General features: G+C 30.4%; 112 protein-coding genes, 1 pseudogene and 1 riboswitch (1 of these 114 running past the window's edge). Of the genes and pseudogenes, 32 read left to right on the forward strand and 81 right to left on the reverse strand.

Annotated features, from left to right (window positions below; genetic code table 11):
* The first annotated feature begins 106 nt into the window (after positions 1-106).
* Positions 107-1,324: an MFS transporter gene (locus P3X86_RS07355; protein ID WP_483292017.1), complete on the forward strand. Its 1,218-nt coding sequence runs from the start codon at positions 107-109 to the stop codon at positions 1,322-1,324.
* A gap of 570 nt (positions 1,325-1,894) precedes the next feature.
* A complete protein-coding gene (locus tag P3X86_RS07360; protein ID WP_483292018.1) occupies positions 1,895-5,479 on the forward strand; it encodes a chitobiase/beta-hexosaminidase C-terminal domain-containing protein in 3,585 nt (1,194 codons plus the stop codon).
* Between the two features lie 84 nt (positions 5,480-5,563).
* Here P3X86_RS07360 and P3X86_RS07365 read toward each other — a convergent pair whose 3' ends face one another.
* Both P3X86_RS07365 and P3X86_RS07370 read right to left on the reverse strand, forming a co-directional pair.
* Complete coding sequence (locus P3X86_RS07365; RefSeq protein WP_483292019.1) at positions 5,564-5,746, reverse strand: hypothetical protein; 183 nt, start codon at positions 5,744-5,746, stop codon at positions 5,564-5,566.
* A 467-nt stretch (positions 5,747-6,213) separates the two neighbouring features.
* On the reverse strand, positions 6,214-6,405 hold the full coding sequence (locus tag P3X86_RS07370; RefSeq protein ID WP_483292020.1) for a hypothetical protein: 192 nt from the start codon (positions 6,403-6,405) through the stop codon (positions 6,214-6,216).
* A 319-nt stretch (positions 6,406-6,724) separates the two neighbouring features.
* Here P3X86_RS07370 and P3X86_RS07375 point away from each other — a divergent pair, with 319 nt between their 5' ends.
* Complete coding sequence (locus P3X86_RS07375; protein WP_483292021.1) at positions 6,725-7,087, forward strand: helix-turn-helix domain-containing protein; 363 nt, start codon at positions 6,725-6,727, stop codon at positions 7,085-7,087.
* A gap of 117 nt (positions 7,088-7,204) precedes the next feature.
* Here P3X86_RS07375 and P3X86_RS07380 read toward each other — a convergent pair whose 3' ends face one another.
* The 8 genes from P3X86_RS07380 to P3X86_RS07415 all read right to left on the reverse strand — a co-directional run bounded on the left by P3X86_RS07380 (position 7,205) and on the right by P3X86_RS07415 (position 15,794).
* A complete protein-coding gene (locus P3X86_RS07380) occupies positions 7,205-8,065 on the reverse strand; it encodes a hypothetical protein (protein ID WP_483292022.1) in 861 nt (286 codons plus the stop codon).
* Positions 8,066-8,363: 298 nt separating this feature from the next.
* Entirely contained in the window at positions 8,364-9,116 is a 753-nt protein-coding gene (locus P3X86_RS07385; RefSeq protein ID WP_483292023.1) for an IclR family transcriptional regulator, read from the reverse strand.
* Between the two features lie 109 nt (positions 9,117-9,225).
* Positions 9,226-10,296 carry a butyrate kinase gene (buk, locus tag P3X86_RS07390; RefSeq protein ID WP_483292024.1) on the reverse strand — a complete coding sequence of 357 codons (1,071 nt, stop codon included), beginning with the start codon at positions 10,294-10,296 and terminating at the stop codon, positions 9,226-9,228.
* Positions 10,297-10,313: 17 nt separating this feature from the next.
* On the reverse strand, positions 10,314-10,883 hold the full coding sequence (locus P3X86_RS07395) for an indolepyruvate oxidoreductase subunit beta (protein WP_483292025.1): 570 nt from the start codon (positions 10,881-10,883) through the stop codon (positions 10,314-10,316).
* Position 10,884: 1 nt separating this feature from the next.
* Positions 10,885-12,669: an indolepyruvate ferredoxin oxidoreductase subunit alpha gene (iorA, locus tag P3X86_RS07400; RefSeq protein WP_483292026.1), complete on the reverse strand. Its 1,785-nt coding sequence runs from the start codon at positions 12,667-12,669 to the stop codon at positions 10,885-10,887.
* A 16-nt stretch (positions 12,670-12,685) separates the two neighbouring features.
* On the reverse strand, positions 12,686-13,573 hold the full coding sequence (locus tag P3X86_RS07405; protein ID WP_483292027.1) for a phosphate acyltransferase: 888 nt from the start codon (positions 13,571-13,573) through the stop codon (positions 12,686-12,688).
* 24 nt (positions 13,574-13,597) lie between these two features.
* A complete protein-coding gene (locus tag P3X86_RS07410; RefSeq protein ID WP_483292028.1) occupies positions 13,598-15,046 on the reverse strand; it encodes an SLC13 family permease in 1,449 nt (482 codons plus the stop codon).
* A gap of 100 nt (positions 15,047-15,146) precedes the next feature.
* Positions 15,147-15,794, reverse strand: a complete 648-nt coding sequence (locus P3X86_RS07415) for a YczE/YyaS/YitT family protein (RefSeq protein ID WP_483292029.1) — start codon at positions 15,792-15,794, stop codon at positions 15,147-15,149.
* A 362-nt stretch (positions 15,795-16,156) separates the two neighbouring features.
* Between P3X86_RS07415 and P3X86_RS07420 the strand changes: the two genes are divergently transcribed.
* Positions 16,157-16,423, forward strand: coding sequence for a helix-turn-helix domain-containing protein (locus P3X86_RS07420; protein ID WP_483292030.1), 267 nt, complete (start codon positions 16,157-16,159; stop codon positions 16,421-16,423).
* 130 nt (positions 16,424-16,553) lie between these two features.
* Here P3X86_RS07420 and P3X86_RS07425 read toward each other — a convergent pair whose 3' ends face one another.
* Both P3X86_RS07425 and P3X86_RS07430 read right to left on the reverse strand, forming a co-directional pair.
* On the reverse strand, positions 16,554-18,305 hold the full coding sequence (locus P3X86_RS07425; protein WP_483292031.1) for an ABC transporter ATP-binding protein: 1,752 nt from the start codon (positions 18,303-18,305) through the stop codon (positions 16,554-16,556).
* 4 nt (positions 18,306-18,309) lie between these two features.
* Positions 18,310-20,076: an ABC transporter ATP-binding protein gene (locus P3X86_RS07430; RefSeq protein WP_483292032.1), complete on the reverse strand. Its 1,767-nt coding sequence runs from the start codon at positions 20,074-20,076 to the stop codon at positions 18,310-18,312.
* Positions 20,077-20,994: 918 nt separating this feature from the next.
* On the opposite strand from P3X86_RS07430, the gene P3X86_RS07435 reads away from it, so the two are divergent.
* The gene (locus P3X86_RS07435; protein WP_483292033.1) at positions 20,995-21,222 is read left to right on the forward strand and encodes a helix-turn-helix transcriptional regulator; all 228 of its coding nucleotides are present in this window, start codon (positions 20,995-20,997) and stop codon (positions 21,220-21,222) included.
* Positions 21,222-21,848, forward strand: a complete 627-nt coding sequence (locus P3X86_RS07440; RefSeq protein WP_483292034.1) for a hypothetical protein — start codon at positions 21,222-21,224, stop codon at positions 21,846-21,848. Before P3X86_RS07435 ends, P3X86_RS07440 begins: the two co-directional genes overlap by 1 nt.
* Before the next feature lie 265 nt (positions 21,849-22,113).
* On the opposite strand, the gene adhE is transcribed toward P3X86_RS07440, so the two are convergent.
* The 3 genes from adhE to P3X86_RS07455 all read right to left on the reverse strand — a co-directional run bounded on the left by adhE (position 22,114) and on the right by P3X86_RS07455 (position 29,288).
* Positions 22,114-24,714: a bifunctional acetaldehyde-CoA/alcohol dehydrogenase gene (gene adhE / locus P3X86_RS07445; RefSeq protein ID WP_483292035.1), complete on the reverse strand. Its 2,601-nt coding sequence runs from the start codon at positions 24,712-24,714 to the stop codon at positions 22,114-22,116.
* 665 nt (positions 24,715-25,379) lie between these two features.
* The gene (locus tag P3X86_RS07450) at positions 25,380-27,986 is read right to left on the reverse strand and encodes a PEP/pyruvate-binding domain-containing protein (RefSeq protein ID WP_483292036.1); all 2,607 of its coding nucleotides are present in this window, start codon (positions 27,984-27,986) and stop codon (positions 25,380-25,382) included.
* Between the two features lie 603 nt (positions 27,987-28,589).
* The gene (locus P3X86_RS07455; RefSeq protein WP_483292037.1) at positions 28,590-29,288 is read right to left on the reverse strand and encodes a ferric reductase-like transmembrane domain-containing protein; all 699 of its coding nucleotides are present in this window, start codon (positions 29,286-29,288) and stop codon (positions 28,590-28,592) included.
* Positions 29,289-29,735: 447 nt separating this feature from the next.
* On the opposite strand from P3X86_RS07455, the gene P3X86_RS07460 reads away from it, so the two are divergent.
* From P3X86_RS07460 to P3X86_RS07475, 4 genes are all read left to right on the forward strand, one after another.
* Positions 29,736-30,218 carry a DUF6323 family protein gene (locus P3X86_RS07460; RefSeq protein ID WP_483292038.1) on the forward strand — a complete coding sequence of 161 codons (483 nt, stop codon included), beginning with the start codon at positions 29,736-29,738 and terminating at the stop codon, positions 30,216-30,218.
* Positions 30,208-31,560 carry a DUF6179 domain-containing protein gene (locus P3X86_RS07465; RefSeq protein WP_483292039.1) on the forward strand — a complete coding sequence of 451 codons (1,353 nt, stop codon included), beginning with the start codon at positions 30,208-30,210 and terminating at the stop codon, positions 31,558-31,560. The genes P3X86_RS07460 and P3X86_RS07465 overlap by 11 nt, the downstream gene beginning before the upstream one ends.
* A gap of 460 nt (positions 31,561-32,020) precedes the next feature.
* Positions 32,021-32,143 (forward strand): hypothetical protein, encoded by a 123-nt coding sequence (locus tag P3X86_RS07470; RefSeq protein WP_483292040.1) that lies wholly within the window; start codon positions 32,021-32,023, stop codon positions 32,141-32,143.
* A 164-nt stretch (positions 32,144-32,307) separates the two neighbouring features.
* Complete coding sequence (locus P3X86_RS07475) at positions 32,308-33,555, forward strand: radical SAM protein (RefSeq protein ID WP_483292041.1); 1,248 nt, start codon at positions 32,308-32,310, stop codon at positions 33,553-33,555.
* Positions 33,556-34,253: 698 nt separating this feature from the next.
* Here P3X86_RS07475 and glmS read toward each other — a convergent pair.
* The gene (gene glmS / locus P3X86_RS07480; RefSeq protein ID WP_483292042.1) at positions 34,254-36,083 is read right to left on the reverse strand and encodes a glutamine--fructose-6-phosphate transaminase (isomerizing); all 1,830 of its coding nucleotides are present in this window, start codon (positions 36,081-36,083) and stop codon (positions 34,254-34,256) included.
* Positions 36,084-36,748: 665 nt separating this feature from the next.
* Between glmS and P3X86_RS07485 the strand changes: the two genes are divergently transcribed.
* A complete protein-coding gene (locus P3X86_RS07485; protein ID WP_483292043.1) occupies positions 36,749-37,423 on the forward strand; it encodes a hypothetical protein in 675 nt (224 codons plus the stop codon).
* A gap of 247 nt (positions 37,424-37,670) precedes the next feature.
* Here P3X86_RS07485 and glmM read toward each other — a convergent pair whose 3' ends face one another.
* The gene (glmM, locus tag P3X86_RS07490) at positions 37,671-39,017 is read right to left on the reverse strand and encodes a phosphoglucosamine mutase (RefSeq protein WP_483292044.1); all 1,347 of its coding nucleotides are present in this window, start codon (positions 39,015-39,017) and stop codon (positions 37,671-37,673) included.
* A gap of 218 nt (positions 39,018-39,235) precedes the next feature.
* Here glmM and P3X86_RS07495 point away from each other — a divergent pair, with 218 nt between their 5' ends.
* Both P3X86_RS07495 and P3X86_RS07500 read left to right on the forward strand, forming a co-directional pair.
* On the forward strand, positions 39,236-40,294 hold the full coding sequence (locus tag P3X86_RS07495) for a hypothetical protein (RefSeq protein ID WP_483292045.1): 1,059 nt from the start codon (positions 39,236-39,238) through the stop codon (positions 40,292-40,294).
* 8 nt (positions 40,295-40,302) lie between these two features.
* Positions 40,303-41,757, forward strand: a complete 1,455-nt coding sequence (locus tag P3X86_RS07500; RefSeq protein WP_483292046.1) for an MBOAT family O-acyltransferase — start codon at positions 40,303-40,305, stop codon at positions 41,755-41,757.
* A 49-nt stretch (positions 41,758-41,806) separates the two neighbouring features.
* Here P3X86_RS07500 and P3X86_RS07505 read toward each other — a convergent pair whose 3' ends face one another.
* The 27 genes from P3X86_RS07505 to P3X86_RS07635 form a co-directional block, all read right to left on the reverse strand.
* Positions 41,807-42,349: a 2-oxoacid:acceptor oxidoreductase family protein gene (locus tag P3X86_RS07505; protein WP_483292047.1), complete on the reverse strand. Its 543-nt coding sequence runs from the start codon at positions 42,347-42,349 to the stop codon at positions 41,807-41,809.
* Between the two features lies 1 nt (position 42,350).
* Positions 42,351-43,097 carry a thiamine pyrophosphate-dependent enzyme gene (locus P3X86_RS07510; protein ID WP_483292048.1) on the reverse strand — a complete coding sequence of 249 codons (747 nt, stop codon included), beginning with the start codon at positions 43,095-43,097 and terminating at the stop codon, positions 42,351-42,353.
* Positions 43,097-44,158, reverse strand: a complete 1,062-nt coding sequence (locus P3X86_RS07515) for a 3-methyl-2-oxobutanoate dehydrogenase subunit VorB (protein ID WP_483292049.1) — start codon at positions 44,156-44,158, stop codon at positions 43,097-43,099. Before P3X86_RS07515 ends, P3X86_RS07510 begins: the two co-directional genes overlap by 1 nt.
* Before the next feature lie 15 nt (positions 44,159-44,173).
* Positions 44,174-44,398 (reverse strand): 4Fe-4S dicluster domain-containing protein, encoded by a 225-nt coding sequence (locus P3X86_RS07520; RefSeq protein ID WP_483292050.1) that lies wholly within the window; start codon positions 44,396-44,398, stop codon positions 44,174-44,176.
* 147 nt (positions 44,399-44,545) lie between these two features.
* Positions 44,546-45,220 carry an ATP-binding protein gene (locus P3X86_RS07525; protein ID WP_483292051.1) on the reverse strand — a complete coding sequence of 225 codons (675 nt, stop codon included), beginning with the start codon at positions 45,218-45,220 and terminating at the stop codon, positions 44,546-44,548.
* A gap of 14 nt (positions 45,221-45,234) precedes the next feature.
* Positions 45,235-46,308 carry a butyrate kinase gene (gene buk / locus P3X86_RS07530; RefSeq protein ID WP_483292052.1) on the reverse strand — a complete coding sequence of 358 codons (1,074 nt, stop codon included), beginning with the start codon at positions 46,306-46,308 and terminating at the stop codon, positions 45,235-45,237.
* A gap of 26 nt (positions 46,309-46,334) precedes the next feature.
* Positions 46,335-47,240, reverse strand: coding sequence for a phosphate butyryltransferase (locus P3X86_RS07535; protein WP_483292053.1), 906 nt, complete (start codon positions 47,238-47,240; stop codon positions 46,335-46,337).
* Positions 47,233-48,324, reverse strand: a complete 1,092-nt coding sequence (gene buk, locus P3X86_RS07540; protein ID WP_483292054.1) for a butyrate kinase — start codon at positions 48,322-48,324, stop codon at positions 47,233-47,235. Before buk (P3X86_RS07540) ends, P3X86_RS07535 begins: the two co-directional genes overlap by 8 nt.
* Positions 48,325-48,546: 222 nt before the next feature.
* Complete coding sequence (locus tag P3X86_RS07545) at positions 48,547-50,352, reverse strand: sigma-54 interaction domain-containing protein (protein WP_483292055.1); 1,806 nt, start codon at positions 50,350-50,352, stop codon at positions 48,547-48,549.
* A complete protein-coding gene (locus tag P3X86_RS07550; RefSeq protein WP_483292056.1) occupies positions 50,309-51,625 on the reverse strand; it encodes a CdaR family protein in 1,317 nt (438 codons plus the stop codon). Before P3X86_RS07550 ends, P3X86_RS07545 begins: the two co-directional genes overlap by 44 nt.
* Positions 51,603-52,442, reverse strand: coding sequence for a diadenylate cyclase CdaA (gene cdaA, locus P3X86_RS07555; RefSeq protein ID WP_483292057.1), 840 nt, complete (start codon positions 52,440-52,442; stop codon positions 51,603-51,605). The genes P3X86_RS07550 and cdaA overlap by 23 nt, the downstream gene beginning before the upstream one ends.
* Before the next feature lie 254 nt (positions 52,443-52,696).
* A complete protein-coding gene (locus P3X86_RS07560; RefSeq protein WP_483292058.1) occupies positions 52,697-53,947 on the reverse strand; it encodes a CapA family protein in 1,251 nt (416 codons plus the stop codon).
* Between the two features lie 368 nt (positions 53,948-54,315).
* A complete protein-coding gene (locus P3X86_RS07565; RefSeq protein WP_483292059.1) occupies positions 54,316-54,555 on the reverse strand; it encodes a hypothetical protein in 240 nt (79 codons plus the stop codon).
* 1,313 nt (positions 54,556-55,868) lie between these two features.
* The gene (locus tag P3X86_RS07570) at positions 55,869-57,416 is read right to left on the reverse strand and encodes a S8 family serine peptidase (protein ID WP_483292060.1); all 1,548 of its coding nucleotides are present in this window, start codon (positions 57,414-57,416) and stop codon (positions 55,869-55,871) included.
* Positions 57,413-57,706 (reverse strand): peptide maturation system acyl carrier-related protein, encoded by a 294-nt coding sequence (locus P3X86_RS07575; protein ID WP_483292061.1) that lies wholly within the window; start codon positions 57,704-57,706, stop codon positions 57,413-57,415. Before P3X86_RS07575 ends, P3X86_RS07570 begins: the two co-directional genes overlap by 4 nt.
* A gap of 39 nt (positions 57,707-57,745) precedes the next feature.
* On the reverse strand, positions 57,746-58,843 hold the full coding sequence (locus tag P3X86_RS07580; protein ID WP_483292062.1) for a TIGR04066 family peptide maturation system protein: 1,098 nt from the start codon (positions 58,841-58,843) through the stop codon (positions 57,746-57,748).
* 17 nt (positions 58,844-58,860) lie between these two features.
* Positions 58,861-60,297: a Cys-rich peptide radical SAM maturase CcpM gene (gene ccpM, locus P3X86_RS07585; protein ID WP_483292063.1), complete on the reverse strand. Its 1,437-nt coding sequence runs from the start codon at positions 60,295-60,297 to the stop codon at positions 58,861-58,863.
* 122 nt (positions 60,298-60,419) lie between these two features.
* Positions 60,420-60,542 carry a hypothetical protein gene (locus tag P3X86_RS07590; RefSeq protein WP_483292064.1) on the reverse strand — a complete coding sequence of 41 codons (123 nt, stop codon included), beginning with the start codon at positions 60,540-60,542 and terminating at the stop codon, positions 60,420-60,422.
* Between the two features lie 841 nt (positions 60,543-61,383).
* The gene (locus P3X86_RS07595) at positions 61,384-61,518 is read right to left on the reverse strand and encodes a hypothetical protein (RefSeq protein WP_483292065.1); all 135 of its coding nucleotides are present in this window, start codon (positions 61,516-61,518) and stop codon (positions 61,384-61,386) included.
* Between the two features lie 109 nt (positions 61,519-61,627).
* Positions 61,628-61,759, reverse strand: a complete 132-nt coding sequence (locus P3X86_RS07600) for a hypothetical protein (protein ID WP_483292066.1) — start codon at positions 61,757-61,759, stop codon at positions 61,628-61,630.
* Positions 61,760-61,835: 76 nt separating this feature from the next.
* Entirely contained in the window at positions 61,836-61,964 is a 129-nt protein-coding gene (locus P3X86_RS07605; protein ID WP_483292067.1) for a hypothetical protein, read from the reverse strand.
* Between the two features lie 238 nt (positions 61,965-62,202).
* Positions 62,203-63,912, reverse strand: a complete 1,710-nt coding sequence (gene ptsP, locus P3X86_RS07610) for a phosphoenolpyruvate--protein phosphotransferase (RefSeq protein ID WP_483292539.1) — start codon at positions 63,910-63,912, stop codon at positions 62,203-62,205.
* Positions 63,913-63,976: 64 nt separating this feature from the next.
* Positions 63,977-64,240, reverse strand: coding sequence for an HPr family phosphocarrier protein (locus P3X86_RS07615; RefSeq protein ID WP_483292068.1), 264 nt, complete (start codon positions 64,238-64,240; stop codon positions 63,977-63,979).
* 113 nt (positions 64,241-64,353) lie between these two features.
* Positions 64,354-64,668: a PTS fructose transporter subunit IIB gene (locus P3X86_RS07620; RefSeq protein WP_483292069.1), complete on the reverse strand. Its 315-nt coding sequence runs from the start codon at positions 64,666-64,668 to the stop codon at positions 64,354-64,356.
* Positions 64,669-64,672: 4 nt separating this feature from the next.
* Positions 64,673-66,685 (reverse strand): BglG family transcription antiterminator, encoded by a 2,013-nt coding sequence (locus tag P3X86_RS07625; RefSeq protein WP_483292070.1) that lies wholly within the window; start codon positions 66,683-66,685, stop codon positions 64,673-64,675.
* Positions 66,686-66,905: 220 nt separating this feature from the next.
* Positions 66,906-67,508: a DUF5317 family protein gene (locus P3X86_RS07630; RefSeq protein ID WP_483292071.1), complete on the reverse strand. Its 603-nt coding sequence runs from the start codon at positions 67,506-67,508 to the stop codon at positions 66,906-66,908.
* 164 nt (positions 67,509-67,672) lie between these two features.
* Positions 67,673-67,951, reverse strand: a complete 279-nt coding sequence (locus P3X86_RS07635; protein ID WP_483292072.1) for an ArsR/SmtB family transcription factor — start codon at positions 67,949-67,951, stop codon at positions 67,673-67,675.
* 175 nt (positions 67,952-68,126) lie between these two features.
* Here P3X86_RS07635 and P3X86_RS07640 point away from each other — a divergent pair, with 175 nt between their 5' ends.
* Together P3X86_RS07640 and P3X86_RS07645 are read left to right on the forward strand one after the other, a co-directional pair.
* Positions 68,127-68,279 carry a spore coat associated protein CotJA gene (locus P3X86_RS07640; RefSeq protein ID WP_483292073.1) on the forward strand — a complete coding sequence of 51 codons (153 nt, stop codon included), beginning with the start codon at positions 68,127-68,129 and terminating at the stop codon, positions 68,277-68,279.
* A 62-nt stretch (positions 68,280-68,341) separates the two neighbouring features.
* Positions 68,342-68,602: a spore coat protein CotJB gene (locus tag P3X86_RS07645; protein WP_483292074.1), complete on the forward strand. Its 261-nt coding sequence runs from the start codon at positions 68,342-68,344 to the stop codon at positions 68,600-68,602.
* A gap of 435 nt (positions 68,603-69,037) precedes the next feature.
* Here the strand turns inward: P3X86_RS07645 and P3X86_RS07650 are convergent, their stop codons facing one another.
* The gene (locus tag P3X86_RS07650) at positions 69,038-69,160 is read right to left on the reverse strand and encodes a hypothetical protein (RefSeq protein ID WP_483292075.1); all 123 of its coding nucleotides are present in this window, start codon (positions 69,158-69,160) and stop codon (positions 69,038-69,040) included.
* Between the two features lie 270 nt (positions 69,161-69,430).
* A riboswitch (ZMP/ZTP riboswitch) is annotated at positions 69,431-69,514 on the forward strand.
* 56 nt (positions 69,515-69,570) lie between these two features.
* On the opposite strand from P3X86_RS07650, the gene pflB reads away from it, so the two are divergent.
* The 4 genes from pflB to P3X86_RS07670 all read left to right on the forward strand — a co-directional run bounded on the left by pflB (position 69,571) and on the right by P3X86_RS07670 (position 74,173).
* Complete coding sequence (pflB, locus tag P3X86_RS07655) at positions 69,571-71,820, forward strand: formate C-acetyltransferase (protein ID WP_483292076.1); 2,250 nt, start codon at positions 69,571-69,573, stop codon at positions 71,818-71,820.
* A 5-nt stretch (positions 71,821-71,825) separates the two neighbouring features.
* A complete protein-coding gene (gene pflA / locus P3X86_RS07660) occupies positions 71,826-72,536 on the forward strand; it encodes a pyruvate formate-lyase-activating protein (protein ID WP_483292077.1) in 711 nt (236 codons plus the stop codon).
* Between the two features lie 199 nt (positions 72,537-72,735).
* Positions 72,736-73,833: a GerAB/ArcD/ProY family transporter gene (locus P3X86_RS07665; protein ID WP_483292078.1), complete on the forward strand. Its 1,098-nt coding sequence runs from the start codon at positions 72,736-72,738 to the stop codon at positions 73,831-73,833.
* A 193-nt stretch (positions 73,834-74,026) separates the two neighbouring features.
* On the forward strand, positions 74,027-74,173 hold the full coding sequence (locus P3X86_RS07670) for a manganese catalase family protein (RefSeq protein ID WP_483292079.1): 147 nt from the start codon (positions 74,027-74,029) through the stop codon (positions 74,171-74,173).
* A gap of 256 nt (positions 74,174-74,429) precedes the next feature.
* On the opposite strand, the gene P3X86_RS07675 is transcribed toward P3X86_RS07670, so the two are convergent.
* Complete coding sequence (locus P3X86_RS07675; protein WP_483292080.1) at positions 74,430-75,626, reverse strand: hypothetical protein; 1,197 nt, start codon at positions 75,624-75,626, stop codon at positions 74,430-74,432.
* A gap of 231 nt (positions 75,627-75,857) precedes the next feature.
* Here P3X86_RS07675 and P3X86_RS07680 point away from each other — a divergent pair, with 231 nt between their 5' ends.
* Positions 75,858-76,076, forward strand: coding sequence for a manganese catalase family protein (locus tag P3X86_RS07680; protein WP_483292081.1), 219 nt, complete (start codon positions 75,858-75,860; stop codon positions 76,074-76,076).
* Positions 76,077-76,122: 46 nt separating this feature from the next.
* On the opposite strand, the gene P3X86_RS07685 is transcribed toward P3X86_RS07680, so the two are convergent.
* Complete coding sequence (locus P3X86_RS07685) at positions 76,123-76,935, reverse strand: type II toxin-antitoxin system PemK/MazF family toxin (protein WP_483292082.1); 813 nt, start codon at positions 76,933-76,935, stop codon at positions 76,123-76,125.
* Positions 76,936-77,444: 509 nt separating this feature from the next.
* Here P3X86_RS07685 and P3X86_RS07690 point away from each other — a divergent pair.
* Positions 77,445-78,593: a hypothetical protein gene (locus P3X86_RS07690; protein WP_483292083.1), complete on the forward strand. Its 1,149-nt coding sequence runs from the start codon at positions 77,445-77,447 to the stop codon at positions 78,591-78,593.
* 24 nt (positions 78,594-78,617) lie between these two features.
* On the opposite strand, the gene P3X86_RS07695 is transcribed toward P3X86_RS07690, so the two are convergent.
* The 24 genes from P3X86_RS07695 to P3X86_RS07810 all read right to left on the reverse strand — a co-directional run bounded on the left by P3X86_RS07695 (position 78,618) and on the right by P3X86_RS07810 (position 91,150).
* On the reverse strand, positions 78,618-80,129 hold the full coding sequence (locus tag P3X86_RS07695) for a peptidoglycan-binding domain-containing protein (RefSeq protein ID WP_483292084.1): 1,512 nt from the start codon (positions 80,127-80,129) through the stop codon (positions 78,618-78,620).
* A 369-nt stretch (positions 80,130-80,498) separates the two neighbouring features.
* Positions 80,499-80,678, reverse strand: a complete 180-nt coding sequence (locus P3X86_RS07700) for a hypothetical protein (RefSeq protein ID WP_483292085.1) — start codon at positions 80,676-80,678, stop codon at positions 80,499-80,501.
* Between the two features lie 17 nt (positions 80,679-80,695).
* The gene (locus tag P3X86_RS07705; RefSeq protein ID WP_483292086.1) at positions 80,696-80,983 is read right to left on the reverse strand and encodes a hypothetical protein; all 288 of its coding nucleotides are present in this window, start codon (positions 80,981-80,983) and stop codon (positions 80,696-80,698) included.
* 12 nt (positions 80,984-80,995) lie between these two features.
* Positions 80,996-82,105: a S8 family serine peptidase gene (locus P3X86_RS07710; protein ID WP_483292087.1), complete on the reverse strand. Its 1,110-nt coding sequence runs from the start codon at positions 82,103-82,105 to the stop codon at positions 80,996-80,998.
* 104 nt (positions 82,106-82,209) lie between these two features.
* Positions 82,210-82,371 (reverse strand): hypothetical protein, encoded by a 162-nt coding sequence (locus P3X86_RS07715; RefSeq protein ID WP_483292088.1) that lies wholly within the window; start codon positions 82,369-82,371, stop codon positions 82,210-82,212.
* On the reverse strand, positions 82,368-83,927 hold the full coding sequence (locus tag P3X86_RS07720; RefSeq protein ID WP_483292089.1) for a hypothetical protein: 1,560 nt from the start codon (positions 83,925-83,927) through the stop codon (positions 82,368-82,370). The genes P3X86_RS07715 and P3X86_RS07720 overlap by 4 nt, the downstream gene beginning before the upstream one ends.
* Positions 83,928-84,234: 307 nt before the next feature.
* Positions 84,235-84,840, reverse strand: coding sequence for a tyrosine-type recombinase/integrase (locus P3X86_RS07725; RefSeq protein ID WP_483292090.1), 606 nt, complete (start codon positions 84,838-84,840; stop codon positions 84,235-84,237).
* Positions 84,840-84,995 carry a hypothetical protein gene (locus tag P3X86_RS07730; protein ID WP_483292091.1) on the reverse strand — a complete coding sequence of 52 codons (156 nt, stop codon included), beginning with the start codon at positions 84,993-84,995 and terminating at the stop codon, positions 84,840-84,842. The genes P3X86_RS07725 and P3X86_RS07730 overlap by 1 nt, the downstream gene beginning before the upstream one ends.
* A 57-nt stretch (positions 84,996-85,052) precedes the next feature.
* Positions 85,053-85,799, reverse strand: a complete 747-nt coding sequence (locus tag P3X86_RS07735) for a hypothetical protein (RefSeq protein ID WP_483292092.1) — start codon at positions 85,797-85,799, stop codon at positions 85,053-85,055.
* 187 nt (positions 85,800-85,986) lie between these two features.
* Entirely contained in the window at positions 85,987-86,475 is a 489-nt protein-coding gene (locus P3X86_RS07740) for a hypothetical protein (RefSeq protein WP_483292093.1), read from the reverse strand.
* A gap of 69 nt (positions 86,476-86,544) precedes the next feature.
* Positions 86,545-86,712: a hypothetical protein gene (locus P3X86_RS07745; RefSeq protein ID WP_483292094.1), complete on the reverse strand. Its 168-nt coding sequence runs from the start codon at positions 86,710-86,712 to the stop codon at positions 86,545-86,547.
* Positions 86,713-86,714: 2 nt separating this feature from the next.
* Positions 86,715-87,482: an ion transporter gene (locus tag P3X86_RS07750; RefSeq protein WP_483292095.1), complete on the reverse strand. Its 768-nt coding sequence runs from the start codon at positions 87,480-87,482 to the stop codon at positions 86,715-86,717.
* Complete coding sequence (locus P3X86_RS07755) at positions 87,466-87,627, reverse strand: hypothetical protein (RefSeq protein WP_483292096.1); 162 nt, start codon at positions 87,625-87,627, stop codon at positions 87,466-87,468. The genes P3X86_RS07750 and P3X86_RS07755 overlap by 17 nt, the downstream gene beginning before the upstream one ends.
* A complete protein-coding gene (locus P3X86_RS07760) occupies positions 87,614-87,739 on the reverse strand; it encodes a hypothetical protein (RefSeq protein ID WP_483292097.1) in 126 nt (41 codons plus the stop codon). Before P3X86_RS07760 ends, P3X86_RS07755 begins: the two co-directional genes overlap by 14 nt.
* Positions 87,736-87,924: a hypothetical protein gene (locus P3X86_RS07765; RefSeq protein WP_483292098.1), complete on the reverse strand. Its 189-nt coding sequence runs from the start codon at positions 87,922-87,924 to the stop codon at positions 87,736-87,738. The genes P3X86_RS07760 and P3X86_RS07765 overlap by 4 nt, the downstream gene beginning before the upstream one ends.
* Complete coding sequence (locus P3X86_RS07770) at positions 87,924-88,130, reverse strand: hypothetical protein (protein WP_483292099.1); 207 nt, start codon at positions 88,128-88,130, stop codon at positions 87,924-87,926. Before P3X86_RS07770 ends, P3X86_RS07765 begins: the two co-directional genes overlap by 1 nt.
* Before the next feature lie 5 nt (positions 88,131-88,135).
* Positions 88,136-89,092, reverse strand: a complete 957-nt coding sequence (locus tag P3X86_RS07775) for a phage replisome organizer N-terminal domain-containing protein (RefSeq protein ID WP_483292100.1) — start codon at positions 89,090-89,092, stop codon at positions 88,136-88,138.
* 172 nt (positions 89,093-89,264) lie between these two features.
* A complete protein-coding gene (locus P3X86_RS07780) occupies positions 89,265-89,462 on the reverse strand; it encodes a hypothetical protein (RefSeq protein WP_483292101.1) in 198 nt (65 codons plus the stop codon).
* Between the two features lie 7 nt (positions 89,463-89,469).
* Positions 89,470-89,988, reverse strand: a complete 519-nt coding sequence (locus P3X86_RS07785) for a hypothetical protein (protein WP_483292102.1) — start codon at positions 89,986-89,988, stop codon at positions 89,470-89,472.
* Between the two features lie 2 nt (positions 89,989-89,990).
* Positions 89,991-90,122: a hypothetical protein gene (locus tag P3X86_RS07790; protein ID WP_483292103.1), complete on the reverse strand. Its 132-nt coding sequence runs from the start codon at positions 90,120-90,122 to the stop codon at positions 89,991-89,993.
* Between the two features lie 13 nt (positions 90,123-90,135).
* Positions 90,136-90,330: a hypothetical protein gene (locus P3X86_RS07795; protein ID WP_483292104.1), complete on the reverse strand. Its 195-nt coding sequence runs from the start codon at positions 90,328-90,330 to the stop codon at positions 90,136-90,138.
* A gap of 15 nt (positions 90,331-90,345) precedes the next feature.
* Complete coding sequence (locus P3X86_RS07800; protein WP_483292105.1) at positions 90,346-90,525, reverse strand: hypothetical protein; 180 nt, start codon at positions 90,523-90,525, stop codon at positions 90,346-90,348.
* Positions 90,526-90,589: 64 nt separating this feature from the next.
* Positions 90,590-90,823, reverse strand: a complete 234-nt coding sequence (locus P3X86_RS07805; RefSeq protein ID WP_483292106.1) for a hypothetical protein — start codon at positions 90,821-90,823, stop codon at positions 90,590-90,592.
* Between the two features lie 132 nt (positions 90,824-90,955).
* Positions 90,956-91,150 (reverse strand): helix-turn-helix transcriptional regulator, encoded by a 195-nt coding sequence (locus P3X86_RS07810; RefSeq protein ID WP_483292107.1) that lies wholly within the window; start codon positions 91,148-91,150, stop codon positions 90,956-90,958.
* 160 nt (positions 91,151-91,310) lie between these two features.
* Here P3X86_RS07810 and P3X86_RS07815 point away from each other — a divergent pair, with 160 nt between their 5' ends.
* Together P3X86_RS07815 and P3X86_RS07820 are read left to right on the forward strand one after the other, a co-directional pair.
* Positions 91,311-91,655, forward strand: coding sequence for a helix-turn-helix domain-containing protein (locus P3X86_RS07815; RefSeq protein ID WP_483292108.1), 345 nt, complete (start codon positions 91,311-91,313; stop codon positions 91,653-91,655).
* 82 nt (positions 91,656-91,737) lie between these two features.
* On the forward strand, positions 91,738-92,526 hold the full coding sequence (locus P3X86_RS07820) for a potassium channel family protein (RefSeq protein ID WP_483292109.1): 789 nt from the start codon (positions 91,738-91,740) through the stop codon (positions 92,524-92,526).
* A 226-nt stretch (positions 92,527-92,752) separates the two neighbouring features.
* Here the strand turns inward: P3X86_RS07820 and P3X86_RS07825 are convergent, their stop codons facing one another.
* Genes P3X86_RS07825 through P3X86_RS07835 form a run of 3 tightly spaced genes read right to left on the reverse strand, consistent with a single transcriptional unit; the run spans position 92,753 to position 94,697 of the window.
* Entirely contained in the window at positions 92,753-93,499 is a 747-nt protein-coding gene (locus P3X86_RS07825; RefSeq protein WP_483292110.1) for a hypothetical protein, read from the reverse strand.
* The gene (locus P3X86_RS07830) at positions 93,499-94,035 is read right to left on the reverse strand and encodes a hypothetical protein (protein WP_483292111.1); all 537 of its coding nucleotides are present in this window, start codon (positions 94,033-94,035) and stop codon (positions 93,499-93,501) included. The genes P3X86_RS07825 and P3X86_RS07830 overlap by 1 nt, the downstream gene beginning before the upstream one ends.
* A gap of 2 nt (positions 94,036-94,037) precedes the next feature.
* Positions 94,038-94,697 (reverse strand): hypothetical protein, encoded by a 660-nt coding sequence (locus P3X86_RS07835; RefSeq protein ID WP_483292112.1) that lies wholly within the window; start codon positions 94,695-94,697, stop codon positions 94,038-94,040.
* A 366-nt stretch (positions 94,698-95,063) separates the two neighbouring features.
* Here P3X86_RS07835 and P3X86_RS07840 point away from each other — a divergent pair, with 366 nt between their 5' ends.
* From P3X86_RS07840 to P3X86_RS07865, 6 genes and pseudogenes are all read left to right on the forward strand, one after another.
* Positions 95,064-95,330 carry a helix-turn-helix domain-containing protein gene (locus P3X86_RS07840; protein WP_483292113.1) on the forward strand — a complete coding sequence of 89 codons (267 nt, stop codon included), beginning with the start codon at positions 95,064-95,066 and terminating at the stop codon, positions 95,328-95,330.
* 124 nt (positions 95,331-95,454) lie between these two features.
* Entirely contained in the window at positions 95,455-97,038 is a 1,584-nt protein-coding gene (locus tag P3X86_RS07845) for a recombinase family protein (protein WP_483292114.1), read from the forward strand.
* Positions 97,039-97,252: 214 nt separating this feature from the next.
* Positions 97,253-98,164 carry a hypothetical protein gene (locus P3X86_RS07850; RefSeq protein WP_483292115.1) on the forward strand — a complete coding sequence of 304 codons (912 nt, stop codon included), beginning with the start codon at positions 97,253-97,255 and terminating at the stop codon, positions 98,162-98,164.
* Positions 98,165-98,214: 50 nt separating this feature from the next.
* Positions 98,215-98,751 (forward strand): hypothetical protein, encoded by a 537-nt coding sequence (locus tag P3X86_RS07855; protein WP_483292116.1) that lies wholly within the window; start codon positions 98,215-98,217, stop codon positions 98,749-98,751.
* Positions 98,752-98,890: 139 nt separating this feature from the next.
* Positions 98,891-99,259 (forward strand): annotated as a pseudogene (locus P3X86_RS07860) (manganese catalase family protein); the annotation flags it as partial.
* A 123-nt stretch (positions 99,260-99,382) separates the two neighbouring features.
* Entirely contained in the window at positions 99,383-99,691 is a 309-nt protein-coding gene (locus tag P3X86_RS07865; RefSeq protein ID WP_483292117.1) for a hypothetical protein, read from the forward strand.
* A gap of 80 nt (positions 99,692-99,771) precedes the next feature.
* Here P3X86_RS07865 and P3X86_RS07870 read toward each other — a convergent pair whose 3' ends face one another.
* Genes P3X86_RS07870 through P3X86_RS07885 form a run of 4 tightly spaced genes read right to left on the reverse strand, consistent with a single transcriptional unit; the run spans position 99,772 to position 104,210 of the window.
* Positions 99,772-100,800 carry a dipeptidase gene (locus P3X86_RS07870; protein ID WP_483292118.1) on the reverse strand — a complete coding sequence of 343 codons (1,029 nt, stop codon included), beginning with the start codon at positions 100,798-100,800 and terminating at the stop codon, positions 99,772-99,774.
* 11 nt (positions 100,801-100,811) lie between these two features.
* Entirely contained in the window at positions 100,812-101,294 is a 483-nt protein-coding gene (locus P3X86_RS07875) for a RidA family protein (RefSeq protein WP_483292119.1), read from the reverse strand.
* Positions 101,295-101,300: 6 nt separating this feature from the next.
* Positions 101,301-102,764: an amidohydrolase gene (locus P3X86_RS07880; RefSeq protein WP_483292120.1), complete on the reverse strand. Its 1,464-nt coding sequence runs from the start codon at positions 102,762-102,764 to the stop codon at positions 101,301-101,303.
* 9 nt (positions 102,765-102,773) lie between these two features.
* Entirely contained in the window at positions 102,774-104,210 is a 1,437-nt protein-coding gene (locus P3X86_RS07885; protein WP_483292121.1) for an MFS transporter, read from the reverse strand.
* Positions 104,211-104,389: 179 nt separating this feature from the next.
* Between P3X86_RS07885 and P3X86_RS07890 the strand changes: the two genes are divergently transcribed.
* From P3X86_RS07890 to P3X86_RS07900, 3 genes are all read left to right on the forward strand, one after another.
* Entirely contained in the window at positions 104,390-105,040 is a 651-nt protein-coding gene (locus P3X86_RS07890) for a helix-turn-helix transcriptional regulator (RefSeq protein WP_483292122.1), read from the forward strand.
* A gap of 450 nt (positions 105,041-105,490) precedes the next feature.
* Positions 105,491-108,751, forward strand: coding sequence for a S8 family serine peptidase (locus P3X86_RS07895; protein WP_483292123.1), 3,261 nt, complete (start codon positions 105,491-105,493; stop codon positions 108,749-108,751).
* A gap of 675 nt (positions 108,752-109,426) precedes the next feature.
* Positions 109,427-112,582 carry a S8 family serine peptidase gene (locus P3X86_RS07900; protein WP_483292124.1) on the forward strand — a complete coding sequence of 1,052 codons (3,156 nt, stop codon included), beginning with the start codon at positions 109,427-109,429 and terminating at the stop codon, positions 112,580-112,582.
* A gap of 52 nt (positions 112,583-112,634) precedes the next feature.
* Here P3X86_RS07900 and P3X86_RS07905 read toward each other — a convergent pair whose 3' ends face one another.
* The 3 genes in view from P3X86_RS07905 to P3X86_RS07915 are tightly spaced (at most 18 nt apart) and all read right to left on the reverse strand, a layout consistent with a single transcriptional unit that may run on beyond the window.
* The gene (locus P3X86_RS07905; protein ID WP_483292125.1) at positions 112,635-113,678 is read right to left on the reverse strand and encodes a DmpA family aminopeptidase; all 1,044 of its coding nucleotides are present in this window, start codon (positions 113,676-113,678) and stop codon (positions 112,635-112,637) included.
* The gene (gene cuyB, locus P3X86_RS07910) at positions 113,678-114,385 is read right to left on the reverse strand and encodes a cysteate racemase (RefSeq protein ID WP_483292126.1); all 708 of its coding nucleotides are present in this window, start codon (positions 114,383-114,385) and stop codon (positions 113,678-113,680) included. Before cuyB ends, P3X86_RS07905 begins: the two co-directional genes overlap by 1 nt.
* A gap of 18 nt (positions 114,386-114,403) precedes the next feature.
* Positions 114,404-115,343, reverse strand: the 3' portion of a protein-coding gene (locus P3X86_RS07915) for an aldo/keto reductase (protein WP_483292127.1). It continues 197 nt past the right edge of the window; 940 of the gene's 1,137 nt are visible here — the last part of the coding sequence; its start codon lies beyond the right edge, outside the window — the gene reads right to left on this strand; the stop codon is at positions 114,404-114,406.

Genomic DNA, 115,343 nt, shown 5'->3' on the forward strand with positions numbered 1-115,343 from the left:
CTTTGACTTTTTTTAAAACATCAATGTTATTGATTTGATTATTTAATAAAACCATGATAACATATTTTTGACATGTAAATTAAACAAAATCAAGGAGAGTACTATAATGCTTAAAAGAATAAAAGAAACAAACAAACTACATATGCTTTACTTTGCTATAATCGCCTTAAGTGCACTTGGTTTAGGATTTAGCCACAATGTTATATCTAACTATTTTAAAGATGCTTATCAAATCACACCTTACCAACGTGGACTTATAGAGTTCCCAAGAGAGCTGCCTGGTATGCTAGTCGTTTTTTTTATAGCGTCATTATCCTTACTATCTGATTTCCGCATCGCAGTTATAGCGCAATGTCTAAGCATAATCGGTATAGGTGCTTTAGGATTTATTACGCCTCCATTTACCATAATGCTTATTTTTATATTCATTAACTCATCAGGTATGCATTTGTTTATGCCTGTTAAAACTAGTATAGGTATCTCCCTAATAAAGGATTCTAATGTGGGTAAGAGAATGGGACAATATAGAGGAGTATCAGTTGCATTTTCAATGCTCGCTAGTATAATAGTTTTTATATGTTTTCGCATTGGTGTTTTCGACTTTACATCTAAAACAAAATGGATATTTATATTGTCTGCTTTGATATTTGCAGTTGTAGTTGTTTTATTGATTATCATGGAAAAACTTATAGACAATCCTACTACGAGTAACAAAAGAGTGAACTTTGTTTTTAGAAAAGAATATAAGTATTATTATACGTTAGTAATCATGTGGGGCGTGCAAAAACAGATAATGATGGTTTATGGCCCGTGGGTACTTATTGAAATATTAAATAAAAAGGCTGATACGTTAGCTATACTAGGTATCATAGGCTCTCTGTTCGGAGTATTCTTTATTCCTGCTGTTGGAAGATGGGTGGACAGATTTGGTATCAAAAAGCTTTTATATGCAGATGCTCTATCTTTTATATTTGTATACGTTCTTTATGGTCTTCTTAGTGCTGGATTTGATACAGGCACACTCGCTACAGTTGGTATACCTGTATTTCTAGCGTATATGCTCTTTATATTTGACAAGATGTCAACTCAAATGGGTATGATAAGAACTGTTTACTTACGTTCAATAGCTGTTGATCCGTCAGATATAACCCCTACGCTATCTTTAGGTCTTAGCTTAGATCACGCAGTTTCAATTATATGTGCGTATTTAGGAGGAATAGTATGGGGTGTATGGGGCCCTCAATACATATTTTTCTTAGCTGCATCACTGTCATTTGTTAATCTTTATGTTGCACGTAAGGTTAAAGAACCTGCTGTTTCATAAATCTAATAAAAAATGTAAGGATTAAGCAATTCACCTTACATTTTTTATATTTTATTTTCTTTACTTGCAATTGGTTATATTAGCTTAGCATTAGTTTTTTAATCCAATTCTTCTAGTTTTGTATCCACTCTATCATCTGATGGATAAGGACACCTGCACGAACATCTGTTGCTTATTAGAGTTTTTTCAATCTTTAATTTTTTCATTAGTATTTTCATTTTTTCACCTCCTTATAGGTATTTATTAGAATTGTTCTTATAACATCTACATTTCTACGTGTATGATTGTACGAATTGTAAATTTGTTCCATAATTTTGTTTTCAGCCTCATCTCCTCCGTTAATTCGTTAGAATAATAACGATCAATATCCTATATGGCTGACGATATGATTAAATTTAATACAAATATTACCACAATATATAATCACTCTTATATTGATATTATCTTGTTTAGATATTAATATATAATTATAAGCAAGTTCTTAATCCAGGAACATTTTTCTTAATTTATTTATCTACTAGTACAACCATAATTATCACTAAAAAATTTATTAAAATTGGAGGAACTAAAATGGTAAAACGATTCAAGCAATATTTAAGCTTAGCACTTGCATGTATTTTATCAGCATCTCTAGTACTACCCGTTAGTGCAGAAGACTCAACATCATTCAAAGATATTTTAATTTCTGAATATGTTGAAGGGAGTAGTAATAACAAAGCTATCGAAATCTATAATGGAACTGGTAGCACAATAAACCTTAGCAAATACAAACTAATGAAAGATACTAATGGCAATGGTGTATTTTCTACAATGCACTCATTTAGTGGAGAGTTAGCTGATGGTGAAGCATTAGTTGTGGCTAACAAATTAGCTTCTCAAACGATTCTTGATAAAGCTATAGCTGGTAATATCAACTTCAATGGAGACGATCAAGTCGCACTATACAAAGATGATGTCATAATTGACCGTATAGGTATCAGTGGGGACATAGACTTTGGTAAAGATGTTACGTTTGTAAGGTCTTCAGATGTTAGAAATGGTAACACATCGGCATCTGATCCAAGAGAAAGTAATGAGTGGATTAGTTATCCTAAAGATACTTTTAAGTATCTAGGAAAACATATGCAAGAAGAACCTAATGTGCCTATCGAAATACCTAGTGAAACAATTACTATCAAGGAAGCTAAAGATAGCTATGTAGATGAAAATAATGATTATTTAAACGACTCTGGATTAAGTAAAATAAACGGTATAATAACTGAAACAAATTACAATGGATATGCATTTATGCAAGATGATACTGGGGCTATCGGAGTAAAATTTGGTGAAAATGTAGATATAAACATTGGAGATAAGGTTGAGATTATAGGTACAGTTGGTAACTCTTATGGATTTGGTTATATCAAAGTCGATAGCAAATCTTATGTTAAAGTTATAGGAAAAGAAACTGCTTCTCCTTTGGAAGTAAATATTGCTGACGTAGGGGAATCAAACGAAGCAAAATTAATAACATTAAAGAATGTCAAAATCATCTCTGGTCCTGAATATGGTGAGTACAAAATCGAAAATGGAAATGAAGATTTTCGTATCAAACCTAAAGATCAATCCCTAATAGAAGTTAATAAAACATATGAAAGTATAACTGGTGTTGTATATTATGGTTACAAAAAATATTGTCTAGTGCCACGTAATGAACTTGATATCACTCTTGATTCAAGTAAAGCAAGAAATGTATCAGCATCTATTGATTCAGGTATTGTTGATCCGAATACCGAGGTATCTCTTAGTACATTAACAGATAATGCTGTTATATACTATACATTAGATGGAATTAATCCAACAAAGAACTCTAATATTTATGCTAAACCAATTGTTATAACAAGTGATACAACACTTAAAGCTATAGCAACACGTAAAGATTTAACTGACAGTGACATATTAACAAGGACGTACACTGTGAAAGAAGTAGTTGGCAAAAAAACTATACCAGAAATACAAGGAGAATCTCATATTTCTCCATATAACAATAAAAATGTTGTAGATGTAAAAGGAATTGTAACATCAACAATAGACTACAAGTTTGATTTCATAGATGGAAAACGTATAAGAGGTTTCTACATGCAGGATGAAATAGGTGACAATAATGATAATACTTCTGATGCTATTCTCGTGATAACAAATACTGCTGTTAATGTTGGAGATAAAGTGTCTGTAGATGGGCGTGTTGAGGAACTAGTTAAGAAAATGAACTTTTATGCATATGATCAAGCCAACCAATTGACTACAACTACAATAAAAGTAGATTCTGTAGATATTTTATCATCGTCTAATCAATTACCGGAGCCTATTATTTTAGGGAAAAATGGAAGGATAGTACCTCATGATAATATATCAAGTCCTAATTTTAATGAGTACGACATCAATAAATATGCTATAGATTTCTATGAATCATTAGAATCAATGCGTGTTAAAGTGGAAAAACCTTTAGTAGTATCAGCAGAACACAACCGTGTCTTAACTGTAGCCCCTGATAACGGAGCTATAGCTAAAAAAGATGGTGATTCATCAAACATGGGTGGAGTTGTTCTTGGTGAAAATGATATAAATACCGAAATCATTGGTTTAAATGGTGCTATTGCATCTCTTGGCAATATAAAGGATGTAGAAACAGGCGCTACTACAGATGGCGATGTGGAAGGTATAATGGATTATGAATGGGGTACTTATCAGATTTATATAACACAACCTCTACCAGAATTCACTACCCCTGAAAGAGAAATTGATACCCTAAAATATGAAGTTAACAAAGATGAATTAAGTATTGCAACATACAATGTCTACAATCATGGTGGTGACGACAATGCTAAAAGTTTAGACAAAGCCGCTGGAATAGCTAACACTATAGTTAATAGCATGAAATCTCCTGATATCATTGGATTAGTGGAAGTTCAAGATAATGATGGTAAAGAAAACACTTCGATAGTGGATGCTAACGAGGTATACGAAACATTCATAGATGAAATAAAGAAATTAGGAGGCCCCGAATACAAATGGACAGATATACCTCCAGTAGATGATGCTGATGGTGGTCAACCTGGCGGAAATATTCGTGTAGGATATCTATACAATCCTGAAAGAGTTTCTTTGAAAGAAGGTACTAAAAAAGGTACTTCTACAGAAACAGTATCAGTTAATGATACAGGAAACCTTACACTTAATCCAGGACGTATAGCTACAAATGACCCTGCATTTGTTGACACTAGAAAACCTTTAGCTGCAGAGTTTGTGTTTAATAGTCAAGATGTAATAGTAATAGCGAATCATTTAAGTTCAAAAGGTGGTGACAATGCAACCTATGGAAATGTGCAACCTGCTATAAAACATTCTGAAGTTAATAGAGTAAAGCAGGCACAGCTTGTAAATGACTTCGTCGATTCTATACTTGAGAAAAACAACAATGCAAATGTTGTAGTATTAGGTGATCTGAATGATTATCATTTCTCTAAGCCAGTTCGTACACTTAGTGGTAAAGGTAAGGAACAAGTATTGATTAACATGATAGACAGGTTGCCAAAATCAGAACAATACTCTTACATCTATGGAGGTAACTCGCAAATATTAGATAATATATTGGTAAGCAAAGATTTAGCTGATTTAACTAAAGTAGATGTACTAAATATTAACTCAATAATATCTGATAAAGATAAGGCTAGAAGACACAGTGACCATGATCCAGTAGTTATTAGTATAGCATTAAACAATAAACCTCAAAAACCTGAAGACAATCAGAACCTTAAAGACATATATATCAGCAAATTTGACATTACAAGCAATAAAACAGGCAAAGTTACTAACATATTCAATAGAAAAGACTATATTAATATCAAAGCTGGATTTACTCCGTATAAAACAAGCGTAAGTAACGCAACTGTAAACATCAAACTAATTAAAACACGAGGTAAAAAATCTTATATTTTAACAGAAAATATAATGAGAAATCTACCAGTTGATAAAGATGGTCGCTCTGTAGAATTGTCTATTAACACAAGTATGTTGCGAAAGGGTAACTACAAATTGATTTATGAAGTTTACAACGATGCTATACAAAACAGTGATCCATCAGATGTCTCAAGTTATGAATTTAGAATAAGATAATTATTAATAAAAACCAGTTTTATAGTGGATATCCATTTTAATTAATAAAACTGGTTTTTATTATATATTAATTTTTATACTCGTCTATCTTTTATGTAATATACGTTGTTCATTTCCATTTTTCATTTCAGAAAAATAACAGTTCCAACATGTATATTCTCTATCATACCATCGTTCTTGTACATAAACAGTACATCCAAAGTGAACATCATATTTGTATTGTCTAATAGTACGCCATGCTCCTAATTTTTCATTACTTAAACTCATTGATCCACCACAACATGGACACATAAGTCGAATAGAACCTTCATGATTACAAGTCTCATTATGATTTAAGTTACATTCCACTGCTTGCTTTGCAGTACAAATAGTTGATAAACCTAAAACAAGTACCACTGACAAGATTAAGATTTTAGACTTTGTTTTTAATATAAAAGCACCTCCAACAATTTTATTATATATATTTTAATATTTATGGTAATTTTCTCTCTATAATTATATCCATTGTACTCTGATTATTACGTTATACAAAATAAAAAAGCATAACTTATTTTAGAAATGCCTTATCTTGTATTTTTGCCACCCTTAATTAACATCTATCTTTCTTGAATTAGTATCGTCTTTCTTTTAGATAGCTTTAAATTTAGCACACCATTTTATAATATGCCTTCATTTCATCTGTCTTTATTCGATACGTCAAAATTTCTCCTTACATATCTACATGACTAAGATGTTTATAAACCCTTTAATTTCTCTTTGCTTTCTTGTAATCTTTTTATATTATCAGAGCAGCACTTGATGTAAAATAATATTCGCTTTTTATCTGCTTCTTCTAGGGAATGTTCTATCAATATATTATTAAACTCATTTAAATAAATCCGTTCTTTTTCTAATGTAGTGTTTATTTGCATCAAAATATTATTCATAGTTCTCTCCGTCTTAATTATTATTAATTATGGATTATGTAATCAAACTATTTTGTTAATCTAATTTACAAACTAATTATTATTGCTTAAGCAAAAGTTTTTTTGTCATATCAAGAACATTCAATTTTTTTTCGTTACTAAGCTTTGATGTATTTCTTATCAATTCAATAATCTGTTGTTCATTTTCCAAGAAATCATCTCCTTTTAAAAATGTTCGTTACAAACATTTTAACACTTGTTTTTGTTCGTGTCAATACTGTAAGTGGTAAATAATTGTCCTTGACAAACATTTTTGCTTGAAATATACTCTTTTTAGGAGGTGTTTATCATACAGTCACGTATTAAAGAACTAAGAAACATACTTAAGATAAATCAGGAAACATTTGCAAATAGGATTGATATGAGTCGCTCCAATCTAGCAAATATTGAAAATGGAACTGTAATGTTAACTGATAGAGTAAAAAACTCTATTATAAAAGAATTTAAAGTGAACGTAGAATGGTTCAACACTGGTAAAGGTGTTGTTTTTAATGATATTACTAATGATTTGATTGATAAACTAGCTATAGAAAATTCTCTTGATAAGATTGATAAAGAGATAATAAAAAATTTCATACAGCTAACTGACAGTGAGAAAAAGCAAGTTTTAGGATACATACATCGGTTGTTGGAAGATAATTAGGTTTGTTATATTGTAATTTAACATGTGGACTTTAAAAAGGCATTGCTTTTTAATGCCTTTTTTGCAGGATGAGTTTAGTTTATGTTTTTCTAGTAGATAATATAGTGCTAAATTGATTTAATTACTATAAAATGATCCATCTTTATTCTGGATAAACACAAACGTTATGGGGTCAATGTCCGAATTTTTACCAAACCCAGTCACAATAACTATGTCTTTTAATCCATCATTATTTTTATCTATTATTTTGACATCATTAATTTCTGTACCAGTTTTAAATGCTACACTAAAATCATAAAAAATATCATCGTTCTCATTTGTTAAATATGCTACTGGATGTATAACTCTACCACTATCAGTTTTTCCAGCCACAAAATTTACACATCCCCAATAGTTTAGATTTACCGTAAAAGAATATTGGTCAAGACGAGTAACATTTCCCACATCTTTTAAGTTGTATGGTCTAAATAAAAATTCCCCATCTAAGCCAATATCTTCACAAGCTTTGTTCTTGTTTGTATACTTTATTGTTGCTTTGATTTTGTCATTTTCTTTTAAAACAAGAGTGACTTTCCCTTTATTTCCCGTCTCTATTGTAAAAGTACACTTAGCTACGTTCTCATTAATTTCACCATATAAAATACCTAAATATTTTGATGGACTACGACGATAAAAGTAAAACTGTTTCATAGCTATTGAACCTGTAGAAAAAATTCCTTCTAATATTTTATTATTTATTTTAGATATACTAAACGAAGAATTTTTAGAAATTTTAATACTAAACGGAGGATTTTTAGGAAAGGAACTATCTCCACTATCAATAACCCACATTTTTTTCAAATATTGATTCCAATCATTTTCAAAGTTTCTATTTTTAGTTTCTATAAACGCTGTTCTGTTTAAGTCAGTATTTATAACATAACCTATTAGTACTATACAACATATAAATATTACAAAAAGTAATCTTCTTTCACCCATAACACATCATCTCCAATTAATTTGAGCTTTTTTGAAAATATTATATATTATTTTAGTCAAAGTACTTTTTCTTAAACATTACAAATTAGTAATTTCATGCACATTATCGCATTTGCATAATCTTCTTCAATAAGCTTTTTTAAATACGAATATATATGTTTAGCTTTTCCTATAGAATATTCATAGTTTAGTTGTATGTATATGGATTTAGGTTATTATTAGTAGTCTTATCTATTCCTAATTACTAGAGTTCCATAACTTGAGCTTTGATGTTGCTTGCTATAGCCCATTTATAAGCCTACATAAACTTTTTGCAATATTCCTTGGATATCTTTTCTGTGCACTTTAATAAATCTATTTTATTTTGCTCTAAATTTTCTATCAACAGCTTTCTATAGCCTGATATACTTATACTACATATACAAACTCCTGTTTTATCAACAACTGGTGCCGCTAAACAAAATAAACCTAACTCTGTTTCCTCATCCTCATAAGCATAACCATTTTTCTTGGTTTCATATATTACGTCTAAATACTTTTCTTTATCTGTTATAGTATTTGATGTATTCTTACCAAAATCCATAACATCAATAATCTGCGCAGGATCTTTTGAAAAAGCAACTAATACTTTACCTGATGCGACTCCATTTAATGTGCTTTTATAGCCTACTGGAGGTGTGACACGCATTATTTTATTGCTCTTTCTCTGATATAATATGACCGCTCTATAATCCTCTATAATAGATAGCGATACTGTTAATTGAACTTTTTTCATTAATTCCTCAATATGTGGTCTAGCGATTTCTATAATGTTTTTATTGACATTAGTTGAGTTCCCTAAATGATATAGTTTGTTAGTAAGATAATATTTTCCCGTTTCTTTATTTTTCTGAACATATCCTGTGACTTCAAAACTAGTTAATATTCTGTTTATTGCACTCTTTGAATAAGTTGTTTTATCATATATGTCAGCAATACTCAATTTTTCATCATACTCAAATAGTTCTAATATCTTTATAGCTTTTATGACAGAATTATTTACTTCATTCATATGCTTTCTCCTTAATTATAATTAAATAGACAGATTTAATGATATTATACTAAATCTGTCTATTTTTATCAATGTGTATTAAACTGTTTATCAACTAGCTTTATTTAATTTAATCTACGTAATCATGTGCTTTTTCTTCATTTAACATTACTCTGTATGCTCCACTTGCAAGTGCAGACATTTCATTTTCGCCAGCTTCTACATGAACTGGTGCTATAAATGAAACTCTTTTAGTAAGCTCTGCTGAAATATATTTATCATATGCTATACCACCCGTTACTACGATATAATCAACTTTCCCATTAAGTGTAGTTGCAAGTGATCCTATAGATTTTGCTACTTGATATACCATAGCGTCTATCACTAGCTTAGCTTTTTCATCTCCACTATCAGCCATTTTTGTAACTTCTCTCATGTCTGTAGTATTGAGATATGCTTTTACACCGCCGTTGCCACGAAGACGCTTTTTCATTCCTCTTAAGTCATATTCTCCACTAAATGCAAGTTTTAATACCTTTGTAGTCGGCAATGTCCCAGCTCTCTCTGGAGAAAATGGACCTTCATCATCAGCAACTATGTCTATAGCTCTACCTTTCTGGTGTACTGAAACTGATATTCCTCCACCTAGATGCGCTACTATAAAATTCTTATCATTATAAGTTGTATTATTGTCTTTTGCAACTTTCATAGCTGTTGCTCTAGAGTTTAGTGCATGAAAAGCACTAGTTCTTGATATCTCTGGAAGTCCTGATAGTCTTGCTACGTCCAATAATTCATCTGTCGCTACTGAATCATATATATACGCTTTGCATCCAACTTCATCGGCTATATTTTTAGCTATAATTGCTCCTAAATTAGAAGCATGCTCTATGACTGGCTTGTTTTTTAGTCTATCTATCATGAGGTCGTTGACTTCATATGCTCCTGATTTAACAGGTTTAAGTCCAACTCCTCCTCTACCTACTGCACAAACAAGTTCTTTGATATCAAAATTTTGCTCTTTTAAAAATTCTAATACGCTTTCTTTCCTAAAATCAAATTGACTAGCAATATCTTTATACCCATCAATTTTCTTTGCATCATGGTCAATGGTTTTAGTAAACACTTCACTATGTCCATCATAAATTGCTATCTTTGTCGAAGTACTTCCTGGATTTATTACTAATATATAATTATTCATAGTACCTCCTTTACTGATTAAGCTTGGTTTAATCCAACCCTAAAAGCTTTTTTATTAAGCTCTACAAACTTAGGCTTAACATTTTCTTCTATAATTTTATCCCAATCTATATTTTCTAATTTCATAGATTTAACTAACGTTCCAAGTAAGATTACATTCATAACTTTTGTATTTCCAAGTTCCTCTGCAAGCTCACCTGCATTTACACTTAATACATCTACTTTTTCTTTTAATTCTTCAATGATACCTGTTGGATAATCTTGTAATCCTATAATAGTTGTAACTGATTCCATCTCGAAGTTATTTACTACTACTTTACCACCTTTTTTAAGATGACCTAAAAATCTCATGGCTTCAACTTTTTCAAATGCAACTAATATATCTGCTCCGCCTCTTTCGATAACTGAAGAATGTACTTTTTCACCATATCTTACTTGAGAAGAAACTGAACCTCCACGTTGACTCATACCATGAATCTCACTCATTTTAACATCATAACCTTCACTCATAAGTCCAATAGTTAGTAATTTACTAGCAAGTATTGTACCTTGTCCGCCAACACCAACTAACATTATACTCTTAGTCATATTATTTTTCCTCCTCATTTATAGCATTAACTGGACATTCTCTTTCGCAAACACCACAGCCCACACAAACGTCTTTTATTATAAAGGCTTTCTTATTCTCTTTATCAAATCCAAGTCCCGGACAACCTGTTTTTAGACAGATTTTACAGCCAATACATTTATCTGCATCTACTTTGTGTTTTGTTTTAAATGCAGTTGGGAACTTCTCTTTGTCTGCATCACTGTACTCTCTTTTTAATACACAAGGCCATTTTGTGATGATAACACAGGCTTCATCAAGACCAAATGCCCAATCAAAAGCTGCAACAACTTCATCCTTTTTGTTTGGATCAATAACTTTTATGTGTTTTATTCCTGCGCTCTTAACTAAATCTTCGATCTCAATAGCTTCGACAATTTCACCTTGAGCTTTGAATCCAGTACCAGGGTTCTCTTGTCCTCCTGTCATACCTGTGATTCTATTATCAAGTATAAGATTGATTGTATTAGATTTGTTATATGATATATCTAGTAAAGAGTTGATTCCAGTGTGGAAGAAAGTAGAGTCTCCCATTACTGATACTAGTCTCTTGTTATTTCCTTCTTTAAGGTTAAGAATCTTTTGTGCACCATGACCTGTAGAGAAACTACTACCCATACATAGTATCCAGTCTATTGCATCATAAGGGCTTGCGTGACCTAATGCATAACATCCAATGTCTCCTGCAACAATAGCATTTTTTCTTTTACCTAACTCTAAAAATACTGCTCTATGTGGACAGCCTGCACAGAATGTAGGAGGTCTCTTTATTAGTTTATCCTGATTTACTTCGTAAGTCTCTATTGGCTTACCGCTAACACTTTCTTTGATTACGTCTGGAGTCATTTCTCCTGTATATGGGAATATTTCTTTTCCTAAACACTTGATACCCATAGCTTTTACGTGATCTTCAATATATTTATCATTTTCTTCTATTATATATAATGTATCAACTTCTTTAGCGAAATCTTCAATCAAAGTTGTTGGCAATGGACAGGTAAATCCTAGCTTAAGATAAGATGCTGACTTACCAAATGCCTCTCTAGCATACTCAAATACTCCACCAGAAGTGATAACTCCTATTTTCTTATCGTTGTAGATTGGGTAGTTCCACTCGCAATTGTTACTTAACTCTTGTAACTTGTTCATTCTCTCTTCAACACTGTGACGTAGTTGTCTAGAGTGTCCTGGAACAGTAACATATTTTTTGATATCTTTCTTATATTCTTTGATTGCAACTTCTTGACGCTCACCTATTTCAACTATTCCTTTTGAGTGACATACTCTAGTTGTCATTCTTATAAGAACAGGTGCATCATATTTTTCACTTACTTCATAAGCTGCTTTTACAAAGTCCTTAGCTTCTTGTGCATTTGATGGCTCAAACAATGGCACTTTAGCAAATTTGGCAAAGAATCTGTTATCTTGCTCATTTTGACTTGAATGCATACCAGGCTCATCAGCAGTAACTAATATAGATCCTCCTAATACACCTGAATAAGCAAAAGTACAAAGTGCATCTGACGCTACGTTAACACCAACATGCTTCATAGCTGCTAAGGAACGTCCACCTGCATAAGATGCTCCTATAACTGCTTCTAGTGCTACCTTTTCATTTGGTGCCCATTCAGCTATTATTTCTTTGTAAGTTATAATATTTTCTAAGATTTCAGTACTTGGAGTTCCAGCATATGCAGATGCAAAATGAGTTCCATACTCATATGCTCCACGAGCTAAAGCCTCGTTTCCAGTTAATAATTTTTTCATAATATACCTCCATTTTTTAATGACTTAGTGTAGCTAAAACTATTGAATAATATTTTTCAATTGACGTTGATCCTCTAGACGTCAATATAATTGGTACTTTAGCGCCAACAACAATCCCTGCCATAGTAGCCTCTGCTGAGTATATCAATGATTTACCCAATATATTACCTGTTGCAATATTTGGAACAACTAATATATCTGCATCCCCTACTACTGGACTCTCGTATCCTTTAATCTCGGCTGATTCTTTAGAAAAAGTCAAGTCATAGGAAATAGGGCCTTCAACAATACAGTCGGGTATGTTTGCTAGTTTTAAATTGTGAGCATCAACAGTTTCTTGCATTTTAGGATTCACTACCTCAACTGCTGCTAATACAGCAACTTTTGGCTTTTCATATCCTAGATTGTTATATATATTTGTTGCATTTTTCACTATAGCTTTCTTCTGCTCAAAGTCTGGATATGTCACCATTCCACCATCTGTAACAGCTAATAATTTATGATAGTTTTTAAGTTCGTGAACTGCCATATGACTAAGTACTTCACTGTTTTTGATACCTGTTTCTGAGTTAACTACAGCCTTAAGAAAATCTTTTGTTTGAATCTTTCCCTTCATAAGTGCTTGAACTGCTTCTTCTCTAACAAGCTTTACTCCTATAGCTGCACTTTCTTCATCTGTCTTGGCATCTATTATTCTTATATCTTCACTAACAAAGTTCATTTTTTCTAAAAGCTCTTTTATCATTTCTTCTTTTCCTACTAGAACTGCTTTGATAAGCTCCTTATCCATTGCATCTTTGATAGCTTCTAATGTATGCGCATCATGAGCACAAACTACTGCTAATGTTGGTTTTTCTTTTTTCTCCATCAGCATAGTTTCAAGTTCTTTAAAACTTTTAATCATCGGCTAAAACCTCCTTTTATATGATTATGAAATCAATGAAATCAAATAATATCCAACTGTAGCAGCTAATGTTGTTATAAATATAGCAACTACACCATACTTAAAGATAACACTACCTTTACTGTATTCATCTCCATACAACACAGCTATACAGGCAAATGATGATGGTATACAATACGCTAATGCCGCTGTAAATGTTGTAACCATAGCTATTAATCTACCATCTAACCCTGGTATCCCTTTAGCTATCAAAATACCTGAAGTTGTCATCATAATAACTGTTGTTACGTTTGATGAGAAGTTTGTCATCATACTAGTTAAGAATGCTATGAATAATACTACTTTAAATGTGCTTAGTCCTGATACAATAGGCACAATATTGTCAACTATAAATGCTGTAAGTCCTACAGATTCTTTCGTAATAGCACCACCAAGTAACACTGCTGCTCCAACTAAGAATATAACGCCCCATGCTACTCCATTTTTTAAAGCATTTGTTAAATCAAGTACTGGCTTGTCGTCTACATGAACTACTGCTAGCAATACTACTGCAATAATAGATATAAATGTTGGACCCATTTTACTCAAGTACGCTTGGATTGCTGTTCCTGGGCATATCATTCCTAAAATACCTGGTAGTAACCATAAAAATGCAGTTATAAAAAACACAGTAACTGTAATCTTTTCTCTAAGTTTCATTGGTTCAACTGTTCCTATAACATTTTTAGGATTGAAGTTTTTAAACTTTTCAAAATCTGGTTTAAAGAATAAATATAGTACTAAAATCAATCCTGAAAATACTATTAATCCAGCTGGTATAGCAAATAAACAGTACTCTAAAAAGTTGATTGGATTGGCAGCAGTTTTATTGTATACACCCATACCAATGATTGCTAATGGATGCGATATAGGTGTCATTCCACCTGCAATATTGATAGTAAAAACTAACGCCATTGTTAGCATTTGTGGATATCTTTCACCTGGTTTGTATCCAAATTCTTTAAATAGTTTTCCAGCAAGCATCAAAAAGAATGCTGTCACAGGTAATGGATCCAAGAAACACCCTATAACTAATGCTAGGCTTAAAAGAGAGATAGTAAAGACCCAAGGGCTTTTAGTAATGAATTTTTTTGATAATAACCAACATGTTATTCTCTTTGTAAAACCTGTTTCATTAAGAGCATGTGTCAAAATAAAACTTAACAATACAAACATTGTTACCCATGAACCTAATGAGCTTGAAATCGCTTGCTTAACATTCATAACTCCTGTCATAGCAAATAATGCAATACAAAGTATACTTGGCCAAGTAGTATCTACTAAAGATATCAACAATACACTACCAATAAAAATTCCCAAAACTTTCATACCCAACGCAGTTATAGGGGCTGGTGGTGTAATAAAATTAAAAGCAATCATTACTCCAAAACAAAACAAAATCTTAATTAAATTATCTTTTTTAATAGTAAGCATTTTTTAACTCCTTCTCGTTACCATCCTTCTCATAGAATAAGTACGATTATGTATACTTATTTAACTATATAAGATGATTTTTCTTTAGTCTTCTAGCTAATTATTCACAAACTTCATCAATCTCTACATATTTATTGAACAATTTCATAAACATGTCCACAGTAGCACCTATTGTTACTGCTGATACTAATGTACCAATATTAACACCTCTAAGCTCTCTAAAAAATACTATACTAAGTACTACAGATGTTAACAAAATACACAAATCAAAACATGTCTTAAACTTTCCTATTCCTATATTGTATTTATTTGATACCTCTCTAACAAACATATCAAAAGGTAATATGGGTTGCTTGCTCTTTATAAAGAAAACCAGCCCCAATCCAACTATTAAAATAGAAAAAATAAAACAACAAATACGAATCATGTGTGATATTGCTACAAAATCATTAAGTAAATATGTGAATAAATCTATACTATAACCTAAAAGTATTGATGTCAGAAAAGATAACAAGAAAATCACTCTGAATTCTCTAAGTACTGCTATCATCAATATGAGTACCACTCCTTGAATCAAATAATTAAATGTTCCAAATGATACTATATCTGTTTTTAGACTTACAACATAGGATGGTGAAGTAGAAACAGTTATTCCATAATTTGATTTTGCCGCCAATACTATTCCAAAACTCAGTAATATAAGACCTAAAATGTACGAAATGTATTTATTCAGTTTTATTCTTTTCATTTGTATTAAAGCCCCCTCCTTCTTAATTTATTCCGATATACGGTATAGTATACCGTTTTTTATTTCTATACTGTTATTATAATCTATAAAAATATATTTTACAAGCGGTTTTTTGCTGTAATAATTTGAATGAAATTATTATATTTTAAGTGAAATACCAACATCTTTCATTTCTTACGTTATTATATTTATACATGACAAAAAGCAATCACCTTTCTATGAGAGAAAGGTGATTGCTTTTGTTTTTAATATCCTTTAAGATATAATAAATTATAAAATTAACAATGTTCTTTATCAAAACATTTTTTCTTTCAATTATGGATAAACTACAATTGTTCCAATAAAGAACAAATGTGATTATTTTGAAATTAATTTTAGATTCTGAAAAACGTAATATAGCAGGACCAAAAATAAAAATTGCTAGACTGGAAAATAAAATGACTCAAAAGGATTTATCTATAAAGCTTGAAACACTAGCTGTATACATTGACAGGGATAACATCTCTAAACATGAACAACAGAAAAGGATTATAACTGATATAGAACTAAAAGCCTTATCTTTGATATTAAATGTAAGTGTTGATTGGTTATTAGGCCTTTGTCACTTGAAGCTGAATTTGATTATTTAGGCTTAAGCCTAGTAAAGTAATAAGCTTAAGCCTAATAAGTCTATATTATATAACCTGCCATTATTTTGCATAGGTTATTTATTGTTGTATTGATAATGCAATTAGTCTAATACTACAATTCATGGCAGCTTCATCCTCTGGCTCTCATCTTCCATCCTTTTGTTTTTTGTTGCTCTTTCCATAAGCGTGAATATAGACCATCAGATGTTATCAATTCTTTATGCATCCCTTGTTCAACAATTGTACCTTTATCCAATACCAAAATTTGATCTGCATGTTCAATGGATTTAAATTGATGAGCAATGACAATAACTGTTTTTTCTTTAACCAGATTTCCCATAGCTACTTGAATTTCAGCTTCATTTTCAGGATCAAGAGAAGCTGTTGCCTCATCAAGCATAACAATAGGAGCATCTTTTAAAATTGCTCGAGCAATAGATATCCTCTGTTTTTCTCCTCCTGACAATGAACTTCCTCCTTCACTAACGACTGTGTTATAACCATTAGGAAGGTTCTCAATAAACTTATCGCAACTAGCTAATTTGGCAGCACGTTTAATCTCCTTCATAGTAGCATTTTTCTTCCCAACACGTATATTATTTGCTACTGTATCATTAAACAAATATACATCTTGAAATACCATTGAAAGTTTGCTTAGCAATTTATCTGGCTCTAATTCAGTTATTGGAACCCCTCCAATAGATATTTGCCCTGATTCTACATCCCAAAAACGTGCTATAAGGCTTGTCATGGTTGTTTTACCAGAACCCGACATACCTACTAGCGCTGTCATTGACTTTTCTGGTATATAACAATTCACATTCTTTAATACGTCGCTTTTACCATATCCAAAACTAACATTGTCAAAAGTTATATGATTTTTATCTGGAATCTCTTTAAATTTATTATAGTTTGGTTCTTCTGTTTCTAAAATTTCACCAATTCGTTTTGTAGAAATAGATATATATTTTAGCTCTACAAGAACAGGTCCAAGTGATTTAACTACTTCATATAAGAAGTATCCTATTACAACAAATGAAAATAGATCTTTTATAGGCATATTACCTACTGTACACATTTTCACAGCAAAATATATCATAAGTAGATATCCTATATCTAGACAAAAAAGAAATATCTGTATAGGGATGGCTGTCCACACTTCTGTTCTAAAACTTACTTTCTTTAATGTCAACATAGCCTTATTCATTCTTTCAAACCGTTTACCTGTTAAATTATATGATTTCAAGAGTTTGATTGTTGTAAAATACTCTCTTATTCGTGATGATGTATCTACTATTGTTTTCACATGCTTTTTCCCTAATATGCTTATTATTTTTCTAGCTAAAAACAAGAACATCCCTGCAAATATCACTGAAGCTAGCACTATACCAGCCAACCTTAAATTAATATATGCTAAAAATAAAATTAATATAATAGGTGCTATAAAAGCCGCAGCTATATCTGGTAGTAAACGTGCAATTATGGTTTCTGCTTTTTGCACATCGTTGAGTAGGCGAGAAGCCACATCACCAGGATCATGCTGTTTGAAAAAACTTAGTGAGAACTTTCTTAAACGGTCACCTAGTTTAAGTCTTAAATCTGAAGACATTGTATATGCTTTTATATAATTGGTTGTTTGACTCCACATTGAAAGAATAATATAAAGCACGAAAACACCAACATACCACCAGCAAAATTGTTTTAATACAGAAAAGTCAATAGCTTCTCCTGTTAAAACAGGCACCGTAAGATTGATAACTATTTGATATAGTATGATATTAAATACGCCAGGTAATATATTTGTAAAAAAGTTTGCAATTGTTACTATTGCTAAGCTTTTTTTATTATCTCCAAAAAAACTCCATTTTTTCTGCTTATTCATGCCTTTAAACCTCCTTCTTAGCTAAATGCCAGTCTTTAGCTCTTGTATGTGCATTCCACATATATTTGTATAACCCATTTAACTGTAAAAGTTCATCATGTGTACCTTTTTCGGTAATACTACCATGATCTATAACAACTATTTGATCTGCTTCAACAATAGTTGATAAACGGTGTGCAATAACTATAACAGTTTTATTAACCATTAATCTTGAAAACGCCTGTTGCATTAACATTTCATTTTCTGCATCTGCATAAGAAGTTGCTTCATCTAGGAGAATAACAGGCGTATCTTTAAGTATAACTCTAGCAAGAGCAATTCTTTGCTTTTCTCCACCACTTAGATGACTCTCTCCGCCATCACCAATAATTGTATCGTACCCATTAGGTAGCTTCATAATAAAATCATGGCATGCTGCAGCCTTAGCAGCTTCTATAATTTCCTGCATAGTAGCCTTACTATTACCCATACGAATATTGGCTTTTACTGTGTCTGTTAGTACTTGAACATCTTGAAAAACAGTTCCTATAGTTTGAGTAACTCCTTCTGTTCCCATATCCTTAATCGATACACCGCCAACAGATATCTCTCCCTGGGAAGCTTCCCACATTCTAGCTATTAGATTGACAATAGTTGTCTTTCCTGCTCCAGAAGGACCAACAAGTGCAGTAAAAGATCCTTGTGGCAGTGATAGATTAATGTCTTTTAATATCTTTGGCCCTTGTTCATCATATCTAAAACCTACGTTATTAAACTCTATATCAAATTTCTTAGGCTTTTTAGCAACTTTTGGTTCTGTTAACGGCTGTACTTCTAATACATTATTAATTCTTTTTATACCAGCTGTAATAAACTCCATACGTGTAATTAACATAATAGCTTTTAACAATCCATTAAAGCATCCTGTTCCTAAAAGAATAAATAGAATGATAGTTGAGGCATCTGTTTTTCCCGATTTCAAAAGATAAATCCCCATTGGTAGAATAAAAAGGCCTCCTCCTAAAATAAAAGTTGATAATAATGCTCTGTAAGGTGCTGCTCCTTTTGACCATACAATAACTATTTCTCTATAAGCAAGCACAGATTGTTTTAGCTTTTTGAATGAGCTAACGTTAAGATTAAACATCTTTACAACAGGCATACCATGAACAAATTCCAACATTGTCGAATGCATATTTTCTATAGCTTTATGATATTTTATAGTAAGCTCTTTACGGTTTTGTCCTGTGAGTATTCCGTTCCACATCATATAAATCAAAGCAATTGTTATAGGTAGTGGTATCGTAGCCATTAATGCTAGTCTCCAATCTATTGTAAATAAATAGATTAATGTAACTACAGGTAACGTAAAACCTGCTGCTGCATCAGGGAAATGGTGAGCAACAAAACTTTCTATTGATTCTACATCATCTTGAACAATTTTAAGCATCTCCCCTGAATTTTTCTTTCCCCAAAAACCCATCGGTAATCTTCCTATATGTTTTGTCAATTTTACTCGTATACGATAAAGTAAATCAAACGCTGCTATATGACTAAACACAAAAGAAGTTACAATGAGCAAATATCGTAACACAACTGCCCCAAAGGCAATCCCAAGCCATCTAATAACTGGCTCTAATGTCGCATTAGTTCCTAACTGCAAATAATAGTCCACTATTTTAAAAATCAATACAAATGGCTCTATAAGCAATATAGATCCTAATGCAGCAAGTATAACACATATTATAATGTGTAATTTCTTATCTTTTATTAGATTGAATAGTGCTTTCATAATTATAATCTCCTTTATTTTGTCTTTTTTAATATTGATAAATATATAGTTGCATCAAACCACAAATTTGTTATGAAGCAATATGATCTCATTATTTTCTAGTTGGGTAATCAATAATTTATTTTAGGTGATAAAGAAGTATCTGTTTTCTATAATCTATAATAGAAACTTTTCTTTCAGTTTAAATATTGTTTGATTTTAGTCATTGATTTTCTATTACAAAACAACCAAATATTTTTTGTTCTCTATAGTAGTCTTTAAACATTCCTTATAATTCCGAATAAAAAACTACCAAACTTCCTTCTAATATATCTACAGCCTACTTAATTGATGTTAGTTTTAATATCTATTTTACTATTCATACTTATCATATCCTTTCATATTTTTAAGCTTTTATAATTTCCCCTGTCCTATCTTTTCAATAGAAGTAACCTTCCTCATTTACTTTTTCAAACAGCATTGTATTGATGTCCTTATAAAAGATAAACACCTAACTATTACCATAAATAATAGACTAATAATGATTTCCATTTTCAAAATACTTCTAGGCTATTATAGCAAAATTAATTAGTCCCAAATGTATCTATAGATACGAACTCGAATTTTTATTTTCAATATCATTAAATCCTAAAACAATATCTTAGCTCCTTTTCTAACTTAAGATTATCGGGTATATTCAGGCTAAATTCCTTATCGCATTTTATATTTTGTTTAGGTTCACTACAACTAATATTGGTGTATATAATAGTCTCTTAGGTATATTTCATAGAAATTATTGATATTGTGACTTATTACCTGTTATTATTACTGATAAATACACGTTTATAGTAAAGGCAAATAAATATTATGTTGTATATATGTAACAAAATGTTGACTATATCCAACTTTTTTGTTATGCTAACATTAGAGGTGGTATTCATGGGCAAACGCAAAAAAATATTTAATACAAAACTAAAAACTCTTAGAGCTGAAAGAAATTTAACACAACAAGATTTAGCTATTGATTTAGGTATTAATAGGGGAACTGTATTAGAAATCGAAAGAGGTACTTTTAATCCCTCTCTTAAACTTACTTTTTCTATAGCTAAGTATTTTGATAAGACCATTGAGGAAATCTTTGAATATATAGAGGAGAGTGAAGATTAATGAATACAACAAAACATATATTAGAATTTCAACCCGTTATTGTTACTGTTATAAGTGCTATATTTTTGTTATTGTTATTAATGCACAAAGATGAATTAGAACAATTAGCATTAAATAATGCTCTAAAACTATCTACTATAATTACTACTATATCAGTATTTGGATATAGCTTATATAAACTATCTTTAGGACTTGCTAGTATCGATATAAATATTATCTTTTTTGCAATCGAAGGTATATGTATAATGACTTTATTGTTTTATTATTTATATTTAAAGGGGATTGGTTTTGAGATTAAGATTAAAAATTCACTATTATCAAATATACTAATGTATTGTTCAATAATCATAAGTATCGTAGCAACAATTAGCATGATATTCGAGTTCAGATTTTTTGATAATAAAGATGGCTATATTAGATATGATGAAATGATTTTATTTGCAAATGTAATATTAATCTCTATTATTACACCATTACTTCCAAGGAGAAAAAAGGTTAATCATAAGCAATATAAGATTGTTAAGAAGGAGATTGATAGGACTTTCAATTTGATGTGGTTAATCTATAGTATCATTATGGTATTAATTATTTCATATATTTTCTATCAAAAAATCATCACTAAATAATAGTAATTGTTAGTATAGCTGATTAAATAATTAAATATCAAAATCCTATACAGGTAAAGCGCTACAAAAATATAAATTCCTTCTATCGATACACCCTCCCCACTCCTTGAAGCAGATAATTGGTATTATTTATTATAACTATAAAACGACTTTGTGTCTTTAATCCAAATTATTGCGCTTATCAAAAAGAGCAGATATTTAACATTTTGTAAAATATCTGCTCTCAAATGGGTACATATATTGCTATATTTATCTTATCTTTGATTTACTTTTTATTTCGTTTTTTACCTTCAAACGCATTTATATACATTTCCTTAATCTCACTTATAAGAGGATATCTTGGATTCGCACCTGTACATTGATCATCAAATGCATTCTCAGACATTCTATCTAAAGAAGTAAAGAATTTTTCTCTACTCACTCCAGCTTCTGCTATAGACATTGGTATATCTAACTTTATTTTTAGTTTGTCTATAGCTTTTAGTAAATTATCAACCTTCTCATCATTATCTTTACCACCAAGATTTAAATAATCTGCAATTCTCGCATACCTAAATTTCGCATTAGGGTATTTGTATTGAGGAAACGCAGTTTGTTTTCGTGGGTTATCTACTGCATTAAACTTAATTACCTCATTTATTAATAATGCATTAGCTATACCATGTGATACATGATGCTCTGATCCTAATTTATGAGCCATTGAATGACAAACACCTAAGAAAGCATTGGCAAACGCCATCCCAGCAATTGTTGATGCATGTGCCATTTTCTCCCTAGCTTTAATATTTGTTGTACCTTCATTGTATGCTTGAGGAAGATAATTAAATATTAATCTAATAGCTTCAAGTGCTAGTCCATTTGTGTATTCAGATGCTAGTACCGATACATATGCTTCTATCGCATGTGTTAGAGCATCTATACCAGATGCTGCTGTTAAACTTTTTGGCATATTCATCATAAGTTCTGCGTCAACTATGGCCATATCTGGAGTTAACTCATAATCAGCTAATGGATATTTAACTCCTGTTTTTTCATCTGTTATTACAGCAAATGGTGTAACCTCAGAACCAGTACCCGCAGACGTAGGTACAGCTATAAACATCGCTTTTTTACCTAATTTAGGGAATTTATAAACCCTTTTTCTTATATCCATAAATCTCATAGCCAAATCTTCAAAATGAACATGTGGATGTTCATATAAAGTCCACATAATTTTAGCAGCATCCATAGGAGAACCTCCTCCTAATGCTATAATTGAATCTGGCTTAAATGTTCTCATTTCTTCAGCGCCTTTTTTAGCTATTGCTAATGTTGGATCTGGCTCTACATCAGTAAACACTTTAAATTCTATTCCTAAACTTTCTAATATGTTTGTGATTCTATCTACAAAACCTAAATTGAATAAAACTCTATCTGTAACTATAAATGCTCTTTTTATTTCTAAATCTTCTAGTTCTCTTAAAGCTATACCTAGTGAGCCATATTTGAAATATGTCTTTTCTGGCACTTTAAACCAAAGCATGTTTTCTCTCCTCTCTGCAACACTTTTGATATTTAGCAAGTGTTTAACTCCTACATTTTCTGAAACAGAGTTACCACCCCATGAACCACATCCAAGTGTCAAAGATGGAGCTAATTTGAAATTATACAAATCTCCAATAGCACCTTGTGATGAAGGCATATTTATTATTGTACGTCCTGTCTTCATAGCAGCACCAAATTTATCGATTCTATCTCTTGAAATATTTATATCAGTATACAACACCGAAGTATGTCCAAATCCTCCATTCTCTACTAATATAACAGCCTTTTTTAATGCTTCATCAAATGAATTAGCCTTATACATAGCTAATATTGGAGATAATTTTTCATGTGCAAATGGTTCTTTCAAATCTGTAGATTCTACTTCACCAATTAAAACCTTAGTAGCTTCAGGCACATTTATGCCAGCCATTTTAGCTATTTTATGAGCAGATTGTCCCACTATATCAGCATTTAAAGTTCCATCTATTAATATTATCTTTCTTACTTTATCTAGTTCATCTTTAGCTAATATATATGCCCCTTTAGCTAAAAACTCTGCTTTAACTTCATTATATATACTGTCCATTACAATTACAGATTGCTCTGAAGCACATATAACACCATTGTCAAAGCTTTTTGATAGAAGTATCGAACTTACAGCCATTTTTATATGAGCAGTATCATCGATTATTGCAGGAGTGTTTCCAGCTCCAACTCCTATAGCTGGCTTTCCTGATGAATAAGCAGCTTTAACCATGCCTGGTCCACCTGTTGCTAATATCATATCACTTTCAGCCATTACAACTTTAGACATTTCTATAGATGGCTTATCTATCCATCCTATTATCCCTTTAGGTGCACCTGCTTTAACTGCTGCTTCTAAAACTATTTTTGCTGCTTCTATGGTAGCTCTTTTAGCTCTTGGATGAGGAGAAAAAATTATACCATTTCTAGTTTTTAAGCAAATAAGGGCTTTAAATATTGCTGTAGATGTCGGATTTGTAGTAGGTACAATAGCAGCTACAACTCCTATAGGTTCAGCTATTTTAGCTATACCAAACGCACAGTCCCTTTCTATCACACCACAAGTTTTGGTTGCTCTGTATTGATTATATATATATTCAGAAGCAAAATGATTCTTTATCACTTTATCTTCAACAATTCCCATTCCTGTTTCTTCAAAAGCTAATTTAGCTAGCTTTATTCTAGAATTATTTGCTGCTATAGCAGCTGCTCTAAATATCTTATCTACCTTTTTTTGAGGAAAAGTAGAAAACTCTTTTTGTGCTTTTTTAATTTCATCAATTTTCTTCCTTAATTCTTTAACATTAGTTACTGGCATATTATATCACCTCAACTTTATTTTTTAGTCTAGAAAATCTTATATTTTACTATATACAACTAAGAAAGTTGATTCTAATATCTAAGTTATTAGAAAATTTCTTTGTTTTGTGTGTTAATTATATAACAATGTTTTTTTGTTTGCAAGTATTTTTTTATTGTATATTAATCTATTTTTTACAAAATAATACTTTTATTATTTTTTGTTAACATTAGATATTTACAATAATAATTTACTCAAATTAAGTTCCAATCTCTATTTGCAGTGTTTATTGTATACAATATGTAGTGATTATTATGCTATTTTTGGTTAATATTTTAACAATTTCTTAAAACTTTTTTTATCATACATTCACTTAATCGTATCATTTTGATATAAATTAACTTTTAAGGTCTATATAAATATAAACTATTAGCTTTCTTTAATATTTTTTTAATTCACATACTTGCAGATAACCTGTGTATAATTACAAAGTACGTGCTCTTTTGTCAGTAAATATTGAAAATCTTAGTATATCATGAACTCAGATATAGACTCTATGTGGTGATTATTGACGCTTACTATAAATAATAAGTAACAGCACTAGAAACTTATATAAATAAACATAAAAAACCCATCATAGGCGTTCATACCTAAAACGGGCTAGATAAACGAATAACAACAAGCTATAAGACATCTTGTACCTTATACTCTCTTAATTCACTAGTATCTTCTATTATCCGTACAATACCACTTGAACCATCAACCTCTAACAAATCCCCATCCTTAATAATCTTCTGTACGTTACTGATCCCACTCACACAAGGAATACCATACTCCCTAGCAATAATAGCACCATGCTGGAGAGGGCCTCCAACTTCAAGTACAACACCCGCTGCATTGACAAATATGGGCGTCCATGCAGGTTCTGTTGCCCTAGTGACTAGAATTTCTCCTAGCTCTAACGCTTTCTCATAAGGTGAATGTAATACCTTAGCTCTTCCTCTTACGATTCCTGGTGCAATAGGATCACCGATGATATCTCCGTTTTCACCCTTTCTTATTGGACGGTATATCTTTCCTCTACTGTCGATAATATTGGGCCAGTCTTTTATATGCTCTACCTCTTTATAAGGCGCTAAATTCTTATCTCTTGCTTTCATCAAGTCATAGGTAGCATCTCTCTGTGCTATTGTTATATCTTGTATATGGAGATCAAATACTTCTTCTATAGCACGTAATCGTCCTTCTTTAACAAATCTATCGCCTAACTTCAATGCCTGTTTCCGAAGCTCTGCCACACCGTAGACAAAGATGTACTTAGGATCTTCTCGATATCCAAAAGTATTCTGATATAGGGAAGCATATTTCACAAATTTTTTCTCTATACCTTTCTCTTTTGCTCGCTCTAACAGTATAGTATAAGCTTCTCTTCTTCGCTTCTTAACATGGAGTAAATGATTATCCTCGATACGAATAGATTTTAATTGTTTATAAAATTTTTCCAAATTTTCATAGGTTCTTGGAGCAGCGATATCAATCTCCTTGAATCCTCTGCAACCATAAGCATGCATATATGAATCATAATCTCTCATTAACTGTGATGAATAAGCTCTGTTCTTAATATTTCTTATAAATTCTTGACTCGATTTCGTCTCGATAATCTCTTTATAACAAGCCAGTCTATACATATGATGACCCATGGCACTTGTAGGGTTACCTTCTAAATCCATACCCAATGATACAACGCGCGCTTCCATATCTTCGCCTTTGAATAATTTCTTTAACTTACGCATGGCAATCATACCTGTTAGTATAATACTATAACTCTTAGTTATTTTAAAGAATTTATTCATCACTTCTTCTACAACTTCGCTATAAAGCTTGTTATCATAAATACCTTCTCTGATTCCTTTTTTAGCTTTCATAGATGCATTCCTATAGTCATCTCGAAGTTTCTTATAATCGGTTAATAGTGTCTTTACAATAGGAATACCAATATTTATAACTTGTTTAAGCATTTTTATATAAATATGTTTCGTGGAATATGGCTTTTTAGCTGGTAAATATTCCTTTGCAAAATCAATAGATTCAAAAATCATACGTGTTGGACCATCATAATTACACAGTCTCTTCATCGTCCTCTTGACGCCCATAGTTTTTGCTATATTAGAAACATGGATATATTGTCTTCCATGTATAGGAACAATAGCTCCATTAACACCTGTAGGATATATATCTCCTTTGGCTAAATCTAGTGTCCTAATCCATACATCCATACCAAGAACAGACATACTTTCTGTGAAGCCTTGCGTCAATCCCATAGTATCCATATAGAGATATTTCTCCTCCCCGGGCTTCGTCACTAATTCTGGAAATAGAGGGATATAGGTTGTAATTGGTCTTGCCTGAAGAAGATAGAGTATTCCCTTATAGTATGCCCACTCAATATCCATGGGTTTATTATAGTGTATTTCACACGTCTGAACAAGCTCTGACACTTCTATTATCTGTTTATCGGATAAAGCTTGTTTCATAGGATCCTCATTAGATTTCTCTAAGGTTCCACCTTTACGGTTGAGCCACAACCCAAAATCCTTCTTACCAATTTTCTTTTCTAAGATCTTTTGTTTTACTTTATTGATTATATAAGTATCAGGTGTAACTACACCAGATACGATGGTTTCTCCTAGACCGAAACTTGCATTAACCATGGCTTCATCATAACAGTTATTGGACGGGTTAATGGAAAAACCTATACCGCTAATCTCTGATGGAATCTGTCTTTGAATGATGATAGATATACTGCTATGTTCTAAATGCATATGATTTTTGTTCTTATATTCCATAACACGATAATTAAACATAGATGAAAAAGTTTTTGCAATAGACTCAGGTATCCTATCCTTAGTTACTCCTAGAATAGTCGTATACATACCTGCAAAACTTGTCCCTTCTAAGTCTTCTTCTGGTGATGATGAGCGAACAGCATAGTAACCATCCTCTATGCTTTTCATCGCATTCTCTAACATAATCTCTTGTTCTTTTGTTAATGTAAAGCTCTTAGCCTTCGTTTCTAATAACTGACATATGCCCGTGGTAGGTCCTTCCAATAATTGTTTCCATATATCTGATGATTTTATTTCTGTAAGCCATGGTGTAAAAAAACCAGTGGATAAAACAATACCCTCTGGTACTTTAAGTCCTGCTTTTGTCATTTCAATGAGAGATTGTGCCTTTCCACCTACTTCTGTCAACTTCGGAGTCTTCTTACTTCTAAAATCATAGATCATAGTAACCTCCTTATTTACAAAATGTATTTAGGCCTTTACAATACGCCCTAACCCGTATTATTACGGGTTACTTGCATAAAAAATATAACTTTTTAATATTGTGGTTAAATTAAATTATCAAGAAACAAATCTATCAAACCTGAAAGGATTTATTTATGTCTATAATAACACATAAATAGCTTTTTTGTAATAATTTTCTATCCGTTCATTTTTTCCAAGATTTATCAGCATCATTTTCTTATCTATTAGAAGAAAAAATGTACGTGAGTTAATTTCTGGTTCTTTTTAATAATTGCTACTATTAAATAACTGCCCTTGACTGTATTCTTCTATTATTTAACTATAATAGTAGCACCGTAACTAAACTAATATTAAACTTTATATAAATAACTCTTTTTGTTCTACTCAATAAATATTATAAAAATCTAATATATTATTCTATCAAAGTAATCTTAAGCATGAAAATAAGATTAAACCATCTAATGTGATGGAAAATAATAAGTAAAAGTCATGTAATTTAGGTAACATTAAGACTCACCTAATATACATGACTTATCAACATACGTTTTGTTTAAATAACTTAAATTACTTATGATATATTAATTATTTTTCTGTTGCTAATATATTTTTTCTTTTCTTATTGTACTTTAAAATCCTCATAATAGTATATACACCAAATAAAACAGTATATGTACCTAAGTTAACATAATCTATACTCTTACGCCCTACTAATATGATAAATACGTGTGCATATATTAAGAAGTAGTATAGATAAGACCATCTTTGAAGCTGTTTCCATTTAGTACTGTCCATTTTACATCTGACCTTTTTAATTGAAGTAATAAAAAGAGGTAACATAATTATAAATCCGATTATTCCAATTATACTAAGTAAAAAGTACTTTGTTGGAAAAGTATTGCTATTTTTTATGATAGGTCCTATATGCATTATAAAACCTTTAAGATAAAGTACGCAGTGTGACATCATCAATATTGAAGCAATAATAGCAAGTTCCGCTCTAATATTTAATAGTCTTTTTGTTATCTTCCATTTAGAATTAAGTGCACCTACATACATTACTAATATGAAAAATGCAGTGGGAAGCACTCCCCTCTTTATACAATTCTCAATATCCAGTGCAAAACCATCTAATTTGTATCCGTTCTTCATTTTCATAATGTTTAATATAATGGTCGCTAGTACTAATAGAGTAGAGATTGTATAGTATACATAGCTGTGTTTCTTAATACTTTTTGATAATAATAATACAAAAACCAACGTTAATACAAAAGTAAACAACATGATAAAAACCCTCCTATATTCTTTATTGTATTTTATGGATGCATATACTACGATGTAATTGATATCGATTATTAAAATCTATAATATAATTATAATTAACTCTCCTTATGTTGTCAACAACTATTAAATGTTGTAAATGTTGTCAATTTATTTTGGCTTTTTGGAATCTTTGAATATATAAAAAAACTTATGATATTGTATAAAGGTGTATGAAAAAAACTTCTAAAATAATAAAAAAATCACGCTCATTCTAGATTTCAACCTAAAATAACATGATTTTGCAACCCACTTATACAATTTTTTGACATGCGTAAATAATTATAGTATAATGTATCAATTAACGAATATAACTATACACTATAATCATAACATATTCACCTATAAAAGTCAAGGAAAACATAAACCAGATTGAAGATAATGTCAAAAACATTTATTAGGAGTGATATTATGGAATTCAAAATACAAAACTTAAATAATAAAATTTTGGAACAACAAGCTATCAGCAAACTTATGAGATGTAATGAAATAACAAAGAAATTCGGACTTGTTTTAACCCAAGAACAAGCACTAAAACTGATACAAACTAAATCTTCTGCTCTTAAAAAAACTGGAAGAATTGAATTGGGACAAGGAATAGTAGACAAACTTATAAAAGAATTTTGTGACTCCCCATATATTTCTGAAAATAATTATATGGAAATTTTACATGATCTTATTGAAATATTTTATTTTTATAAAAATGAAACACTTGATTTGATTAGCGATGATGAGTTGATAGAATTTATGAAAAAAAAGTTCGATGGTGTGTGCCAAGGCTCTATAGAATTATTATCAGATAGAGAACTATACGTTCTTTCTAATAATCTTAAAAATGGATATAGTATAAGTCATGAAGATACCTTTACCGAGGACAGTTATAATGAAGATTAAAAAAATAGAGAAAATAAAAAAGACTAATTTAGATCAAGCTAAATATTTTGAATCTTTACTTATGCAAGCTTATATTAATGATCTTCTTTCAGATTTCGAAGCAGAAAGAATACAGATTGAATTAATAGATATCCTAAAAATACAAACTGAAAAATTCAGTAGTGGTGATAGTAGTTCTATTAGAATAGAAAAAGCTCAAGATATACTTAATTCTATTATGTTTACTATAGGAATATGGCTTAAGAGATATGACAATCCTGATGATGCAGTAGAGTTAATTAAAAAAGAAAAATTATATGACATATACATAAAAGGGCGTCATAAAATAGATTCAAAAATTAACATAACTAAGCTTTTACATTTAACTTTAATTAAAAAACTAATAAATACTCAAAACTATTATCATAATGCTACTATAATTGATGGAATAAATGGCTTTTTCAAATTATACTATCCTGATTTTCAAGCACAAGAAATACATATTACTGCAGACTATCCTGTATTTAATACGATGGAAAAATTATTAGGAATAGAATTCATCCAGAGTTATTTAGAGAACTTATATTATGAAAATGCATTCTGCTCAAATTTTTCTACAGAAGATATTCATTATTTACTCAGTGGATATCATGAAGAATATAAAGAATTGGTAATAAATATTTATGAACTGATACTAACTACATGTATTGGCTGTATCATTGTTAATGAAGATGCTAAAAGATTAAAATTATCACTAAAATCAATCGAAACTTTAAATGTTCTTTTTAGCGATAAATCTACAGAAGAAATTTACTATATGCTTTTACAAGCTGTTAAAATACTAGATAAAATATTTATTTTAGATAATAACTTAGTACTATATATTAAAGAAAGCTTAGAAAAAATTGCTACAAATATAATAAATTCCGTTGAAACAAATACTATTGCTAAAGTATTCATCATATCAAAATACCCTGAAGAAAATAAAAAGCTTAATTTTTCTTTTGGAAACAGAATGGATAATGAATTATATCGTAAAATTATAATAGCGATAAAGGATTGTAAAGATTTAAATGGCAAATTAAATATTATCACTAATAGAGTTAACTCCCTTGCAGATTTAGAGGATATATTACTTGATGGAAATTTTACTTGTAATGAAGTTAAATCAATTTTAAAGCTTTTGAATCCTACAGAGTTTATAGCATTGTACAAAAGATATTATGATTTGCAAGAATCAAGTTTACTTCATATCAGAGAAGGAGAAATAATTTTATCTGAATGTATATGTGAATTATTTAATTCTTTTACTAATGAACAGAAAATAACAATCAAAAAAACTGCTAGAAAAATTAATCTTTAAATATTCATGTGATTTTTTATATATAGTATAAGTTCTAATGAAGATAAGCATTGATATTTATAATTCTAAATAATTTTAAGATAGGAGTATTTTCTATAGTATCTGTAATAAATATGTCCTCTGCTTGATTTACTGCTAAAATAAAGTTTTGTCATCTATTATTTGTATATTTAACATTGATACAATGTCTTTTCTCTATTATCCTACTTTTTTGCATGATATACAAACTTTGCTAATACCTTTAATCAGCTTTATATTATAATAAAGTCTCCTTGTATGCGAAAATGATCAGACCTTAGAATAAAAGACTATGGATATATTAGGGTATATTGACTTTTTGTAGAATTTAATGTATAATTTAACCAATATATGTATTATAGTTTCGTTAAAAAGATACTATCCATTGGTTATTAGCTTTTAACCAATGCAAGTAAATACTAATGAGAAAGGGGGATAATTTATGAGTAAACAATCATTTTTTAATTACAAAGCTGATTCTGCTATTTTAGACTATTGCGGTCCTAATACTGGTCTAACTTGGTGTGATAAAGGCTGGCCACAACCAAGATTTAATGCTGTATAGTACAATGTATACGGGAGTGTCTTTAAGACACTCCCGATAGCTGTTTAAAATGAATCATAGCTTATAATTTATTGTATCAAAACTGGCCGTATAACATATTAAAAAAATATTTACCATTGAGAAACAGCTTCAATGTACTATTATATTACAATGGAGGAATTAAAATGTATCCATATATTACACAAAATAGTCGCCTGCATTATTTTGATAATCATGGCATTTTATTAGCTAAAAATAAGAGATATACTCTCAATCCAGTTGATGTGTATATCTTGGAAAAAATAAATGGTAAAAAGAGTATATCTGAAATTACTAAAGAAATTGCTCTAGAATTAGATACACCTGATGAAGCTAGAGTTAAAAATATTATTATGGAGTGTATTAATAGCAAATCAACTGATATATTATTAAGCGATACTCCAAACCCTCAATCCTTTATAAAAACAGGTATAAAAAACAAAAGAGTACCATTAGATATCGTAATAAGCCTTACTGATAAATGTAATTGTAACTGTGTACACTGCTTTAAAAGCTGTAGTATAAACGGATCTAACTCTATTGATTATGAGCTATTAATTAAAACATTGGATTATTTAAAAGGAAAAACTCTAAATTTACAGTTAACGGGTGGCGAACCCATGCTATATGATAGATTCTTTGATATATTGAAATACTCTATTGACAATTTTAGCACTACTATTACTACTACGGGTGCTCTTATAAATAGTGAAAATATCAAATATTTTAATGGTATAAGCTGTATACAAGTATCTCTATATGCGGAAAATGAGGATAAATTTGATAAAATAACTAGATCGAAAGGTTCTTTTGTTAATACACTTAACGGTATAAAAGAAGCTGTTAATGCTGGAATATATGTTTCTGCTGCTTGTATTGTGAAAAAAGATAATATCAACAATATAGAAGATATTATAAAGTTAGCAGTTGATTATAAAATAAAATCCTTGAGATTTGGTGTATTTATTCCTAGTGGAAGAGGCATTGATTATAAAGACTCTTGGTGTTTATCTGAAGAAGAAACAGACAATTTATCCACAAACCTCTCAACTTTATCGGATAAATATAAACAATATATCGATGTAAAAGCATGGGCAAGCAGTGAGCAAAATGTAGATATTGATAATAAATACCAAAGCTTAAGCTGTGGTAGCGGTTTGTATAGATGGTTTATAAGTGAAAAAGGTTATATTAAGCCTTGCGAGTTTATTCCTGATGAAATATATGCTGTGAATAATATATTTGATACGGATATAAGCAAAATAATCGATAATTATAGCCTTAATACCATGCCACTTAGCTTAAAACAATGGGATGAATTATTAAAAGAGAAAAATTGTACAATAAAAGATATTTGCCCAGTAATGGATGATTACTTAAAGCATTGTGTATAGAATAAATTAATAAAAATGGGTTTAAGCAATTAATTATTGCTTAGACCCATTTTTATAATCTCGAATACTATAAATAAAATCTAATAGCATGAGTAGTTTTGTTAACGTCACTCACTACTACTTTCACTAATAATCTTAATACACAAAGCCCTCCCACACTGGTAAATCGTCATAAAATGAGAGAAGTACAAGGAACAAAAAATCTCGAGGACATGAGCTAATTTGAACTTTATTTATTCAACAAAAACTTTAGCGCTCAAAAACTCCACCATAGGTAAATCGTCATAAAATGAGTGAAGTGCAAGGAGCAAAAAACACCAAGGACATGAACTAATTTAAACTTTATTTATTCAACAAACACTTTAGCACTTAAAAACTCCACCATAGGTAAATCGTCGTAAAATAAGTGAAGTGCAAGGAACAAAAAACACCAAGGGCATGAGCTAATTTAAACTTTATTTATTCAACTAACATTTTGGTACTCAAAAACTCCGAAATAGGTAAATCGTCATAAAATGAGTGAAGTACAAGGAACAAAAAACACCAAGGACATGAGTTAATTTTTAATGTCGCTCACTACTCCTTTCACTCGTAGGAGTAAGCGATTCACACAAAATCATAGATTTTGGTTCTCTGCTCATGATTGGTCTTGGTGTTTTTTAGTGACGAAGTAATTCGCCATTTTAAGGCGATTTAGGTTATTCGACAGTCACTGATTTAGCCAGATTTCGCGGCTTATCTACGTCGCATCCTCTTGCTACTGCTATATAGTATGATAGTAACTGTAAAGGCACTACACTTAATATCGGTGTTAGTTCGTCTAATGTTTCTGGTATATAGATTACTTTGTCTGCTATTTTTGATATTTCTTTGTTGTTTTCTTTTGCTAATGCTAGGACGTTTGCTCCTCTTGCTTTTACTTCTTTTATATTTGATAGCATCTTTTCATACAATCTATCTTGCGTTGCCAATGCCACTACGAATGTCCCTTCTTCTATTAGCGCTATCGTTCCATGCTTTAGTTCTCCTGCTGCTATCGCAAATGAGTTAATATATGATATTTCTTTTAGCTTTAATGATCCTTCTTTTGCTATATTTACATCTACTCCTCTACCCATAAAGAATACTTTTTCGTTGTTAAATTGGCTATCTGCTATTTCTTGTATGTCTTCATACTGGTCTAATATCTGCTTTATCTTATCTGGTAATTCTTTAAGTTTTTTTATCAGATTCTTATATTCTTCTTTTGTTAGTGTACCTTTTGTTAACCCTATATGAAGTGCTATCATATTAAAAGCCATTAGCTGTGTTGTAAATGCTTTTGTTGATGCTACTGCTATTTCTGGCCCTGCCCAAGTATAGAATACGTCGTCTGATTCTCTTGCTACCGAACTTCCTACAACGTTTACTAGTGATAATACTCTAGCTCCATGTTTCTTCGCTTCTCTAAGTGCTGCTAATGTGTCTAGAGTCTCTCCTGATTGACTTACTGCTATAAATAAAGTTTTATCATCTATTATTGGATTTCTATATCTAAACTCTGATGCTATATCTACCTCTACTGCTACTTTGGCGTATTTCTCAATTATAGTTCTACCTACTAGTCCTGCATGGTATGCTGTTCCACATGCTACTATATACACCTTGTTGATACCATCTAAGTCTTCTTTTGTCAGCTTGATCCCATCTAAATATATATCTCCATCATCATCTAATCTTCTATCTAGTGTCTCTCTTGTACCTTTTGGCTGTTCATATATTTCTTTTATCATGAAATGCTCATAGCCTTCTTTTTCTGCTGATTCTTCGTTCCATGTTACTTTAAATATATCTCTATTTACCTCTTGCTTAAACTCGTTGTATATTTTGATATTGTCTTTTGTAAGTATTACAAACTCATCGTTTTCTATCAAGTATACATCTCTTGTATATTTAAGAAGTGCTGGTATATCTGATGCTAAGAAGTTTTCACTCTCTCCTATTCCTACAATAAGTGGACTATCTTTTCTAACTGCTATTATTTTATCTGGCTCTCTTTTTGAAACTACTCCTATAGCATATGCACCTTCCATTTTGTCTACTGCTTTGTATACTGCTTCGACTAAATCTCCATCGTAAAAATAATCGATTAGATGCGCTATCACTTCTGTATCTGTTTCTGATTTATATTTTACATCACTCACCTCATCTAACCATTTTTTTATTTTCATGTAGTTTTCTACTATTCCATTGTGAATGACTGCTATGTCATTTTGACAATTTGTATGTGGATGAGAGTTCACGTCAGATGGTGCACCGTGCGTCGCCCATCTTGTATGTCCTATACCTATATTACCTACTATCTTATTTTGGCTAAGATTATCTGACAGTACACTTAATCTGCCTTTATATTTTCTTATATTTAACTCTTCATCATTTATTATCGCAACTCCCGCTGAGTCATATCCCCTATATTCAAGTTTAGATAATCCGTTCATCAAAACCTCTGTTGCTTGTTTATTTCCTATATATCCAACTATTCCACACATAATATATATTCCTCCATTATTTTAATATATCCGACTATTCAAGTTTAAGTATGTACCGCCGTTTTTAGACAGCACAAAATAACTCATTTTTAGATGAGTTTAGAACCACCCAATTCATTTTGTTCTCACAATCACTCGTGAGGTTTGTAGAATTTTTAAGGGTAGTGGTATACCCCGAGGCACCCGCCGAATTTTCGATTAACCTCGCCCTCGTCAACATAATTCCTATGTTCTGGCGCTAAAGATATTTTATTGTACCATTCTTTTTATTATCACCTCCTGTAATACAAGTAGCAATTAACAAAAAATATAATTATTATTATATGATTTGCTATATAACTCTCTTATTTTTGAATTTCAACATTCATTATATCATTTATTGTGCATTTTGTCTCACTTTCTTTTTTGACGTTTTCATTACATTTTTAATTCTTTAGTTTATCACTCTTTTTACTATAATATATTTATAAAATCCTAATATGACACTTAGAAATTTCATTTTTATTAATATGATTTATAAGATTATTCTAATTTATTATCAAATAAGTTGTAACACAGTTAAATATTAGCTAATTCTATATTGTATTTTTCTTTGGTTTATTTTATACTAAAAATGCAATGTTTGTTAAACTAAATTATATTAAAACACAACTAGGGGGGCTTTCATGCTTAATGTTTTAAAATCAATGAAAAAAATAGGCAAACTAATACTTGTATCTTTTGTAACAACTATAGTCTGTGTAATACTTTCACTTGAGCAATTTATTAATGAAAGTTTTTGGGATACAATCGGTACTATAGCAATGTTATTTTTTTTGGTTTTTTCAACTTATGCAATTATTAAGTTTATTGTGCTTTGCATTATATTATGCAAAAACAACACAATTAGGAATAGATTCGAAGACGATCCAAGCCTAAGAAATGCTAAAAAATATATATTTGACGAAAACTTTGCATTATATTTATCTGAATCTGGGTATATTGGATTTTGTCAAGACTATAAGTTAAATTATTTGACTCACATTAGTAATATAACTAGCTATGGCATTTTAACAGAATATGGCGAAATACTTTTCGATGGTAGCATAAATAATCTGATGAACTCACTATCTTCTATGACACAAAACTATAATGTTATTAATAGATTATATATCTTATTCAATACTAATGATTTTAATAAATCTAGAGTCAAGGTCCCCTTTATTACAAAGAAAACAGAAATGTCTTATTTTAATATAGATAATAAAGATGATCTTATCGATATTTTTAGAATGCTCGATTTTTTAGATACTTGTTTTAATGTTAATAGAGCAAAAGGAATCAATCTCTCAAAATCATAGTATTATTTAAAATAGGTTGTTTGGCATGCTAAGAACCAGCGACTTACTAGTCGCTGGTTTAGTTTGATGACAAAATCATCAAGATAATAGACTTTAGTAAAAATTCAAGTTCAAGGCGTGTTAAAATTGAGTAGCAGAGCTTACTTAGAAGTAAGTGAGCAACGGAAATTTGAATACAACGCAGAAATTGGGCTTTTGTCTACAGTCTTAAACAGCGACTTACTAGTCACTGTTTAATTGTCTGATATTAAGCTAACCGCTGTTTAATTAATTCTGCTAAGTAATTAGCTTTTTCCGCTATTTTATTTTCGTCCTTACCTTCTATCATAACTCTAATTTTAGGTTCAGTTCCTGAAGGTCTAATAACAACTCTACCTTCACCATGGAATTCTTCTTCTATCTTCTGTATTTCAGTTTTTATTATATCGTCACTAAGATAATTTGCTTTGTTTTTGTTGCTTACTAGTGCGTTCACAAGCACTTGTGGATATCTCTTCATTACTCCTGCTAGCTCAGATAACTTCTTGTTTTTATTTTTCATAACTGATATCAACTGTAAAGCTGTGAGTAATCCATCACCTGTTGTATTGTGTTCTAGGAATATGATATGTCCTGATTGCTCCCCGCCTAAAACATAGTCACCAGCAATCATTTCTTCTAGTACATATCTATCTCCTACTTTAGTTTTTTCTACTTTTATACCTTTGCTTTCGCAGTATTTGTCTAATCCCATATTAGCCATTATTGTTCCTACAACTGTATTATTTGTAAGTTGTCCTTTTTCTTTTAGGTGTGTTGAACATATCGCTAATATATAATCTCCATCTATTATATTTCCTTTTTCATCTACTGCTATCAGACGGTCTGCATCTCCATCAAAGGCTAAACCTATGTCGCATCCTTTTTCTAATACTATTTGTTTTACTACGTCTGGATGTGTAGAGCCACAGCCTAGGTTAATATTAGTTCCATCAGGATTGTTGTGATAAACTTCTACCTCAGCTCCTAGTTCTCTTAGTAAATCTGGTGCAACTTTATATGATGCTCCATTTGCACAATCTATCGCTATTTTTAATCCTGCAAAATCAACATCTACTAGTTCTTTAAGGAAATTTTGATAATCATTTATAGCTTTATCATCTATTATTATCTTTCCTATATCTTCTCCTACAGGATTATACTCAATATCTATGGTTTCAAATATATATTTTTCTATTTCGTTCTCTATGTTATCATTAAGCTTATAACCCTCTGAGTTAAAGAACTTTATACCATTGTAATCTACTGGGTTATGTGAAGCTGATATCACTACTCCTGCATCTGCCTTATATTTTTTGGTCAGATATGATACTGCTGGCGTTGGCACTACACCAACATTTATTACATCCACACCTACTGAGCAGATACCTGCCATTAATGCAGCACCTAGCATGTCCTTTGATTTTCTTGTATCCATTCCTACTATTATTTTTGAGCATTTTTTTCCTTTTGTTAATATATATGCGCCTATTCTTCCAAGTTTATATACAAGCTCTACAGTCAATTCTGTATTAGCTATACCTCTCACACCATCTGTTCCAAATAATTTTCCCATCATTACCCCCTCTTTTTATAGTATGTTTAATCAAGTCAAATATACTGCTGTATATTAAACTCATATTACTATTATAGCTTATTTATTTCTAAAGTAGTATTACAATTCTAAAACAATGAGTTTTAGATTACATTATGATTACAGTAGAACTTGTATTTTAAATTAATGTTAGTTATACTTATATTGGTGAAATTACTAAACTATACAAGGAGAATACAATGAAAAATTTTATTACTAAATCACTTCTATTCATACTGCTATTGTTTATTGTTTTTCAAATAGCTTATCCTCATTTATTTGATTTGAGTGATGTTTACAGTCAAAGAGTGAACTATGATATCTTTAAAGACAATGTCAGCTGTATTGAAACAGTGTTAGATAAAATAAGTGAGGATATTAATACAAACAACTATAATAACTATATTATTATATTGGGTGATTCTGTAGCCTATAGTTCCCCTGGAAATGATACGGAGTCTATTGGTTATTATATGAATGAAATTATTAAAAATAATAATGATTACGATAAAGTATACAATCTTGCAATTCCTTCTATGCAAATGGGCGATATCTATGTATTACTAAATATGATTCATAGTCATGATATATCTACAAATAATCTTATAGTCAATGTTATATACCCTGGTTTTATTAACTGCGTTCCTTACAATACTCCTGTATTTTGGATGAAAGACTATTTAAGAGAAATTGATAAACATACCTATGATAAAGTATATAGTGAATTCTACCCTAATATTGATGAATCTGCTAAGGATTATACTTTAAGCTCTATTACTCACTACTTAAAAACTAATGTCACTATTTTGAAGTACAAAGATTACTTTAAACATAAAATAGAAAGTGCATTTATTAGTAAAATACCAAAAGCATCTCAAGCGTGGACCGAAAAACCTTTTTTATATGATTTGATAAAAACCAATGACTATGAATACATCTATACCGATAAACTATTTGCCTTTAATGAAAGTACTCCCCAAATATACTTCTTGGAGAAAATCATTGATATGCAAAAAGGTAAAAATACACTATTTTTCTTAGCTTCTATGAACGAAAAGCTATTAGGTGATAGTGTACATGCTAAGGGTTATGTTACTAATATGAATAATATTGATGCTTATTTTAATGAAAAAGCAGATATCAAATATATCAATTATAATAAAAAAATTGACTTTAACTTGTTTTCTGACCACATTCATCTGTTGCCTGAAGGATATAAGTTTCTTGCATCGGATTTATACCAGAAAATCAGCGAATAGGAGGTACTATGTTATTTAATTCTTTACAGTTTTTGATATTCTTTGTTGTTGTTGTAAGTTTATATTTTATTTTACCATACAATCGTAGGAATATCTTACTACTTATCTCTAGCTATTACTTCTATATGTCTTGGAAAGCTGAGTACATGATTTTAATATTGTTTGTAACTATCGTAAATTATTTGACAGGGATAAAAATATATGAAACAAAATCTAATAAAGGCAAAAAGAGATATCTTATTACTAGTTTGGTCGTTAGCTTGGGGCTGTTGTTCATATTTAAATATCTTGACTTCTTCTCTCAATCTACTACTTATATATTGAAGAAATTTACTCTAAATTTAGATTTTCCTGTATTTAAGCTACTACTACCTGTTGGTATATCCTTTTATACTTTTCAGACGTTGAGTTATACTATTGATGTATACAGAGGTAACCTAAAGCCTGAAAAAAGTTTTAGTACTTTTGCTTTATTTGTATCCTTTTTTCCACAGCTTGTAGCTGGCCCTATCGAGCGTTCTACTAATTTATTGCCTCAATTCTATGAAAAACATGATTTTGATTATGATAGAGTCATCAATGGATTAATCCTTATGCTCGTTGGTTTTATTAAAAAAGTAGTTGTAGCTGATAGATTGTCAATTCTTGTAGATCAGGTTTACAATAACCCAAATAATTATTATGGTTTTACGATCATCATTGCAACTATAGCATTTGCTGTACAAATATACTATGATTTCTCTGGTTATTCTGATATAGCTTTAGGCATATCTCAAATAATGGGCTTTAATCTTATGGAGAACTTTAAAAAACCATATTTTGCAAAAAGTATATCTGAGTTTTGGAAAAGATGGCATATTTCTTTATCTTCTTGGTTAAAGGATTATATTTATATTCCTCTTGGTGGTAGTAGAGTCATCAAATGGAGAGTATATTACAATCTCTTTATAACCTTTATAATTAGTGGATTATGGCATGGAGCAAATTGGACATTTGTGATATGGGGATTTTTACATGGTTTTTATTCTGTGTTTGGATTAATAACCAAAAATATAAGGGACAAGATCATGTTCCCTATTAGAAAACTAGAAAAATTGAATTCTTTTATTCAAATGATAATTACTTTTATATTGGTAGACTTTGCTTGGATATTCTTTAGAGCTAATAATTTTAGTGATTGTATTAATATAATCAAAAATATGTTACATATAGATATAAATTTATATCCTATTAAACAATTGTTTTGGAGTGTGAACTTAACTAAATTAGACATGTTATTGGTACTTGTTTGTACTGTTTGTATCGAACTCCTTAGATACGAGAAAAATGGAAGGTATATAGATTTTAATAGATACAAATTTCCACAAGTTGCGAGATGGACTGTATATGTAACTATTGTATTTCTTATCCTTACTTTTGCTGTCTATAGTAGGGCAAACCAATTTATTTATTTTCAGTTTTAAAATATAAACGGGGATGTATATTCACATCCCCGTTTTTTGTATAATTTCTCTATTTTCTAATAAACTCAGCACCTCTTTTTAGTGCTTCTCTGTTTAATGGTACAAACTCAGCTTTTCTTTCTCCGAACACTTTCTTGAATGCTTCTATTACTGACTCTGTTTCCACTGCCTTTGTAAGCTCTAAGTAAGCTCCTAGCATTACCATATTTGCTACTTTGATATTACCTAATTCGCTAGCTATTTCATTAGCTGGTATATAATATACTTCTACATCGTCTCTATCAGCTTTCTTATCTATTAACGAACTGTTTATTAACAGTTTTCCTCCTGATATTACATCACTTTCAAACTTGATTAGTGAAGGAAGATTCATAACTATTGCTGTTGTAGCATCGTTTGTTATTATAGGTGAACCTATAAGACTATCCGACACCATAACGTTACAGTTTGCTGTACCCCCACGCATTTCTGGACCATATGAAGGAAGCCATGATACATTTTTGTTTTCTATCATTCCTGAATAAGTTAACAGTTGACCCATAGACATGACTCCTTGGCCACCAAACCCTGCCATTATAACTTTTTCTTGCATACTATTTCGCCTCCTCTACATCTCGTAAATTACCTAATGGATAATATGGCATCATGTTTTCTTCTAACCATTTTATAGACTCTATTGGTGATAGTCCCCAGTTTGTTGGACATGTAGATAGTACTTCTACTATTCCAAAGCCCTTACCTGCGATTTGCATTTCAAAGGCTTTTTTTATAGCTTTTTTTGTCTTTCTGATGTTAGCTGGGCTATTTACTGAAACTCTTTCAACAAATTTAGCTCCATCTATTGTTGCAAGCATTTCTGATACTTTAAGTGGCTTTCCGCAATGAGCTTCATCTCTTCCGTATGGGGATGTAGTAGCTTTTTGTCCGATCAATGTTGTTGGAGCCATCTGCCCACCTGTCATACCATATATTGCATTGTTAACAAATATTGTTGTTATTTTTTCACCTCTAGCAGCTGCGTGAACTATTTCTGCTGCTCCTATTGATGCTAAGTCTCCGTCTCCCTGATAAGTAAATACTACTTTATCTGGATGAACTCTTTTTATACCTGTAGCTACTGCTGGTGCTCTACCATGTGCTGCCTCATGCATATCACAGTTAAAGTAATCATATGCAAATACTGAACATCCAACTGGAGCAACTCCTACTGTCTTTCCTAATACTTCTAACTCTTCTAAAACCTCTGCTACTAATCTATGAATAATACCATGTGTACATCCTGGGCAATAATGTAAAGGCTTATCTGTTAATCCTTTTGTTTTCTTAAATACAACTGTCATTACTTTTCACCCCCAACAATTTTCTTAATCTTCTCTACTACAGCATCTGGAGTAGGAACCATACCTCCTGTTCTACCATAGAACTCAACAGGCATTCTACCTTTCATTGCTATTTTAACATCATCTATCATTTGACCTGTACTCATCTCTACTGTCAATACTGCTTTTGTTGTATCTTCTATTTTATCAAAGCTATCGAACGAAAATGGCCATAATGTAATTGGTCTTATTAGTCCTACTTTTATTCCTAGCTCTGCACATTTATCTATAGCATTTTTTACTATTCTTGATGTAGTTCCATATGCTGCAACTACTATCTCTGCACCCTCTAAGTTGTATTCTTCTACTAAGCACTCATTTTGAGCCATTTGATCATACTTTTTCTCTAGTCTAATACAGTGATTTTCTAACTCTTGTGGATCTATAAATAACGAGTTTATAATATTTGGTTTTCTCTCTTCGTTTGTTCCTGTTGTTGCCCAAGTCTTAGGAGCTAATTCTCTACTCTTTGGCTCTTTGAACTCTATTGGCTCCATCATTTGACCTATCATACCGTCTGCAACAATCATAACTGGAGTTCTGTATTGGTCTGCAACATCAAATGCACCCATTATCAAGTCAACAGTTTCTTGTATACTACTCGGAGCATAAACTGGCATTCTGTAATCACCATTTCCTCCTCCTCTTGTAGCTTGGAAATAATCAGATTGTGCTGGCTGGATACCTCCTAAACCAGGACCTCCTCTAACTACGTTTACTATAACACATGGAAGCTCTGCTCCTGCTAAATAGGAAATACCCTCTTGTTTTAATGCAATTCCTGGACTTGAAGAAGAAGTCATAACTCTCGCTCCTGCTCCTGATGCACCATACACCATATTTATTGCAGCTACTTCACTTTCTGCTTGTAAAAATACTCCACCTACTTTTGGTAGTTCTCTTGACATGTATTCTGGTACCTCGTTTTGAGGTGTTATAGGATAACCAAAGAAATAATTACAGCCAGCTTTTATCGCTGCTGCTCCTATTGCTTCGTTTCCTTTCATTAATATTTTAGCCATTACATTCCCCTCCTTTTATTGTTTAGTTCTTTCTACCTCTATAACGCAATCAGGACATATACTTGCACAGTTAGCACAGCCTATACATTTGTCCATTTCTTTTACAGTTGCTGGATGATATCCTTTGATATTTATTTTCTCATTATCCATAACAACTATATTTACGGGACATACTGTTGTACAAAGACCACAGCCTTTACATAAATCCTCATTAAATTTAACTTTACCTTTAACTGCCATTAAATTTCACCCTTTCTTGTAAATTTATAAAACTACTTTAATCTAAAATATTCATTTGACTTTGGTTGCTATTTTTTATGATTAAATTAGGCTTTTTATTCATAAAACTACTAAATAATTTCCTAATTTTAAACTGTTAACGTCTCCTTAGCTCATCCAATCTTCTCTCATGTACATTTTGATTTTTATTAATTCACCTTCTATATCTGCAGGTAATTTACTGACTAAGGATTCTATAACTGATGTATATCTTATATCTAAGTTTGTTATTTTACTTACCTCTTGTACTAGTTTTTGACCTCTCAATACATCTTCCACAGTTGTACTCTTTAGTAAATGAGTATTATTAATTAAACCTGTTATTTTGAGCCTTGAAGCATTTTCTATACTCTTTATATATTCTAAAACTCCTTCTACTGTCTGAGTTTCTGGTCTATTCGCATTTACTACTAAAAACATATCATACTCATTATCTACAAAGAATTTGTTGTATCTTCCTAGCACTCTAGCTCCTACAGGGTCTCCTCCAACATCCAATATTACATCATACTCCTTGTCTTCTAATGGAGCATTAATAGCAGCACTAAGCGCAGGAACATCTGTATTTATGCCCTTTAATGAGCTTGATATCACTCTTATCCCATTATTTTCTAAGAGCTCTGTTTTCTCTCTACTTCTGAAATATGGGTTAACTATATCTAAATCTGCTAAAGCAAGTTTTTTGCTTACTTTAGCTAGACCCAGTGCATAGTTAACTGAAAACTCTGTTTTGCCACTGCCATAGTGTCCTGTTATAATTCTAATTCGTTTATCTTGATGCATTATCATCATCCTTTTTAGCTGTAGATTTTAGCTTGTTCTTCTTTTCTGAGTACTCTTAACCCACCTTGTGCTAAAGCTATCAATTCATCCTCACCTGGATAAACTTTAATCTCAGATATGAAGCTAACTCTGTCTGATATCCACTTAATTACTCTCTCGTCGTATGCTATACCACCTGTTATAACTATAGCATCTACTTTACCTTCAAGCACTGCTGCACATAAACCTATTTCTTTAGCTACTTGATAAGCCATAGCTTCATATATCAACTCTGCTTCTTTGTTACCCTTATCTATCATATCTGAAACTTCTCTACAATCATTTGTGTTTAGGTAAGCAACTATTCCACCCTTACCTTTTATTTTCTTTTTGATTTCATCTAATGTAAATTTGCCACTAAAACATAGTTTCACCAAATCACCAACTGGAAGTCCTCCGCTTCTTTCTGGTGACATTGGCCCTTCTCCGTCTAAAGCATTGTTTACATCTACTACTCTTCCTTCTTTGTGAGCTCCTACTGAAATACCTCCACCTAGGTGAGCTACAATAAGGTTAGCTTCATCATATGTTTTCCCTAGTTCTTTTGCTGCTCGTCTTGCTACTGCCTTTTGATTTAGAGCATGGAATATGCTCTTTCTTTCTATTTCTGGCATGCCTGATATTCTAGCTATATCATTCATTTCATCAACTACTACAGGGTCAACTATGAATGCTGGAATATTTAATTGAGATGCTATCTCATGAGCTATTATTCCTCCTAGATTTGAAGCATGCTCTCCTAATACTCCTTTTTCCAAATCACGAATCATAGTCTCATTTACTTCATATGTTCCACCAGCTATTGGCTTTAATAAGCCACCTCTTCCAACTATTGCGCTAAATTTTGTTACGTTGATATCTTTCTCGTTTAGTGTTTCTAATATGATATTTTTTCTGAATTCATATTGATCATATATTTTATCATAAGGCGCTAGCTCCTTAGATGAATGTCTAAGCGTTTCTTCTAATACACATTTTTCATTGTCAAATACAGCTATCTTCGTAGATGTCGACCCGGGGTTAATTACTAATATTCTATATGGCTTCATATCATCACCTCCGCTTTATATTATTACTATTTATTCGATGCCATTAGTGATCCAAGTGCTATTGAATTTAGTTTTGCTTCTTCGCTATCTGCTCTCGAAGTCAATACTATAGGTACTTTAGCTCCTACTATAACACCTGCATTCTGCGCTCCTGCCAAAAATACTAATGCTTTGTACAGTACATTTCCTGCTTCTATATCTGGCATCATAAGTATATCTGCTTTTCCTGCCACTGGATGCTCTATTCCTTTGTGCTTAGCAGCTTCTAAAGATATAGCATTGTCAAGCGCAAAAGGTCCTCCTACTGTACACCCAGTTATCTCACCGCTTTTATTCATATCCTCTAATGCTTTAGCATCTACTGTATCTGGCATTTTAGGATTAACTTTCTCTTTTGCACAAACTACTGCTACGTTAGGATTTTCTATATCAAGTGCATGAGCAACTTTAACACAATTCTCTATTATCTGCTTTTTATGTTCTAATTTTGGAGCTATATTCATCGCCGCATCTGTTACGAATAAAATCTTCTCATATGATTTTACATCAAACACTGCCACGTGGCTTAATACTTTACCTGTTCTAAGACCTGCCTTTTCGTTTAATACTGCTTTAAGTATTATAGACGTATCTACTAAGCCTTTCATTACAATATGGGCTTTTCCTAGAGATATAAGCTCTACTGCTTTTTCTGATGCTTCTTTTGTATCTGGCACATCTATAACCTCAAATTTATCTAAATCCATAGATATTTCATTAGCTATATCTATTATTTTTGCTTTGTCACCAACTAATACCGCTTCTGCAATTTTAAGATCATTAGCTTGTTTTACTGCTAGTAATACTTCCTTGTCATGTGCAGCAGCTACTGCTATTGTCTTTGAACCTTTTTTTTGAGCCAAATTTATTACATCTGTAAAATTTCTAATCATCAAATTTCACCTCGTTTTCGTAAATTTTAGCTTCTTCTTCTCCATTTAGCACCCTAAGTGCTCCCATATTAAGTGCTTGCATCTCATCTTCACCAGGATATATCTTCACTGGAGCTATGAAACTAACCATCTTTGTTATAAAATCTGTTAGCTCTGATGAGTAAGCTAATCCTCCTGTTAGTATTATGGATTTAACTTCTCCCTTTAATACTGTTGACATCTTTCCTATTTCTTTTCCTACTTGATATGCTAGCGCATTATATACTAACTCAGCTTTTTTGTCACCGTTCTTTATTCTATTTACTACTTCTATTGCATCATTTGTTCCAAGGTATCCAGTTAATCCACCTTCTCCTTTTGTTTTCTTCTTCATTTCTTTTAGCGTGTATTTACCACTAAAACACATTTTCACTAAATCTCCTACTGGTACTTCTCCTGCTCTCTCTGGTGAAAATGGTCCCATTTCACTAGCATTATTTACGTCTATAGCTTTTCCTTTTTTAAGTGGAGCTACTGATATTCCTCCACCTAAATGAGCTATTATTAAATTCATATCCTCTAATTTTGTAGCTGTTTCTTCTGAATACCTATGTGCTACTGCTTTGATATTTAATGCATGTATTAATGATTTTCTCTTTATTTCTGGCATTCCTGATATTCTAGCTATATCTTCAAATTCGTCTACAGCTACAGGATCTACTATATATGATGGAATATTCTCTATATCTGCAATAGATTTAGCCAATATACCTCCTAAATTAGAAGCATGCTCTCCTTGTATACCTATCTCTAAATCTTTTATCATCTTATCTGTTACAATATACGTACCTGAAGACATAGGTCTCAGCAAGCCACCTCTTCCAACAATTGATTTAAACTCTGCTAACTTTATATCTTTTTCTTTTAGCCACTCTATTATTAGTCCTAATCTATAGTCTTTTTGCTCACTTATATTCTCGAATTTCTTTATTTCTTCTGATGAATGGCTTATCTTTTTTTCAAGCACCCTTTCATTATTTTCAAAGACGCTTACTTTTGTTGATGTCGAACCAGGATTGATTGCTAATATATACTTTCTAAACAAAATTCCACCTCCTCCTATTTTAAAATGCAACTTATATACCAACTAATAACTATACTAATTGGCAATGTGATAAACCACAACTATACAGGACATTTTACATTTATTTAACAATTAAAATTAATAAAAAGTTAGTGTTTCTTTATAATAAAATCATGGCATTGAAATATAATGCATGCAAAAAAATGCACATCCTTTAGAGAGTGTGCATTTTTTTGCATTTTATTATTCTATTTTATATTTTTCCATCTTGTAGTACAAACTTCGTATTGATATATCTAAGTCTCTTGCAGTTTTTGTTTTATTGTTATTATTGTGCTTTAGCACTTTCTTAATGTACTGCTTTTCTATTTTGTTTGTTATACTACTAAGTGATTTTATATTGCCATCTTCAGGCATCAATAATTTCAATGTTTCATCGTTGTTTTCATTGTTTTTAGCAATTTTTATATTCTCAAACTGAGTAATGTGTGGTATATGCTTTGGCAGTATAATCTGTTCTTGTAACTTCATATTTATTATTGCTCTGCCTATAACATTTTCAAGTTCTCTTACATTTCCCGGCCAATTATGAGATTTGAGCAAATTAATCGCTTCATATGAAATATCTTGTACACTTCTACCATATTCTCTGTTTAGCTTCTCTATACAATTCATGCTAAGCTCGTATATTTCGTCTTTTCTATGTCTTAATGCTGGTATTGTTATCGGCATAACGCTAAGTCTATAATATAAATCCTCTCTGAATCTTCCCTCTAGTATAGCTTTTTCTAAATCCATATTTGTTGCTGCAATTATGCGTACATTTATGTTAATCGGCTTAACCGATCCTACTCTAACTATTTCTTTTTCTTGTATAACTCTCAGCAATTTTACCTGTGTGTTTGATGAAATATCTCCTATTTCATCTAAAAAAATAGTACCTCCTTGGGCTTCTTCAAACAATCCTTTTTTTCCACCCTTTTTTGCACCTGTGAATGCACCTTCTTCATAACCAAATAATTCACTTTCTAACAAGGTCTCACTAAGAGCAGCACAGTTTACTCTTACAAACTGATTATATTTTCTATTACTTGCTGTATGTATAGAGTGAGCGAATACTTCTTTTCCTGTTCCACTTTCTCCTCTTAAAAGCACAGTAATAGGTAATGTAGCAGCTTTTTTTGCTTTTTCCACTGCTGATATCATTTTAGAATTTCGCGCTACTATGTCGTCAAAAGTATATTTTGCTTCTAGTTTTCTAATTATTTTTTTTGCAACTTTTAGCTTTTCTGTTAGTGCTTTTACTTCTGATAGATCCTTTAAAACTCCTACACTACCTCGTAGTTCATTATCTACTATTATAGGAGCTGCGGTAGCTATTACTTCTTTTTTATGAGGTCCTACTTTCAGCCTTACATTTTTTATTATATCTTTAGTGTCTAATACTTTGAGCTGTATACTTTCTCCCTCTGCTATGTCAAATGTTGCTGGTTTACCTATTATATCAGCTTCTGTTAGCCCTGTTAATTTTGTATAGGCTGTATTTATCATAATATTTATACCATTTTGATCTACTACTGTTATTGCATCCTGTGTAGAGTTAAATATGGCTGTTAACATACTCTTCATTTCTTTTAATCCTGTTATCTCTGTCGCACAATTAACTATTTCTGTTATATCTCTGAATACAGCAACCGCACCTATTATATTCTCGTGCTCATCAAGTACAGGGATTCTATTGGTTATTATTTCTACTCCTATTAATGTCTGCTGTCTGTTTAACTGATATTCTCCTGTTTCTAATATATACGGGAGTTTTGTGTTAGGTACTATTTGTTCAACATGCTTTCCCAGTGCTGTAACTGCTTTTATTTTTATTAACCTCTCAGCTTCTTTGTTAAAAAGCGTGATAATACCTTTGCTATCCACAGCAATCATACCATCACGTGTAGAATTTAACAATACCTCTAAATATTTTCTCAATTTTATCTCTCCAAATCCTATATCATAAGCTTTGTTTATTTCCGTTAATTTCCATATCTTTGTCATTATTAATGACATCTTTTATTTCATTATCCTCTTTTTTGTCGGAACTACTTTCTTCTGCAGTACTAACAATTTTCACCTCTATTTTATTTGGATTTATACTTATCACTTTTGTTTTATATAAATCGTCTGATTTTAAATCGATTTTATGTTGACCATCCTTATAACCTGATACATCTATATATGGAGTTAGATATCTTCTCGAAATATAATCTAATACGCTTTGTGGTCCTTTAACTGTTATTACAACATATTCTGGAGTTATGATATTAAGATTTAAATCCTTGCCTAAATTTTTTATTTTAATCTCACTAGATGCATATTCAAAATTCTTTGTACCAATTGCTTCTATCTGAATCTTAGCCTTTATATGTGTATCACTTGTTACTAAGCTAATACCTTGTGGTAATATCAATTTTATATCATTTATTGTTTTTGACGTTGTTATAGAGTTAAGTGAAATCTCCTCTGTTAATAAACTGTTGACCTTGTCTATATCTTCTTCATATCCTTTAATATTTACGTAGCCTGGTTCTACCGTAATATTAGTTATTTCATAACCTTCTTTGACAACCCCTACTGTATTTAATTTTATAGGTACTTCCTTTGTTTTATAAACAGGAATAGTTACATCTATACTCGAAGGATTTTTAGTTACTCCATTTACTTCTTTTCCGTTTTTGTCTGTTATGGTAATTGGAACATTTACTTTGATGTCTTTATGTGTTCCACTGATATTCACTGTAGTCAAAGCATTTTTAACCGAATGAACAAAGCTACTAGGCCCTTTTAGTAATATATCATTTGGTTTTGCCGTTATTTTCCCAGTTATATATCCTTCTTTACATCTACCTTTGGTTCTTATTGTTACTGGCATTTGCTCTTCTACTATTTCATCAAATTGAAATAGTATTTCTTTTGGATAGTAATCTACGATTTCGTCGAAGTTTCCCTTTTGTAGAATTTTTACTGGTATTTTATGGCTACCTTCTTTATATCCTACTAGGTCAACCTCTGCGCTTAAGTCTTTTCCTCCTATATTCAATATTTGAGCTCGTCTACCCGAAATTTTAACTGTTACACTAGCTTGTTTGGGTTCCATTAGCATAATATTAGCTTGTGCTAAGCTATCTTGCCCAATATAGTTCACTTTTACATCTGTTATTTCTTTATCTATTACAGGATTCACTTCGTTCATAACATAAAACCATAGCACTATAGCAAATATGGCAGCTAAGATTTTTATAGGGATATTATTCTTCTTCTTTTTTTCCATATAATTTTTTCCTCCATTTAGCCATAAGTCCTTGTTTTATCTCTGATTTTTCTTCCGTTTTCATCAGTATGTCTTTAAGTGCTTTTACATCCAAGTATCTCATAAGTCTCCCACTTTCAGCTACAGAAATTCCTCCCGTTTCTTCTGAAACTATTATAACTAAACAGTCTGATAATTCTGAAATGCCTATAGCTGCTCTATGTCTTGTTCCTAGCTCTTTATTAATTTGCATGTTTTCTGATAATGGTAATAAACATGCTGCTGCTTTTATAGTGTCATCTTTTATCACAACTGCACCATCATGTAGTGGAGTATTTGGTATAAATATATTTATTAGTAGTGAGCTTGATACTGTTCCTTTTATCTTCGTTCCTGTCTCTACTACTTCATTAAGCCCTGTCTCTCTCTCAAATACAATAAGTGCTCCTATTTTTTGCCTAGATAATGACGCTACTGCTTCAATTATTTCATCTACCATTTGCTCTTCTTCTTCTCTTTGTATCTCTATAAATGATTTAGACAAGAACTTGGTTCTACCTATATATTCAAGTGCTCTTCTAAGCTCTGGCTGGAAAACAATCAGTATTGCTATAACTCCTACTGTCATACCTTTTTCTAATATCCAGTTTGTCGTATAGAGCTCTAACCATTTGCTTACATTTGTTAAGAACAATATTATAAAAATTCCCTTTAATAGTTGTTCTGCTCTAGTTTCTTTTATCAATATGTACATTTTATATATAGCAAATGCTACTATAAATATATCTATTAAATCTTTTATACCTATATTTAGCATTATATCTTTTAACCAAGACATCTTAACACCTCTTATTTTTGTTTACTCATTAAAAAAAACCCTTATTTCAATTATAATATATTTAATTTATATTTAAAATAGCAATATTCAAAATAAATCATATTTCCTATATATTGAAATATTTTTGTAATAAACTTTTAATATTCTATATACTTTGATTATGACAAAAATCATACTGATTTATACTTAAAAAACCTACAGTTTATATATATAAATAGAGCTCATCTCATATATTATGAGAAAAGCTCTATTTTCTATTTCTGTTTCATAAGCTTCATAGTGTTCTCGTGAGATTGCTTTATCCTTGAAAGCACAGATTTTGTAAACTCACTACTATTACCTTCTATATATTTTATAGTAGGAATTACATCGTAATTCAATTTTCCAGTATTATCTTTGTATCTATTAACCCATGTTGGTATATATTCTACTTTTTTTATGATTGTTTTGTTTGTTTTTTCATCTTTTTGTACATTTAGCTTGACCATAAGTCCATCTTCAGTATACTCTTTGTTCATTATACCATTCATAGTCTCTCTTCTTTGGTTTGAAATCAAGTTGCCCATAGAATAAACTATAAATTTATCTTCGCCATTATGTTTTACTATTTCTGATCCTTGTACTACATGCGGATGACTACCTAATATTACATCAACTCCCCATTCAATCATCTTACCTGCTAATTCTTTTTGCTCTTTTGATGGCTCGCGATTGTATTCGTTGCCCCAATGCATGCACATGATTATTAAATCAACACCTGCTTCTTCTGCTTTTTTAATCTCACTTTTTATTTTCTGTTCATCAATTATATTCACCATTTTTGCTAACTCGACTGGGTTCATTGTTTTGCCAAGCCCATTACACCCATATGTATATGACATTATAGCCATTTTGATTCCTTTAACTTCTTGTATTAATAATGGATGCTTTTCATCTTTATATGTTCCTGTACTTTTTAGATTGTACTTGTTTATAACATCTATGGTTCTATCTAAACCATACTTTTTCTTATCTAAGCAATGGTTATTAGCTGTTGTTAAAATATCAAATCCTGCTTTTTTTATGCTCCCTATCGCTTGATCTGGTGTGTTAAATGTAGGATATCCAATATATCTATATTTAGACCCTGCGGTTACAGTTTCTAGATTACATATAGCTAAATCCGCCTCTTTAACATACGGAGTTATACTCTTAAAGAAATGATCGAAATTATATGTCTTTGTTTTAGCATCATATCCTGCTTTAAGCTGTGTAGTATGAAACATTATATCTCCTGCAGCTAGTATTGTGGCTTCTTTTATTATATTTTCTTGTGGTTTGTTATTGTCATTATTTTGCTGCGCTAATTGTTCTTTCGTTTTTGCTGGATTGTTCTTCTCTGCAGAGCTCGTCAGTCCGTTATATGCAAATATCGATATCCCAACAAGTGCTATAAATACAATCATATAAAAACCTTTACTTACACCCTTATATCTTCTTTTGTTATTTCTTCTATATCTACTCATATCATTCTCCTTTTTTACAACTTTAAACCTTAACGTATACATAAATTATATTCTTTAATTTGTATAAAATCAACTAATTGAAGCTTATTTTTTAAGATTTAATATTAGCCAAAAAAATCCAACAAAATTTACAATTCTATTACATCCTTTTACAATAATTATCTTTATTCAAAATAAAAAAAGGGGGTATCCCCTATAGATCAAAGACAAAGCCTCTTTATAGCTGTAGTAAGAGTTTAAGTGGGGGATGTTAAAATTGTGTATCCTAACTTGCTAAAGATGAGAAAACAACGGAAATTTTAACACCAACACAGAAGTTTGGCTATCTTCTACAGTCTGAATGGAATAATCCCCTAATTGATTATCTATTACAACTCATCATCTACTCCTAGACTCTGTAATATTTCATTAGTAGCAGTTGTTATTTCTTCCACTTTATCTTTTAGTTCATTGAATATTTCGCTTACATCTTGATCTTTGGTTCTACTATTGTTATTTGATACTAATAATAACTCTATATTATTTACATGCTCTATATTGCTAAAGTTATTATCATTTATACATTTAATTTCTTGTACTATGTTTTCTCTATTTATATTATCTTCCATCATTAACACCTCCATATTAATAATATTATTATAATCATAATGGCAAGATTTATGCTCAAAAAATAAGCCTTTTAGTCTCAAAATTGTTAACTCAAGTGTTCAATGTTTAAAATAATAAAATTCTCTCTATTTCGAGCAAATAATAGGCTCTCTTATTTTAATCTTCATACCTTTATTATCATGACTCTTTTTCATAATTTAAAGGATAAATGTGTTTTTAATCTTCATAATACAATTAAGTCTGTTCTTTTTCTAATATTTATAATTTTTTATCATCTATGCACCAAATTTTTAAATTGCTATGCTACAGCTATCACACCTGTGCAAAAGAAATTATAAGTACATGGTGAAAATTTTTCTTTGCAAACCGTTTTATATTTACATGTCTTTGGTATGTTTTATTTGTTAAATTGTATATATCGTGTCATTTTTTTTATTGAATCAATGGCTTTTTGTTTTTTTAATACGCAAATAGGGGCTATGCACTAATTTTTAGTGCAATAGCCCCTATGAAGTAAACAATATAAAGTACACCTAAAATATAACTTATTGCAAAATTACTAATATGGCTCTGCTAATGCAATTACTTCATGGCATATCATTATTTTTTTGTAGCATGATGGATAATTACTTTGTGCTTTATAGCCTTTAAAATGCTTCATTGTCATATCATTTCCCTCCTCTCATATTTTACGTATGTGCCATTTGTTATTCTGTATATATTATACCATTTTTGTTCGTAAAATAATAGATATTTTGCCTTTTTTTATAATATTTTGTTATATTTTTTATAATTGCCTAATATGGGTGTAAAATGTTAGCTTATATATATAATTATAAGCATGCTTCATAATTGGGTTATCTCCATTGCCATTTTTTTATTTTACTAATTTAAAAGTCTACTAAAATCTATTCCTCCTTTATCTACCTTTAGGGTTAAATAGATCATCTTGGTATTTTAAATTATTCAATATACTTATTATTGAATTTTTTTACAATAGAAATATATAAAAAGGGAGCGAAATTCAATTATTTCTACTCCCTCTCTTACCTTTGTTTGGCTTTTTCCGACAATCACACTAATAAAGATATAAAATTCTAAAATATAATTTATAACAAACTACTAATAAGGCTCTGGTAGAGCAACTACTTCATGGCATGCCATAACTTATAGCATGATGGCCAGTTACTTTGTGCTTTATAGCTCTTGAAGTGCTTCATTGTCATGACATTTCCCCCCTTCTTCTTTTGTTATTTAAAAATGTGCCATTTTTAAATACTTTTTTGGATTTGCACATACTTACAATTTTGTATTAAGCTTCGATTACGTTATCTTCTGTATCATAAAAGTTCACTATAGTATCGAATAGTTTTTGTGCATAACTCTTTATATCTTCTGTCTTTTTCAACTCTAGTACTAGCATATCTTTTTCTTCTCTCTTCATCTTTTGATGATATTCTTCATATAATTTATCTTTTTTATCTAATATATACACGTCGAAATCAAGTTTTTCATCCATCATATAATATGAGTTATCATCAGTTACTACTCCTATTATCCCAATATCTCCGTTATATAGCTCTATTACATCTTCTAAATTCTCTAGATGCTCTACTTTCTTCTCATCAAAGTTTCTAAAATCGTAATAAAGGCTATATCTACTGTTTGTCATTATTGTTGGGTTATACCCATCTTCTTTAAAGTAACTTCCTAATTCATTTAGTACTTCTAGTATATATTCTTCGTTTTTTCCTTTTATTATTATCTGCGGTATTTCTTCTCTCTTTTTTATACTTAGCTTTATATTCGTACTGTTGAAATACACTGGTTGATTTGACTCTATCTGTACTTCTTTGATTGAGTTCTGTTTTTCTATTATTATTGGTGCTTTCATTAGATTGCATATTTCTTTTGATATTTCTATCTTTTCTTTTTTGGTTAAATCTTTTATATCTATTATTATTGAATCTAGATCTATTATTTTCTCTACTCTTCCTCTGACTATCTCCAATATTTGTTTCTGCTTATCTTGTGTTTTATTTATTCCTATTATCTCCACTGGATGAAAGAATTTTGGTTTTATTTTCTTGTTATCTGTTATTATCAATGGTTTTTTAACCCAATTAAGATCCATATAAGATTCGTAGTATTTATTTTTTTCACTACCCATTGAACTGTTATATAGAAATTTCTTTATTTCCTTTAAATCTGCTTTACTATTATTTGCAATATAATCACTTACTATTGCTGTTATCATTGGTGTTGCAAAACTATTGCAGTTTTGTATGAATGGCTCTTCTTCTAGATAATTCTTCATTTTATGAATACTACATGCTGTTATGTTTATCCCATCCTCTGCTTCAAGTTCGTATGTATATTCGCCTTCTTGTAGTTTTCGTGTCCTGTCGCATTTCACCCCTATTACGTTAATGAACACTGATGGATATGTTATTACTCTTGCGTTTTTGTTAGCTGCTATTATTGTTATTCCTTTTTCTACTGCTTTATTTATTATCTTACTTGCTTCTTTTTTGTCCTTATAATAAACTGTCCCCATACTTAGATTTATTATATCTACTTTGTTTTCTATACACCACTCCATTGCTATTATTAGCTTATCTAGTTTGCCATCTCCTTTGTTACTTAGTATTTTTATACTACTTAAATCTACTTCGTGTTTTGCATATTTTTTTATTATTCCAGCACATGTTGTTCCATGACTCATTTCATCTTGATTATAGTCATTTTTTCTTTTTACTAGCTTCATTTCATCATTAACCAGTAAATTATGAATGAGAGATGTATCAAAATATCTCTCATTCACCCCATCATCTATCACCACTATGTGGTTCTTTTTCATTTTATTTCTTCCTGATTTTCGAGTATTTCTAGAACGCTATTGAAGCTAGATATTTTACCTTCTGCTATGTCTTCTTCTTTTATGTTTGTCTGGAACTCTTCTTCTATGTCTGTTAGTAAATATAATAAATCCATTGGTGAAAGTCTTATATCTGATCCTAAGAAATGCTTGTCATAGTACTCTTGTTTGTTTTCAAATTTATCATAATCAAATTCAAATCTTTCTATGAATATCTTATTTAACCTCTTAGTGTATTCTTCTTTTTTGCTTACCTGACATGCCTGTGTCAATTTGCTCCCTCCTTTTATTTTGCCTTTAGGCGTTTTCTTTTATAGTACATCTTCTATAAATTCTTCTCCTGCTAATACATCTATTAAATAATCTGCCATTTTTTCTTTGTCTTCTTCATTGTGTACGTTAAAGAATGGAACTTGATATTTACTATACTCTTTCTTGATTTGCTCATCTATATATTTATGATCTATTACCGTATAAAGCTTGTTCAAGAAAAAAGATGAATCTTGATGATCTAATTGATTGTTTGCTATATTAAAGCAATCTACTTCAAATCCAAATCTATATTTACACACATTTTGTATTTCTTGTATATTTTCTTTTTTGTAATGGTTGTACATGAGACTTACTATTGCTGCATCTGGCTTTACTGCATTTGATACCATATACCCCATACAGCCAAATCCATCTGGTATCTTCTTACATACTGGCATTAGGCTTCTTGGTACGCCTATTATTATCACATCCGGTTTTTCTATTACTTCTATGCTTTTTACAAATAGGTTAAACATTTTTATTCTTTCTTCTTGTTCTATTGTGTTATCAAACATAAATTCTGGGAATGATTGAAATCCAAATAATTCACATCCATTTTTAGTTCCTACTTGAGATACTCTGTAGCCTTTTTTCATAATGTTTTCTCTTAGTGCTAACTGTATATCAAATTTATGTGTTCTATCTGCTAATCCTGCTACAAATATTACAGGTATTGATATATCTATTAATGATGGTACATCTGGTAATTTGTATTTTTTGCCTAATAGGTTCTTAAATGTTGTATTTGTTTTTTTACATAACTCTTCTATCTTTTTTAGCTCTTCATCTTTAAACCTTCTAAGATTTATTATCTCTTTGTTCTTTTTTGTTATCTTCTCTATTTGTGAGTACATGTAATCAAATTCTAAATCTAACTTTGAATCTACTAAAAATGCCACATCAAACTCTATATCTTCAAAGTTATCTTTTATTCTTATATTTGTATCTTGTCCTCCATCTGCATAACCTGCATCTTTGTTTTTAAATCCCCAACCATTAGGTGCAACTGCTCCTACAACCTCGTAGTCTTTTATCATTTTTTTGTTTCTAATAAAATACACTGTTTCACTACTAAATGGATATATTATCGCTCTCATTTTTTTCACTCCTTCCTTTATACCGCTGCGAATGTTATATCTGAATTAAAGTTACATCCAAACTCGCTAAATATACATAGTTCTTCTAGCTCTTTTTCTGCATTATATCTTACGCTTGGACAGCCCTCTACTTTTTTCTCTCTTGATAATTCTGTTATTGCGTCTGCTGCTGAACAGCACATTGTACAGAATCTAAATGCCCAACAGTTCTTGCATACATCTTCGCTTATTTGCCCTATGTTTAATATAGCTCTTACTTTATCTAGGTAAAAACCTTCGTCTACATTACCAATTATCATTGGATCTGATGTTTCGCTTACTCTTTCACATGGGAAAAATACTCCATCTACGTTTATAAATAATTTCTTTACTCCTGGTAAACATGGTCCCCCTGGATGCTCTTTATCATTTATACACTTACTGTATTGTCTCTCGTAAAGTGTTTGTTTTAGTCTTGCAAACTGACTCTCAAATAAATCTGATGTATATTTCTTATCTAGCTTTCCTACTTTACTCAATATTACTTTGAATTTCTCATAGTTGTACTGAATTCTGTATTTTTCGTAAATATCAAAGTTTACTTTTGCATATTTGTCTGATATGAAACTTGTGTTTACGTTTAGATCACTTATTTCTTCATAGTCTGCAAAGAACTTCTTTGTACAGCTAAAGTCTGTTGTTCCATCTAGCACGGCATTAAAGCTTATTTTGTCTTTTACATACTCTGGATACATTTTATTCATTTCTCTTATGTTATCCATTATCACTTTAAATGTTCCTTTGCCATTTGCAGCAAATACTCTGTTTTTATCATGTATTTCCTGTGGACCATCTATGCTTATTAATAACTTGAAGTTGTTTTCTACTAAATATTCTAGTATTTCCCCTCTTAATAATGTTCCATTTGTAGTCATATGGAATAATATTTCTTTTCCCTCTGCATTTTGTTTTAAATAATCTACACATTGCTTGATGAGCTTAAATTTAAGTAGTGGCTCTCCACCATAAAAACCTATACTTAATATGTGTGACTCACTAGAATTTTCTAATACAAAGTCTATGCTCTTTCTTGCTGTTTCAAAGTCCATGTCCAAATCAGCATGTGTTCTTCCTTCGTATTTACCAGAATATGCACAGTAACTACACCTCAAATTACATCTTTGTGTTACTTGTAGTGTAACTGTGTTTAGTCTGTATCTTAATGAATGTGGTAATAACTCGTTATATGGGTGCTCTATTTCTTTTATTCTCTTTTCTGATAAAAATCCTTGGTCTACTAACTTCTCTATTTTACTTTTTAAATCATCGCTTATTTCTTCGTTCTTTTTTATTCCTGTGTTTAAATACTCGTATACATCATCTGCAACACTCAATATTGTATTGGTATTTACATCGTATACATACTTTCTACCTCTTGTTTTAAAGGTATGTATGAATGGTAATTTTGGTATCATTTTATCATCCTCCTTATATTATGTTCTTTTGTTATGTATAATTTAAATTATATATAAGTAAATAATCAGTGACTTTCTACTGATTATTTACTCGTATATATTTTTATTAGCTATTCTTAATGTTATAAGCTCGGAATATTAGATTCAACATACGAAATCATATATCCACCAGAACATCCACATGGGCAATGATTTGCTATTACTGTTAGTTCCGATTTTCTAATTGACTTTTTCAATTTTTTCACATTTTCACCTCCTCATTTGTTAATTTATGACGTATCTTATGTCAAAAAATAGTATGATTTTTAATTTAAGCATCAAAACAATAATTAACTTAATCCTTGAGCTCCAACATACTGGACAAGAACTAATTTTTTATTTTCGATTTGTTTTGTAATAATTTGATTTTTTCGAAAATTCCGCGCCGGCCTTTTATTATAGTTATATGATAATTTAATAATTGTTTTTGTTCCAAAATTAATCACTTTTTTTGATATTTTTTACACAAAAAGAGCTATTACTTACCTCTTTTGTTTTGGCAAGGAAGCTCCAATAAATATACCGTCCTTTTTTGACACTTTAATTCTCTATAAACTTAAATAAATATTATGTTCCGATCAAGTTTACTTCCATTATTTATCGTTAATTATATTTTACTGTAAAAAAATAATAGAAGCAAGCATTTTACGTATTATTTTCCACTTATGGAAAAGATGACAGACTTCTATCCGTTTAATTACCCATTTTTTTAAACTATTTTTTACTTTGGAATTATCTTAGGAGCAGAGTTTACATTATAGTTAGTATATTTAGGGTTCAATTTTTATTTACATTAATAAGATTACTACCAAATGTTTTTTGTTCCATGATAAAAAAGGGAATGTTATTAAACATCCCTTTCAGACTGTAGACAAAAGCCCAATTTCTGCGTTGTAGTTAAAATTTCCGTTGCTCACTTACCTCTAAGTAAGCTCTGCTACTCAATTTTAACACGCCTTGAACTTGTGCTTTTTCTACAATCTGCTATCTTGATGACTTTGTCATCAATCTAAAAGGGAATGTTATTAAACATCCCTTTACTTAAACTTAAACCCCTGCTTCTTTCCACAATAATTCTAGTTTATTGTCTATCCTTTCATTAGAAGGCCAACATCCACAGAAGCAATCAATATTAACAAACAATGTATTTTCTACTTTTTTTGATTTTTTTAAACTTTTCATATTAGCTTACACCCTTTCGTCATTTAAGATAATTTATATTTAATAATTTTTTTACACTTTAACCTTTTTTAAATGAGGTTGTCCGATATATATCTATTTTTAGTACTTTCTAATGATACTCATCCTCTAAATCACTTAATTTGTTATCTACTCTTTCTTTAGAAGGCCAACATCCACATGAACATCCACCTGCAATATATAATGTATATTCTGCTTTTTTTGATTTCTTTAGATTCTTCATTTTTTCACCTCCTTTTTCTTTTTATAATTTGACTCATATTATATAATTGAAAAAATCATATAATTGTTATTATTAACTATGTTGCTTGATATAAAATATATATTTTATTATCTATATGTTCGTCAGCTGGACGACACCCACATGGGCAGACAGTAGCTACAAATAATGTATATTCTCCCTTTAGTGATTTTTTTAATTTTTTCATTTTTTCACCTCCTCACTACAATTATTCACTTTGTAATTGACGCTAAAATGATGAATTAATTAATCTTTAGTATCATGATTTGATACATACGTTTAGATTTAGTAATTATATTAGTGATATTTAATCACTTTATTTTGTTCCCATTTTTTACATATTTTATTTTCAGATTCAATATTTTTAACTTTTTTGCATATAAAAAAACTCATATTTTATGTTACTATGAGTTTTTTTAACTAATCTATATTATTATATTTTCTTCTATATATTTTTTTACTTCTTCTGCAGTTGGTAACATTACTACTTGCTGGGCATGCTTTTTCATTTCTTCTCTTGATATTTTGGATATTATATTTCTCGTTTTTAATATTGATATTGGACTCATACTAAATTCATCAAGACCTAAACCAAGTAATATTGGTACTAACTTTGGATCTCCTGCAACTTCTCCACACATACCTACCCAAATACCTTCTTTGTGACCATTTTCTATAGTCATTTTTATCAGCCTTAGTAATGCTGGATGAAACTGATTGTATAGATGTGATATCTGTTGATTCATTCTATCTACTGCTGTTGTATATTGTATCAAGTCATTTGTCCCTATGCTAAAGAAATCTACTTCTTTGGCTAACATATCAGATATTATAGCTGTAGCTGGTATTTCTATCATCATACCAATTTGTACTGTTTCACTTATCTGGATGCCTTCATCTTTTAATTCGCTTTTGACCTCTTCTACTATCGCCTTGGCTTTTCTTAATTCTTCTATACTTGATATCATAGGAAACATTATTTTTAAGTTTCCATAGATACTAGCTCTATACAATGCTCTTAGTTGAGTTTTGAATATATCAACTCTATCTAAACAAAGTCTAATAGCTCTATATCCTAGAAATGGATTCATTTCTTCTGGTAGTTTCATATATGTTAATTCTTTGTCTCCACCAATGTCTAGAGTTCTGATGACTACTGGTTTATTATCCATTCCATGTAGTACTTCTTTGTAAGCACTAAACTGTTCTTCTTCTGTAGGGAATTTGTCTCTATCCATGTAAAGAAACTCTGTCCTATATAGTCCTATTCCTTCTGCATCATTTCTAAGAACACCTTCTAAATCATCTGGAGTACCAATATTTGCTGCTAGCTCTACTTTTACTCCATCTTTTGATACACTTTGTCTTCCTTTAAATTGCTCTAGCATTTTTCTGTACTCATCATACTCAGCTTTCTTATCTCTAGCTTCTTGTACTATTTCTTCTTGAGGGTTAATGTATACTTCTCCTTTTTCACCGTCAAAAACTATCGTATCATTGTTTTTGACATTGCCTAAAATTTCTTCAACTCCAACTACTGCAGGTATTTCTAATGTCCTTGCCATTATTGCAGAATGAGAAGTTCTCCCTCCTATTTCTGTTACAAATCCTATTACTTTATCTTTATCCATTGATGCTGTGTCTGAAGGGGTTAGATCTTTTGCAACTATTATAACTTCTCTGTCTAGACTTGAAAAATTAATTATTTCTATACCTAATACATTTTTTATTATTCTACTAGTTACATCCTCTATATCTGACGCTCTTTCTCTCATATATTCATTATCCATATTCTTAAATATTTCTATGAATGAGTTTGCCACACTATCTAATGCATATTCTGCTGTAGCTTTGTTTGATTTAATATAATCCTCAACTTGCCCAAAAAACTCTGGATCATCTATTATCATCATATGAGCTTCAAATATATGAGCTTCGTTTTCACCCATATTTTTTAGTGCTAGTTTATGGAGCTCTTCTATTTGCTCTTTTGCAAGTTTTCTAGCTTGGGTTAGTTTATCTATCTGTTCTTGTACATCTTGGATTTGTGTTTTTACTATTTTTATCTGTTGTTCGTCTTTTATCAGAACTTGCCCAATAGCAACACCCGGTGACGCTCCAATACCTTTCATAATAACTTACTCTCCTTTCGCTGTGCAGAAAAGTGATTATCTAATCAATTTCCACACTGCCTGCTTTCTACTCGCCAAAGTTGCTATCAACTAACTTTTTCAATGCTTCTACTACTTCTTTTTCTTCTTTTCCTTCGCCGATAATTGTTATAACATCACCTTTCACTGCACCCATACTAAGTATACCCATGATACTTTTTGCATTGTACTCTTTCCCAGCTTTCACTATCTTTACATCTGCCTCATATTTTGAAGCTTCTTTTGTAAACATGCTAGCTGGTCTAGCATGTAAACCTGTCTCATTTTTTAATACTACTTCTACTTTATACATTTTTGTGACCCCCTAAAAATTTGTTATATTATATTCTTTTTATCCAAGTTTGAATATTTATATTATAAACAGCCTGAATGTGACTGTATATATCTTATTATTGTCATTTTTGGTTATGAATATTTCAGATTATTTTTTAAATCTTTTAATATTTTATGCGAATTTCTAATAGCATCAAATATTGTAATATATACTATTTTTTTATCTTTAAATCTATCCATCTTGTCTATATTCTTATCTTTTGTAAGTATAACAACATCGCAATTACTTAAATCTTCTATTGTTAGTTCATTTTCTATACCCATAAATCCTTGTGTTTCTACTTTGATATTAAATCCAAATTCCTTAGCTGCTCTTTGTAATCCTTCGGCAGCCATATAGGTGTTTGCTACCCCCAATGGACATGCTGTAACTGCTATTATATTCATATTATCACTCCATTTTATAGCTTCCTATTATCGTTTCGTATATTTCTTTTGAAGTATTTTTTATCCTAATACTACTAAGCACTGTTTCATCGTCAAGCATAGAATAAAAGTGTTTAAAAAAGTAGCGAATTTCTTCTTTGTTTTCAAATTTTAGTGCTAATAAAAACACAACGTCTACTTTTCCATTTGACCATTCTATGGGCTCTTTTAGAGTAGCTACTAATATCACGGGCCTTTTAACATACTTATGAGATCCATGCGGTATTGCAACTCCTTTTCCCACTGCTGTTGATGTTATTCTTTCTCTTTCTAGTGCTATATCTAAAAAACCATTTTCTACATATCCTTTTTTGATTAAGATGTTACATAATTCTCTTATTAGCTCTGTTTTGTTGCTAACTTCTATTTTAGGCAATATTAACTCCTGCATAAAAAGCTGATTCTTTATTTCTGACATATTATTCTTCCTAAATCTTCTTGTGTTTTCAATATTGATAAGGTATTTTTTTACTATATCTAAATCATCTTGTGTTACTATCGGATTAATTTGAACTACTGGTTTTGATGGATACTCAAATGGTAATGTTGATATTATAAGGTCGAACTCATTAGTTCGTATGTTTTTTATATCATGTACTGATGTAATATCTACTATATCTAATCCACTTATTTCTCTTTCTAATCTCACTGCAACTAATCCAGCTGTCCCTATTCCACTCCCACATACTATAACTACTCTAGTCTTTTTATTTAATCTTTCGAGTGCTGCTCCTATATGAATTGATATATACCCTATTTCTTCTTCTGTGACTTTTATTCCAAAGTATTTTTCAAATAATACACTAGAAGCCCATGATGCTCCAAATACGCTAGGATAGTTGTTTTTTATATCTTTTAATAGTGGATTTCTTATGTTCAAATTATACTTCATTCTGTTTATAGCTGTTCTAAGATGTAATACCAATCCTATAAATAATTTATTGTCTGAGGTGAAATCTACTGATAATATATTTCCTATTAATAGTATTATCTCGCCTGCTAAATCTATAATATTTGTATCAATGTTTTTTATCATATCAACACTGTTGTTTTTGTTATATTGCATTTTTGACCCTAATATATGCAGTGTCAAATTGCTTATCTCTGGTGTGGTAAATTGTATACTTAATTCATCTTTTATTTTTTTTGAAATTTGTCTTGCTATTTGATACTCTTCTTTTTTACTTAAATCGTTTATTTGTTCATACGGTAATTCTACTGGTTTATTTATTTTAAGCCTCTCTATTGCTATAGCAATGTGTATTACTAAACATGAGTAAGATTCATCTGTCAATTTATAGTCCATATTTTGTTCTACTTGCAACAATATTGACTGAATTTTTACTAAATCTACATTCTTAAATACATCTTTAATCTTAATTTGTGATTGGTTGTATACATCCTGAAATTGTTCGTCTTTCAATATATGGATGTTGTTTTTTTGCTTACTTTCTTTTCTAAAATCTGTAATAAGATCTGATACTGCTTTTCTCCAGCTTATCTCATCTCCTATGACTTCTACTCCATAGTTTTTCTTCCTTTTTAATTTTAGATTATATTTAGCTAGCCATTTTTCAACTTCTTCAAAATCGTTATATATGGTTATCCTACTTACATATAGTTCGTTACCTAAATCTTTCATTGTCACACTATCGTTAGATAATAGTAATCTCTTAATAATATAACGTTTTCTCAAACTAGATGTATACGGCTGTACGTATGCATCCTTGCTAGATATTATTGATTCTAACAATTTCTTTCCTTTTAAATTAGCGTTTATCCAAACTCCAACTCTTGGTTTCTTTATAATTTTAATGTCCTCGCTGTTTTTTATTAGCTCCTGTATCTTTTGCATATCATTTCTGATAGTTCTATTAGATACTTTAAGCTTATTAGCGATCTCATCTATAGTTATAGGTTCTTGTCTATTGATTAGTATTTTTAAAATTTCTCCACATCGTTCATTTGAAATCGTCATATTAACACCCCATGTTTTGTATAGGCAAATTATACGATAAGGATTTGCTATACTTATATATTATCATAATACTACATGCTTGTAGGTCATACTTACTTACATATTATTGTGGCAATAATATATATATTTTGCCACATATCAGTTACATTATAACATTTATTTATACATTAAAAAAAGCTATCTGTGATTAAGATAGCTTTTTCATAATAAAAGATAAAAATTATCTCGCTGAATAGTTAAATTCTATCATACTAGTAGTTTTAGAAAATAATCCTCTTCTTAGCATTAAACTTTGTATAAAAACAAATATTCCTATTGCTATTATGATATCTCCTACACTTATTATTTTTGCAAATTCGCTAGGATATGGTATTGGTACAATTTTACCTATATAAGGAATCTTTGTTGATTCTAATGCAATTATCTGGTATAAGTCATTTATACAATTCGTACAATTTGAGCTTGATTTTATGTAATCTACAGCTTCTTTTGAAACTGGCATCTTTCCTTTATTAACTGCTACTACTAACATGTTCATTATAAAGCCTACTGTTATTATGACAAATGATTTGAGTTTTATATTTAATATTAGTCCTATTATGATTAGTATATACACTAACCCTTGCACATAAAAAAAGTATTCTTTTATGTATTTAGCCAAACCGTACATGTCATTATTGTACGCTATTACAGCGCTAATTTTTAATATAGCTGCAAATATAAATAAAAACAGTCCTCTTATTGATGCATTTAAAATGTTAACAAATCTACCTTTTCTTATCTTGCCAACTATCAACGAAACCAATATTGATTCAACAATCATTTCTTTACGCTCCTTCTATTTGTTTTAATTGTTAAACAATCTCTTTATATTATATCATGTAAATAATAAAATAATATTACATAACCACTAAATTTCTAGATTTTAATGCTATTCTAGATTATTTATAGAAATTTCATATTAGAGTTCTATATACTTCAAGATTTTTAAAACAAAATCTCTATTATTCTTTTAACATCTTCATCAACAACTTTATATCTGATTTCTACACCATTTCTTTCTCCTTTTAGTATACCTGCTGCTTTTAATTTAGCTATATGCTGTGAAATCGTTGATTGCGGAGCCTTTAAACAGTTTTGCATAAACGAAACGTTACACCCACTATGCTCTAATAATCCTTTTATTATACATAATCTAATAGGGTGCCCTATTGCTTTCAATATCTCTGCTTTTTTCTCCATCATTTCTATATCTATATCTTTCATAACAATCTCCTCACTAATCAATCTTTATATTGCAATATTATGATTATTTTTATGATTTGTCAACTTATAAAGTGTTACAAATATAAATTTCATACTAATAATATTATTGTTTAATTCACACTTGTAACTATCAAGCGTAAAATATTATAAATAATATTTTAAGGAGGTACTTAATTTGTATAGTTTTGATAAAAGTCATGAATACAAATTAGCACATGCATATGTACCATTTCAGATGTTAGGCAATATATACTCGCCTGAACATGCTCTAAAAAATGGTACTTTATTCCCCGAACTATATATGCCATATAAACATAAACACCGATAAGTTTTTTCAATATATAAATAATATGCTCTAATAGGGCAAAAAACATATAAAGGGTGATTATTATGAATACTTGTCAAAAGGAAGACTTAAAGAGATTGATGGAAATTGATTTTAGCTTACTAGAAATGAATTTATTTTTAGACACTCATCCGAATGATAAAGATGCAATAGAACTTCATAACTCTCTTACTCAAAAATGTATGCATTTAAGATATAATTACGTATGTAAATATGGCCCGTTATCTAATGAAGATATGAGCCCGTGTCCTTATCAATATATATCCTCTCCATGGCCTTGGGAAATAAACTTTTCTAGAAGATAAATTGATGAATAATTTATAATGTTATTTCTTATAATACTAGAGATGAGGACATGATGGTTGAGCCACGATTTGTATGTATTCCTCACAGATGAGGGGTACGTACGAGTCAGCCTAAGAAAATTCATTTTTCAGTGGGAAGATTTCTTATGGTAGGAAACTATCATATTAAGTCGAGCTAAGATTTTCTATGGTGTCATTGATATCATATTGAGTCGAACTAACATTTTTTTAGGTGGATATTCTATCTAAAAGAGTGAGCGTTAAAATTGTTGTGTTCTCATTATTTGTTATGGTCATTATAAAAGGTGTCTAGAATAGACACCCTAATATACATTACTTAAATTTTAGTTTAACGAATATTATAGTTTAAGTATAGTGTAATAATTATAAATATAAGACAACCCCTGTCTCTCCGATCATTAGTTTATATGTATTTTAATGATGTGCTAATTCATGTTCGTCTAATCTATCCATGTTTGTTATTGAGCAACGACAGCCACTTACTATAGGATCGTATAGCGATATCTTCATAACCTTTTTTTTATTAAGTCTTTTCATTTCTTCACCTCCTCTGTATGATTGTGTTAAATTATTTCTAATTTGTATAATTGTAGTATTTTTATTGTATATCATTTTTTCTAATTTGTCTAGAAATTTTAAATTTTATTAAACACCATCTTTTAATATAGTTAGTTGCTCTTTCATTCGTTTGAGTTACTATTAATTTAAATAAAGTTTTCTAAATTGCTTGACATAGTCCAAACAACTTGCTAGTATATTTATAAACAGATTTGCTGTTTAATAATTTAAGACGCTAAATTAACAAGAGCATAATCACACAACTGACGGAAGTGGAACAGACCACATGGAGTGTGATTTTAATAAATAATGTCGACCGTCTGGGCAGAAGTCTAGGTGGTCTATGTTTGTAGATACCTGACTTGATTTTAAACAAGGAGGTATTTTTTATGTTAAAAAAAGAGTGGGACGGATTCAACGGTGGAAATTGGCAAGAAAATATTGATGTAAGAGATTTCATAATCAAAAACTATACTCCTTACAATGGGGATTGTGATTTTTTAGCAAAAATATCTGATAAAACAGATAAAGTATGGTCAAAAGCAAAAACGTTGATAATAAAAGAAATAGAAAAAGGTGTAATTGATATAGAGTTAAATAAGCTATCAGGCATTAATAATTTTAGTCCAGGATATCTAGATAAAGAAAATGAAGTAATTGTTGGTTTTCAAACAGATATACCTCTTAAAAGAATAATAAACCCTTATGGCGGTATGAGAATGGTAGAGAGTTCTTTAAAAGGTTATGGATATGATATGAATCAAGATATCACAAAGCATTTTAATGAATACCGAAAGACTCATAATCAAGGTGTATTCGATGCTTATACAAAAGAAAGTAGGTTAGCACGATCTGTTGGACTATTAACAGGTCTTCCTGATGCTTATGGTAGAGGTAGAATAATCGGAGACTATAGGCGTATAGCTTTGTATGGTATAGATTTCTTAATAGATTGTAAATATAAAGACTTTATAAAGTATTCAGATGTTTCTGATGAATCAAATATTAGAACAAGAGAAGAAATAGCTAGTCAAATAAAAGCATTATACGACATGAAGACTATGGCTAATAGCTATGGAGTAGATATCTCATGTCCTGCAAAAAATGCAAATGAAGCGGTACAATTTTTATACTTTGGATATCTTGCAGCTGTTAAGGAGAATAACGGAGCAGCAATGTCATTAGGAAGAAATACTACATTCCTAGACTGTTATATTGAAAGAGATTTAAGAAAAGGTATTTTAAATGAGCGACAGGCACAAGAATTAATTGATCAATTTATTATAAAATTGAGACTAGTTCGCAATCTTAGAACTCCAGAATATAACGAATTGTTTGCAGGAGATCCTAATTGGATAACTGAAGCAATAGGTGGTTTATGGGAAAATGGTAATCATCAGATTACAAAAACTACTTATAGGTTTATACATACGTTAACTAATTTAGACCCTGCTCCTGAACCTAATATGACAATTTTATGGTCTGAAAAGCTACCAGAAAATTTTAAAAAGTACTGCTCTATGATGTCAATTAAAACAGATGCATTACAATATGAAAATGACGATATTATAAGACCTATATACGGAGATGATTATGCTATAGCGTGTTGTGTATCTGCAATGCAAATAGGAAAGCAAAGCCAATACTTTGGAGCAAGAGCCAATATAGCAAAAGCACTGCTATATGCAATAAATGGTGGTATCGACGAATTAAAATTGGACAAATATGGTAAAAGGATAAAAGTCATTGACAATATTAACAAAATAGATAGTGATATATTAAATTACAATGAGGTTAAAGAAAACTACTGGAAAGTACTTGAATCACTAGCAAAGTTATATGTAAATACTATGAATACTATACACTACATGCACGATAAATATGCATATGAAGCAGGTCAATTTGCATTACATGATACAGAAATCAATAGATTCATGGCTTTTGGAATAGCTGGTATTTCTATTGTCGCAGATAGTCTTAGTGCTATTAAATATGCTAAAGTGACACCTGTTAGAAATGACGATGGTATAGCTTATGATTTTAACATAGATGGAGATTTTCCTGTGTATGGTAACGATGATGACAGAGTAGATGATATAGCTATAGAGGTGGTAAAAAAATTCACACATGAGCTAAAAAAACATGCAACTTACCGTAATGCAGAGCATACCCTCTCAGCATTGACTATTACTTCGAATGTAGTATATGGAAAGAAGACAGGTTCAACCCCAGATGGTAGAAAAGTTGGAGAGCCTTTTGCTCCTGGAGCAAATCCAATGCATGGTAGAGATAAAAATGGTGCTTTAGCATCTTTAAATACTGTATCTAAAATACCGTACAGACAATGGTGTCAAGATGGTGTTTCAAATACATTTTCAATAATTCCTGAAGCTTTAGGAAATACAGAAATAGACAGAATCAACAACCTTAAATATATTCTTGATGGATATTTTGAAAAAGGAGGGTTTCACCTCAATGTAAATGTTTTAAATAAAGAGACATTGATTGACGCTATGGAAAATCCACATAAATATCCGACACTTACAATTAGAGTGTCTGGTTATGCAGTAAATTTCAATAGACTTACAAAAGCTCAGCAATTAGAAGTTATAAGTAGAACATTCCATAAAATGATGTGATAAATATGTGTATTAAAGGAAAAATTCATTCGATTGAGACCATGGGATTAAATGATGGCCCAGGTATAAGATGTGTAGTATTTTTTCAGGGCTGTCGTCTTCGCTGTGCATATTGCCATAACCCTGATACTTGGGATATAAATAAGGGGATTGATATGACACCTCAAGAACTCCTTAATAAAGTACTAAGGTTTAAAGCTTATTTTGATAAATCAGGTGGTGGGATAACTTGTTCAGGTGGAGAACCTCTATTGCAAAGTAAGTTTCTAATTAGTTTTTTAAAATTATGCAAAGATAACAACATTCACACAACTTTAGATACCTCTGGTTTTGGTACTGGAGATTATGAAAAAATATTAAAGTATGTAGATTTAGTTATACTTGATTTAAAACACAGTTCTAAAAAAGGATACAAAAAACTTGTTTTAGGAGATATAAACGAATTGTATAAATTCAAAAAAGCTTTAGATATATCTAATACTAAAGTTTGGATTAGGCACGTTATAATTCCGGATATAACTGATGAAACTAATCACATTAAAAACATGAACGAAATGATAAACCAATTTAAAAATGTAGTAAAGGTTGAGCTATTACCCTATCATACATTAGGTGTTCATAAATATAAATCTTTAAATATAAAATATAGACTTAAAAAGGTGACACCTATGTGTAAGGAAAAAACTAAGCTTTTGGAGAATCTGATAACATTATAAACTTATTATATTTACATGGGTAATTCAGTATCTTACTATAAATTCTCGAATTATATGTCTATAATAAAATATACTCTATGTTTAAACTAGTCTTTGACTATACCAGTTAAAGGCTAGTTTTATTTATAACTGTATAATGTGAATAATTAATGCCAATTATTATAAAAATAAATGCAGTATACATATTTGTACTAATGAGGTGATTAATATCAAACAATTTATTACTGATAAACAAGGGATTTGTATAATGTTCTTATTTGTTTTAGGTAGCACTTTTATATTAGGAACTGATAAATCTGCTGGGATTGATTCTTGGATATCTGTTGGGATAGCAATATTGCTCTCTTTTCCTATAATAATGCTATATGCAAAATTGATATCTCTTTTTCCTGATAAGAGTCTTTTTGGTATTAATGAATTCGTTTTTGGTAAAATCATTGGCAGCATTATAAATTTGTTATATATATGGTATGCATTACATTTAGCAGCTTTGATTATCAGAAATTTGGGTGTATTTCTTGTAGTTGTTTCTTTTTCAAAAACACCACTTATAGTAATCATGGGACTTTTATCCTTATTATGCCTTTTTGGAGTAAAAAGTGGTATACAAGTTTTGGGTAGATTCTCTATCTCAGGTACTATAATAGTAACTTTTGTCGCTTTTTCGTCTATGTTGTTTGCAGCGCCATCTATGGATTTTAATAATGTACGTCCTTTTTTATACAACGGTATTATGCCTATATTAAAAAGTACTTTTAGTGTGATTACATTCCCTTTTGGCGAATTGATAATTATAACGCTTGTCTGTCCTATTTTTAAAAACCCTAAAAACTCTACTAAAATACTTACTTGGTCATTATTCCTATCGGGTATTTTTCTGTTTTTTATGACATTTTCAGAAACCTGTTTTATGGGCAAACAATATATAGATGCTCTATTTCCTTCACATGATGCTAGTCGTAGAATAAGCCTTGCTGATTTTATTCAAAGGATAGAAGTATTAGTTACGATGAATATTTTAATCACTATATTTATAAAATGTTGTTTATGTCTTATAGGTTTGGTGAACGGTATTGTAACTTTATTTAAAATGAAATCTACCAACTTTATCATAACACCTTGTACATTATTGATATTGAACTTATCATATTTTTTATATCCTAGCGCTAACGCAATGTTTAATTGGACTTTTGCCGTTTCTAGTTACTATGCTTTCTTTTTTCAAGTAATTTTACCAGTAGTAATTGGTATTGGAGTTTTTATAAAACTAAAAATACAAAAAGTTAGTAGAGCATAGTACTATAAAAACAACTCCATTTCATATCTTATATTTTGTCTATAATAAGCATTATATATTAATCACATGTACACACCCCACACATATTATAAACTAAACACTCTTTTTTAAAGGAGGCATAAACCGTGTGGAAATATGACAAAAAACTTCAATACCTGTTAGAGTTGATACTTGTAACCCTACATTAGCTCAAATGATACTTGAACAATTTGGTGGACCAGATGGTGAACTATCCGCTGGTATACGTTACTTAACTCAAAGATATTGTATGCCTACTAATGAAGTTAAAGGTCTTTTGACGGATATAGGAACTGAGAAATGTGTGCCAATATGTTATTAGTGATAAAAATGAATATTACTGGGCTGTTTATTCAGCCCAGTGAAAATAACATTAAATTTGCATGAGAACGACTCACAAGTCATTCTTCTAATTATTGTTTTATAACCTTTTTTACATTGGTTAATTTAGTAGATATCATTTTGATATGAGAATTTAATCCTCCACATTATAACTTGTTATTTAATTTAGATAGTTTACTCCATTTATTTGACAGACTCCAATAACATGATTTGTTAACTTGTCTATTCAACTCTCATTATACTATAATTATATCATGAATATATAAATAATTATGATAACCTGAATAAGAACCACTATCACCTTCCCAGTGGATTCTTACATAGTAGTTTCCAATCAGATTACTTACGTCAAGAATTATCAATCCATTTATTTCATTAATATCTTCACTATCAACTCTCTTCCTAGCGTTATATGTATTTTTATTAGCATTTTTATTAGTTGAAGCAATAACTGATATCTTATACCATACGCTTCTGGATGGTCTATCAAGGAATACTAATATTTTGGATGCAGATGATAAATCTATTGCACTATTGGTTACGGCAGTACATTCACAATCTGAATTTTTCTTATACAATGCCATTGATGACGTGGTTTTTGCAAAGAGACCATCGTTTGAGTATCCTGATACAAAATTTGCATTATTCGAACCTCTGTTATATAGTAGATTTTCCGCTATTTTTGGTATTAGTGTTCCAGAAACACCTAATATGTCTATACCTTTTCTAATATTGCTCGGGATAAAATTCATATCTGTAATAGTAACATTATCATCAATGCCATTTCTATATCCCTCTGATGCTCTTAATTTTAATGTTGTACCATTAACACTGCTTGCAATAGCTACAGTATCTCCTGACCTGTTAGTCATACAACCAATAATACCACTATCATTATCATTACTAAAAGTTTTTCCTGCCAGTACATTTGTAGCAGTAGCATTTCCCTCTGCACTGGCTTTATGAAAAAAACAATCTTTTATTGAATCGTACCAAATTTCATATGCTTTACCTGCAACTATATTTGGTGCAATAGTTGTGTTTGGCTTATATAGTTGTTTAGTGACAAGGTTATTAACTTTAATTGTAGTAGATTTACCGGCATTATTTGCTGAAGCAATAAATGTGAACTTTCGATTAGCTTTATATTCAATGATACTTGGTATAGTCAAAGTAATAGCAGTTCCACTTCCACCTGCAGTTTTCATTTCAGAGTTATCTCTAATTTTATCAAATTCCTGCTTGTTTATTATTGATAGCTTTTCTTTTTCATCATTAGTAAAATCATTAGTACTAAGTCCTTTTCCTGCTACTTTATCTACTTTTTCTTTAGAAATATAATGAACATCTTTAATACCTGTTTCTATACGATTTAGATCCTTTTCTGTAACAATATCGTCTATGCTCCAATCAGTTTTGCTTTTGTAAGTCATTAATTAAACTCCCCCTCTTATAATATATAAATTTTATCCCTTCATATTTATATGTCGATGAGAAGGATTTTTAACAACCTCTTAAAACAAAAATCTTTTAAAAAATATCTATCCATTTTATTAAACAATTGGTAGATATTTTTCCAACATTATTAATCTACATATTTATCACATACACATACCACCCACATATTATAAACTAAACACTCTTTTTTAAAGGAGGCATAAACCGTGTGGAAATATGACAAAAAACTTCAATACCCTGTTAGAGTTGATACTTGTAACCCTACATTAGCTCAAATGATACTTGAACAATTCGGTGGACCAGATGGTGAATTATCTGCTGGTATACGTTACTTAACTCAAAGATATTGTATGCCTACTAATGAAGCTAAAGGTATTTTGACGGATATAGGAACTGAAGAATGCGTGCCAACACGTTATCAGTGATAGTTTCATCTTTTTATTCATGGAATTAACACAACTATAAATGTAATCAATTCATATCAAATTGTATTAATAATGCTTTATCAATCATTTGTTTTTTTTCATCTGTCAACTCACCAACTAATTTAATAATATTATCTTTAGAAATTGTACTTATTAGCTCGACTAAAGCAACTGAATCACGCTTAAGTATTCCATCTATCATAATATTAGTTGGCAATTTAATTTTATTTATATTAGTAGTAAGAGGTATCACATTTATATATCTAGAATATTTATTACAAGTATTATTAGAAATGACTATAACAGGTCTAATCCCACCATAAAACCCACGATCAAATTTAGCGTAATAAATTTCTCCTTTTTTAATCGAATCATAATTTTGCTCCTTTTCTACGTTATTTTCTTTCTCACTATTTTCTTCATTCTTCTTAGCACTATCTTTTAAATACCCTTCTTTTTGTTTATCTATTGTCGACAAATGATCATCAATCATATTATCAACTTTATTGTTAATATCTGTTGATATTTCTTTGATATTATTCAAAATCTCACTAGACTGTTCTGTATTTTTTTCTATGTTATTAAGCATACTAGATACTTTCGATTCTCTTTTACTACTTTTTATATTTTCCGTAAACGAATAAAATATCGCAAATATTGCCAATGTTATAGATACAAAACCACTTCCTATAGATATTAAATCTTGTAACGAAGACTCTTTTCCCCAAAATTTATATGTTAATAATAAAACAATAATACTGATTAATACTCCAATAATCCACCGTGTTCTTATATCCTTTATTTTACGACTATAATACATTTCAATACTATTTGATTCAACTTTACATCTATTGTACAAAATATCATCTCCTTATATAATAAATTCTACAACATTATTATATAACCTTTCATATTTTGCAATTTTTTGTATTAATTACGTTCCTATTAGTAACAAATCAAAAGACTAGCAAACGCTAGCCTAAATACCCTAAAACCTACTTATACCCTATAACAGGCATCTCACCCTTATTTCCGACCTTATAACCAAGCTTATCAAGAAACCCAACATGTATATAATTCTTATCTTCAATAAAAAAACCCTCTGCTTCAACTTCATTACCATGTAAAAGCATTTTTATTTTCTGAAGTTGAGGATAATCCTTTGTTTGCTCTAATTCCTCATATACCCTAGCCTTAAACTCAGACCACTTACCAATGCTTCTAAGAATAAGAGGATTACTTCAGCTCATTTGCATGATAATTTGTTAGTATTTTACTATTTAAATCAAATATAGTTTATGATATAATAGCTATTATTTAGATGTATAAACAAATATTACTACTATAAAAATGATAGGGGTGCTCACAATGGATAATTATAAAAAAAGGATTATTTGCTTATTTGCTCTATTTTTAATGGTATTACATTTAATTGCTTGTGGAGAAATTAAAAAAAATACTATTGCGTCTAATAATAAATCAAAATCGCACACTGATAATAAAAATAATTACTTGATTACTAAAATTATTGATTATGATATAAAAAACATAACCGATGCAAAAATAATAAATAATGAGTTGTGGTTTATATCAGGATGGAAAAAAGGAATACATCACTTAAATTTAGATACTAATGAAATTAAACAATATGATAATAACACTCTGACTGATGCATTTTACTACAATACAATATATCATTCAGGGAACAATATTTGGTTTTTAACAAAAAATTCATCTAGTGTGGGTGAGAATTTTCTTCAAACTGTATTAAAGTATGATATTTCAAAAAATAAATTTATGAATTATTTAGATGGCAAATCTAACACTAGTGCTAATTCTGTCATTCATTCTTATGATAATACTGCTTGGATTGGTACACATCAAGGACTTTATAAAATAGATTTAAGCAATAATAAAACAGACATAATGAATAAGGAATATATTAATGGTATTGCAGGTAATGATGATAAGATATGGATTGGAACTGTTAGTAATGGAATTATTGAAATAGATAAAAAATCTAATAATTTTATTTATAATAAAAATAGTTTTTTAAAAGAAAAATATATAGATGACTTGTTCCTAATAAAAGATAGACTTTGGATTAGTTGGAGCATAAACGAAGAAACTTTAGGGTTGTCTTGTTTAGATACAAAAAATAATAAATGGCAACACTTTAATAACAGTACTTTAAAAGGGTATGTCGGTACTATCAGTATAGATTCAAGTGGTACTCTATGGACTACATTAGATGATGGATTAAATTATTTTGATAATGACTTGAACAAATGGATTAAAACATCATTAGATGTAGAATATGAACTAAGTATAGAATCGGTTGATAATAATAGTTTTATAGCTTGTAGTGAGGGACTATTGATACTGGATAAAAAAACAGGAAAAAATAAATGGCTTATAAAAAATACGCCAGTACATAGTATTATAAGGAAAAATGACAATGAACTAATTATTTTTACTAATAATTCGATTTCAAATATAAAAATCAAAACGCCTTAAAATAAAGCGTTTTGATTTTTTCTTTTATTTTTTTTCTATATATGATATATGAAAATGATGATGATGTTTATCTAGATATTTTATTTTTTCATATTTATTGTAAATTCCTGCGTCGTTAAAAAATATTTTTCTAACTTTTGAATTTTTTAGTATTATTTTTAAAAATTCCTCTGAATTCTTTGAACTATAATTAGACTCATAAATTGTTGTTCCTCCAAGGCTATTATTCTTTTTTAAAGGTCGTATGTCTATGTCTACACCTTTTCTATGAGACTCGTGTTCTCCTAACTTACCACCATTTTTTGCACTCATTTCACTAAGTTGGATTAAAATTGCAGACGTTTCTGACCATTCTTTGCAAGCTGTAACTATATAATTTGCTACTTCTGGAGTTAACCATTTTACATCATTATGATCTCCAAAACTTGTTATATATCCAACTCCAAATTCTAACATTCTTACAAAACCTGCACTAGATCTTGTAGTACTTTCATAATATTCTTCTTGCAAAGTTTCTAATCTTTCATTAGAATCATAACTTTTCTTTAGTTCACGTAGTAAAGTACTATCCAATTTTCCAGTCTTAGAAATGCCCTTAATTTGCTGAAATGATTGTGCAGCCTTAATACATTTAGGACCCCAGCTACCATCAACTGTGCCTATTGCATATCCTATTCTTAATAAATATCTTTGAGCTTTTTCAATATCTGTCCCTTCGTCTTCACTCCCCCAAGTTAAAGTTTTATACTTTTCATCTACACACTTCCCATCAACCATAATTGCAAATTTGAGTCTATGATCACCAGGTTCATCAAAGTTAGCAACTAAACAAAGTGATTCTTTACCTATCGTGTTTTGTTCTTCTTCAGTATATAATTCATTATTGTTTTTATCATACATAACTACACTATATTCTGGACTTTTATCTGTACCTCGATTCTCAACTGTTACTTTTATTAGCACCCCTTTTCCTAAAGGAAAAGGATATCTTTCTGGATCATCTGGTTCAATACTATTTATTACTAAATCATAGTCCTCTGTAGTTCCCCCAGTCCCCCATGTATACGTTCTATATTCGCTACAAACACATTCATCATCAACTTCAATAGCGAATTTAATTTTATGATTCCCTTTATCATAGTATTTTACACTTAGATACGCTGCATTACTATCTCTACTATCTAATTCATATTCTCTATCGTAATCAATTACATCACCATTTTCATCATATGCTATTACTTTATATCTTGGACTTTCACTTTCTCCGTTGTTTCTTACTTTTATCTTAAATTCTATATACTCACCAACATCAAAAGGTTCTGATTGCTCCACTGTAATATCTTTAATTACTAAATCATAATTCTCGGTAGTACTATCATCATACCGTTTATATTTAACTTCGTAGCTACCTCTTGGTCCTTTATAGTGAATTACTTTCATATAGTATTTTTTTCTTTTAACAGGTAGATTAATTAACTCATATTTGCCTGCCCCTCTGCTTGACGAACCTATTTTATTGTAATCCTCATCATACACTTCTAAATTTATATCTAAATCACTTACATCTGGTTTTATATAAAAGTTTGCATTTCCCGATTTGTTAAATTGTATTTCATATCATTGACTTAATCCTTGACTTATTGTAGCTCTTGCTGACACACCATTTGTTAACGGTCTCATTAAACCACTCCTTTGAAATTTTTCTTTAAATTTGTATAAAATTAATTATTTGGTACCTTAAAACAAAAAAATAAATGGAACTTACTATATTTATGTTTTTATATACTCTATATCAATCATCTTTATCCTCCCTCCTTTTTTATGCCTTTCACTTATATAAGGCGATAACAAAGAGATTTAACAACCAAAAAAATCATTTATTACAAAAATGTAAAAATTATTACATTATTTACTTGGAGTGTCTAATGCTGTGGATTTCCCAAAATAATAACCTATTATTGTTCCTGCTGTTGAAATAAACGCTGTTGGTACTTCTTTCTTTGTTACTGTTGCATATATTGTTAGTCCTATATATGCAGCTGTCATTCCTAGTGCTATAATCTTTCTTGTTTGTATGTTTTTCATATTCTTTTATCCCCTCTCTAATTTAAAGCCCCTGTCACTAAGCTTGTGACAAAGGCTGTTGTTATAACTGTTATTATTGTTGTTATTATAAGTTCCCATCTTTTAGTTGGCTTTTCTTTTAGTTTACTTACGTCCTTTTCTATACGGTCTATTTTATTGCTTTGCTGTTTGTTTTGCTCTGCTAATATCTTTATATTGGCATTCATTTCTAGCAGTATCTTTTGGTTTTCTTTCAATTCGTCTATCCTGTGATGTGCTGATTTTATACTTTCTTCTACTGCTGTAACTCTTTCGTTTAGCTCCATTAATCACACCACCTAATATATAATTCTTCCTGTATCCGTTTCATTATTATAGTTAATAAAAGAACCTGTAGATTGTGCCATAAACCTCACTGGTAACATGAACCTACCGTTTATTACTTTCGCAGGTGTATTCATTTCTATTTGTTGGTCATTTAGATACAATATATTGCTGCCTTCTGTAACTTTAATATCAGCTTCTAATGGCTGTAGTGTACAAAATCCAGCCCCATAGTTTTTATCTAACCCTTTTACACCTATATCTTTTGTGTTGAATTTAAGTAATTCCCATAAAAACTGTTCTGTTATTGATTTATTAAACTGTTCCTTGTATTTACATGCTATTAAGGCAGCTATGCCTGAAACTAGTGGTGTGCTCATACTTGTACCACTCATAACTGCATAGTCGTACTCTCCACCATATTGTTGTTCATAATCACAAGAGATTACATTTACACCTACTTGGCATACATCAACGTGTTTACCCATTGTTGAGAATAGAGCCTTTTCTTTTTCTACATCTACAGCTCCTACGCATATCACTTCATCAAATCCAGCTGGGTATCTTATTTCTCTTTTAGCTGTATTTCCTGATGAACATATCACAGCTATATCTGCGGTGACTAATTCTTGTATAGTTTTGTGTAACTCGTCTATATCTTTCTTAGATTCACTGTTTTTATCAAATGACAGTGACATTGAAACAGTACTTACTTTCCTACCATCCTTGTGAGTATATTCTTTAATCCATTTTAAGGCCTTTATGATGTCTTCAATTTCACAACCACCAAGAGCATCTAATACTTTAACAGGTAATATTTCAGCTTTAGGTGCTATTCCTACGTTTACACCTGCTATACTTCCTGCCACATGAGTTCCATGTCCATGATCATCTTTTGTGTCATGTTCTCCACCATAGTAACAAAAGTTTTTCCCCTTTAATATTCTACCTTCTAGCTCTGTGTGCTTGTTAACACCAGTGTCAACAACAGCAACTATCACACCTTGCCCCAGATACCCTTGTGAATGAAAAGTCTTACGACCTGATAGATTAAGAAACTTTAAGTCATCTTCTTTTAATCCTTTCCCTTTACTATTAATTTGAAAATCATCTAAACTTATCATTTTTATTCCTCCCCTTTGTCTTTGTACATAAAAATAACACCTTGTTAGGTGTAAAAAAGTTCCTTATATTATATAAGTTGATAAGTAGGTAAAAAAACAACCTACTAAAGTATTTCCTTTGTCCATTCTTCTTTTGTCTTAAATCCAGCCCTCGTCCAAGGTGGCACGATTGGTGGTTTTGTAGTAACTTTCTTTAGTTCCTTTCTTGTTTCTTCCAATTCTTTAGACAGTTTTTCGATGATTTCTGCTAGCTTCTCATTCGTCATCTTGTATACCTCCTTGCCAAGTAACTACATTTCGGATTTTTTGTATTATCCGTCCTCGTTAAGCTGATTTTATAGCCTATGTTGATATTGCTACCTATCCCTGAAATATTGTGATTCTTGCTTATATTATGTGATATAACTGAGCTGTTTGCCGAATTGATTAGGTCTATCTTGACGTTACCCCCATTGAGTTCGCTGTGATAGCTCACTAAGTCCCAAGTTTTTATTGTACTCGGAACTTTGTTATGGTGAACTTCTATAGAACCGGACAGCGAAGGTGACTCCGATAATGCAGTTATGCTTTTTACGGTATACACATAAGAACGGTTAGTTCCAAATGCTTTGGTACTGACTGTGTATACAATCCCTTCGTCAATGCGTATATGCTTGTTTGGTGATGTCTGTGGTAATGCTACAACCTTGCTTATTCTATATTCGTCACCTAAAAGCAGATTGTACGAAATTTCTGCTTTTAGATTTACTATTATCCTGTTGCCCTCCCTTTTTATTTTCAAATGATTCGTTGAATTTGCAACGGGCGAAATTATAACTTTTGAATCGGATGAACTCGGGAACTTTTCTATTTTTATGCCATTCAAGTTTATTAATGGGGTGAATCTGATGCCATGCATATATTTAGTTTCAGAACCGCCACTGCCCGATGTAGTATATGTCATAGTGTCTTTTTCGACCAAGGGGTTAAATCGCACGCTATCATCCCTGACGATAACATCGCCTGTGCTTGATTTAACGGTTACTCCTTCGATTGAATTGAATTCCGTAATTTCCTCTAGCAAGCTTATTCGGGTTGTCGGATTCCATTTAGTGCCATCGTGTACCCATAATGTACTCGAGTTTGTGTCCCACCACGTTTCTTTTTGCTGTCCTTTAGTGGGTTCGCTAGATTGCATATAAGTTACTTTATTAAGTGCTTTTGTGTTTTTGTTAATAAGTTGCAACAACTTCCCAGCTTCATCCTTCCCCAATATCCCTTTAATACCATCAAACCACGCTTTAAAATCATTTGAAAAACACTTTGTTATGGTATTTATATCTACCTTAATAAGACTATTTACAACACCACAAAACTCATTGTTGAACCTTAAATCTGTTATGTTACTAGCTTTTACACTTATACATCCAGCATCTATAGCTACATCTGCTATGGCTAGTTCGTATATATCAGAGTTTCTCTGTATCTTTGGGGCTACTGGACTGCTGTTAAATTCCCCTTTTTTAACATAAGCCTTTATCTCTCTCTTCGTCATATCAAGTCTAACAACCACTCTGTCAATACGTTTCAAGACTCCATCAGCTTGTGCAATGCTCAACACTAAATTGCTATCATTGTAATAGAAATACCCATTAACCCAAGCCTTGCCAGCTTTAACCGTAATGGTCATATTATTGTTTGATACTACTTGCAAGTTCGTACTTGGATTAGGAAAAATACCGTTTCCTATAAAGCTTCCAAAGTACTCTGCAATGTGTGCGGTGTTATAAGTTCTATCACCGTTTACACTGTTAAAAAAGCTATTTTTTTCTATTTCAATCACCTCATTTCGTTTTTTAAAACATCTAGTATAGTTGGAATGCTGTCACCAAATGTACAGTCAATTTTGCCTTTTTTATGATTTTGTTTACACATAACTCTACCTTCTTTCTATCTAAATATCATAAATATTTTAACGAACATTTCATTAATATTATTTTTAATGTTCGTGTTTTTTGATTTGAATGTCCTATTTATATATAGAATCAGACATTCATATTATTTTTTGACTACCTATATATATCATTTAAAACGATGCTTTAATGTCTACTACTCTTAAAATGGGACATTCATCTACTAAAAAAATAAAATCAGTTATACAACTGATTAAGTGTGTTTGAATATTTATCATATAATTCTCTGTCTAATCCTAGATATCTTTTGGTTATTTCAACGCTTGCGTGACCTAACATTTCTTTTACTGCTATTATGTCAAATCCACTTTCTACATAGATTGTATAAGCGTATGTTTTTCTCATGCTGTGAGCTGTGATGTTCTGTAATCCAAAATACTCACCAGCTTCTTTTAATATCCTACTTACTTGCTTTACTTGTATGTGACTGCTGCCTTTTCTGGACTGGAATAAATACTCATAATCCTTTTTGTTCTTTATATATTCTTTTAGTATCTTACTTAATTTAGCTGGTATCTTAACCTCACGAGGTTTTATATTGCTTTTTCTTATGTTTCTTGTGTTCTTCTTTTTACCTTCCAGTATGATAAAGTACCCTGTTTTTAAAGCTTTTTTTACTTCTCTTACTTTTAACTTAACTAAATCACCTGCTCTGTAACCAGTACCAATTCCAAGTGCAAAAAGTACATAGTTTCTCTCACTTTTGTATCTTAAATAATCTTGCATATCATGCACTGAATTAATATTTTTAATTGGGTTTGCAGGCCTTTTTATATTAGGCATTATTGATGCTCCTTTTCATACCTTTCTTTGTACTTCTCAAATCTCTTACAATTCTTACACTCACAACATTCTGTAATTTCTTTGATGATTTCTTGTCTTTGTTTATTCTTTAGATCATTTAGTTCCTTGTCACTTTTCCATTTTATTTTTTCCATAGCACCACCTTACTTTGTTTTTTTGTATTAAAAAAGACAGTACTTAGACTGTCTGATTTACTTATAATAGTATTTTATATTTAATAAATGATTTATTGGTATAACAATATTTAATCTATTAGATATATTGGATATTCTGACGAATTCTTTTGTTATGTCTATATCTTCATAATTAATATTACTTTTAATTTTCTTCCTTCCATTTTGCATATAATATACTTTTATTTTATTAGCTTTTTTCTTCATAAAATTTTTTTCAATACAGTAAGTTGTAAATGTTACAAGTACGTTTAAAAAATAAAATGCAACTATTCTACCTATTTTAAATGTATCTAATTTCATATCATTCATCATATCAATTAAATCAACTGTATATATAGTCAAATTAAATGACATCCCAAAATAAAAAAAGACGGCAAGTGTAGGAAGTACAATGGTCACTAATGGAAATAAAATTTTTTCATCTTTAAAAAATCTGCCATTTTGATGTTCCCATTTAATTGAATTTTCTATATAACGCCATAACATTACTATGTTGAGAATTATTGTTATTATTATTGTTACAATAATCGCTATGTCTCCTCCAAATAAATCATTTAAAGAAAGTTGCAAGCTTAGAATTGCTAAGGGATATAATTGCGATACTTTATACAATGTTTTTACAGTTTCCAATCTTATGCTTTTTAAAACAATATACTTATTTTTCATCTTTAACTGATAACTGTAGAGTTTAATTGAAATAATAACAGTCAATATAGACACTACTAATGGTAATGCAAGATTACTAATAATTGTTTCTAACATTTCATATCATCTCCTATTTGTGAATTAATTGTAAATATATCCTTCAATATACTATCACAATAAGTTCTTGATTGAAATGAATTTTTAATATATTATTGAAAGTTCTTTTTGTTTTTCTTAAAGCTTCCCAATACAATTATAGCACACTTTTTTTATCGTTTTTTCTCACAAGTTTCTCATATGTTTCTCACTTCATCAATTTAGATATATGTTTTATAAGTTTATCTCTCTTTCTATACATAGTGGCAGTACTGCAATACAGTCTTTTTGCAACCTTTTTCCATGATAGCAAATCATCATATTTCAATTTAATAATATTTTTTTCTTCTTGATTAAGCTCACTAAGTATGATATCTATATTATCTATCTTATTTCTTGTATCTCTTATCCTACTTTGAGTTTTATGTTTATCCTTATACGCTTGGGCTAATTTACATTCTAACTCTCTAAATGCTCTTTCTAATTCTCTTTCAACTGAACTTTTTATACCATTGCTTGTTTTAGTATGTGAATAAACTACAGCTTTAAGTGTATTCTGCATCTCTATATTGCTTTGGTCTATGTCTCGTTTTAATGTTTCAATATAATATTCAATTCTTTCTAATCGTTGCTTTAATCTTTCTAGCTTATATTTGTTATCATAGTGTTTATATAATATCTCTTCAATTTTCCTCATTATATCCCCTCCATAAATAAAATAGACACCCCTATATTTTAGGAGTGTCCGCTGGTTGTCCAGTAGGACTTAATATGCTTTGTCTCTATCTCTTATTTTATAATCTGTTTGCAATGATCCATTGTGGTTACTTATTTCCATTTCAATGTAATCTAATTTCCCTTGTTTCTGTGCTAATTCTAGAACGCTATCAATAAAATCTACTATCTTATTCTTTAACACATTTTTCTTGTCCATAGCTACCCCCTAGCTTTTTGTCTTATAAATTCTATATATGTCATTATTGCTTTTATTTCTTCCTGTGAAAAATCAGAAATATCAATATCCCTTACTGTTTCTCTTTCGTCCTCTCTGCTGTTTTTCTTATTATCTAAATATTTTATAAATGTTGCTGTGAATGATCCTGTGAACAGTACTCCTATTAATGCTAAAAATCCACATATCATTTTACCTGCTATAGACATCTGTTCTATTCCTTCATATCCAAACAATGTCACACTGGTAAAACTTAACCATAGAGCATCACCATATGTTTTAATGATTGCTCCTTTTTCAACTACGTATATAATTATTGAGCCAATTATTACTATTGATAATGTGATATATATAATATACTTAAAACCGTTTGTATTTAAGAACTTCTTTGTTCTTTTATGAAATTTTTTAGTAAAGTTTAGCACTCTCACTAATTTAGTTACTTTAGATATCTTTGCTATCTTCACAACCTTTAATAACTTTAAAGCTCTAAACGCTCTAAATATTGAGTTAAATGGAATAATGGCTATTAAGTCTAATATATTGCTCTTAACAAACTTATATTTGCTTTCTGATGCAGTCAGCCTTGCTATATAATCTATTGCAAATAGTATTAATATTAAATCATTTAACGTTTCCATAGTATCAAACGCTGTTGTTATTACAGCAATTAAAGCTAACAAGGCTATAACTACTTCATATATAACTATTAATCTTTGATGTTGAGCTAATCTGTTACACAACAAGTTCACGTCCGTTCAAACTCCCTTTACTATCTGTTTTCTCCTGCTCTTTACATATAACCACTGATTGACACTTTTCACATTTGCCCACTTCTCTAAGTGACCAAGCTTTATGACCACAGTTTACACACTCATATTCCTTAAATCCACTCATAGTTATCCTCCTTCAATAAATCAATCCCCATTAATACAATCTCCCTTTTATCTGCATGATAACCCTTTGATAGTTCATTTATTCTTTTATTCAATTCATCTGCAAAACTCATGCTATCTTCACCTTGATTAGTCCATGTTCTATATCTTTCTTTAGAAAACATTCTTTGTATTGCTTGAACTGAACAATGATGAACTTATCGTATATATCTGATATTTTGCCTTTTATAGCTTTAGTCTCTTTTTTCTTTCTGTTTAAGAAACTAATTTTAATAACTTGTCCTATGTTAAAATTCATTAGTTTACACCTCCAGCAATAATATATAGTCTTTGCTTTACGTCAGTTGGTATTATCTCACCTATTGTACATAATGAACGTCTATTATAATTCAGATTATCATTAATTATCATTGCTTTGTTAGTAAGCTTTTTAAACTCTTCATAATCTCCATCTAAGTACTTTATAACTCCCCTGAATGCATGTACGATTGCTTCAATATTCATTTTTTTTACCCCCCATTTATCCGTTTTAACTTCTTTTCCAAATTCTTATTAAGCTTATCCTGTAACTGTTCATCGTCATACTTAGTAGTCGTATGCTTAAAATTATGGAAGTTGTTTTTACTCTGTTCTTGAGCATTTTGCTTGTTTTGTTGTTGTGATGTCTTATTGTCATAGTTCCCTTCAAGAACCTTGACAAAATTGTTTGGCTTAACAAGCCAGTCAAATGTGATAGTCCAACTAGTTTGATTTTGACCTTTCAAAAAGTCAGATTTGTTAATCCTGTTGATTGCTAGTAGTATTGCCTGTATACCATGCTCTTTTAATCTTGCGTTAAGTTGTTTGTATCTTTTAGTATTTGGATTTAGCGATACTAGCTTTTGGAGATTTAAATTGTTCCATGCTTCTATAATTTTTTCTCGTTGCTCTTTAGTGCAACGTACAACTTTAGTTGTATTAATATCTTTTTCTTTATCTATATCTTCTTCTATATCTATATCTGTTGCGTTACTCTGCGTTATTGTAACGTTACATGTAACATTGTTCTCGTTACAATCTTCTGTAATCCCTTCTGTTAACAGCTTTTTCTTTTCTCTATGTCTTGCTACACGCTTTTTAGTTTGCTCTCTAATCTTATCTAGTCCATCAACGTTTTGATGTTTGTTCCAGTTTTCAATGTACATACCTTGCTCATCTATCCTAAGCATTTTAAAATTTTCAAATACCTTGATAGATATATTTATTATGTTCAGTGGGATATCAGTTAGATTAGAAAGCATTTCAGCAGAATAGGGTATGTCCTCAGTAAGATATATGTACCCTCCTGCATTTGTCTTGCCTGCTAATGTAAGTAAGTAAATCCATACCAATAATATCTGTGTACCTTCTGGCATCTTTCTAATAATTTTTATCTTTTCGTCATTGAACATTCCTGTAGTTATCTTTATCCATTTTACCTCTGCCAACAGTCTATCCCCCTTATATAATTTACTAAATTATCCCTTGTTAACTTTGTTACTATCTGATATACTTTAGTTACTGAATTTTTCATGAACACTCTTATAGTTGTTGTAGCAACTTGAGTGTTCTTTTATGTTCAAATCTTTTGCTTTGCCTACGTAAAAGAAAATAATTGCTTTAGTTTTCACACTCTACCTCCTTATTCTTTGATATTTCTTGTAAACATTTATCAGCGGTCATACTGCTAGTATCACAGATTCTTTGATTATAAGCATTATATATTGATGTTCCTTTTTGATATAAAATTTCTCCTAGTTCTGCTGATGCCAATATTTGATTATTAATTTTACTTACTACCTTAAACAACTTTAGCATTTATATTTCACCCCTTAGCATAACCATTTACAACACATTTCTCATTATGCTCTGCTATCTTCTGTATTAACTTATTTATCCCAAACCTCTTTGCATACCAAAGTTCAAGCGTTTCTATACAATGCCTTACGTCTATAGCTTCATGTATTGCTTTATCTATCAACTTAATTTCATCATCTGTGTATGTGTCTTTATCAAATAATAATTCTAGTAATTGACTGTATACGTCTAGAAACTCATTAATCTCTACATTGCTTTTCATAAGTATCTCATGCCCTTGACTTCTGATGTTCCCATCTAAGCACACTAAGTGAAACTTTGACCCAACTTCACAATTTGAGCATTGATATCTAATCAAATTAATATCATTCAATACATTTGCTAAGTCAACAACCTTGTCAGGTGAAATTGGTTGCTGCCCTTTCCTAAGTTTATATAGAGTTCTTTCATCCATGAAGCACTGTTCTGCTATTCTACTAACCTGCATGTCCGAGTTTTTGACAGCTTGGTCTAATTTTTGATGCACTCTTACTCACCCCATTCAAATTCAATAAAATCATCACATTTATCTAAAAAATGTACTTCTTCTTTTGTTTTAGAACATACTCCATCAAAGTTACTGTAATACTTGCAATTTTGACAAGTGTTATCTTCATTCATTTACACTCACCTCCTAATTAAGAAATGGACTAGGTTTATAATACTTTTTCTTATGTTTTCTAGAAAACCTCACACGGTCAAATTCTAAATCTATCTGTAAATGAAATGGATAGTTATTTAGCTCTGCAAAGAAAGTTTTAAGCTCGTCTACATCAGATGCATAATAATTACTTAGATAGTTGAGTTTTCTTTTATTAATTAGATCCAATGTTTATCCCTCCATTTATTCATCTATTTGTACTCTCAAATTATTCCTAGCAATATCAGCTATCCTATCAAGGGTTGCCTGTATCTCTTCTGGTGTCCTATTTATATAGGAACTATCACGTATTTCTATTTTTGTGTTCCCAAGCATGAATTCTTCAACAATGTTCCCTTCTGGTATATGTGGTTGTTTTTTCATGCTTTCACCCCCTTGTAATTACACTATGTTTAAAGAGTTGTTTTGTGCTTGTTTACAGCAAATATTACTTGCTTTTTTGGTTCGCTTTGTTTCTACTTTTTTGAAGAACATATTCATCCCACTCAGTTACTATCATCTTGTCGTTTTTTTCATCTAGTGTTAGATTACAGAACGTATTACAATTCGGACATCTTCCATGTCCAGCATCTTTTATTCCCATTACATGACCTATTGATTTTTGAGCCACAAACTCATGTCCACATATCGGACATTTGCAATCATAATTTTTATTGTCCATCTTCTTCCCTCCTCTCAAATCACACTCACAAATCCCATTTGATAACGTAGTTGGTATATATTGCTGGTTTATTGTTGGGTTGGTGTGTGGGATAATTAATTATAATGAAATTAGTCCATAATAAATGTACTTTTAATTTAAAAAAATATCGTCTGTAGTCCTATTAAAAACATTTGCTATCTTTACAGCTGTGTCATACCTGAGTCTTATTTTGCCACCTGCTAAAGCCGACATATATTGCTTATTTTTACCTATTTTTTCACCTAGTTCTTTCAATGTTATCCCTTCTCTTTGGCAAAGAAGTTTTATTTTTTTATTATAATTCATTGTTCACCTCTTTCAAGTACATAAACTATGGACTTTATAATTCAATTACAGTACATGATTCATGTACTGTTAAGTGTTTTTTTATTCTTTGACTATATTTAATGTACTTTTCTTGAAGTCCATTAAATATAGACTATAATATTATGTAGGAGGTAATGTTATGGAATTTAAAGATAGATTAAGAGAAGAAAGAACTAAAAGAAAGTTGACTCAAACTGAGTTTGGTAAGATATTTAATTTATCAAAACAGGCAATATCTAGTTATGAAAATGGAGTAAGTTTTCCTAATCCAACTATGTTGAAAGACTTTGCTGATTATTTTAACATTACAGTTGATTATCTCCTTGGAGCTAATACAAAACCAGCAATAATACCTGACGAACTTAAAGAAATAGGTGTTGAATATATAGCACTTGCTAAGAATTTTAAAGATAATAAGATTCCACCTGAGGACGTAGAAAAAATATTGAAAGTTTTAAAAGAAATGAAAAAAGAAGATAATTAACCTATGTGGTTTATTATTTTTTATTCTACAATGGTTAAATATTCTATAAATGTTGAATATAGCTTATTGAGGAGGCCTTAATTTGATTTCCTTGTCAAAAGAAAAATATAAAACACTATACATAATATATGATATAGCTATAGCTTTATTAGCATTGATAGCTGTTACTATTGCCTTTATGGATATATGTGGTCGTATATCAAATAATGACTATGCACTAATGCTTATTGATAAATCTATCTTAATAATATTTGCTGTAGATTACTTTACTAGGCTTTTTATATCTAAAAATAAGAAAGCCTTTTTTAAACAAAATATACTGGATCTAATAGCAATCATACCTTTTAATTCTATGTTTAGAGTTCTTAGGGTTTCTAAGTTGTTAAGATTAACTAAAATGACTAGGCTTACTAAGTTGTTTAAAACTATGCGTTTAATTAGGCTGATTGCTTTTTCTAAGAAGTTCACTAAAAAGATTAATAAGTTCCTCCATACGAACGGATTTATTTATAATATATACATAACTTGCTCTATTGTAGTTATAGGAGCTATCTCAATATATATCATAGAAAAAGGTATAACTGTTGATAGCTTGGGTGATGCTATCTGGTGGAGTTTTGTAACAACTACCACTGTTGGATATGGTGATATTTCTCCAAGCACTTCACTTGGTAGGATTGTAGCATCTATACTTATGCTCACTGGCATTGGTTTTATTGGTATGCTTACGGGTACTATTACAACTTATTTTAGTTTTAAAAAGAAAGACAACCCTCCCCCTACATCTACAAAGACAATTGATATTTCTGACCTGGGGGATGATGAAGTTCGGGAGGTTTTGAGGTTTGTGGAGTTTGTGAGGGGGAAATGAAAAAAGCTAATGAATAATTTCTTTTTTATGGTTCTATTTTTATATTATTGGTTATAATATAAAATAAGAAGGTGATTAAAGATGAATTTATTTTTTAGAAAAACTAGCAAAAAGGATGTTTCAGACATTTTAATTTGGATCAAGTTTTTATGTAAAGGTAAAATTCCTTTTACTATTAAAAATACAGATAAAAATTACATATTAAAGGTACACTAAAAAAACAAATTTATTCTTCATAAATTTGCTTTTTTAATACTTTACAAATTGGTGTATAATCTTTTAGATTTGTAGTATATATTTTACAATCGTCAGGACATTCTTGTGCTATAATAAAATCACCTAGCTTCCAACAATTTCGACCATAAGGGATTTTTTCTCCGTTATTTATAAAGTTGAGCATAGTTACATTTTTTTCAAGACATTTATCTTGTAAACATGCTAATTGTACAAAAGTATCTTTGTTATTCTCTAAGAATTTTTCTAAACTGCAGGATGGCTTAGGTCTTTGTTTACAAACTGATTCTATGTGCCAAATTCCTTCCACTTTTTCTGGTTGTACAAAAGCTCTAGTACAATTCGTTTCGTTACACATATTTTTTTCAATATTTCTATTAAACCTAGAAATAAAAATATCTTCAATTAACAAATCAAGGCGTTTTAACACATCTTTTTTATCTATATTTCCATTTTCAGTTATAAAACCTATTATTTTTTCTATTCTTGCATGTTGACCTTTTGAAAAAACATTTGCAGTTATTCTATCTAATGCCTCACTAGTAGTTTCGCTATCAATTAACAAGTTATAAAATGAAATAGTATTTTTAACTATATTATTCATAAATTCACCTAATACATAAGTACTACAAATAAGTTTTTTACCTTTTAAATCTAAATTAAGTTTATCTCTTTTTCTTTTATAGCTAAAATTTCTATCTATTTGAATAGTCGTATCTAAAAATATACTTTCTTCCATTAACAACCTCCAAAAATCCAATCTATACCAGCTTCTAATAATTCATTATCAAATTGCCGAAATTCTTTTTGTGTTATATTAGTGGTAGTTACTTTAGATACAATTTCCGATATTATGTCTAATTGATTTTGCTCTATATTTTCGATTTTTATTTTATTTATTGCATCATGCAATATAATACATAATCTTATGTTATATTTCTGTTCTGTATCGTTATATTCCTCATAATGATTTGAAATTTCTTTTAATATTTTTTTGGCTAATGATAAATAAAAAATACGATCATGAATATCTTCAAAATTTTCAGCAAGTTGTTCAATGCGATTCTTTAATCTATCATATTTATTAGACAAATTTATTAGATCTTTCTTTTCTAAAACTTCATATTTTTGTTTTATATCAATTTTATCTGATATCAGTCCTTCTATTCTCTTAAGTATCTTTATCATTTTTTGACTATCATTTACATTATACTCACTCATATTACTTTTATCAAATTTCTTAGGATAATCCGATATTTTCAATACATCTCTCATAATTAATTCTCCTTATCAAATGCTTTTTTTATATCTGAAAAGGTTTGTAAAAAATAATCAATATCTCCTTTATCAAATGTTAAAATCAATTCATCTACTTTGTCGGTTATTAATTCTTTTAACATATGAAGCGGAGAATATGAATCTGTACTAAAAGATGCACTTGATTTTATCTTTGCAGTCACATACTTAATCTCAGGTAAATGACCTTCTTCATCATCAAATACTTTTTTGTTCATTTCCCAATCTATACCACTGAAAGTACTGATTTTTGAAGTGCTCTTTATTAAATAACTATTTCTCATATCATCTGTTATCAAGTAATCCTCTATAGCTTCTAACTTTTGTTTTAGTTGTACTTTTTTTTCTTGTATATTACCATCTTCATCATTTTTATCTACATATTGTTCTATTATATCATCTTTAGGTTCATTAGATAATAGTGCATTAATGTACGTTGGTATTTTAATATTTACTACAAGTTCTAAAGTATTCTTATCTATTTCTAGTTCTTTAGACATTTCCTTTATTAAATTTTGCTCCAAAAAAATGAATTTTGCTCCTCCAACATTAAAAAATATCCTCACAGATTTGTTTTCTATACATTCTCTTAAATATTCTACAATATTAATAAATTCTATTTTACTCTCTAGTTCTTTCAAAGCAGTCCCCCCCTTGAATTTATTTATGCATAATATATTATTTTCTATATTAATCCTCTATTTCCTTTATTTTTTGCATTATAATCCAAATTATAATAAACCCTCTCCCCTATTACAACATACTCTATGTAATCAACTCCTAAATGCAATATGAATCCCCCCAGTTCATGTTATGTACATATGTTCAATTACAGTATATAATCACGCTTAAGCCTTGTCAAATAGCCATTTATGCGAACTTTGTCACGCAACTATGACGGAGTTATTTTGATATTTTTTTAGAATAAAACAGCCTTTGGATGAAAATTATACCACTCATTGTTGCGTGTTTGCTGTGGTATAATGAAGTGCAAGGAGTGAAATGTCATGCCTAATATAGTCGGAAAACGTCTATTTGAAATACGAAATAGTTTTAATATGTCGCAAGAAAAATTTGCAGAAATTCTTGACGTGAAATATAGAACATATCAAAACTGGGAAGAAGGAAATAGGATACCACACGTTGACACTCTGATACATATTGCTGATACTCTGCACATTAGCATTGACTGGCTTCTAGGTCGCAACAATTATTTCATTATGCATAATATCAATGACACAGATGTTATAAAACATGTATTGAATATAAAATGATTACAACTTAACGAACGTTTGTTCGTTATTTTTATTATACACCTTTCTTGATTTAATTTCAATGATGGATTTTTTTATGCAGTTTCTATATAATATAAATAACAATTAATAAAGGAATGATACTATGTATTGCTTATATTTACGTAAATCTCGTGCTGATATTGAAGCTGAATCTCATGGTGAGGGTGAAACTCTTGCTAGACATGAAAGTATATTACTTAGTGTAGCTAAAAAAATGAAGCTAAGTATAACTAAAATATATAAAGAAGTTGTATCTGGTGAAACTATCTCTTCTCGTCCTGTTATGCAACAACTTTTAAATGATGTTGAGCAGGGTATGTGGAAAGGGGTTCTAGTTGTCGAGGTCGAGCGTTTGGCACGTGGTGATACTATTGACCAAGGTATTGTTGCACAAGCTTTTAAATACTCTCATACGACAATTATAACGCCTATGAAAATTTATGATCCTAATAATGAGTTTGATGAGGAATACTTTGAATTTGGATTATTTATGTCTCGTAGAGAATATAAAACTATAAATAGACGTTTACAACAAGGTCGTATATCTTCTGTTAAGGAAGGTAAGTATGTCGGTAACATTCCTCCATTTGGTTATGTTCGTGTAAAACTTGAAGGTCAAAAGGGTTTTACTCTAAAACCACATCATGAACAATCTGATATAGTCAGATTAATCTATCAATTATACACTAAAGGAGAACAACAAGCTGATGGTACATATAACAGACTTGGGGTATCTTTGATTGTGCGAAAACTTAATGATATGAAGATACCTACTGCTAAAGGTGGTGACTGGGTTACTTCTACTATTCGTGGTATTCTTAGTAATCCTATATACATAGGTAAAATTAGATGGAACTGGAGGAAAACAGTAAAAAAAATCAAAAACGGTGTGATGATTAAGGAACGACCACGTGCTAAAAATAGCGATTGGATTCTTGTTGACGGATTACATCCTGCTATTATTGACAACAAAACGTTTGAACTCGCACAGTCTTATTTAGCTGAGAACCTTGCTACTAGTGTCCCAACTAGGCATATTGTAAAAAATCCACTTGCTAGTTTAATTATCTGTGGTAAATGTGGACGAAGAATGAACAGAAGGCCTTATGGTGATAAATATCCTGATTCTCTCATGTGTCCTGTTACTTCATGCAATAACATTAGTTCTAAACTTGAATTAGTTGAGAAAAAGCTACTTGAAACACTTAAAGTATGGCTCTATGATTATAAACTTGAGATAAAGCAAAAGGAATTTGAAGGCGAAGATATTAGTCTAGAAAATCAGCTAATTAAAAAATCTATTGATAATCTAGATAAGGAACTAGAAACTCTTAATATTCAAATAAATAATCTACATGATCTATTGGAACAAGGTGTATATTCTACTGATAAATTTTTGGAGCGTTCTAAACTGTTGAATGAAAAAATATCCACAATATCTGCTAATAAGTATGAACTTGTGGATAAGCTACAGCAAAACAATATAACTGAAAAAAACAAACATACTATTATACCTAAGATTGAGAAGATATTAGAAATTTATAGTAACCTTGATAATCCTGCTACTAAAAATGAGCTTCTAAAAGAAGTTATTGATAAAGTCATTTATACTAAAACAACTGGTGGTAGATGGCATGGTAACCCTGATGATTTCAAACTTGTTTTGTATCCTAAGCTTCCAAAGTAATTAAAATCACTTAATTATTTGCATTATTATACATAGATATTAAATATATTTAATATCCATTTTGCAATAGTCTGTCACAAAAGCTATTTACATGTTAAAATGTTATATTATTGTAATATTTTAATTTGTTTCATAGTTTTGCAATTTTCTCCTCTTTAATATTGTATATTATCTTTGTGTACACATTACTAAATAATTTTAAGGAGAGTGAATTATGAAAAAGAAAAATTTAGTATTTTTTTTATTAATTCTATTATTATCAATATCTAATACTTTCGGCTTTGCAGAAACAATAAATAATGAAACAGACGAAATCTACTATGAAATTGACGAAAATGATTATGTCAATCAAAACATAGCTTTTTCTTTTATGACTATTTCTCCAAAATCACATAATACTAATAATGATGGTAAACTATTAAAAACAAAACGTAAAGTTATGTATATAGAAAAAGATATACATGGAAATGAAAGAAGATTAACTAGAAGTAAAGAAGATATGAAGATAATTGATACAATAAAATTTTTAGAAAAAAACCCTTCATTGGCAAGTATTGTTGCGAAATCTTCAATTACGCCCAAATGGAAAAAATTCTATAAATTAACCTTATATATTCATGTATTTGAAGGAAATTTTAAAGACGGCAATTTTGGATATCAAGTAGATGGATCTGCTGAATGGGAAGCTCCTAGCTGGTTAACAAGTGCTAAAAAAGAGCCAGCTACTGGCGATGACTGTATGGCCTTTACTTGGGGTGGTAATTATGATTTTGATTCCCAAAAATTCACTAGAATATTAAATGACGAAAACGAATTTAATCCAGGTGATTTTCCACATAGAAATGAGTGTATTGTACCAAATAAATCTTTAGGATGGGCATTCCCAGAAAGGATGCAAATCCATAACCAATATGATTTGTATGTAAAAAAAGCTGCCGCTAGATTTTTTTTAAAAAAACCTAAAAATCTTTTAGAAGGTGGTACAACTAAATTAATTTTAAGTTATTGTCATACTTATGAAAAATTTAAAGGAAGTTTCTCCTTAGGATATCAAACCGGTTATATAACTGCAGGAACTATTGATGACCAATGGAGTGATAAAGTTTTTTTGACAATTAAAAAATAGAAATTAATTATACCATTTATATAATATTGCATATACGAGGGGATAATTTTATGAAAAAAACAATAATTTTAACATTGATTTTACTAATATTAATATTTATATCTATTACGTACTATTACTACAATGAATATACTATTGCACCTGATATGATTGCTAATAATATTGTTAATGAAACTGATTCAGGTGTTGAAATTCAAGATTATAAACACGACAAAAATCATATTTATGTAGTATTTTCTACTCACGATAGTATTGGATTTGCAATATACGAAAAAACATTTTTTAATAGATATTCTCGCATTAAAATCGGTTGTACAACAGAATTTTATAACTATGACTTATATAAATATAATAACAGCACTATTCTTACTATTGTTGGTAAAAATATATGTGATAAAATAAAATATTTTATCATACATACTGATAATAAGGATATTAAAGAATATGTTAAATCAGAATATTTTTTATATAAGTATGATTTATTAGACAATTTTTCATTAACTCAGAGTATTTGCGATATTAAATTTTATGATAAAAATGATAATGATATAACTGATGAATTATATCACTTAAATCTAATCAAATAGAAAATAAGTAAAAAATATAGCTATAAATCAAATTATTTTGTTTGATTTATAGCTATTATTTTAAAAATTATAAAAGTCTAAAGTTGTTAAACTTATATAACATCACTGATAACGTGTTGGTACCTAGGAACTAGCTCATTGGGAAATAATAGGCACTCTTGTCTATCAGCTTGTTAAAAATGCACCTATTAGCAAAATAAAAGGCACTCCTTTTGAATCTCACTTTGCTTCTCATGGAAGAAGTCCTTTTCCTGAGACAGCTGGTGGTGTACCTTGGACTGCAGCTTTTATACAATCTAAGGAAGACCCTATTGCTAATTTATATGAGGATATGGCTGCCGAACAAAAAGCTCGTGCAACTTATGAAAGCTTGATTAAAATAAGTGATGACCCAGGCGTAACCGATGCTTTAAAGTTTCTTCGAGAGAGAGAAGTTGTTCATTTTCAACGCTTTGGAGAAACTCTAATGATTGTTCAAGATTTCCAAAACACTAAGAAATTTTATTGATATTTTTTTATTTCATTCATTTGTATGATTAAAAGCAAATTGCTCTTACTATAGAGAATTTGCTTCTTTTTTTATACTACTATACATAAATATTAAACAAGATATCTCTATTAGGAGGGTAGTATGAAGAATATAGATTATAAAATAGTTGATTATATAAAAAACAGTAGAAGTACTAAAGAGCTTACTTTGACTGAAAAAGACGACTTTCTTTTACTAACTATTGCTAGATCGTTCCCTACGCCTGGATATAAAATGCTTGTACATAATATACTAGAATATAAAAACTCTGAATATATTATAAATATAGAAATAACCTCTCCTCCCAAAAACAAAGTCTTTACTCAAGTAATTAATTTCCATGAATTAATTTTACAAATTAATAAAAAATCAATAAAAGAAAATTATCAATTTGAAATAAGATACCTATAACTTTCATAATAAAAAAAGGCTATAATAGCCTTTTTTATCTTAAATAATAATATTCATTTGATAGTTTATCCTTACAACTATCAGCTACTTAAAATCTTTTCCATAAACTTAATAATATTTAACCCTATAATTTTCTCTATCTGAGATTCGCTATAGCCACGATTTAGAAGTTCTTCTGTTATTAATATACTATCAGTATAATCTTTTAAAGCATCTACAATCTCATCTTCAATATTCCCATATCTCATTGATGTTAAATCAATCCCTTTGCATATATCAAACCCAAAGCCTATATGATCTGTACCTACTAAGCTATGTATATGATCTATATTATCACACATTGCGTTAATATATCCTTTTGGGGCTTTACCTATAATAGGAATGATATTGTTAATCCCAACAAACCCACCTGACTGTGCTATTTTACATATATGTTCATCACATAGATTTCTAGATATATTATTTATTTGTCTGCAATTCGAATGTGATGCTATAACAGGTTTATATGAATGCTTTAACACATCATCTATTCCTTTATCGTTTAAGTGAGAAAAATCAATAAACATATTCAGTTCGTTCATAGTCTTTATAACTTCAAATCCAAATTTAGTTAATCCACCATCATTATCACTATCTAAGCCAAAAGTAACTCCCTGAGCTACGTAGTTGCTTCTTGACCAAGTCAACCCTGCTCCTCTGACCCCTAGATTATAGAATGTTTTTAGTAAATGAATATCGTTTCCAATAGGTGCTAACCCCTCTAGCGAAAGCATTATACCTATTTTATCTGATTTCATCACTTCATTAAACTCTTCAAGTTTAGTTACTAAAGTCACATCTTCTTTTGTTACTCTTATATCATCACGTAACATACTAAGTTGATCTAATGCCACTCTTAACCCTAACTCAGGTAAATAGCTATCATCAACAAAAATAGATGAAACTACAATCTTAACTCCTGCATTTTTCCATTGGTCTAAATAATAATTTTTAATAACTTCTTTTTCGCCATTGTTGTACCTTTGGTAGATTTCTTTTGCCAAGTCCAAGTGACAATCAGCTACATTAAATTTTCTGTGTAACTCTTTTGCTCTATCAAAATTACTCATCATTATCACACCTATTCTTCTACTTCAATTATTACTTGTATCTCAACTGGAGTATCCATTGGTAATGTTCCTGTTGGTACTGCACATCTTGCATGTTTACCACATTCCCCGAACACTTCTATTATTAGATCAGAAAAACCATTTATTACATACGGTTGATCTATAAAATCATCAGTACAGTTTACATATCCTATTACATTTATGAAGTTTTTTACTTTACTTAAATCACCTACTGCATTTTTAATCTGAGCAATAACATTTAAAGCTGTTAGTCTTGATGCTTTATATCCATCTTCTTTAGACAACTCTCTGCCAATTTTCCCATAAAACTGAGGAACTTTATCCCACATTGGCCCTAATCCAGACATATAAATTTGTGTTCCATTTTTTTTATAAGGTATATATGAACCTATTGGCCCTAATGTTTCAGGCAATTTGAGTCCAAGTCTATTTAATACTACTTCTGGGTTATTATTACATTTTTTTTGTATCATGTGATGTTACCTTCCTTCTGTGTATACTTCTTCTCCTAAAACATAGGTACTTACTACTTTTATATCTTTAATTTCAGTTTGATTTTTAACTGGATTCTTGTCTAAAACTATTAAGTCTGCATCTTTGCCTATCTCAATACTACCCTTTTTATCTTCTAAATGTACGCTATATGCTCCATTAATAGTAAACATTTTAAGTGCGTCTTCTACGGTCAATTTTCTTAACTCATTTTCAGAATTTACTACACCGTGGATTGGTATTAATGGAATATTGGGTGTAACTGGTGAATCAGTGCCACCTAAAAGCATAATCCCAGCTTCACGATAAAGTTTAAGCGAACTCATTTTTCTATTTCTTTCTTCTCCTAATATACCACCAAAATTAGCTCCAAATAAGTACAATAGTCCTGGTTGGACTGAAAATGTCAAATCTAGCTGCTTTGCTTGCTTTAATTTTTCATCACTTATTAAATCTACGTGTTCTATGCGATGTCTCAAATCTTTTTTCCCTTGTTCATCTACAACACGTTGGTAACAATCAATTAGTTGGTGTACTGCACGATCTCCTACTGCATGAAATGCACATTGCATGTTTTTAGAATGTGCATCTGAAACCATTTTGTATAATTCCTCATCAGACATATATAAATCTCCTCTATAGCCAGGCTTGTTTATATAGTCTTCTTCTAGTGCAGCTGTCATTTCAACTGGTGTACCATCTAAACATACACATCCACCTATTCTTGGCAATCCTAACTTATGAACGTAATCAACATCTGTAGTCTGGACATAATTAACTACTTGAACGTCTAGTTTTCTTTCACCAAATTCTTCTTGTAACCACCAATCTATATCACGATTATCTATGTCATTGTAGATGAGTGAATGAACTAATGTAACTCCATTAGCAATACATCCATCACTAAGCTTAGCCATAAAGCTTTTTATCTTTTCATCACTAAATATATTCTGAGCTGCTCCCATTTCTACTTCATCCATAGTAAAGGGATCTTCTTTTTTTAATATTTTCATTGCAGCTGTATTTACTATACCGCCATGACCAGTATTGTATTTTATAAACATTGGTCGACCCTCAGATATTTCATCAAATCTTTCTAAATCCTCTATTGGATCGAATGTCATTAAACTAGAATTAAACCCTTCAACCATTACCAATCCTTCAGATTTATCCTTTAATTGTTCTTTTATACTGTAAAACAATTCATCCTTTGTTTCACATTCAAATACAAAGATACTCTCTGTACTCATTCCTGTTGGCAATGAGTGAATATGTGAATTTATGAATCCAGGCATCATTGTTTTCCCTTCTAAATCTACCAGCTTATCATGGTCTGGTAGTTCTTGTCCTTTTGTACCAAAATTAAAAATAATACTATCTTTAATTAATAGCCATTCAATTTTTTTATCTGTCATTGTGATAAAATCACCGTTTATGAATAAAGTTCTCATGATTTCCTCCTATATTAATTCTTCAAGACCTTTAGCAGATGGTTCGTTCCCCTTCTCAATCTGTTCAAGAGCATTTTGTAATATATTATAATTTTCCTTATTAATTTTAAATCTACTCATCATTATAGCACTAACAATGAAAAATAATGGAGCTATTACAAACACTGTAGTTTGCATACCATCTAATGTAGCCTGGGTTTGGGTCTGTAATTCAGAATTATAACCAAAATATTTTAAAAATAATCCAGCAAATGAAGTACCTATCGCATAACCTATTTTTTGCATTAATCCAGTTACTGATAATATAATGCCTTCTCTTCTCTTACGATTTACAAATGCATCTATATCACAGCAGTCATATACTAATGCATAACTCATAGGGAAAAATACATTATGACTACATCCTTGTATTATACCAAATGCTAATATCCATCCAAAACTTGATACACCTAGATACTTGAACATTATCTGCCCAAGACCAAAGATGATGATTAATACAGTATATGCTTTTCTTTTGCCAAGAATTTTAACTATCCCATTAATTACAGGGATTGATAATATACCGATAACAGCTGTTAGCATGAAGTATTTTCCGACTTGTGTTCCATCAAAACCTAAAACTTTTTGCATTAAAAATACTATAGTTCCTTGTGCTAATGTAAAACCAGTAGCATATAATAGTATTGCTATACAAACCTTTCTTAAACTTCTTAGCTTTAGAGTTGAAAAAATACCAGTAAAAATATTTTTTGTTTGATGATAGTTAACGCTTTCCTCTTGTCTTCTTTTCATCTTTACTCTAGATATAGATATCCAGCATATTAATCCAGCTGTAAATATAACTGCTCCATAAGCTAATGCTAATGTAAACCAAGCATCTGCCGGTGTTAACCCTTTAGCCATAAATTTTTCTACTATACTCATAGTAAAAGAACTAGCAATTAACAATCCTGCCATAGTAAAAATGTGTGCATAAAACCTTAATGACGAACGTTCTTCATAATCATTTGTCATTTCAGCTCCAACTGCTGCATAAGGAATCATAAATACAGTGTAACAAGTCCAAAAACATAATGCTAATGCAGTATAATAAATATTTTTCATATTAGGACTTGCTTCAATAATTTTATAAAGGAAAATAAACGAAACTGTTAATGGAACTAATGCTCTAATAATGAGCTTTTGCCTTGATAACTTTCCACTTGAATTTAACTTGTCTGATATGTAACCTACTATAGGATCTGTTAGTGCATCCCACAATACCGCGATGGATGATATTACTCCTGCAAATGCTGGATCTAATCCCACAAAATCAACTGCGAAAACTAAGAAAAAGATATTGTATAGATTACATGTTAATGAATCACAAAGTGTGCCTATTCCATATCCTAATTTTGTAATACACGACAATCTACCATTGTTGACTAAAACATCTGCCTTTGACATAAAATAATCCCCCTTTTATGAAAAAAAATTTTATTATAAAATTTTTTTTCATATCGTTATATCTAAAGTATATTATGATGTTATGACTGTGTCAAATGATTTATTAATAAATTTTAGAAAATATAAATTAAAATTAGCATGACATTTGTGATATAATAAATATGATAAAGGAGGTTATTATGCAATATTCAATTGAAGATATTAAACTTATAGCTAAAGCTATAGCAGCGCAATTTGGCAAAAACACTGAAGTGGTAGTCCATGATTTCTCAAAAGGCTATGATAGCACTATAGTAGCAATTGAAAATGGCCACGTAACCAACAGATCAATTGGTGGTTGTCCAACTAATCTTTTTTTAGAAGAGATACGAAAAGATAATAATAAACGTACTAATTTTAGATATACAACTCATACGAAAGACGGTAAAGTCTTACGTTCTAGTACTGTTAATTTTTTTGATAATGGTAAACGAATGAGTTCTATATGTATAAATCATGATATTACTGATTATATAAATCTTGAAAAAGTTTATTTAAATCTAACAAAAAACGATTGCTTCGGTATTTCTTCTGAAATCCTAGGAGAGGAAATACATACACAATCAATAAAAGAATTATTAGAAGAGCTTATAGTTGAAGCCCTTAGCACTGTCAATGTACCAGTAAATAAAATGAATAAAGTAACTAAACTACAGGTAATTAAGTTTCTTGATGACAAAGGCGTATTCCTCATACAAAAGTCTGGAGATAGAATTTGCGAATTACTAAAAATATCAAAATTTACTCTATATAATTATCTTGATGAAATAAGAATGGAGATAACTGATTAGAATTAAAGCACACCTATATTTTGATTTTAAGGGTGTGTTTTGTTATATGAGGAATTATTGACATAGTTTTTACATATTGATCATTTTTTACATTATCTTTGATATAACTTTTATAAATAATTAAACAAAAATATTCAATTTTCTTTTCAAATCTTTTTCTTTAAATCCTACTTTAATTTAATCCACAAGATTAACATATACTTACCTAAATTATTATATTCTATAATAATATGTACACATTATATACTTGTACATACCTAAATACTCTCCTTTTATAATCTAATGCGCAAAAATGCATTTTTTGAGTCGAACGAAATAATTTGTATTTTTCAGAATATTTGGTAAAATTTAAATATAAAGTAAATTTATTTAAGGTTGGTGATGCTTATGTCTTGACTTATTGTAATAAATTACTATTTCAAAATAAATATAAAACGAAGGGATGATTCTGTGAAAAAACTATTTTCTTTATTGTTAGTTTTGACTCTTATAATTACAAGTTTCTCAATGTCTTTTGCTACAGAAACAAATTACATGCAAAGCAATGAAAGCTTCTCTTTTGATGAATTAGAATTAAATGAAAATGATGAAATACGAATCATTGTTGAACTTAACGAAAAACCATTGATAGACTATGCTACTGATAGCAAGTTAAAAGTAAATGAGTTAGACTCAGCTACTATAGATTCTCTAACTAAAAACATTGAAATTGAACAAAAAGCTATTACAAGCTCACTAGATTCTAAAGAGATAAATTTCAAAATTCATAGAAATTTCCAAAATGTATTTAATGGATTTAGTTGTACTACTACTGTTAAAGAAGCTAAACAAATAGAATCATTATCAGGTGTTAAAAAAGTTTATATTGCTAATAAATACCACAGACCTGAACCTTTAATGCAAGAAAGTGTAACTACTGTAAATGCTAGAACTGTTTGGGAAAAACTTGGTTACACTGGCGAAGGTAAAGTAATTGCTATACTTGATACTGGCATTGATCCTGCTCACAAAGATATGGTTTTATCTAATCCTGAAAAAGGTAAGTTGAGCAAAGAATTTGTTGAAGGTTTAGAATTGGCAGGAACATATAGAACTACTAAAGTTCCGTACGGATATAACTATTATGATAAAAATCAAGAAATATTAGATTTAGGCCCTTATGCTAGTAGACATGGTATGCATGTTGCTGGTATATCTGGTGCAAACGGCGACGAAGAAAATGAAGGAATAAAAGGTGTTGCTCCTGAGTGTCAATTACTTGCTATGAAGGTATTTGGTAACGGTAGTAATCCTTATACTTATAGTGATGTTTATATTAAAGCTATTGATGACTCAATATTAATGGGTGCAGACGTTATAAATATGAGTTTAGGTTCTTCTGCTGGTTTTGTTAAAGGTGACCAACCTGAACAATTAGCTATTAAAAGAGCTGTTGATAATGGCTTAGTTGTTGCTATTTCAGCTGGAAACTCAAATAAATTCGGAAATAAATTTGGTGATCCTTTTGCAGAAAATCCTGACTACGGTGTTGTTGGTAGTCCTGGTATAACTTTTGAATCATTGCAAGTAGCTTCTACTGACAATACACTTTACTTATACAAACATGAATTTGAAGTACCTGGTATAAACAACAAAATTGAAGGTTTCGGAGTAGATGATTGGGCAAAGAAATTGAAATCTACAAATGGAATAGAATTAACAGCAATAGGTGGAACTAAGCTGGGCGCTTTATCAGATTATGAAGGTATTGATGTTACTGGTAAAGTTGTACTTGTTAAAAGAGGTTCTTATTCATTCTTTGACAAGACTACGTGGGCTGCACAAAAGGGCGCAGCTGCAATTATAGTATATGACCATGGTTTATCTACATTCCATAAGGACCAAGGTGGATGGGCAATTCCTTTTGCAAAGATATCAAAAGAAAGTGGCGAAGCTTTAGAAGCTATATTAGCTAATGGAACTGTTTCTATAAATGTTTCTATGGCTGAGAAAAATTTAGCTCCTGCTTCTGGACACCTATCTGATTTTAGTTCTTGGGGACTTACTCCTAACTTAGTATTCAAGCCTGAAATAACTGCTCCTGGTGGAAGAATACTATCTACTGATCAAAATAATGGTTATCAATTAATGAGTGGTACTTCTATGTCATCACCATGCGTTGCTGGTGGTAGTGCATTAGTATTGCAGTATGTTGAAGAAAAATTCCCTAATTTAGCGGGTGCTGAGAAAGTTGAAATGGCTAAGAATCTACTCATGAGTACTGCTAACCCTATACTTGAAACTGTTAATGATGATGTGAAGGAATACGCGTCACCTAGAGGCGAAGGTGCAGGTGTTATGGATTTATTAAAAGCAACTACTACTAAAGCTATAGTTGTTGATAAGCTAACAAACATGTCTAAAGTTGCATTAAATGAAGTTGATGATACTATAACATTTACTGTTAAAGTTAAAAACTTCTCTTTTAGACCATTATTCTATAAGCTAAAAGGAACAGTTGCAACTGATTTAGTAGAAAAAGGTTTAGTTACAGGAAAACCACAACCTCTTGTTAATGATAATAATAAAACTCCTATAAGCTTCAAATATAAATATAATTTCTTTGATATGTTTAAACAACTTAGAGCTTTGAACAATGAAAATAAAACTCTTTATGGCTTAGACGCATTTGGCGATATAGAAAATACTGACACTAATCCTATTATTGATACTAATGAATCATTGAACATAGAAAATCCTAATGCAAATATGAACTTAAATCTTGGTGACAAATTTAAATTTAACTTTGATTTCTTTAAAAATGTTATCATGGTTATGCCAAAGAGTAGTGTTGATGTACAAGTAACTATAGACTTAGAAGATGCTAAAGGTCTAATATCAAATGCTACTATGAATGAGATGTTTGAAAATGGTGGTTTTGTAGAAGGTTTCATATTATTTAGAGAGCTTTTCGCTGATGATGACAAACCAGCTTTATCTATACCATATTGTGGATTCTATGGTGACTGGGATCAAGCTCCTGTTCTTGATGGAACTAAATATGATAAAAAATCATTCTACAATAACTCTGGTATCTTAGATGGAGCTAAATACTACTATCTAGGACAAAATCCTGACCAAACATTTGATGCTAGTAAGATAGCTTTCTCACCAAATGGCGATAAAACTTATGATACTATATTACCATTATTCGCATTCCTTAGAAATGTTAGATCTATAGATATAGATATATTAGATGCTAATAATAATAAAGTATATGATTATATTACTGATGAGTATATACGCAAGAGCTTTGGTGATGGAAAAAATAAATACACTTACCACTATGACCCAGCATGGACTTGGGATGGTAAAGTAAACAATGAGGTTCTTCCTGATGGACAATACTATATAAGAGTTTCTTCTGTTATTGATTATCCGGATGCAACTCCAAGTATAAAAACATTCCCTCTTTATATTGATACTGTAGCTCCTGTTGTTGAAGCAGTGCATGATGAAAATGCTAAAACAATTACGACTACAGCTACTGAAGATGGAAGTTCTATTTATCAATATGTTTTATTAGACAACAACAAAGTTGTTACAAGAAATACTACTGGTCAATTTGATATTAGCAGTCTTAGCTCTGGTGAACATTCACTAGTTGTAGCTGTAATAGACTATGCTAATAATGTAGGTAAATCATCTGCTATTAGCATTACTATAGAATAAACACAAACTAACTATATTATATAAAGGATGACTTTGTCATCAACCTAAGGATGCTTCTTGCGAGGCATCCTTTTTAACTTTATATTCAATTTTAGCACCCGAACTTTTTTGTTATATTCATCTAAATCGTTCGTAGCGATTATTATTTATTACAATTCTTTAATTTTTATATAACAGTCTATAAATCGTTACAAATACTCTATTACAACCCTATTCAAAAATATTCTTATTCAAAATTAGAATTATAACCTTTTCATTGCTGCTTTGTTTAATATCTATTTAAAATATAGTACTTGATTACAATTTTTAATAATTTATTTCAAAAATAATCGGTTAATTTGTTGATTTTAATCAAATCTCGTCAAGTCGCAAGTGTCGTATAATCATAAAATTTGTTAAATTATGACATATTTTCAGAACGATTCGTCTTCCCGAAATGTTTCTTTTTTGTAATATATTGAAACCATCTTACTTTAGATAAATAAAACTTTAAACTACGACGTAGGTTTTTATGATTTTTTTAGTCGAACGAACATTGTTGTAATATTGAGAAATTTTGGTAAAATTTATTTATTGAGTAAAATAACTAAATAAGTTGGTGATGCTATGACATAAAAAAAGAAAATCGCACTATGTTATTCAAATTTTTACAAAACAAGAGAGGATGAATTATTTATGAAAAAACTTTTTAGCACTTTATTAGTTTTTGCTATGATATTAGCAAGTTTCTCATTAGCATTTGCAGATGGAGAAGTAATATTTGAAGATTTAACACAAGAAGTTAATGACGACTATATTAACATTGATCAATTTGAGCAAAGCATTGAACAGTTTAAAGAAGAGTTTGATTTTGAAGCTCAAATGCAACAACTAAATTTAGAAGACGAAGAACAAATACGTCTGATTGTTGAGCTAGATGGAAATCCTGTAATCAACCATGCTACTAGTGAAAACAAAAAAGTAAATGAACTTAATACAGCAACTATTAAGTCTTTAACTAAAAAAATTGTAACTGAACAAAAAGCTATTAAATCAACTCTAAGTAGAAATTATAATATTGAATATCATAGAAGCTTCCAAAATGTATTCAATGGTTTTAGTTGTACTACTACTGTAAAAGAAGCTAAGAATTTAGAAAAATTACCGGGTGTAAAAAATGTTTATGTTGCTGCACAATATAATAGACCTGAGCCTTTAATGCAAGAAAGTGTAACTACTGTTGGCGCTAGAACTCTTTGGGGTAACTTAGGCCTAACTGGTGAAGGTACTGTTGTATCTATAATTGACAGTGGTATAGATCCAAGCCATAAAGATATGGTTTTAACTGATTCTACTAAGAAAAAATTAAATAAAACATTTGTAGATGGACTTAATCTAAAAGGAACTTGGAGAACTGACAAGATTCCTTATGGATATAACTACTATGATAAAAATCAAGAGATATTAGATTTAGGTCAAAATGCTACAAGACATGGAATGCACGTTGCTGGAATCGTTGGCGCTAATGGTAACGAATCTACTGGCGGAATCAAAGGTGTCGCTCCTGAGTGTCAATTACTCGCTATGAAAGTTTTCAGTAACGGTACTAAGAGAACTACTAGCAGTGACGTATATATCAAAGCTATTGACGACTCAATATTAATGGGCGCTGATGTAATAAATATGAGTTTAGGTTCTCCTGCTGGGCATGTTGTACCAGACTTCCCTGCTCAAAAAGCTATCAAGAGAGCTGTTAATAATGGTATAGTTGTTGCTGTTTCTGCTGGTAATTCTCACAGATTTGGTCGCGGCTTTAGTGATCCTCTAACTAGCAACCCTGATACTGGTGTTGTAGGTACTCCTGGTGTAACTTTAGAATCATTCCAAGTTGCTTCTACTGACAATACATCTTATTTATATAAACAAAATATTGCTGTTGAAGGATTAACTAATAATGTTATCGGATATGGAAAAGACAATTGGACAAAACTTCTATCTAGCTCTCAAAACTTACAACTAGTAGCTATAGGTGGAACCAAGTTAGGTAAACTTACTGATTATGATAATATTGATGTTACTGGTAAAGTAGTTCTTGTTAAAAGAGGCGAACATTCTTTTAAAGATAAAACGGATTGGGCTAATCAAAAAGGTGCTAAAGCTATAATCGTTTATGATCATGGTTTATCAACTTTCCATAAAGACCAAGGCGATTGGTCTATACCTTTTGCTAAAATTTCAAAAGAAGATGGAGAAGCTATAGAAGCACTTCTAGTAAATGGTGCTGTAACTATAAATGTAAGTTTAAACGAGAAATATGTTAACCCTAAATCAGGTCAATTATCAAACTTTAGTTCTTGGGGTCTTACTCCAAATCTAGTATTTAAGCCTGAAATAACTGCTCCTGGTGGAAGAATCACTTCTACAGACCAAACTAATCAAAGTAGTTTATACCAATTAATGAGTGGTACCTCTATGTCATCACCATGCGTTGCTGGTGGTAGTGCATTAGTTTTACAGTATGTCAAGCAAAAATTCCCTAATTTAAGCGGTGCTGATAAAGTTGAAATGGTTAAAAAGCTTATAATGAGTACAGCTAATCCTATAGTTCAAAAGCTTGATGGCAATGAAACTGAATTTACATCTCCAAGAGGACAAGGTGCAGGAGTTATGGATTTAGTTAAAGCTACTTCTGCTAAGGCTATAGTAGTTGACTCTTTAACAGGTCAAACTAAAGTTGCTCTTAATGAAATCGGAAATAACGTAAGCTTCAAAGTTACTATTAAAAACCTTACAAATAATCCTTTATATTATACAGTAAGTGGTTCTGTAGCTACTGACTTACCTAAAAACGGTAAGATACTAGCTATACCACAATCTGTAGTTAACGCTAACGGCGAAACACCTATTGAATTTAACTATCCTACAAACCCTGTTGCTAATACTATACTAGTACCTGCAAACGGTTCAACTGATGTTAATGTTTCAGTAAATCTTTCAAATGTAAAAGGTAAAACTAATAATAAAACTCTAAACGCAATGTTTGAAAATGGTTGTTTTGTAGAAGGTTTTGTTCAATTTAAAGAAAAATCAAGCGAAAGCAATTTACCATCTTTATCTATCCCTTATTGTGGATTCTATGGTAGCTGGGACGATGCTCCTATCTTAGATGGTACAAAATATGACAGTTCATCTTTCTATGGTGTATCTGGTATAATAGAAGGCAATAAGTATTATTATCTAGGTCAAAACGCTGATAAGACATTTGACAAGAATAAAATAGCATTTTCTCCTAATGGTGATAACTCATACGATACTATAATACCATTATTCTCTTTCTATAGAAACGCTAGAAAGATAGATATTGATATATTAGATTCAAACAACAACAAAATTCTAGATTTTGTTGATGATGAGTACATCTATAAAAGCTTTGGTGATGGAGAAAACAAATACACTTATTATTTTGATTCTTCATGGAAATGGAACGGTAAAGTAAACAACGTAGTACAGCCAGATGGTCAGTACTACATGAAAGTTAGAACAGTTATAGATTATCCAAATGCAGAGTGGAATGAAAAAATATTCCCAATCAAACTTGATACAACAAAACCAATCTTTACTAATCTAACATACAACCAACAATCAACTGTTTTAACTGCAACTGCAACTGATGCTGGTAGCTCTGTATACCAATATGTATTGCTTAAAGGTTCTGAAGTTGTTGAAAGAAATACTACTGGTCAATTTACTATCAATAAATTAGGCTCAGGTACTCATACATTAAAAGTAGCCGTAATAGACTATGCTAGAAATGTATCTATAACAAATTCTTTCAATCTTACAATTCAATAGAAATATAACATAGATAAAGAGGCTTTAATTTAAGCCTCTTTTATTATACATATTAAATTAAATTCATAAACTCCCTTAATGACATTCTTTTATGCTCATTTCGCCCTATTGTTTCTTCAGCACATATTAGAGCATTTAATACAGATTCTTCTACACATTCTGCTGTTCCTTTAAATGCTGAATCTATTTTATTTTCATTCAGTATTCTAATATTTGTACTTGCTTCTTTTTCATAATGATTGATTGTATTAGCTGTTGAAAAACCTATTACTATATCTCCACTTCCATTTCCATAGTATGATCCTACTCTACTCAAGCCTACACTTGCTCTTTTACATACTCTATTTAACTGCCTATTACTAAGTGGCAAATCTGTAGCTATTATAATTATAACAGAGCCTTTATCTACCTGTTCATCACCATTATGCATCTGTTTAATCAGGCCACCTATTTGCTTACCTTTGATAGTTAATCTACTTCTTTCTCCAAAATTAGCAAGTACTAGTGTTCCTAATGTGTATCTTTCATCATTTATCTCTATTATTCTTGAAGCTGTACCTATTCCTCCTTTAAGCCCAAAACAGCTCATTCCTGTTCCCGCGCCAACAGCACCCTCATGAAATTCTTCACTTGCACACTCTAGAGCCTTCAATACGTGCTCTTGCTTTATATGTAGACCTCTTATATCGTTTAAATATGCATCATTACATTCACATACTATGGGATTGACTGTCCCTGCTTTTTTCCCTATATCTACATTCCTTTTAAGCATATATCTAACTACAGCTTCATATACTGTCCCCACACTCAATGTGTTAGTCAACACTATTGGCGTCTCTAACTGCCCTAATTCGCTCAATTGTATTAATCCTGTTGTCTTTCCAAAACCATTGATTATATAGCTACCTGCTACTAGCTTATTTTCAAAAACATTCTTCTCATGAGGTATTATTGCTGTTACTCCTGTTTTAATATCTTGATCATTCAATGTAAAATGCCCTACTTTTACGCCTTTTACATCTGTTATAGAGTTCTTTATTCCCGTTTTCATGTCCCCTATGAAAATCCCATAATCGCGGATTCTTTTTTGATTCATTATATCACCACATCATTTTTAATCTTTTTTCCACCATACAATATAGCTTTTTTTGCTATTATGTCTAGTGGATTTATATACTCCCCTTGAATACCGTATAAATCATAAGCAGTTGAAAGTTCTGTACATCCCAATATAAAAATATCTGCTCCTTTTTTCTCTAACTCATTCTTTACATCATAAAAATCTTGTAACTCCACATCAGCACTAGCTTTTATCCCATATATAAACCTCATTATCTTGTTTATATTACATCTACTAGGAGTAATAATATCAATATTATACTTAGTAAATAAGTCCTCATAAACTCTAGATATATATGTGCCTTCTGTTGCTAACAATCCTACTTCTTTGGCTTTAAAATTTTTAGCTATATATATCGCTGTTTCTTCAATCATATTTAAAAAAGGTATATTTATATTTGAAGCGATTTCTTCATAAAAGCAATGGGCAGTATTACACGGCATTATCAAATAATCAGCACCTGACTTCTCTAAGTTTATGGAAGTAGCAATCAAATCATTGACTGGACTTATACCTTCTCCCAGTATATATCTTGTCCTATCTGGTATAGATACATTATTGTTGATTATTATATTTAAATGTTCTTGGTCTGTTTTTGCATCTGTATTGTATATGATCTTTTTAAATAATATTGATGTAGCTAAGGGTCCCATGCCTCCAACTATTCCCAAAGTTTTACACATAAAATCCTCCTTTTAATTCTAATCTAATTTCTTATAGTACTCATCAAGCTCTTTTAATTTTTCTACTATGTTTATATGCTGTGGACACATTTGCTCACACTTTTTACAGGCTGTACAAGCATCTACCCCATCACCTCTATCAGATATCACTTTATATCGCCTTACTCCTGATTTATCATCAAATCTAAAAATATTATTGTAATCTTTGAATAAAAAAGGTATTGGTATGTTATTTGGACAAGGCAAACAATAATCACAGCCTGTACAATTCACTTTAGATTTTTCTTCAAAAACCTTTTTTATCTCTTCTATGACATTTAAATCTCTATCTGTCATTTGATTAGGCTTTGTCTCATCTGCTACTAGCATATTTTCTTCTACGTGTTTCATTTCGCTCATACCACTGAGTACTAGCATCACTTTCTCATTATTAAATAACCACTTTAGCGCCCATTGAGCTGGACTTCTTCTCATACTCATCTTGTTCCATAACTTATCTAATTCTTCTGATCCTTTAGCTAAGCTCCCACCTTTAATTGGTTCCATAATGATTACTGGAATTCCTCTATCGTAAGCATAATCGAGCCCTTTTAAACCTGCTTGATACATCTGATCTATATAGTTCAATTGTATCTGGCAAAAATCCCAATCATAACTGTCTAATATCTCTACAAATGCATCAAATTTATCGTGAAATGAAAATCCCATATATTTTATCTTACCACTCTTTTTTGCATAATCCATGAATTTAAACACATCTAAATCTACTAGCTGTTTCCATCGCTTTTCTCCTAACGAATGTAGTAAATAAAAATCTATATAGTCTGTATCTAATCTTTTTAGTTGTTCATCTAATAATTTTTCAAAATCATCGTATTTTTCAACTTTCCAAACTGGAAGCTTGGTGGCTAAATATACTTTTTCTCTGTATCCATTTTTTAGGGCTTTACCAACAAAC

It is taken from the genome of Abyssisolibacter sp. ZYX002, from assembly GCF_056892235.1.

What these genes read in the sequence shown, in the direction of transcription:
- P3X86_RS07635 (WP_483292072.1), bottom strand. Translation starts at nt 67,951, where the DNA reads ATGAAAGATATAGATATAGAAATGATGGAGAAAAAAGCAGAGATATTG.
- P3X86_RS07670 (WP_483292079.1), top strand. Translation starts at nt 74,027, where the DNA reads ATGATACTTGAACAATTTGGTGGACCAGATGGTGAACTATCCGCTGGT.
- P3X86_RS07495 (WP_483292045.1), top strand. Translation starts at nt 39,236, where the DNA reads ATGAAAAATTTTATTACTAAATCACTTCTATTCATACTGCTATTGTTT.
- P3X86_RS07805 (WP_483292106.1), bottom strand. Translation starts at nt 90,823, where the DNA reads ATGGACAATAAAAATTATGATTGCAAATGTCCGATATGTGGACATGAG.
- P3X86_RS07365 (WP_483292019.1), bottom strand. Translation starts at nt 5,746, where the DNA reads ATGAGTTTAAGTAATGAAAAATTAGGAGCATGGCGTACTATTAGACAA.
- P3X86_RS07840 (WP_483292113.1), top strand. Translation starts at nt 95,064, where the DNA reads ATGCCTAATATAGTCGGAAAACGTCTATTTGAAATACGAAATAGTTTT.
- P3X86_RS07760 (WP_483292097.1), bottom strand. Translation starts at nt 87,739, where the DNA reads ATGAGTTTTGCAGATGAATTGAATAAAAGAATAAATGAACTATCAAAG.
- P3X86_RS07715 (WP_483292088.1), bottom strand. Translation starts at nt 82,371, where the DNA reads ATGACGAATGAGAAGCTAGCAGAAATCATCGAAAAACTGTCTAAAGAA.
- P3X86_RS07355 (WP_483292017.1), top strand. Translation starts at nt 107, where the DNA reads ATGCTTAAAAGAATAAAAGAAACAAACAAACTACATATGCTTTACTTT.
- P3X86_RS07810 (WP_483292107.1), bottom strand. Translation starts at nt 91,150, where the DNA reads ATGAATTATAATAAAAAAATAAAACTTCTTTGCCAAAGAGAAGGGATA.
- pflA (WP_483292077.1), top strand. Translation starts at nt 71,826, where the DNA reads ATGTGTATTAAAGGAAAAATTCATTCGATTGAGACCATGGGATTAAAT.
- P3X86_RS07815 (WP_483292108.1), top strand. Translation starts at nt 91,311, where the DNA reads ATGGAATTTAAAGATAGATTAAGAGAAGAAAGAACTAAAAGAAAGTTG.
- P3X86_RS07525 (WP_483292051.1), bottom strand. Translation starts at nt 45,220, where the DNA reads ATGCATCAAGATAAACGAATTAGAATTATAACAGGACACTATGGCAGT.
- P3X86_RS07455 (WP_483292037.1), bottom strand. Translation starts at nt 29,288, where the DNA reads ATGTTGTTTACTTTTGTATTAACGTTGGTTTTTGTATTATTATTATCA.
- P3X86_RS07450 (WP_483292036.1), bottom strand. Translation starts at nt 27,986, where the DNA reads ATGATCTATGATTTTAGAAGTAAGAAGACTCCGAAGTTGACAGAAGTA.
- P3X86_RS07560 (WP_483292058.1), bottom strand. Translation starts at nt 53,947, where the DNA reads ATGAGTAGATATAGAAGAAATAACAAAAGAAGATATAAGGGTGTAAGT.
- P3X86_RS07385 (WP_483292023.1), bottom strand. Translation starts at nt 9,116, where the DNA reads ATGAATGAAGTAAATAATTCTGTCATAAAAGCTATAAAGATATTAGAA.
- P3X86_RS07905 (WP_483292125.1), bottom strand. Translation starts at nt 113,678, where the DNA reads ATGAATCAAAAAAGAATCCGCGATTATGGGATTTTCATAGGGGACATG.
- P3X86_RS07475 (WP_483292041.1), top strand. Translation starts at nt 32,308, where the DNA reads ATGTATCCATATATTACACAAAATAGTCGCCTGCATTATTTTGATAAT.
- glmS (WP_483292042.1), bottom strand. Translation starts at nt 36,083, where the DNA reads ATGTGTGGAATAGTTGGATATATAGGAAATAAACAAGCAACAGAGGTT.
- P3X86_RS07580 (WP_483292062.1), bottom strand. Translation starts at nt 58,843, where the DNA reads ATGAGAGCGATAATATATCCATTTAGTAGTGAAACAGTGTATTTTATT.
- P3X86_RS07465 (WP_483292039.1), top strand. Translation starts at nt 30,208, where the DNA reads ATGAAGATTAAAAAAATAGAGAAAATAAAAAAGACTAATTTAGATCAA.
- P3X86_RS07890 (WP_483292122.1), top strand. Translation starts at nt 104,390, where the DNA reads ATGCAATATTCAATTGAAGATATTAAACTTATAGCTAAAGCTATAGCA.
- P3X86_RS07825 (WP_483292110.1), bottom strand. Translation starts at nt 93,499, where the DNA reads ATGGAAGAAAGTATATTTTTAGATACGACTATTCAAATAGATAGAAAT.
- P3X86_RS07675 (WP_483292080.1), bottom strand. Translation starts at nt 75,626, where the DNA reads ATGACTTACAAAAGCAAAACTGATTGGAGCATAGACGATATTGTTACA.
- P3X86_RS07550 (WP_483292056.1), bottom strand. Translation starts at nt 51,625, where the DNA reads ATGGAAAAAAAGAAGAAGAATAATATCCCTATAAAAATCTTAGCTGCC.
- P3X86_RS07485 (WP_483292043.1), top strand. Translation starts at nt 36,749, where the DNA reads ATGCTTAATGTTTTAAAATCAATGAAAAAAATAGGCAAACTAATACTT.
- P3X86_RS07645 (WP_483292074.1), top strand. Translation starts at nt 68,342, where the DNA reads ATGAATACTTGTCAAAAGGAAGACTTAAAGAGATTGATGGAAATTGAT.
- P3X86_RS07800 (WP_483292105.1), bottom strand. Translation starts at nt 90,525, where the DNA reads ATGAAAAAACAACCACATATACCAGAAGGGAACATTGTTGAAGAATTC.
- P3X86_RS07770 (WP_483292099.1), bottom strand. Translation starts at nt 88,130, where the DNA reads ATGAATATTGAAGCAATCGTACATGCATTCAGGGGAGTTATAAAGTAC.
- P3X86_RS07845 (WP_483292114.1), top strand. Translation starts at nt 95,455, where the DNA reads ATGTATTGCTTATATTTACGTAAATCTCGTGCTGATATTGAAGCTGAA.
- buk (WP_483292052.1), bottom strand. Translation starts at nt 46,308, where the DNA reads ATGAAGCCATATAGAATATTAGTAATTAACCCCGGGTCGACATCTACG.
- P3X86_RS07615 (WP_483292068.1), bottom strand. Translation starts at nt 64,240, where the DNA reads ATGTATAAAGTAGAAGTAGTATTAAAAAATGAGACAGGTTTACATGCT.
- iorA (WP_483292026.1), bottom strand. Translation starts at nt 12,669, where the DNA reads ATGAAAAAATTATTAACTGGAAACGAGGCTTTAGCTCGTGGAGCATAT.
- P3X86_RS07410 (WP_483292028.1), bottom strand. Translation starts at nt 15,046, where the DNA reads ATGCTTACTATTAAAAAAGATAATTTAATTAAGATTTTGTTTTGTTTT.
- P3X86_RS07870 (WP_483292118.1), bottom strand. Translation starts at nt 100,800, where the DNA reads ATGAGTAATTTTGATAGAGCAAAAGAGTTACACAGAAAATTTAATGTA.
- P3X86_RS07360 (WP_483292018.1), top strand. Translation starts at nt 1,895, where the DNA reads ATGGTAAAACGATTCAAGCAATATTTAAGCTTAGCACTTGCATGTATT.
- glmM (WP_483292044.1), bottom strand. Translation starts at nt 39,017, where the DNA reads ATGGGAAAATTATTTGGAACAGATGGTGTGAGAGGTATAGCTAATACA.
- P3X86_RS07380 (WP_483292022.1), bottom strand. Translation starts at nt 8,065, where the DNA reads ATGGGTGAAAGAAGATTACTTTTTGTAATATTTATATGTTGTATAGTA.
- P3X86_RS07735 (WP_483292092.1), bottom strand. Translation starts at nt 85,799, where the DNA reads ATGTTAGAAACAATTATTAGTAATCTTGCATTACCATTAGTAGTGTCT.
- P3X86_RS07650 (WP_483292075.1), bottom strand. Translation starts at nt 69,160, where the DNA reads ATGAAAAGACTTAATAAAAAAAAGGTTATGAAGATATCGCTATACGAT.
- P3X86_RS07765 (WP_483292098.1), bottom strand. Translation starts at nt 87,924, where the DNA reads ATGAATTTTAACATAGGACAAGTTATTAAAATTAGTTTCTTAAACAGA.
- P3X86_RS07545 (WP_483292055.1), bottom strand. Translation starts at nt 50,352, where the DNA reads ATGACAAAGATATGGAAATTAACGGAAATAAACAAAGCTTATGATATA.
- P3X86_RS07515 (WP_483292049.1), bottom strand. Translation starts at nt 44,158, where the DNA reads ATGGCTAAAATATTAATGAAAGGAAACGAAGCAATAGGAGCAGCAGCG.
- cuyB (WP_483292126.1), bottom strand. Translation starts at nt 114,385, where the DNA reads ATGTGTAAAACTTTGGGAATAGTTGGAGGCATGGGACCCTTAGCTACA.
- P3X86_RS07405 (WP_483292027.1), bottom strand. Translation starts at nt 13,573, where the DNA reads ATGATTAAAAGTTTTAAAGAACTTGAAACTATGCTGATGGAGAAAAAA.
- P3X86_RS07500 (WP_483292046.1), top strand. Translation starts at nt 40,303, where the DNA reads ATGTTATTTAATTCTTTACAGTTTTTGATATTCTTTGTTGTTGTTGTA.
- P3X86_RS07395 (WP_483292025.1), bottom strand. Translation starts at nt 10,883, where the DNA reads ATGACTAAGAGTATAATGTTAGTTGGTGTTGGCGGACAAGGTACAATA.
- cdaA (WP_483292057.1), bottom strand. Translation starts at nt 52,442, where the DNA reads ATGTCTTGGTTAAAAGATATAATGCTAAATATAGGTATAAAAGATTTA.
- P3X86_RS07745 (WP_483292094.1), bottom strand. Translation starts at nt 86,712, where the DNA reads ATGGACAAGAAAAATGTGTTAAAGAATAAGATAGTAGATTTTATTGAT.
- P3X86_RS07755 (WP_483292096.1), bottom strand. Translation starts at nt 87,627, where the DNA reads ATGAGTGGATTTAAGGAATATGAGTGTGTAAACTGTGGTCATAAAGCT.
- P3X86_RS07435 (WP_483292033.1), top strand. Translation starts at nt 20,995, where the DNA reads ATGGGCAAACGCAAAAAAATATTTAATACAAAACTAAAAACTCTTAGA.
- P3X86_RS07600 (WP_483292066.1), bottom strand. Translation starts at nt 61,759, where the DNA reads ATGAAGAATCTAAAGAAATCAAAAAAAGCAGAATATACATTATATATT.
- P3X86_RS07570 (WP_483292060.1), bottom strand. Translation starts at nt 57,416, where the DNA reads ATGAAAAAGAACCACATAGTGGTGATAGATGATGGGGTGAATGAGAGA.
- P3X86_RS07605 (WP_483292067.1), bottom strand. Translation starts at nt 61,964, where the DNA reads ATGAAAAAATTAAAAAAATCACTAAAGGGAGAATATACATTATTTGTA.
- P3X86_RS07630 (WP_483292071.1), bottom strand. Translation starts at nt 67,508, where the DNA reads ATGATTGTTGAATCAATATTGGTTTCGTTGATAGTTGGCAAGATAAGA.
- P3X86_RS07470 (WP_483292040.1), top strand. Translation starts at nt 32,021, where the DNA reads ATGAGTAAACAATCATTTTTTAATTACAAAGCTGATTCTGCTATTTTA.
- P3X86_RS07730 (WP_483292091.1), bottom strand. Translation starts at nt 84,995, where the DNA reads ATGGAAAAAATAAAATGGAAAAGTGACAAGGAACTAAATGATCTAAAG.
- P3X86_RS07725 (WP_483292090.1), bottom strand. Translation starts at nt 84,840, where the DNA reads ATGCCTAATATAAAAAGGCCTGCAAACCCAATTAAAAATATTAATTCA.
- buk (WP_483292024.1), bottom strand. Translation starts at nt 10,296, where the DNA reads ATGAATAATTATATATTAGTAATAAATCCAGGAAGTACTTCGACAAAG.
- P3X86_RS07900 (WP_483292124.1), top strand. Translation starts at nt 109,427, where the DNA reads ATGAAAAAACTTTTTAGCACTTTATTAGTTTTTGCTATGATATTAGCA.
- P3X86_RS07690 (WP_483292083.1), top strand. Translation starts at nt 77,445, where the DNA reads ATGGATAATTATAAAAAAAGGATTATTTGCTTATTTGCTCTATTTTTA.
- P3X86_RS07780 (WP_483292101.1), bottom strand. Translation starts at nt 89,462, where the DNA reads ATGCTAAAGTTGTTTAAGGTAGTAAGTAAAATTAATAATCAAATATTG.
- pflB (WP_483292076.1), top strand. Translation starts at nt 69,571, where the DNA reads ATGTTAAAAAAAGAGTGGGACGGATTCAACGGTGGAAATTGGCAAGAA.
- P3X86_RS07875 (WP_483292119.1), bottom strand. Translation starts at nt 101,294, where the DNA reads ATGATACAAAAAAAATGTAATAATAACCCAGAAGTAGTATTAAATAGA.
- P3X86_RS07520 (WP_483292050.1), bottom strand. Translation starts at nt 44,398, where the DNA reads ATGGCAGTTAAAGGTAAAGTTAAATTTAATGAGGATTTATGTAAAGGC.
- P3X86_RS07625 (WP_483292070.1), bottom strand. Translation starts at nt 66,685, where the DNA reads ATGACGATTTCAAATGAACGATGTGGAGAAATTTTAAAAATACTAATC.
- P3X86_RS07700 (WP_483292085.1), bottom strand. Translation starts at nt 80,678, where the DNA reads ATGAAAAACATACAAACAAGAAAGATTATAGCACTAGGAATGACAGCT.
- P3X86_RS07425 (WP_483292031.1), bottom strand. Translation starts at nt 18,305, where the DNA reads ATGAATAAGCAGAAAAAATGGAGTTTTTTTGGAGATAATAAAAAAAGC.
- P3X86_RS07790 (WP_483292103.1), bottom strand. Translation starts at nt 90,122, where the DNA reads ATGAATGAAGATAACACTTGTCAAAATTGCAAGTATTACAGTAACTTT.
- P3X86_RS07415 (WP_483292029.1), bottom strand. Translation starts at nt 15,794, where the DNA reads ATGAAAAGAATAAAACTGAATAAATACATTTCGTACATTTTAGGTCTT.
- P3X86_RS07740 (WP_483292093.1), bottom strand. Translation starts at nt 86,475, where the DNA reads ATGAGGAAAATTGAAGAGATATTATATAAACACTATGATAACAAATAT.
- P3X86_RS07865 (WP_483292117.1), top strand. Translation starts at nt 99,383, where the DNA reads ATGAAGAATATAGATTATAAAATAGTTGATTATATAAAAAACAGTAGA.
- P3X86_RS07505 (WP_483292047.1), bottom strand. Translation starts at nt 42,349, where the DNA reads ATGCAAGAAAAAGTTATAATGGCAGGGTTTGGTGGCCAAGGAGTCATG.
- P3X86_RS07705 (WP_483292086.1), bottom strand. Translation starts at nt 80,983, where the DNA reads ATGGAGCTAAACGAAAGAGTTACAGCAGTAGAAGAAAGTATAAAATCA.
- P3X86_RS07855 (WP_483292116.1), top strand. Translation starts at nt 98,215, where the DNA reads ATGAAAAAAACAATAATTTTAACATTGATTTTACTAATATTAATATTT.
- adhE (WP_483292035.1), bottom strand. Translation starts at nt 24,714, where the DNA reads ATGCCAGTAACTAATGTTAAAGAATTAAGGAAGAAAATTGATGAAATT.
- P3X86_RS07710 (WP_483292087.1), bottom strand. Translation starts at nt 82,105, where the DNA reads ATGATAAGTTTAGATGATTTTCAAATTAATAGTAAAGGGAAAGGATTA.
- P3X86_RS07565 (WP_483292059.1), bottom strand. Translation starts at nt 54,555, where the DNA reads ATGGAAGATAATATAAATAGAGAAAACATAGTACAAGAAATTAAATGT.
- P3X86_RS07885 (WP_483292121.1), bottom strand. Translation starts at nt 104,210, where the DNA reads ATGTCAAAGGCAGATGTTTTAGTCAACAATGGTAGATTGTCGTGTATT.
- P3X86_RS07620 (WP_483292069.1), bottom strand. Translation starts at nt 64,668, where the DNA reads ATGAATATAATAGCAGTTACAGCATGTCCATTGGGGGTAGCAAACACC.
- P3X86_RS07440 (WP_483292034.1), top strand. Translation starts at nt 21,222, where the DNA reads ATGAATACAACAAAACATATATTAGAATTTCAACCCGTTATTGTTACT.
- P3X86_RS07430 (WP_483292032.1), bottom strand. Translation starts at nt 20,076, where the DNA reads ATGAAAGCACTATTCAATCTAATAAAAGATAAGAAATTACACATTATA.
- P3X86_RS07850 (WP_483292115.1), top strand. Translation starts at nt 97,253, where the DNA reads ATGAAAAAGAAAAATTTAGTATTTTTTTTATTAATTCTATTATTATCA.
- P3X86_RS07830 (WP_483292111.1), bottom strand. Translation starts at nt 94,035, where the DNA reads ATGAGAGATGTATTGAAAATATCGGATTATCCTAAGAAATTTGATAAA.
- P3X86_RS07510 (WP_483292048.1), bottom strand. Translation starts at nt 43,097, where the DNA reads ATGACAGTTGTATTTAAGAAAACAAAAGGATTAACAGATAAGCCTTTA.
- P3X86_RS07880 (WP_483292120.1), bottom strand. Translation starts at nt 102,764, where the DNA reads ATGAGAACTTTATTCATAAACGGTGATTTTATCACAATGACAGATAAA.
- ccpM (WP_483292063.1), bottom strand. Translation starts at nt 60,297, where the DNA reads ATGATACCAAAATTACCATTCATACATACCTTTAAAACAAGAGGTAGA.
- P3X86_RS07595 (WP_483292065.1), bottom strand. Translation starts at nt 61,518, where the DNA reads ATGAAAAGTTTAAAAAAATCAAAAAAAGTAGAAAATACATTGTTTGTT.
- P3X86_RS07535 (WP_483292053.1), bottom strand. Translation starts at nt 47,240, where the DNA reads ATGATTAGAAATTTTACAGATGTAATAAATTTGGCTCAAAAAAAAGGT.
- P3X86_RS07460 (WP_483292038.1), top strand. Translation starts at nt 29,736, where the DNA reads ATGGAATTCAAAATACAAAACTTAAATAATAAAATTTTGGAACAACAA.
- P3X86_RS07370 (WP_483292020.1), bottom strand. Translation starts at nt 6,405, where the DNA reads ATGAATAATATTTTGATGCAAATAAACACTACATTAGAAAAAGAACGG.